Annotated in this window: 109 protein-coding genes and 1 pseudogene (2 of these 110 cut by a window edge); 60 read left to right on the top strand and 50 right to left on the bottom strand. The window is 72.2% G+C overall.

Features of this window, described 5'->3' with window-relative positions:
- Together OO60_RS19115 and OO60_RS19110 are read left to right on the top strand one after the other, a co-directional pair.
- Window positions 1-355: the end of a tyrosine recombinase XerC gene (locus tag OO60_RS19115; RefSeq protein WP_033261806.1), read on the top strand. The gene continues 626 nt to the left of window position 1, outside the view; only the last 355 of its 981 coding nucleotides appear in the window; its start codon lies off the left edge, out of view; its stop codon occupies window positions 353-355.
- A gap of 111 nt (window positions 356-466) precedes the next feature.
- Window positions 467-1315 (top strand): FliA/WhiG family RNA polymerase sigma factor, encoded by an 849-nt coding sequence (locus tag OO60_RS19110; protein ID WP_003065608.1) that lies wholly within the window; start codon window positions 467-469, stop codon window positions 1313-1315.
- Here OO60_RS19110 and OO60_RS19105 read toward each other — a convergent pair whose 3' ends face one another.
- Window positions 1316-1792 carry a M23 family metallopeptidase gene (locus tag OO60_RS19105; protein WP_240490625.1) on the bottom strand — a complete coding sequence of 159 codons (477 nt, stop codon included), beginning with the start codon at window positions 1790-1792 and terminating at the stop codon, window positions 1316-1318.
- 888 nt (window positions 1793-2680) lie between these two features.
- Here OO60_RS19105 and rpsB point away from each other — a divergent pair.
- The 5 genes from rpsB (at window position 2681) to OO60_RS19080 (ending at window position 7278) form a co-directional block, all read left to right on the top strand.
- Window positions 2681-3541, top strand: coding sequence for a 30S ribosomal protein S2 (gene rpsB / locus OO60_RS19100; RefSeq protein ID WP_003065602.1), 861 nt, complete (start codon window positions 2681-2683; stop codon window positions 3539-3541).
- A gap of 89 nt (window positions 3542-3630) precedes the next feature.
- Window positions 3631-4446 carry a translation elongation factor Ts gene (gene tsf, locus OO60_RS19095; RefSeq protein ID WP_003065598.1) on the top strand — a complete coding sequence of 272 codons (816 nt, stop codon included), beginning with the start codon at window positions 3631-3633 and terminating at the stop codon, window positions 4444-4446.
- Window positions 4447-4597: 151 nt separating this feature from the next.
- A complete protein-coding gene (gene pyrH, locus OO60_RS19090; RefSeq protein WP_003065595.1) occupies window positions 4598-5341 on the top strand; it encodes a UMP kinase in 744 nt (247 codons plus the stop codon).
- A gap of 48 nt (window positions 5342-5389) precedes the next feature.
- Window positions 5390-5947 carry a ribosome recycling factor gene (frr, locus tag OO60_RS19085; RefSeq protein WP_003065592.1) on the top strand — a complete coding sequence of 186 codons (558 nt, stop codon included), beginning with the start codon at window positions 5390-5392 and terminating at the stop codon, window positions 5945-5947.
- A 413-nt stretch (window positions 5948-6360) separates the two neighbouring features.
- Window positions 6361-7278 carry a phosphatidate cytidylyltransferase gene (locus tag OO60_RS19080; RefSeq protein WP_420835539.1) on the top strand — a complete coding sequence of 306 codons (918 nt, stop codon included), beginning with the start codon at window positions 6361-6363 and terminating at the stop codon, window positions 7276-7278.
- Here OO60_RS19080 and OO60_RS48195 read toward each other — a convergent pair.
- The gene (locus OO60_RS48195) at window positions 7255-8157 is read right to left on the bottom strand and encodes a LysR family transcriptional regulator (RefSeq protein WP_003065587.1); all 903 of its coding nucleotides are present in this window, start codon (window positions 8155-8157) and stop codon (window positions 7255-7257) included. The two genes, OO60_RS19080 and OO60_RS48195, sit on opposite strands and share 24 nt — an antisense overlap.
- 94 nt (window positions 8158-8251) lie before the next feature.
- Between OO60_RS48195 and OO60_RS19070 the strand changes: the two genes are divergently transcribed.
- Window positions 8252-9577, top strand: a complete 1326-nt coding sequence (locus tag OO60_RS19070) for an MFS transporter (protein WP_003065584.1) — start codon at window positions 8252-8254, stop codon at window positions 9575-9577.
- Here OO60_RS19070 and OO60_RS19065 read toward each other — a convergent pair.
- Window positions 9565-10410, bottom strand: a complete 846-nt coding sequence (locus OO60_RS19065; RefSeq protein ID WP_003065581.1) for a VOC family protein — start codon at window positions 10408-10410, stop codon at window positions 9565-9567. The genes OO60_RS19070 and OO60_RS19065 overlap by 13 nt on opposite strands.
- A gap of 114 nt (window positions 10411-10524) precedes the next feature.
- Between OO60_RS19065 and OO60_RS19060 the strand changes: the two genes are divergently transcribed.
- Window positions 10525-11331 (top strand): class I SAM-dependent methyltransferase, encoded by an 807-nt coding sequence (locus OO60_RS19060; protein WP_003065579.1) that lies wholly within the window; start codon window positions 10525-10527, stop codon window positions 11329-11331.
- Here OO60_RS19060 and OO60_RS19055 read toward each other — a convergent pair.
- Entirely contained in the window at window positions 11274-11894 is a 621-nt protein-coding gene (locus OO60_RS19055; protein ID WP_033261804.1) for a PadR family transcriptional regulator, read from the bottom strand. The genes OO60_RS19060 and OO60_RS19055 overlap by 58 nt on opposite strands.
- Before the next feature lie 162 nt (window positions 11895-12056).
- Here OO60_RS19055 and OO60_RS19050 point away from each other — a divergent pair, with 162 nt between their 5' ends.
- From OO60_RS19050 to OO60_RS19025, 6 genes are all read left to right on the top strand, one after another.
- Window positions 12057-13064 carry a FecCD family ABC transporter permease gene (locus OO60_RS19050; RefSeq protein ID WP_003082397.1) on the top strand — a complete coding sequence of 336 codons (1008 nt, stop codon included), beginning with the start codon at window positions 12057-12059 and terminating at the stop codon, window positions 13062-13064.
- Window positions 13061-14083, top strand: a complete 1023-nt coding sequence (locus OO60_RS19045) for a FecCD family ABC transporter permease (RefSeq protein WP_003082399.1) — start codon at window positions 13061-13063, stop codon at window positions 14081-14083. Before OO60_RS19050 ends, OO60_RS19045 begins: the two co-directional genes overlap by 4 nt.
- 7 nt (window positions 14084-14090) lie before the next feature.
- Window positions 14091-14909, top strand: coding sequence for an ABC transporter ATP-binding protein (locus tag OO60_RS19040; protein WP_003082400.1), 819 nt, complete (start codon window positions 14091-14093; stop codon window positions 14907-14909).
- On the top strand, window positions 14899-15906 hold the full coding sequence (locus OO60_RS19035; protein WP_003082402.1) for an ABC transporter substrate-binding protein: 1008 nt from the start codon (window positions 14899-14901) through the stop codon (window positions 15904-15906). The genes OO60_RS19040 and OO60_RS19035 overlap by 11 nt, the downstream gene beginning before the upstream one ends.
- Before the next feature lie 13 nt (window positions 15907-15919).
- Window positions 15920-16405 carry an Lrp/AsnC family transcriptional regulator gene (locus tag OO60_RS19030; protein ID WP_003082404.1) on the top strand — a complete coding sequence of 162 codons (486 nt, stop codon included), beginning with the start codon at window positions 15920-15922 and terminating at the stop codon, window positions 16403-16405.
- Between the two features lie 107 nt (window positions 16406-16512).
- Entirely contained in the window at window positions 16513-18807 is a 2295-nt protein-coding gene (locus OO60_RS19025) for a transketolase-like TK C-terminal-containing protein (protein WP_205624163.1), read from the top strand.
- Here the strand turns inward: OO60_RS19025 and OO60_RS19020 are convergent.
- The gene (locus OO60_RS19020) at window positions 18800-19381 is read right to left on the bottom strand and encodes a hypothetical protein (RefSeq protein WP_033261840.1); all 582 of its coding nucleotides are present in this window, start codon (window positions 19379-19381) and stop codon (window positions 18800-18802) included. The genes OO60_RS19025 and OO60_RS19020 overlap by 8 nt on opposite strands.
- Window positions 19382-19543: 162 nt before the next feature.
- On the opposite strand from OO60_RS19020, the gene rlmN reads away from it, so the two are divergent.
- The 3 genes from rlmN (at window position 19544) to OO60_RS19005 (ending at window position 21979) form a co-directional block, all read left to right on the top strand.
- Complete coding sequence (gene rlmN / locus OO60_RS19015) at window positions 19544-20650, top strand: dual-specificity RNA methyltransferase RlmN (protein ID WP_004560980.1); 1107 nt, start codon at window positions 19544-19546, stop codon at window positions 20648-20650.
- A gap of 29 nt (window positions 20651-20679) precedes the next feature.
- Window positions 20680-20952, top strand: coding sequence for a hypothetical protein (locus tag OO60_RS19010; RefSeq protein WP_420835590.1), 273 nt, complete (start codon window positions 20680-20682; stop codon window positions 20950-20952).
- Between the two features lie 157 nt (window positions 20953-21109).
- Window positions 21110-21979 carry a hypothetical protein gene (locus OO60_RS19005; protein ID WP_004560978.1) on the top strand — a complete coding sequence of 290 codons (870 nt, stop codon included), beginning with the start codon at window positions 21110-21112 and terminating at the stop codon, window positions 21977-21979.
- Window positions 21980-22011: 32 nt separating this feature from the next.
- On the opposite strand, the gene OO60_RS19000 is transcribed toward OO60_RS19005, so the two are convergent.
- Window positions 22012-24153, bottom strand: coding sequence for a hypothetical protein (locus OO60_RS19000; RefSeq protein ID WP_155849049.1), 2142 nt, complete (start codon window positions 24151-24153; stop codon window positions 22012-22014).
- Between the two features lie 214 nt (window positions 24154-24367).
- On the opposite strand from OO60_RS19000, the gene OO60_RS18995 reads away from it, so the two are divergent.
- Window positions 24368-27952, top strand: coding sequence for an EndoU domain-containing protein (locus tag OO60_RS18995; protein WP_033261803.1), 3585 nt, complete (start codon window positions 24368-24370; stop codon window positions 27950-27952).
- Window positions 27953-27954: 2 nt separating this feature from the next.
- Window positions 27955-28368 (top strand): hypothetical protein, encoded by a 414-nt coding sequence (locus OO60_RS18990; protein ID WP_033261802.1) that lies wholly within the window; start codon window positions 27955-27957, stop codon window positions 28366-28368.
- Here OO60_RS18990 and OO60_RS18985 read toward each other — a convergent pair.
- Complete coding sequence (locus OO60_RS18985; protein ID WP_003090052.1) at window positions 28328-28558, bottom strand: molybdopterin oxidoreductase; 231 nt, start codon at window positions 28556-28558, stop codon at window positions 28328-28330. The two genes, OO60_RS18990 and OO60_RS18985, sit on opposite strands and share 41 nt — an antisense overlap.
- Window positions 28559-28654: 96 nt before the next feature.
- On the opposite strand from OO60_RS18985, the gene OO60_RS18980 reads away from it, so the two are divergent.
- A complete protein-coding gene (locus OO60_RS18980; RefSeq protein WP_003090049.1) occupies window positions 28655-29728 on the top strand; it encodes a serine hydrolase domain-containing protein in 1074 nt (357 codons plus the stop codon).
- On the opposite strand, the gene OO60_RS18975 is transcribed toward OO60_RS18980, so the two are convergent.
- Together OO60_RS18975 and OO60_RS18970 are read right to left on the bottom strand one after the other, a co-directional pair.
- Window positions 29725-31362: a hypothetical protein gene (locus OO60_RS18975; protein WP_033261801.1), complete on the bottom strand. Its 1638-nt coding sequence runs from the start codon at window positions 31360-31362 to the stop codon at window positions 29725-29727. The two genes, OO60_RS18980 and OO60_RS18975, sit on opposite strands and share 4 nt — an antisense overlap.
- Window positions 31363-31480: 118 nt before the next feature.
- A complete protein-coding gene (locus OO60_RS18970) occupies window positions 31481-31909 on the bottom strand; it encodes a MerR family transcriptional regulator (protein ID WP_033261800.1) in 429 nt (142 codons plus the stop codon).
- Between the two features lie 24 nt (window positions 31910-31933).
- Here OO60_RS18970 and OO60_RS18965 point away from each other — a divergent pair, with 24 nt between their 5' ends.
- Window positions 31934-33322, top strand: a complete 1389-nt coding sequence (locus tag OO60_RS18965; protein WP_033261799.1) for an MFS transporter — start codon at window positions 31934-31936, stop codon at window positions 33320-33322.
- Here OO60_RS18965 and OO60_RS18960 read toward each other — a convergent pair.
- Together OO60_RS18960 and OO60_RS18955 are read right to left on the bottom strand one after the other, a co-directional pair.
- Window positions 33297-33581 carry a ubiquitin-like small modifier protein 1 gene (locus tag OO60_RS18960; RefSeq protein WP_003090714.1) on the bottom strand — a complete coding sequence of 95 codons (285 nt, stop codon included), beginning with the start codon at window positions 33579-33581 and terminating at the stop codon, window positions 33297-33299. The genes OO60_RS18965 and OO60_RS18960 overlap by 26 nt on opposite strands.
- A 3-nt stretch (window positions 33582-33584) precedes the next feature.
- Entirely contained in the window at window positions 33585-34667 is a 1083-nt protein-coding gene (locus OO60_RS18955) for a WD40/YVTN/BNR-like repeat-containing protein (protein WP_003090715.1), read from the bottom strand.
- Between the two features lie 163 nt (window positions 34668-34830).
- Here OO60_RS18955 and OO60_RS18950 point away from each other — a divergent pair, with 163 nt between their 5' ends.
- The 5 genes from OO60_RS18950 to OO60_RS18930 all read left to right on the top strand — a co-directional run bounded on the left by OO60_RS18950 (window position 34831) and on the right by OO60_RS18930 (window position 38713).
- Complete coding sequence (locus OO60_RS18950) at window positions 34831-35202, top strand: YciI family protein (protein WP_081655884.1); 372 nt, start codon at window positions 34831-34833, stop codon at window positions 35200-35202.
- A 49-nt stretch (window positions 35203-35251) separates the two neighbouring features.
- Window positions 35252-36067 carry an NAD(P)H-binding protein gene (locus tag OO60_RS18945; protein ID WP_003090717.1) on the top strand — a complete coding sequence of 272 codons (816 nt, stop codon included), beginning with the start codon at window positions 35252-35254 and terminating at the stop codon, window positions 36065-36067.
- 87 nt (window positions 36068-36154) lie between these two features.
- Complete coding sequence (locus tag OO60_RS18940; RefSeq protein ID WP_003090718.1) at window positions 36155-37036, top strand: M48 family metalloprotease; 882 nt, start codon at window positions 36155-36157, stop codon at window positions 37034-37036.
- An 85-nt stretch (window positions 37037-37121) separates the two neighbouring features.
- Window positions 37122-37472 (top strand): YciI family protein, encoded by a 351-nt coding sequence (locus OO60_RS18935; protein ID WP_003090719.1) that lies wholly within the window; start codon window positions 37122-37124, stop codon window positions 37470-37472.
- A gap of 5 nt (window positions 37473-37477) precedes the next feature.
- On the top strand, window positions 37478-38713 hold the full coding sequence (locus OO60_RS18930; protein ID WP_209441388.1) for an RNA polymerase sigma factor: 1236 nt from the start codon (window positions 37478-37480) through the stop codon (window positions 38711-38713).
- A 149-nt stretch (window positions 38714-38862) separates the two neighbouring features.
- On the opposite strand, the gene OO60_RS18925 is transcribed toward OO60_RS18930, so the two are convergent.
- Both OO60_RS18925 and OO60_RS18920 read right to left on the bottom strand, forming a co-directional pair.
- Entirely contained in the window at window positions 38863-39483 is a 621-nt protein-coding gene (locus tag OO60_RS18925; protein WP_004562675.1) for an enoyl-CoA hydratase/isomerase family protein, read from the bottom strand.
- On the bottom strand, window positions 39480-40073 hold the full coding sequence (locus OO60_RS18920; RefSeq protein ID WP_004562676.1) for a TetR/AcrR family transcriptional regulator: 594 nt from the start codon (window positions 40071-40073) through the stop codon (window positions 39480-39482). The genes OO60_RS18925 and OO60_RS18920 overlap by 4 nt, the downstream gene beginning before the upstream one ends.
- Window positions 40074-40126: 53 nt before the next feature.
- Here OO60_RS18920 and OO60_RS18915 point away from each other — a divergent pair, with 53 nt between their 5' ends.
- Window positions 40127-40480 carry an arsenate reductase family protein gene (locus tag OO60_RS18915; RefSeq protein ID WP_004562677.1) on the top strand — a complete coding sequence of 118 codons (354 nt, stop codon included), beginning with the start codon at window positions 40127-40129 and terminating at the stop codon, window positions 40478-40480.
- 18 nt (window positions 40481-40498) lie between these two features.
- Here OO60_RS18915 and OO60_RS18910 read toward each other — a convergent pair whose 3' ends face one another.
- On the bottom strand, window positions 40499-41518 hold the full coding sequence (locus tag OO60_RS18910) for an aldo/keto reductase (RefSeq protein WP_033261798.1): 1020 nt from the start codon (window positions 41516-41518) through the stop codon (window positions 40499-40501).
- Window positions 41519-41669: 151 nt separating this feature from the next.
- Here OO60_RS18910 and OO60_RS18905 point away from each other — a divergent pair, with 151 nt between their 5' ends.
- Window positions 41670-42527: a helix-turn-helix domain-containing protein gene (locus OO60_RS18905; RefSeq protein ID WP_004562678.1), complete on the top strand. Its 858-nt coding sequence runs from the start codon at window positions 41670-41672 to the stop codon at window positions 42525-42527.
- Here OO60_RS18905 and OO60_RS18900 read toward each other — a convergent pair whose 3' ends face one another.
- Complete coding sequence (locus OO60_RS18900; RefSeq protein ID WP_004562679.1) at window positions 42528-43739, bottom strand: threonine synthase; 1212 nt, start codon at window positions 43737-43739, stop codon at window positions 42528-42530.
- Between the two features lie 30 nt (window positions 43740-43769).
- Between OO60_RS18900 and OO60_RS18895 the strand changes: the two genes are divergently transcribed.
- Together OO60_RS18895 and OO60_RS18890 are read left to right on the top strand one after the other, a co-directional pair.
- Window positions 43770-44549 carry a DUF1295 domain-containing protein gene (locus tag OO60_RS18895; protein ID WP_004562680.1) on the top strand — a complete coding sequence of 260 codons (780 nt, stop codon included), beginning with the start codon at window positions 43770-43772 and terminating at the stop codon, window positions 44547-44549.
- A complete protein-coding gene (locus tag OO60_RS18890; RefSeq protein ID WP_004562681.1) occupies window positions 44531-45358 on the top strand; it encodes a carbon-nitrogen hydrolase family protein in 828 nt (275 codons plus the stop codon). Before OO60_RS18895 ends, OO60_RS18890 begins: the two co-directional genes overlap by 19 nt.
- Before the next feature lie 17 nt (window positions 45359-45375).
- Here OO60_RS18890 and OO60_RS18885 read toward each other — a convergent pair whose 3' ends face one another.
- The 3 genes from OO60_RS18885 to OO60_RS18875 all read right to left on the bottom strand — a co-directional run bounded on the left by OO60_RS18885 (window position 45376) and on the right by OO60_RS18875 (window position 48351).
- Window positions 45376-46122, bottom strand: coding sequence for an SDR family NAD(P)-dependent oxidoreductase (locus OO60_RS18885; protein ID WP_244885548.1), 747 nt, complete (start codon window positions 46120-46122; stop codon window positions 45376-45378).
- Between the two features lie 82 nt (window positions 46123-46204).
- A complete protein-coding gene (locus OO60_RS18880) occupies window positions 46205-47098 on the bottom strand; it encodes a LysR family transcriptional regulator (RefSeq protein WP_033261835.1) in 894 nt (297 codons plus the stop codon).
- Entirely contained in the window at window positions 47098-48351 is a 1254-nt protein-coding gene (locus tag OO60_RS18875) for a cytochrome P450 (protein ID WP_003079141.1), read from the bottom strand. The genes OO60_RS18880 and OO60_RS18875 overlap by 1 nt, the downstream gene beginning before the upstream one ends.
- A gap of 47 nt (window positions 48352-48398) precedes the next feature.
- Between OO60_RS18875 and OO60_RS18870 the strand changes: the two genes are divergently transcribed.
- Window positions 48399-49127, top strand: coding sequence for an alpha/beta fold hydrolase (locus tag OO60_RS18870; RefSeq protein ID WP_003079144.1), 729 nt, complete (start codon window positions 48399-48401; stop codon window positions 49125-49127).
- 241 nt (window positions 49128-49368) lie between these two features.
- Window positions 49369-52614, top strand: a complete 3246-nt coding sequence (locus OO60_RS18865; RefSeq protein ID WP_033261797.1) for a tetratricopeptide repeat protein — start codon at window positions 49369-49371, stop codon at window positions 52612-52614.
- A gap of 88 nt (window positions 52615-52702) precedes the next feature.
- Here OO60_RS18865 and OO60_RS18860 read toward each other — a convergent pair whose 3' ends face one another.
- Window positions 52703-53485 carry an L-histidine N(alpha)-methyltransferase gene (locus OO60_RS18860; protein ID WP_003079148.1) on the bottom strand — a complete coding sequence of 261 codons (783 nt, stop codon included), beginning with the start codon at window positions 53483-53485 and terminating at the stop codon, window positions 52703-52705.
- Between the two features lie 28 nt (window positions 53486-53513).
- On the opposite strand from OO60_RS18860, the gene pdxR reads away from it, so the two are divergent.
- Window positions 53514-54962 (top strand): MocR-like pyridoxine biosynthesis transcription factor PdxR, encoded by a 1449-nt coding sequence (gene pdxR / locus OO60_RS18855; RefSeq protein ID WP_033261796.1) that lies wholly within the window; start codon window positions 53514-53516, stop codon window positions 54960-54962.
- A gap of 14 nt (window positions 54963-54976) precedes the next feature.
- On the opposite strand, the gene OO60_RS18850 is transcribed toward pdxR, so the two are convergent.
- Together OO60_RS18850 and OO60_RS47815 are read right to left on the bottom strand one after the other, a co-directional pair.
- Window positions 54977-55354: a hypothetical protein gene (locus OO60_RS18850; protein WP_003057563.1), complete on the bottom strand. Its 378-nt coding sequence runs from the start codon at window positions 55352-55354 to the stop codon at window positions 54977-54979.
- Window positions 55354-56445, bottom strand: coding sequence for an NsdA family TPR-like regulatory protein (locus tag OO60_RS47815; protein WP_483294831.1), 1092 nt, complete (start codon window positions 56443-56445; stop codon window positions 55354-55356). The genes OO60_RS18850 and OO60_RS47815 overlap by 1 nt, the downstream gene beginning before the upstream one ends.
- A gap of 305 nt (window positions 56446-56750) precedes the next feature.
- Between OO60_RS47815 and OO60_RS47485 the strand changes: the two genes are divergently transcribed.
- From OO60_RS47485 to OO60_RS18830, 3 genes are all read left to right on the top strand, one after another.
- Window positions 56751-57275 (top strand): recombinase family protein, encoded by a 525-nt coding sequence (locus OO60_RS47485; RefSeq protein ID WP_003057568.1) that lies wholly within the window; start codon window positions 56751-56753, stop codon window positions 57273-57275.
- 32 nt (window positions 57276-57307) lie between these two features.
- On the top strand, window positions 57308-59077 hold the full coding sequence (locus tag OO60_RS18835) for an MFS transporter (protein ID WP_003057570.1): 1770 nt from the start codon (window positions 57308-57310) through the stop codon (window positions 59075-59077).
- 198 nt (window positions 59078-59275) lie between these two features.
- Window positions 59276-60178 (top strand): IS5 family transposase, encoded by a 903-nt coding sequence (locus OO60_RS18830; RefSeq protein ID WP_033261795.1) that lies wholly within the window; start codon window positions 59276-59278, stop codon window positions 60176-60178.
- Window positions 60179-60186: 8 nt separating this feature from the next.
- On the opposite strand, the gene OO60_RS18825 is transcribed toward OO60_RS18830, so the two are convergent.
- From OO60_RS18825 to OO60_RS18815, 3 genes are all read right to left on the bottom strand, one after another.
- Entirely contained in the window at window positions 60187-61284 is a 1098-nt protein-coding gene (locus tag OO60_RS18825) for an acyltransferase family protein (protein WP_003057574.1), read from the bottom strand.
- A gap of 235 nt (window positions 61285-61519) precedes the next feature.
- Window positions 61520-62182 (bottom strand): peptidylprolyl isomerase, encoded by a 663-nt coding sequence (locus tag OO60_RS18820; RefSeq protein WP_033261794.1) that lies wholly within the window; start codon window positions 62180-62182, stop codon window positions 61520-61522.
- Between the two features lie 26 nt (window positions 62183-62208).
- The gene (locus OO60_RS18815; protein ID WP_003057577.1) at window positions 62209-62466 is read right to left on the bottom strand and encodes a DUF2631 domain-containing protein; all 258 of its coding nucleotides are present in this window, start codon (window positions 62464-62466) and stop codon (window positions 62209-62211) included.
- Window positions 62467-62560: 94 nt separating this feature from the next.
- On the opposite strand from OO60_RS18815, the gene dxr reads away from it, so the two are divergent.
- The 4 genes and pseudogenes from dxr (at window position 62561) to OO60_RS18795 (ending at window position 66947) form a co-directional block, all read left to right on the top strand.
- The gene (dxr, locus tag OO60_RS18810) at window positions 62561-63763 is read left to right on the top strand and encodes a 1-deoxy-D-xylulose-5-phosphate reductoisomerase (RefSeq protein WP_033261793.1); all 1203 of its coding nucleotides are present in this window, start codon (window positions 62561-62563) and stop codon (window positions 63761-63763) included.
- Window positions 63764-63766: 3 nt separating this feature from the next.
- Window positions 63767-64994, top strand: a pseudogene (locus OO60_RS44645) (M50 family metallopeptidase).
- A gap of 113 nt (window positions 64995-65107) precedes the next feature.
- Window positions 65108-66259 (top strand): flavodoxin-dependent (E)-4-hydroxy-3-methylbut-2-enyl-diphosphate synthase, encoded by a 1152-nt coding sequence (gene ispG / locus OO60_RS18800; protein WP_003057582.1) that lies wholly within the window; start codon window positions 65108-65110, stop codon window positions 66257-66259.
- A gap of 16 nt (window positions 66260-66275) precedes the next feature.
- Window positions 66276-66947 carry a class I SAM-dependent methyltransferase gene (locus OO60_RS18795; RefSeq protein WP_240490574.1) on the top strand — a complete coding sequence of 224 codons (672 nt, stop codon included), beginning with the start codon at window positions 66276-66278 and terminating at the stop codon, window positions 66945-66947.
- On the opposite strand, the gene OO60_RS18790 is transcribed toward OO60_RS18795, so the two are convergent.
- Window positions 66936-67190: a hypothetical protein gene (locus tag OO60_RS18790; protein WP_003057586.1), complete on the bottom strand. Its 255-nt coding sequence runs from the start codon at window positions 67188-67190 to the stop codon at window positions 66936-66938. The genes OO60_RS18795 and OO60_RS18790 overlap by 12 nt on opposite strands.
- Window positions 67191-67276: 86 nt before the next feature.
- Between OO60_RS18790 and OO60_RS18785 the strand changes: the two genes are divergently transcribed.
- The 5 genes from OO60_RS18785 (at window position 67277) to map (ending at window position 72233) form a co-directional block, all read left to right on the top strand.
- Window positions 67277-68074 carry a helix-turn-helix domain-containing protein gene (locus OO60_RS18785; protein WP_240490575.1) on the top strand — a complete coding sequence of 266 codons (798 nt, stop codon included), beginning with the start codon at window positions 67277-67279 and terminating at the stop codon, window positions 68072-68074.
- A gap of 4 nt (window positions 68075-68078) precedes the next feature.
- Window positions 68079-68471, top strand: a complete 393-nt coding sequence (locus OO60_RS18780; protein ID WP_033261791.1) for a VOC family protein — start codon at window positions 68079-68081, stop codon at window positions 68469-68471.
- A gap of 171 nt (window positions 68472-68642) precedes the next feature.
- Window positions 68643-69497 carry a GNAT family N-acetyltransferase gene (locus OO60_RS18775; protein ID WP_033261790.1) on the top strand — a complete coding sequence of 285 codons (855 nt, stop codon included), beginning with the start codon at window positions 68643-68645 and terminating at the stop codon, window positions 69495-69497.
- Between the two features lie 61 nt (window positions 69498-69558).
- Window positions 69559-71352: a penicillin-binding transpeptidase domain-containing protein gene (locus OO60_RS18770; protein ID WP_033261789.1), complete on the top strand. Its 1794-nt coding sequence runs from the start codon at window positions 69559-69561 to the stop codon at window positions 71350-71352.
- 23 nt (window positions 71353-71375) lie between these two features.
- Window positions 71376-72233, top strand: a complete 858-nt coding sequence (map, locus tag OO60_RS18765) for a type I methionyl aminopeptidase (protein WP_003057601.1) — start codon at window positions 71376-71378, stop codon at window positions 72231-72233.
- 51 nt (window positions 72234-72284) lie between these two features.
- On the opposite strand, the gene OO60_RS18760 is transcribed toward map, so the two are convergent.
- From OO60_RS18760 to OO60_RS18740, 5 genes are all read right to left on the bottom strand, one after another.
- On the bottom strand, window positions 72285-73088 hold the full coding sequence (locus OO60_RS18760; RefSeq protein ID WP_003057603.1) for an ABC transporter permease: 804 nt from the start codon (window positions 73086-73088) through the stop codon (window positions 72285-72287).
- Window positions 73088-74044 carry a daunorubicin resistance protein DrrA family ABC transporter ATP-binding protein gene (locus OO60_RS18755; protein ID WP_003057604.1) on the bottom strand — a complete coding sequence of 319 codons (957 nt, stop codon included), beginning with the start codon at window positions 74042-74044 and terminating at the stop codon, window positions 73088-73090. Before OO60_RS18755 ends, OO60_RS18760 begins: the two co-directional genes overlap by 1 nt.
- 26 nt (window positions 74045-74070) lie before the next feature.
- Window positions 74071-74913: a DUF4097 family beta strand repeat-containing protein gene (locus tag OO60_RS18750; protein WP_003057605.1), complete on the bottom strand. Its 843-nt coding sequence runs from the start codon at window positions 74911-74913 to the stop codon at window positions 74071-74073.
- Between the two features lie 55 nt (window positions 74914-74968).
- A complete protein-coding gene (locus OO60_RS18745; protein ID WP_003057607.1) occupies window positions 74969-75457 on the bottom strand; it encodes a hypothetical protein in 489 nt (162 codons plus the stop codon).
- A gap of 81 nt (window positions 75458-75538) precedes the next feature.
- Window positions 75539-76222 (bottom strand): FadR/GntR family transcriptional regulator, encoded by a 684-nt coding sequence (locus OO60_RS18740; protein WP_003057609.1) that lies wholly within the window; start codon window positions 76220-76222, stop codon window positions 75539-75541.
- 48 nt (window positions 76223-76270) lie between these two features.
- Between OO60_RS18740 and OO60_RS18735 the strand changes: the two genes are divergently transcribed.
- Window positions 76271-77488 (top strand): MFS transporter, encoded by a 1218-nt coding sequence (locus OO60_RS18735; RefSeq protein ID WP_003057611.1) that lies wholly within the window; start codon window positions 76271-76273, stop codon window positions 77486-77488.
- 7 nt (window positions 77489-77495) lie between these two features.
- On the opposite strand, the gene OO60_RS18730 is transcribed toward OO60_RS18735, so the two are convergent.
- The gene (locus OO60_RS18730) at window positions 77496-78890 is read right to left on the bottom strand and encodes a mycothione reductase (RefSeq protein WP_003057613.1); all 1395 of its coding nucleotides are present in this window, start codon (window positions 78888-78890) and stop codon (window positions 77496-77498) included.
- Window positions 78891-78986: 96 nt separating this feature from the next.
- On the bottom strand, window positions 78987-79670 hold the full coding sequence (locus tag OO60_RS18725) for a M15 family metallopeptidase (protein WP_033261831.1): 684 nt from the start codon (window positions 79668-79670) through the stop codon (window positions 78987-78989).
- Window positions 79671-80004: 334 nt separating this feature from the next.
- On the opposite strand from OO60_RS18725, the gene OO60_RS18720 reads away from it, so the two are divergent.
- Both OO60_RS18720 and OO60_RS18715 read left to right on the top strand, forming a co-directional pair.
- Complete coding sequence (locus tag OO60_RS18720) at window positions 80005-80829, top strand: S1 family serine peptidase (RefSeq protein WP_033261788.1); 825 nt, start codon at window positions 80005-80007, stop codon at window positions 80827-80829.
- Between the two features lie 17 nt (window positions 80830-80846).
- Complete coding sequence (locus OO60_RS18715) at window positions 80847-81278, top strand: GNAT family N-acetyltransferase (protein WP_033261787.1); 432 nt, start codon at window positions 80847-80849, stop codon at window positions 81276-81278.
- Window positions 81279-81292: 14 nt separating this feature from the next.
- Here the strand turns inward: OO60_RS18715 and OO60_RS18710 are convergent, their stop codons facing one another.
- From OO60_RS18710 to OO60_RS18700, 3 genes are all read right to left on the bottom strand, one after another.
- Window positions 81293-82468 (bottom strand): 8-amino-7-oxononanoate synthase, encoded by a 1176-nt coding sequence (locus OO60_RS18710; protein ID WP_033261786.1) that lies wholly within the window; start codon window positions 82466-82468, stop codon window positions 81293-81295.
- 100 nt (window positions 82469-82568) lie between these two features.
- The gene (locus tag OO60_RS18705) at window positions 82569-84152 is read right to left on the bottom strand and encodes a DEAD/DEAH box helicase (protein WP_033261785.1); all 1584 of its coding nucleotides are present in this window, start codon (window positions 84150-84152) and stop codon (window positions 82569-82571) included.
- A gap of 325 nt (window positions 84153-84477) precedes the next feature.
- Window positions 84478-85437, bottom strand: coding sequence for a serine protein kinase RIO (locus tag OO60_RS18700; RefSeq protein WP_003093761.1), 960 nt, complete (start codon window positions 85435-85437; stop codon window positions 84478-84480).
- A gap of 282 nt (window positions 85438-85719) precedes the next feature.
- Here OO60_RS18700 and OO60_RS18695 point away from each other — a divergent pair, with 282 nt between their 5' ends.
- On the top strand, window positions 85720-87252 hold the full coding sequence (locus tag OO60_RS18695) for a phytoene desaturase family protein (protein WP_003093759.1): 1533 nt from the start codon (window positions 85720-85722) through the stop codon (window positions 87250-87252).
- A gap of 6 nt (window positions 87253-87258) precedes the next feature.
- Here OO60_RS18695 and OO60_RS18690 read toward each other — a convergent pair whose 3' ends face one another.
- On the bottom strand, window positions 87259-88146 hold the full coding sequence (locus OO60_RS18690; protein ID WP_033261784.1) for an MBL fold metallo-hydrolase: 888 nt from the start codon (window positions 88144-88146) through the stop codon (window positions 87259-87261).
- A gap of 82 nt (window positions 88147-88228) precedes the next feature.
- Here OO60_RS18690 and OO60_RS18685 point away from each other — a divergent pair, with 82 nt between their 5' ends.
- The 3 genes from OO60_RS18685 (at window position 88229) to OO60_RS18675 (ending at window position 90499) form a co-directional block, all read left to right on the top strand.
- The gene (locus tag OO60_RS18685; protein ID WP_033261830.1) at window positions 88229-89080 is read left to right on the top strand and encodes a LysR family transcriptional regulator; all 852 of its coding nucleotides are present in this window, start codon (window positions 88229-88231) and stop codon (window positions 89078-89080) included.
- Window positions 89081-89149: 69 nt separating this feature from the next.
- Window positions 89150-89953: a class I SAM-dependent methyltransferase gene (locus OO60_RS18680; protein WP_033261783.1), complete on the top strand. Its 804-nt coding sequence runs from the start codon at window positions 89150-89152 to the stop codon at window positions 89951-89953.
- Window positions 89954-90499 carry a TetR/AcrR family transcriptional regulator gene (locus OO60_RS18675; protein WP_033261782.1) on the top strand — a complete coding sequence of 182 codons (546 nt, stop codon included), beginning with the start codon at window positions 89954-89956 and terminating at the stop codon, window positions 90497-90499.
- Here the strand turns inward: OO60_RS18675 and OO60_RS18670 are convergent.
- Entirely contained in the window at window positions 90496-91050 is a 555-nt protein-coding gene (locus OO60_RS18670; protein WP_244885545.1) for a suppressor of fused domain protein, read from the bottom strand. The two genes, OO60_RS18675 and OO60_RS18670, sit on opposite strands and share 4 nt — an antisense overlap.
- Window positions 91051-91133: 83 nt before the next feature.
- On the opposite strand from OO60_RS18670, the gene OO60_RS18665 reads away from it, so the two are divergent.
- Window positions 91134-92222: an NAD(P)/FAD-dependent oxidoreductase gene (locus tag OO60_RS18665; protein ID WP_033261780.1), complete on the top strand. Its 1089-nt coding sequence runs from the start codon at window positions 91134-91136 to the stop codon at window positions 92220-92222.
- Here the strand turns inward: OO60_RS18665 and yaaA are convergent.
- On the bottom strand, window positions 92209-92955 hold the full coding sequence (gene yaaA / locus OO60_RS18660; RefSeq protein ID WP_004561781.1) for a peroxide stress protein YaaA: 747 nt from the start codon (window positions 92953-92955) through the stop codon (window positions 92209-92211). The two genes, OO60_RS18665 and yaaA, sit on opposite strands and share 14 nt — an antisense overlap.
- A 55-nt stretch (window positions 92956-93010) precedes the next feature.
- Between yaaA and OO60_RS48190 the strand changes: the two genes are divergently transcribed.
- Entirely contained in the window at window positions 93011-93964 is a 954-nt protein-coding gene (locus OO60_RS48190; RefSeq protein WP_033261779.1) for a GNAT family N-acetyltransferase, read from the top strand.
- Window positions 93965-93985: 21 nt separating this feature from the next.
- Here OO60_RS48190 and OO60_RS18650 read toward each other — a convergent pair whose 3' ends face one another.
- Together OO60_RS18650 and OO60_RS18645 are read right to left on the bottom strand one after the other, a co-directional pair.
- The gene (locus OO60_RS18650) at window positions 93986-94888 is read right to left on the bottom strand and encodes a 2-hydroxyacid dehydrogenase (RefSeq protein WP_033261778.1); all 903 of its coding nucleotides are present in this window, start codon (window positions 94886-94888) and stop codon (window positions 93986-93988) included.
- Window positions 94889-94983: 95 nt separating this feature from the next.
- Window positions 94984-95337 (bottom strand): VOC family protein, encoded by a 354-nt coding sequence (locus OO60_RS18645; protein ID WP_033261777.1) that lies wholly within the window; start codon window positions 95335-95337, stop codon window positions 94984-94986.
- Window positions 95338-95460: 123 nt separating this feature from the next.
- Here OO60_RS18645 and OO60_RS18640 point away from each other — a divergent pair, with 123 nt between their 5' ends.
- Complete coding sequence (locus OO60_RS18640) at window positions 95461-97209, top strand: proline--tRNA ligase (RefSeq protein ID WP_033261776.1); 1749 nt, start codon at window positions 95461-95463, stop codon at window positions 97207-97209.
- Window position 97210: 1 nt separating this feature from the next.
- Complete coding sequence (locus OO60_RS18635; protein ID WP_003061436.1) at window positions 97211-97999, top strand: DUF8017 domain-containing protein; 789 nt, start codon at window positions 97211-97213, stop codon at window positions 97997-97999.
- Here the strand turns inward: OO60_RS18635 and OO60_RS18630 are convergent.
- On the bottom strand, window positions 97996-101955 hold the full coding sequence (locus tag OO60_RS18630) for an NACHT domain-containing protein (protein ID WP_003061439.1): 3960 nt from the start codon (window positions 101953-101955) through the stop codon (window positions 97996-97998). The two genes, OO60_RS18635 and OO60_RS18630, sit on opposite strands and share 4 nt — an antisense overlap.
- Window positions 101952-102422, bottom strand: coding sequence for a DUF4231 domain-containing protein (locus OO60_RS45010; RefSeq protein WP_003061441.1), 471 nt, complete (start codon window positions 102420-102422; stop codon window positions 101952-101954). The genes OO60_RS18630 and OO60_RS45010 overlap by 4 nt, the downstream gene beginning before the upstream one ends.
- A 76-nt stretch (window positions 102423-102498) precedes the next feature.
- Between OO60_RS45010 and OO60_RS18620 the strand changes: the two genes are divergently transcribed.
- Entirely contained in the window at window positions 102499-103173 is a 675-nt protein-coding gene (locus OO60_RS18620) for a hypothetical protein (protein WP_033261775.1), read from the top strand.
- Here OO60_RS18620 and OO60_RS18615 read toward each other — a convergent pair.
- The gene (locus OO60_RS18615; protein WP_003061445.1) at window positions 103151-105274 is read right to left on the bottom strand and encodes a bifunctional lysylphosphatidylglycerol flippase/synthetase MprF; all 2124 of its coding nucleotides are present in this window, start codon (window positions 105272-105274) and stop codon (window positions 103151-103153) included. The two genes, OO60_RS18620 and OO60_RS18615, sit on opposite strands and share 23 nt — an antisense overlap.
- Before the next feature lie 110 nt (window positions 105275-105384).
- Window positions 105385-106080 carry an HAD family hydrolase gene (locus tag OO60_RS18610; protein ID WP_003061448.1) on the bottom strand — a complete coding sequence of 232 codons (696 nt, stop codon included), beginning with the start codon at window positions 106078-106080 and terminating at the stop codon, window positions 105385-105387.
- 105 nt (window positions 106081-106185) lie between these two features.
- Here OO60_RS18610 and OO60_RS18605 point away from each other — a divergent pair, with 105 nt between their 5' ends.
- On the top strand, window positions 106186-107175 hold the full coding sequence (locus OO60_RS18605) for a YhgE/Pip domain-containing protein (RefSeq protein WP_003061450.1): 990 nt from the start codon (window positions 106186-106188) through the stop codon (window positions 107173-107175).
- Here OO60_RS18605 and OO60_RS18600 read toward each other — a convergent pair.
- The 6 genes from OO60_RS18600 to OO60_RS18575 all read right to left on the bottom strand — a co-directional run bounded on the left by OO60_RS18600 (window position 107113) and on the right by OO60_RS18575 (window position 111987).
- On the bottom strand, window positions 107113-107523 hold the full coding sequence (locus OO60_RS18600) for a secondary thiamine-phosphate synthase enzyme YjbQ (protein ID WP_003061453.1): 411 nt from the start codon (window positions 107521-107523) through the stop codon (window positions 107113-107115). The two genes, OO60_RS18605 and OO60_RS18600, sit on opposite strands and share 63 nt — an antisense overlap.
- 16 nt (window positions 107524-107539) lie before the next feature.
- Complete coding sequence (locus OO60_RS18595; protein WP_003061456.1) at window positions 107540-108184, bottom strand: response regulator transcription factor; 645 nt, start codon at window positions 108182-108184, stop codon at window positions 107540-107542.
- Between the two features lie 9 nt (window positions 108185-108193).
- Window positions 108194-109483, bottom strand: a complete 1290-nt coding sequence (locus tag OO60_RS18590) for a sensor histidine kinase (RefSeq protein ID WP_033261773.1) — start codon at window positions 109481-109483, stop codon at window positions 108194-108196.
- 110 nt (window positions 109484-109593) lie between these two features.
- Window positions 109594-109794 (bottom strand): hypothetical protein, encoded by a 201-nt coding sequence (locus OO60_RS18585; protein WP_004560346.1) that lies wholly within the window; start codon window positions 109792-109794, stop codon window positions 109594-109596.
- A gap of 7 nt (window positions 109795-109801) precedes the next feature.
- Window positions 109802-110908: a fatty acid desaturase family protein gene (locus tag OO60_RS18580; RefSeq protein WP_004560345.1), complete on the bottom strand. Its 1107-nt coding sequence runs from the start codon at window positions 110906-110908 to the stop codon at window positions 109802-109804.
- Between the two features lie 11 nt (window positions 110909-110919).
- On the bottom strand, window positions 110920-111987 hold the full coding sequence (locus tag OO60_RS18575; RefSeq protein ID WP_004560328.1) for a ferredoxin reductase: 1068 nt from the start codon (window positions 111985-111987) through the stop codon (window positions 110920-110922).
- 93 nt (window positions 111988-112080) lie between these two features.
- Here OO60_RS18575 and OO60_RS18570 point away from each other — a divergent pair, with 93 nt between their 5' ends.
- Window positions 112081-112265, top strand: partial view of a TetR family transcriptional regulator gene (locus OO60_RS18570; RefSeq protein WP_004560327.1) — the beginning only. The gene runs 475 nt beyond the window's last position; only the first 185 of its 660 coding nucleotides appear in the window; it begins with the start codon at window positions 112081-112083; its stop codon lies beyond the right edge, outside the window.

Below are 112265 nucleotides of genomic sequence, written 5' to 3'. Positions count from 1 at the left end.
GGCGGCCGAGGCGCTGGGCGACTGGATCGAGGAGGGGCGGCCGAAGATCGTCGCCGAAACCGGTGGTGAGAGCGCCGAGGCCGCGCTTTTCCTCGGTGTGCGGGGGAAACGCGTCGACCCGCGGGCGGTGCGGCGCGTGGTGCACGACGCCGTCACCGCGGTGCCCGGAGCCCTCGACATGGGGCCCCACGGCCTGCGGCATTCGGCCGCGACGCATCTGCTCGAAGGGGGTGCCGATCTCAGGAGCGTTCAGGAACTGCTTGGTCACGCTACGCTTGCCACGACGCAGCTCTACACTCATGTGACCGTCGACCGGTTGAAAGCGATCCATGACCGAGCGCACCCCAGGGCCTGAGGCGGTCCGGGGGAGGCTCGCCGGGGTCGTCCAGCAGCAGGCCCGGCGGCGCACGCGCATCCGCACGAGCACGGAGACGACACTGAGCCGCATGCCGAGAACGACGGTGCAATGACCGCAGGCCCGCACGTGACCGAAGCCGCCGGAGTGAACACTCACGGTGAGACCGCCGTGCCCGCGGACACCCGGGCCGGCTACGACGTCGACGCCGGGATCGCGGCGCTGTGGCAGCAGTTCGCCGACAGCCCCGACCAGGCGTCGCGTGATCGGCTCGTGCTGCACTACGCCCCGCTGGTCAAGTACGTCGCCGGCCGGGTCGGCACCGGGCTGCCGACCCACATCGACGTCGGTGACCTGGTCCAGTCGGGCATCTTCGGGCTCGTCGACGCGATCGAAAAGTTCGACCCCGAGCGCGGCCTGCGGTTCGAGACGTACGCGATGCAGCGCATCCGTGGCGCGATCCTCGACGACCTCCGTTCCCAGGACTGGGTCCCGCGCGCGGTCCGCAGCAAGGCCAAGGAGGCCGAGCGCGCGATGGAGCGGCTCGGCGCCCGCCTGCACCGCACCCCGACTGACGCCGAACTGGCCACCGAGCTCGGCATCGGCCTCGACGAGCTTCGCGACTTCTACGGCCAGCTGCAGCTCACCAGCGTCGTCGCGCTGGAGGACCTGGTGGCCGCAGGCAAGGACAGCGGCTCGCTGGTCGACACGCTGCCCGACGACGACGCCGTCGACCCGGTCGCGGTGCTCGTCGACCAGGACAACCGCCGCCAGCTGGCCCAGGCGATCGCGCAGCTCACCGAGCGGGACAAGATCGTGGTCAGCCTCTACTACTTCGAGAGCCTGACCCTCGCCGAAATCGGCAAGGTCCTCGGCGTCACGGAGTCCCGGGTGAGCCAGCTGCACACGCGGGCGGTCATGCGGCTGCGCGCCAAGCTGGTCGAGCAGACCGGCGCCTGATCACCCACCACCTCCCCACGGTTTGAGCCGGTATTCGCCGGTCTCGCCGGTCAGCGCGAGTGGATCGACGTACTCCTCGCCCCGCCGCACGCCCCAGTGCAGGCACGCCGCGGTCGGACAGCCCAGGTGCCCGGCGAGGACGGTGCCGAGCACTTGCCCCCGGTAGACCTGCTCACCCACGGCGACCTTCGGCACGACGGGCTCGTAGGTGGTCCGCAGCCCACCGTCGTGGTCGACGGACAGCACGGGCCGCCCGCCCACCATCCCGGCGAAGACGACGACACCCGCATCGGCGGCCAGCACGTCCTGCCCGGGCACGGCGGCCAGATCGACCCCGCGGTGTCCGGCGCCGAAGGGTGTTTCGGGGGCGTCGAAATATTTGGTGACCACCGGAACGGGTGACAAGGGCCAGGAGAGCCGCGACTGCCGCACGACGGGGGAACTGCCCGAGCCCAGCTCGTCGGCTATCGGCGACAGCCGGACCGCGGCGACCCATGGCGTGTTCGCCGACGGCACGGAGAACGGGGAGGGCGGTGCCAGGTCGCCTGCCCACGGCTCCGCCGCCGAGGCAGGGAACGGGGAGTCCGCCGTTGGTGATGCCAGGCCGCTCGGCCACAGCTCTGCAGCCGGGCGGTCGGCCCACGGCTGCCCCGCTCGGCCGTGAAGAAGGGAGTCCGCTAGGTGCGGGGGCAGGTCGCTCGGCCGCGGCTCTGCCGCCAGAGCTTCGGCCCATGGCTGCGTCGCGGGGCCGGGGGCTCGGGAGTCCGTCGTTGGCGGTGCCGGACCGCCCGCCCAAGCCCCCGCCCATCCCGGCGCCCCTGATCCACCCGTCCAACCTCCACCTGTCCCCAGGGCCACCAACATCGGCAGTTCACCCCCGAATGCCGGCGCCCGGACCTCCCCACCGCCCCTCCCGAACTCTCCTCCGAAACTTCCGCACACCCCCGTGACCAGGGCAACCACAGCCAAACCCCACCGTCGGCAACGCGTGATCGTCTCCATGGCTCCAGCCTGCGGTACCCGGCCGCTCCGTGGGGGCGTGGTCGTGAATCTGTGGATAACCGGAGCCGATGTGGACAACCGCGCCGGTGAGCGGCCGCCGGTGGGGGAGGGGGTGGTGGCAGGGGGTAGAATCTTTCCCGCGGTCCGTGTTAGCGGGCTGACTTCGCGTGCACGTGCGCGTTCCCCGGTCTGGAAGCAGCCGGGTGGGCGCGCGGCGTCCGGCGGTCCCCGGGTCCTCACCCCGGGGTCCGGATGCCGGCACGGGCACCAGGGCGAACGGCCACCCGGCCGGGAGCGACAAAACCGAGCAGCGCGCCGTCACACGCACGGCGCGCACGACACAGAAGAGGTGTGATTCCGGCAATGGCCGTCGTCACCATGAAGCAGCTGCTCGACAGCGGCGTGCACTTCGGGCACCAGACCCGCCGGTGGAACCCGAAGATGAAGCGCTACATCTTCACCGAGCGCAACGGCATCTACATCATCGACCTGCAGCAGACGCTGACCTACATCGACCGTGCGTACGAATTCATCAAGGAAACCGTCGCGCACGGCGGCACCATCATGTTCGTCGGCACCAAGAAGCAGGCTCAGGAAGCCATCGCCAACGAGGCCGCGCGCGTGGGCATGCCCTACGTCAACCAGCGCTGGCTCGGCGGCATGCTGACCAACTTCCAGACCGTGCACAAGCGCCTCCTCCGCCTCAAGGAGCTCGAGGCCCAGGAGCAGACCGGCGGCTTCGCCGGCCTCACCAAGCGCGAGATCCTGACGCTGACCCGCGAGAAGGAAAAGCTGGAGAAGACCCTCGGCGGTATCCGCGACATGGCCAAGGTGCCGAGCGCGGTGTGGATCGTCGACACGAAGAAGGAGCACATCGCCGTCGGCGAGGCTCGGAAGCTGAACATCCCGGTCGTCGCGATCCTGGACACCAACTGCGACCCGGACGAGGTCGACTACCCGATTCCGGGCAACGACGACGCGATCCGCTCCGCCGCGCTGCTGACCAAGGTCGTCGCCGAGGCCGCGGCCGCCGGTCTGATGGCCCGCTCCAGCCGCAACGGTGCTTCGGCCGACACCAAGCCGGAGCCGGGCGTTGCTTCGGACGAGCCGCTGGCCGAGTGGGAGAAGGAGCTGCTCGCCGGCTCCGAGACCGCCGCCGCCGACGCGACCGAGGCCGCTGCTGCGACCGAGGCCGCCACCGAGCAGGCGACCGCCTCCTCCTGACGCTCCACCGTCCGTGCGGCCGCGCCCCCGGGGCCGGCCGCACGGGCGTTGCAACCCACAGATTTCCTGCAAAGGACGGATTTACCAGAATGGCGAACTACACCGCCGCTGACGTGAAGCGCCTGCGCGAAATGACCGGCGCCGGCATGATGGACTGCAAGAAGGCCCTGGAGGAGAACGGCGGCGACTTCGACAAGGCCGTCGAGTTCCTCCGCATCAAGGGTGCCAAGGACGTCGGCAAGCGCGCCGAGCGCGCCACCGCCGAGGGCCTGGTCACCGGCGACGGCGGCGTCCTCATCGAGCTCGACTCCGAGACCGACTTCGTCGCGAAGAACGCCGACTTCCAGGCGCTCGCCGCGAAGGTCGTCGAGGTCGCGAAGACCCTCAAGACCTCCGACGTCGAGGCGCTCAAGGGTGCCGAGCTCGACGGCAAGACCGTCAACGAGGTCGTCCAGGAGCTGTCGGCCCGCATCGGCGAGAAGCTCGAGCTGCGCCGCGTCGTGGCCTTCGAGGGCCAGACCGCGACCTACCTGCACCGCCGCGGCTCCGACCTGCCGCCGGCCGTCGGCGTGCTCGTCGAGTTCACCGGTGACGACGCCGAGGCCGCCCGCGGTGCCGCCATGCAGGTCGCCGCGCTGCGCGCGAAGTACCTGACCCGCGACGAGGTGCCGGCCGAGATCGTCGAGAACGAGCGCCGCATCGCCGAGCAGACCGCCCGCGAGGAAGGCAAGCCGGAGCAGGCCATGCCGAAGATCATCGAGGGCAAGGTCAACGCCTACTATAAGGACAACGTCCTGCTCGAGCAGCCGTCGGTCAAGGACAACAAGAAGACCGTCAAGGCCCTGCTCGACGAGGCCGGCGTGACGCTGACCAAGTTCGCGCGCTTCGAGGTCGGCCAGGCCTGAGGCCAGGTCCGGGCGTAGGTTTCACCAGTGCCCCGTCTCCGTCCATCGGGGACGGGGCACTGTCAGGTCTGGATATGACAAAAACAGGTCGAGGGGCCCCGCCGACGTAATCCCTCCCTCGGAGGCGGCGAAAACACAGGAGGCGACATAGATGGGTGACCGGGTCGAAGGTGGCTACCGGCGGGTGCTGCTGAAACTGGGCGGCGAAATGTTCGGCGGTGGTTCGATCGGCGTCGATCCGGATGTCGTCCACTCGGTCGCGCAGCAGATCGCCGACGTCGCCCGCACCGGCGTCCAGGTCGCGGTCGTGATCGGCGGCGGCAACTACTTCCGCGGCGCGGAGCTTTCGCAGCGCGGCATGGACCGCGACCGCGCCGACTACATGGCGATGCTGGGCACCGTGATGAACTGCCTGGCGCTGCAGGACTTCCTCGAGAAGGAGGGCCTGCCGACCCGCGTGCAGACCGCCATCACGATGGGGCAGGTCGCCGAGCCGTACATCCCGCGCCGCGCCGAGCGGCACCTGGAGAAGGGCCGCGTCGTGATCTTCGGCGCCGGGGTCGGCATGCCGTACTTCTCCACCGACACCGCGGCCGCGCAGCGGGCGCTCGAACTGGGCTGCGAAGCCGTGCTGATGGCCAAGGCCGTCGACGGCGTCTACACCGCGGACCCGAAGGCCGACCCCACCGCCGAGATGTTCCGCGAGATCACCCACCGCGAGGTGCTGGAGCGGGACCTCAAGGTCGCCGACGCGACGGCGTTCAGCCTCTGCATGGACAACAACATGCCGATCATCGTGTTCAACCTGCTCACCGAGGGGAACATCGCCCGCGCGGTGAGTGGTGAAAGAATCGGCACGTTGGTCAGCACCCCCGCCGACGGGGTGCCGGCCTAGACCTGCTGGGATCAGCAAGCGCCACCCATCACAACAACGGGAGTGACCGTGATCGACGAGACCCTCCTCGATGCCGAGGAGAAGATGGAAAAAGCGGTGTCCGTCGCCAAGGACGAGCTGCAGTCGGTACGCACCGGCCGGGCTTCGTCGGCGATGTTCTCGCGGATCGTCGTCGAGTACTACGGCTCGCCGACCCCGCTGAACCAGCTGGCCAGCGTGAACGTGCCGGAAGCCCGCATGGCGCTCATCAAGCCCTACGACCAGTCGCAGCTCGGCGCGATCGAGAAGGCGATCCGGGAGTCCGACCTCGGGGTGAACCCGAGCAACGACGGCCAGGTCATCCGCATCGTCATCCCGCAGCTCACCGAGGAGCGGCGCAAGGAGATGGTGAAGGTCGCCAAAGGCAAGGGCGAGGACGCCCGCGTCTCGATCCGCAGCGTCCGCCGCAAGGCCAAGGACGAGCTCGACCGCATCGCCAAGGACGGCGAAGCCGGTGAGGACGACGTTGCGCGCGCGGAGAAGGAACTGCAGAACCTGACCGACACCTACGTGCACAAGGTCGACGAGCTGGTCAAGCACAAGGAAGCCGAGCTGCTCGAGGTCTGATGGCACAGGTGAGCGAGGAACGCGAGGACCGGGTGGACGCCACCGGAGAGCAACCGGCGGCCGCTCCCGGGACGCCGGGGCCGGCGCAGGCCGGCACCCCGGCCACGCCGGCGACCCCGGAAACCGGGGCACCGGCGGCTTCGGGACCCGGCGAGGCGCGCCGGGCGCCGAACGGCCTTGCGGCCTCGGCCACCGGATCGGTCTCGGAAACGGGTGAAGCGAGCCGGTTGTCGGCCGCCGGAACCGCGGCGGCGGAACCGCCGGTGGCCTCGCGGGCGACCGAGGCGGCGGCCTCGGCGGACGGCGTGGCGGCGGAATCGCGGGTGACCGAGGCGGCCTCGGCGGACGGCGTAACGGCGGAATCGCAGGTGACCGAGGCGGCCTCGGCGGACGGCGTGGCGGCGGAATCGCGGGTGACCCAGGCGGCCTCGGCCGACGCCGTCGCAACCGAACCGCCGGCAGCCTCGGGAACCGGCGCGTCGGACACGCCGGCGCCCCCCGAAGCCGTCAAGAAAGCCTCCAAGGCCGGCCGGAACCTGCCCGCCGCCATCGGGGTCGCCCTGCTGCTCGGGGCCGCCATCATCGTCTCGCTGCTCACAGTTCGCTACCTCTTCATCGGGATCATCGCGATCGCGATCGCCGTCGGGACCTTCGAGTTCGCCGGGGTGCTGCGCCGGGTCGCCGACGTGCGGGTGGCGATGATCCCCGTGCTCGTCGGCGGGCAGGCGATGATCTGGCTCGCCTGGCCGTTCGGGCGGGAGGGCGCGCTCACCGCGTTCGTCCTCACCGTGCTCGCCTCCCTGCTCTGGCGGCTGCCCGGCGGGGCCAAGGGCTACCTGCGCGACATCAGCGCGTCCGTCTTCGCCGCCGCCTACTTGCCGCTCTTCGGCGCCTTCGCCGCCATGCTCGTGCCGCCCCACGACGGCGTCGGGCGGGTCCTGACCTTCCTCATCGGGGTCGTCGCCTCGGACACCGGTGGCTACATCGCCGGTGTCCTCGGTGGCAAGCACCCGATGGCGCCCAGCATCAGCCCGAAGAAGACCTGGGAAGGCTTCGGCGGGTCGCTCGTCGGCGGGGTCGTCGCCGGGGCGCTGACGCTCAGCCTCCTGCTCGACGGCCACGTCTGGCAGGGCGTGATCTTCGGCGTCGCCATCGTCCTCACCGCCACCCTCGGCGACCTCGTCGAGTCGCTGATCAAGCGCGACCTCGGCGTCAAGGACATGGGCACGTTGCTGCCCGGGCACGGCGGGATCATGGACCGCCTCGACTCGCTGCTGCCCTCAGCCGTCGTGTCCTGGCTGCTGCTTTCAGCGTTCGTGCCGCTCGGCTGAGGCCGCGTCCCAGCCCATCGTCGCCCGCAGGCCGAGCAACCGCTCGACGACCAGGGCGACTTCCGGCCGGTCGTCGTCGCGCCGGTGCAGCAGCGACCACGCCCAGCCCGGCTCCGGGGCGCCGATCGGGCGCCGCACCAGGCTCGGCGGGAACGGGGCCGTGTGCCGCTTCGGTGACTGCAGCACCGGCACCCGCATCCGCGTGACGTGGTCGAAGAACGCCTGTCCCGTGACGCCGCCGTCGTCGATCCGGACGATGTGCGCACCGCTCTCCGCCGCGTAGGCCAGCGCGAACTCGTTCCACGCCAGCCACGACGACTGGTCGGAGTCCACCAGCACCGACACCGCCGTCGCGGGCACCTCGACGGCCCGGGCCAGCCGGTGGTCGCCCGGCATGACCGCGGGCAGCGCCTCGACGCGCACCAGGTGCGCCGAGAGGTCCAGGTCCGCCAGCCGCCCCGCGTCGATCCACGCCAGGGCCAGGTCCAGGGTTCCTTCGGCGACGCGGACGGCCTGCGTGTGCGACGGCAGCACCCACTCGTCGAGCCGGACGACGTCGCCGAGCAGCTGCGTCAGCTCGGCCGGCAACCAGCTCACGTGGCCCAGCCGCAGTTTCGTCCGCGCGGTGCCGCGGACCCGCCGCGCTGCCGCGTCGGCCAGGTCCAGAATCTGCCGCGCGTCACTGACCAGCGCAGCCCCGGCGCGGGTGAGCTCGACGTGGCGGCGGTCCCGCACGAACAGCGCCGCGCCCAGCTCGCGTTCCAGCTTCTTGATCTGCTGCGACAGCGACGGGCTCGCGATGTGCAGCCGTTCGGCGGCTCGCCCGAAGTGCAGCTCCTCGGCCACCGCGAGGAAGTACCGCAGCTGCCGCAGTTCCATGCGAGCACGGTAGACCTGCGGTGGGAGGTTCCGCCTAACAGAGGTAGGCGATGGTTCGTGGACGGCCGAAGCGTCCGGCGGTTTCACTCGGGGCATGCCCACCGAAACCCGAACACCGGCGAAGCTCGCGTTGGCCGCCGTCTGCCTGGGCTTCCTGATGATCACGCTCGACGCGACCATCGTGAACCTCGCCCTGCCCGCGATCGGCGCGGACTTCGGCGAGCCGTCGACCGCCGCGCTGCAGTGGATCGTCGACGCCTACACCGTCGCGCTCGCCGCGTTCCTGCTCACCTGGGGTGCGGCCGGCGACCGCTGGGGTTCGCGACGCGTCTTCGAAGCGGGGGTCGCCGTCTTCGTCGTCGCCAGTGTCGCCTGCGCGCTCGCCGGGAACGCCCCCTGGCTGATCGCGGCGCGGGCGGTGCAGGGCGCGGGCGCCGCCGCGCTGCTGCCGTCGTCGCTCGCGCTGATCGTCCACCAGTTCCCGGACGCGCGGGACCGGGCTCGCGCGCTCGGCGTCTGGGGCGGCATGAGCGGCGTCGGGCTGGCCGCCGGGCCGGTGCTCGGCGGGCTCGCCGTCGGCCTGGCCGACTGGCGCCTGGTCTTCGCGGTCAACGTCCCGGTCGGGATCGTCGCGATCGTGCTGACGCGCCGGGCGGTCGCCGAGCCGCCGCGGCGCGAAACGACCCACCTCGATCTCGCGGGGCAGCTCTTCGGCACCGTGTCGCTGGCCGCCTTCGTCGCCGGGTTCATCGAAGCCGGGCACGCGGGCTGGTCCGCGCCGGCGACGCTCGCCCTGCTCGTCGGGGGAGTGGTGGCCGGTGCGGTGTTCGTGGCGGCCGAGAAGCGCGTCCCGGAACCAGTGCTCCCGCTCGGCATCCTGAAGAACCGGAACTTCGCGGTCGCCACCGGGATCGGCGGCCTGTTCAACTTCTGCCTCTACGGCACGCTCTTCTGCCTCGCCCTGTACCTGCAACGCGCCTGGTCGCTCGGGGCGCTCGCCGCGGGGCTCGCCCTCGTGCCGCTGACCACGGCGGTGGGGCTCAACGCGTTCCTCAGCGGACGTCTCACCGGGACCTTCGGCCCGCGCGTCCCGATGGTCGCGGGTGCGCTCGCCGGGTTCGCCGGCGCCATCGGCTTCGCGTTGCTGCCCGCGGACCGCGCGCTCGTGCTGTTCGTCGTGGCCTCGGTCGTCCTCGGCTGCTGCTCGCTCGCCATGCCCGCGATGACGTCGCTGGCGATGAACGCCTTGCCGGGGCAGGCCGGGCTGGCCGCGGGCGTGCTCAACGCGGCCCGCCAGACCGGCGGGGCGATCGGGGTCGCGCTCGTCGGCGCGCTGCTGCCGGCCGCCGGGATGTGGCTGGTGGCACTGGGGTACGCGCTCGTCGCGGTGCTGGCGCTCGCCGCGCGTCAGTCGTCGTAGGGGTCGTCGACCTCGGCGCGGCCCCAGCCTTCGGCCACACGCGAGTGGTCGATCACCGCGAACACGGCGCCCTCGGGGTCGGCGAGGATCGACATCCGGCCGAACGGGGTGTCGTAGGGCTGGATCACCACCGTGCCGCCGTGCATGAGCGCTTCGCCCGCCACCGCGTCGACGCCGCGGGCCGGGTCGATGTCGAAGTAGACGAGCCAGTGCGGCGGGGTGTCGAGGCTGTACTCCGAACCCATCACGTACCGGTAGAGCACCGGCTCGTGCTCGATGAGCCATTCGACGTAGTCGAGCATCTCGCCGTCGCCGATCTGGTGGCTGCCGTAGGTGAACAGCTTGGTGTAGAAGTGATCCGCCGCGACGCCGTCGTGGGTGTTGAGGTCCGCGCCGCTGAAGGTGTTCGGGATGCCGGTGACGAACTCCCAGTTCGGCGGCACCTCCCAGAACACCACCGGCGCGCCGCACGCGTCGAGGGCGTGCATGATCGTGCCGCGGTCGGGGATCGCCACCGGTCCGAGGGTGATCCGGCCGCCGAGGTGCTCCACCCATTCGGCCGCGCTTGCGGTGTGGGGCACGGAGATGTGCGGCATCCACCCCAGCGGCGCACCCTGGGCGGCGCGGTACAGCCCGCCGACGGGGAGGCCGTTGAGCGCCCCGATGGCGTAGCGGCCGTCGGAGGTCGCCGGATCCCGTTGAGTGGTGAACTCCCAGCCGAAGAGGGCACCGTAGAATCTCTCTGCCACGGCCTGCTCACGGCAGGCCAGCTCGATCCAGCACGGGATTCCGGCCGGGACCGGGGACGGGGTACTGGACGGGCCGATTGCCATGGGTGCTCCTCCCGATACCCACCGGATTCTAGGCGCGATCCGTGAGTTTTCCGCCAAGAATTCGCCACCGTGCGGGCACGGCCCGGCGACGAGGACCCGGAAGGAGCAGCGGGGGTGCGGTGGTCGTCGCGGCGCGCGGAGGTCGTGCCGAGCCCCAACATCTGGTACTACCAGGCCGATTACGAGCTGGAGAACCACGCGCAGGACAGCGGCGGGGAGATCTGGCGGGTGCTGCGGGAGGAGCACGACTGGGCCGGCCGGGACGTGCTGGACGTCGGCTGCGGTGACGGGTTTCACTTGCCGCGCTTCGCCCGTGACGCGCGATCGGTGCTCGGCGTCGAGCCGCACGAGCCGTTGGTGCGAAGCGCGCTCAAGCGCGTGGAGGGACTGTCGAACGTGGACGTCCGGATGGGCCGCGCGCAGCGGCTGCCGGTCCGCAGCGCGAGTGTCGACGTCGTCCACGCGCGCACGGCGTACTTCTTCGGACCCGGCTGCGAGCCCGGGTTGGCGGAGGCGGAGCGGGTGCTGCGGCCGGGCGGCGCGATCCTGATCGTCGACCTCGACGTCACCAGTGAGCCCTACGGCGGCTGGATGCGCGCCGACCTACCGCACTACGACCCGCCCGCCGTGGAACGGTTCTTCGCCAGGGCCGGCTTCGGCTGCCGCCGCGTCGCGACCGAATGGCGTTTCGCGACCGCCGCGGACCTCGAAGCGGTGCTGAAGATCGAGTTCAGCAAGCCCGTCGCCGAACAGGCGATCGCGGAGTCCTTGCAGCGTAACGGGAATCGCGGCAAAGATCTGACGCTGCCGGTGGGCTACCGCGTCCACACGCGGCTGAAGCCCACCGGCCTCGTCCTGCCAGGTCACTCGGCTGCTTCCGGAGCCGAGGACTCGTCTTCGTCCTCGCCGAGGATGCCGTAGAGCGAGCGCCGGGCGTCGTTGAGGACCTCGGCCGCGCGGGCCTGCTGGCTCTCGGAGCCCGCGCGCATGATCTGCACGACGGCGGCGGCCAGGTTCTTGGCCGACTTGGCGAGCCCGACCTCGGCCGGGTCGACGTCCTGCGCGATCTGCTCCCACGGCGGGGTGCTGTCCTGCTCCTCCGCGGCGGTGCGGCCGGCGTCGGTCAGCTCGAACAGCTTCTTGCCGTGCTCGTCCTTGCTGATCACCAGGCCTTCGTCGGCCAGCAGCTGCAGCGTCGGGTAGACCGAGCCGGGGCTGGGCCGCCAGAAGCCGCCGGAGCGCTCGCCGATCTCGCGGATGATCTCGTAGCCGTGCCGGGGCTGCTCGGCGAGCAGCGCCAGGATCGCGGCGCGGACGTCACCGCGGCGGCTGCGCCGTCCGCCGTGACCCCGCCGGTGCGGGCCGTGGCCGCCGCGGCCGCGTCCACCGGGGCCGAAGCCCGGGGGGAACTCGCCGAAACCACCGAAGGGCCCGAAGGGTGCGCGCCCACGCTCGTGGGCGAAGGGGTGTTGATGCCTACGCATGTCAGTGTTCCTTTCTCGAACTGTTGCGACACGTTCACGATATATCGGAAACGGTCGGCTGGCAACCCGCGGCCGGTGAGCTCGCTCACGGAACTTGAGACTTCAAGATCCCGCGGCCTAGATTAGGCAAGCCTAACCACCTGTTAGCAAAGGTAACGACCTGTGCGGACCCGCTCGCTCCCGCTGACGGCCGGGTTGCTGGTCCTCGCCGCGGCCGTGGCCGCCGCCGTGCTGCTCAGCATCGCCGTCGGCACCCGCGGCCTGAGCCCGGGCACCGTGCTCGACGCGCTCTTCCACTTCGACGCGACCGACCCCGACCACCTGGTCGTCCGCGAACTCCGGCTCCCGCGCACCCTCGCCGGGGTGCTCGCCGGCGTCGCGCTGGGCCTCTCGGGCGCCGTCATCCAGGGCGCGACGCGCAACCCCCTGGCCGACCCGGGGCTGCTCGGCGTCAACGCGGGGGCGGCGCTCTTCGTCGTCCTCGGCATCGGCGCGTTCGGCATCACGAGCGTCGGCGGGTACGTCTGGTTCGGCTTCCTGGGCGCCGCGGCCGCCGGTGGCGTCGTCTACGGCGTCAGCGCGCTCGGCCGGGCCGGGGCGACGCCGGTGAAGCTCGCCCTCGCCGGCGCCGCGGTGACGGCGGCGCTGGCCTCGGTGACCAGCGCGCTGCTCCTCACCGACCAGACGACGTTCGACCAGTACCGGTTCTGGCAGGTCGGCTCGCTGACCGGCCGGGACGCCGCGACGGTCACCCAGGCCGTGCCGTTCGTGGTCGCGGGCGTGCTGCTCGCCCTGGTGGCCGCCCGCCAGCTCAACGCCCTCGCGCTCGGCGAAGACGTGGCCCGCTCGCTGGGCCAGAACGTCCCGGTGGCGCGGCTGGTGTGCGCGCTCGCTGTCGTCGTGCTCTGCGGGTCGGCGACGGCGATCGCCGGGCCGATCGCGTTCGTCGGGCTGACCGTCCCGCACGCCGCGCGGCTGGTCACCGGGCCCGACCACCGCTGGCTGCTGCCGTACTCGGCGTTGCTCGCGCCACTGCTCCTGCTGGTGTCCGACGTCGTCGGCCGCGTGGTCGCGCGCCCGGCCGAGGTGCAGGTCGGGATCGTGACCGCGCTCGTCGGTGCGCCCGTGTTCGTGTTCCTGGTGCGGCGCCGGAAGGTCGTGGCGGTGTGAGTGCCGTCGAGGTGGTCGCGGCCGCGCGCCGGCAGGGCGCACTCCGGGCCCGTGCGGTGACGCTGGGGCTGCTGCTGGCGATCGTCGTCGTCTTCGCGGTTTCCCTGGCCGTGGGCGACTTCCCGGTGCCGCTCGGCGACCTCCCCGGCCTGCTCCTCGGCGGGCAAGGCCGCGCCGCCTACGTCGTGACGGAACTCCGGCTGCCCAGAGCGATCACCGGCGTCCTCGTCGGCGTCGCCTTCGGGACGTCCGGCGCGCTCTTCCAGCGGCTCCTGCGCAATCCGCTGGCCAGCCCGGACGTCATCGGCGTGACGCAGGGCGCGAGCGCGGCGGCGGTCGTGGCGATCGTGCTGTTCGGCGCCGGGGGAGCGGTGGTTTCGGCCGCGGCGCTGGCCGGCGCGCTGCTCACCGGCGCCACCATCTACCTGCTCGCCCGCCGCGGCGGCGTCCACGGCTACCGGCTGGTCCTGGTCGGCGTCGGGGTCGGCGCGGTGCTGACCAGTGTCGTCTCGTACCTGATGACCTGGGCCGACGTCACCCTCGCCCAGCAGGCCCTCGTCTGGCTCACCGGCAACCTGAACGGCCGCGGCTGGGACCACGTCGTGCCACTGGCCATCGCGCTCGCCGTTCTCCTGCCCGCGGCGCTGCTGCAGAGCCGCGCGCTCGCCGGGCTGCAGCTCGGTGACGACACCGCTGCCGGGCTCGGACTCCGGGTCGAGCGCAGCCGCCTGGGCTTGCTGCTGATCGCCGTCGCCCTAGCCGCCTTCGCGACGGCGGCCGCGGGGCCGGTCGCGTTCGTCGCCTTCGTGGCCAATCCGATCGCGACCCGGCTCGTCGGCGGCGCCCGCGCCGGGCTCCTTCCCGCCGCGCTGACCGGCGCGCTCGTCGTCCTGCTGGGCGACTTCGCGGCCCAGCACCTGCTCGGCACGCAGCTTCCGGTCGGCGTGGTCACCGGCGCCGTCGGCGCCCCGTACCTGCTGTGGCTGCTCGCCACGGCCAACCGCGCCGGGCGAATGTGAGGACGCCGTGACACTGCACACCGAGGACCTCGAACTCGGCTATGGGCCGCTTCGCGTGGTCAAGGACCTCTCCGTGGAAATCCCGCCCGGCAAGGTCACCATGATCGTCGGGACCAACGCGTGCGGGAAGTCGACGCTCCTGCGCGGCCTCGCCCGGCTGCTGACGCCCACCCGAGGCGCGGTCTACCTCGACGGCAAGGGCATCACGACGTGGCGCAGCAAGGATGTCGCAGGAGTGCTCGGCCTGCTGCCGCAGTCGCCGACCGCGCCGGAGGGCATCACCGTCGCCGACCTCGTCGGCCGCGGCCGCTACCCGCACCAGGGCGTGTTCCGCCGCTGGAGCGCCGAGGACGACGACGCCGTCGCGAAGGCGATGCTCGCGACGGACACCGTGGAGCTGGCCGCCCGCCCGGTCGACGAGCTGTCCGGCGGGCAGCGCCAGCGCGTCTGGATCGCCATGGCCCTCGCCCAGCGGACGCCGTTGCTGCTGCTCGACGAGCCCACGACGTTCCTCGACATCGCCCACCAGGTCGAAGTCCTCGACCTGCTGTCGGACCTGAACGCCGAGGACGGCCGGACGATCGTCATCGTCCTGCACGACCTCAACCTGGCCGCCCGCTACGGCGACCACCTGATCGCGATGAAGGACGGCCGGATCGCCGCCGAAGGCGCGCCCGCCGACATCCTCACCGCCGAGCTCGTCGCCGACGTCTTCGGCATGCCCTGCCGGGTCATCGAAGACCCGGTCTCCGCCACGCCCCTGGTCGTCCCGATCGGCAGGCGGCGGGCCACACCCCGAGAAGAAGGAACCCCCGATGCGTCCTAAGTGGACACCCCTGGTCGCCGTCCTGGCGTCGGTCACGCTCCTCGCCGCCTGCGGCCAGCCGTCGAAGCCGAGCAGCTCGGGCGTCGGCGACCAGGACGTCGCCACCGGCGGCCGCCTGTTCTCGACGGCGGACGCCGAGACGGCCAAGCTCGGCGCGGACGCCGGTCCCGGCGTCTTCCCGCGCACGGTGACCCACGCGCTCGGCAAGACCAAGCTGGACAAGAAGCCCACGCGGGTCGTCGTCCTCGACAGCGGCGAGCTGGACGACGTCCTCGCGCTCGGCGTCACCCCGGTCGGCATGGCCACGACTGCCGGGCAGAGCGGCGTGCCGTCGTACCTCGCCGACCGCGTCAAGGGCATCGCGACGGTCGGGGACATCAACAACCTCAACCTCGAAGCGATCGCCGCGCTGACGCCGGACCTGATCGTCGGCAGCAAGCTGCGGGCCAAGGACCTCTACCCGCAGCTGTCGAAGATCGCGCCGACGGTGTTCAGCATCCGGCCCGGGTTCCCGTGGAAGGAGAACCTGCTGCTGATCGGGGCTTCGCTCGGCGACGAAACGAAGGCCGTCGGGCTGCTGAACGACTACCAGAAGCGCGCGAACGAAGTGAAGGCGTCGGTCAAGGGCGCGCCGAAGATCTCGCTGCTGCGGTTCCTCTCCGGCAACATCCGGCTCTACGGCAACCTGTCCTTCATCGGCGTGATCCTCAAGGACGTCGGCCTCGCGCGTCCGGCGAACCAGAACATCAACGAGCTGGCCGCGCAGATTTCGAAGGAGCGCATCGACGAGGCCGACGCCGACTGGATCTTCTACTCCAGCTACGGCGCCGGGCCGAGCCCGGACGAGAAGGCCGTCACGAGCAGCGGGCTGTGGGCCGGGCTCGGCGCGGTCAAGGCCCAGCACGCGATCCCGGTCGCCGACGAGGTCTGGTTCCTCGGCCTCGGCCCGATCGGGGCGATGAAGGTCCTCGACGACCTCAAGAAGTACCTCGGCTGAGAAGATCGGGCGCGTGCCGGAAACCATCGACGAGATCGACGCGCGCTTGCTCCAGGCGCTGGGGGAGGACTCCCGCGCGACTGCCGTCGCGCTGGCCGAGCGGCTGGGCCTGTCCCGCAACACGGTGCAGGCCCGGCTCGCGCGCCTTGAGCAGCGCGGCGTCCTGAGGTCGTTCGAGCGCCGCATCGACCCGGCGCGGCTGGGCTACCCGCTTCGGGCGTTCGTCAACGCGATGGTCGACCAGCGGCGCCTGGCCGAAATCGCCGCGGCCCTCGCGACGATCCCCGAGGTCACCGAGGTGTGCGGGCTGACCGGGGCGAGCGACCTGATGGTGCAGGTGGTGGCCGTCGACGCCGACGACCTGTACCGGATCGCCGGGCACATCCTGGCCTCGCCCGGCGTCGAGCGGACGAACATCTCGCTCGTCATGCGCGAGCTCGTCCCGTACCGGCTGGCGCCCCTGCTCGAGCGCGTGCATTCTGCGCACCCGGATACCTGAGCCGTCCGATTCGAGTGTGCATTCTGCGCACTTGCGGTGGCATCGGTTGTGCGATGCGTCCACCAGTGCTGTCCTGGTGGGCGCTTCCTGCACGAAAGGTGTCGACGATGACGCATGCCCCCGTGACCGCCCCGGCGCTCACCGCGATCGAGCAGCGGGTGCTGTGGCTCGCGACCGCGATCGTGCACCAGGCGAACCGGGTCCGGCCCAACCCGTCCGGGCTGAAGGTCGGCGGGCACCAGGCGTCCTGCGCGTCGCTGGTCTCGATCATGACGTCGCTGTGGTTCCGGCACCTGCGCCCCGAGGACCGCGTCTCGGTGAAGCCGCACGCGTCGCCGGTGCTCCACGCGATCAACTACCTGCTCGGCGAGCTCGACGAGGCTTACCTGCCGACGCTGCGCGAGTTCGGTGGCCTGCAGAGCTACCCGAGCCGCGCGAAGGACCCCGACCCCGTCGACTACTCGACCGGCTCGGTCGGCATCGGTGCCACCGCCCCGATCTGGGGCGCGCTGGCCCGCCGCTACTTGACGACGCGGGGCTCTTCGGCGGGCACCGGGCGGCAGTACTCGCTGGTCGGCGACGCCGAGCTGGACGAGGGCGCGATCTGGGAGGCCATCCTCGACCCGGCCGTCGCCGAGCTGGGCGAGATCGTCTGGATCGTCGACCTCAACCGCCAGTCCCTCGACCGGGTGGTCCCGAACATCGCGGCCGGGCGGCTGCAGGGCATGTTCGACGCGGCCGGCTGGCAGGTCCTGACGCTCAAGTACGGGCGGCTCCTGGAGGAGCTGTTCACCCGGCCGGGTGGCGAGGAGCTGCGCGCCCGCATCGACGGCATGCCGAACCCCGAGTACCAGCGGCTGTTGCGCTGCGACGCCGCCCAGGTGCGCGACCGGCTGCCCGCGGGCAACGAGGCGCTCGCTTCGCTGGTGGCGTCTCTCGACGACGAGACGCTGCTCGCGGCGATCCGGAACCTGGGCGGCCACGACCTCGGCTCGCTCGACGAGGTCTTCGCGTCCATTGCGGACGACCGGCCGACGGTGATCTTCTGCTACACCGTCAAGGGTCGTGGCCTGCCCACGCAGGGGCACCCGCAGAACCACTCTTCGCTGCTGACGGTGGCACAGATGGAAGAGCTGGCTGCTTCGCTGGGTACGGACCTTGCTTCGCCGTACGAAGGCTTCGCCGCCGGGACGCCCGAAGCCGCGTTGTGCGCTGAAGTTGCTTCGCGCCTTCGCCGTCCGGACGTTCCTTCGGCGCCTTCGCTGGACCTGCCCGTCGACATCGGACGTACGCCGTCCGGGACCGCTACAACGCAGGCGGCGCTCGGACGCGTCCTGCTCGACCTGACGCGCGAAGCGCCCGAAGCGGCGAAGCGCGTGGTGACGGTCAGCCCGGACGTCAGCTCGACGACCAACCTCGGCGGCTGGGTCAACAAGGTCGGCGTCTGGTCGGCCACCGAGCGCCGCGACTGGTTCGAGGACGACCCCGAGACGATCATGCACTGGCGGGAGAAGCCGACCGGCCAGCACGTCGAACTGGGCATCGCCGAGACGAACCTGGTCGGCCTGCTCGGCGAGCTGGGCGCGACCTGGAGCCGCTGGGGCGAGCCGCTGCTGCCCATCGGTGTGATGTACGACCCGTTCGTCGAGCGCGCGCTGGAGCCGTGGTCGTTCGGCATCTACGCGGGCGGGCAGTCGATCCTGATCGGCACGCCGTCCGGCGTCACGCTCGCCCCGGAAGGCGGCGCGCACCAGTCGATCATCACCCCGTCGATCGGCATCGAGCAGCCCGGCTGCGTCAGCTACGAACCGGCGTTCGCGATCGACACCGAGTGGACGCTGCTGGCCGCGCTCGGCCGGCTCGGCAAGCCGGGCGGGACGTCGTCGTACTTCCGGCTTTCGACGCGTCCGGTCGACCAGACCCTCGCCGTCGTGCCCACCGACCCGGCCGCGCGGGAACGCCGCCGTCGTCAGGTCGTGGCCGGCGCGTACCTGCTGCGGCGGGCTTCGGAGCCGGCGGTCACGCTGGCGGCGATGGGCGCGCTGGTCCCGGACACCCTGGCGGCGGCCGAGCGGCTGGCCCAGGTGGGTGTCGAGGCCGACGTCGTGTGCGTGACCAGCCCGGGCCTGCTGTTCGAAGCCCTCCAGGCGCGGTCCGGCCGGGGCGGCGCCGAGTCGTGGATCCTCGACCAGGTCTTCCCCGCCGCGCGGGCCCGCCCGCTGGTGACGGTGCTCGACGGCCACCCGCACACGCTGGCGTTCCTCGCCGGGATCAACCGGGTGCCGTCGGTCGCGCTGGGCGTCACGGGCTTCGGCCAGTCGGGGTCGCTGGAGGACGTCTACTCCTACCACGGGATCGACACGGACGCGGTCATCCGGGCCGCGCTCGACGTCGTCAGCTGAAGGTGGCGCCGGCGAGCAGGGTGTCCATCTTGGCGTCCCAGCCGGGGAAGGAACCGTACTGGACGACCAGGATCCGGCTCGTCGGCAGCCACCACGACCGGACCTGGTTGTTCTGCGCCGAGTTCTCGCAGGTGACCTTCCAGCGGCCGTACTCGGCCGTCTTCGGCCCGATCTTCGCGAAGCCGGAGTCGAGCAGAGTGCTGCCGGTGGCGCCCGCGGCCTTCCCGGGCGGCGAAGCGGGCGTGATGCAGGTCGGCAGGTCCGTGCCGGTGTACCAGCCGAAGGGCCGCTTCGTGCTCGGGAGGTTGATCGGCGCTTTGGGGTCCGCCTTGCGCAGGTCGAGGACGCGCGCTTCGCAGGCCACGGTGCCTTCGGCGATACAGCCGTCCAGCAGGCCGTCGGGGCTGTGCTCGGTGTAGGTCGCGCCGGCCGGCAGGGGCAGGTGCAGGGCGCCCACGTTCGCGCGCGGCCCGTTCGCCGGGCTCGGCGCGGGCGGCTCCCCGGCCGGGGCGCTGCTGCAGGCGGCGGCGCCCAGGGCGACCGCCACAGCCAGGAGGAGGTGCCGGAAGGACACGCGTTCACCTCTTTCGTCGGACGCCGGACCCCCGTCCGGTTGCTCGCCGTCGATCATCCCGGTGGGCGCTGCGGACCCGGAGACCGGGGCTGGTGACCTGGGGCATACCCGGCCGGGGTGGTTCGGGCGGTCCCGGCGGGGACGTGGGACACTGGTCGGGCCATGACTGCCCTTCCCCTCGTCTTCGACGCGCCCAAGCGCGGCCTCCCGCCGCGCCACCTCGCCGACCTCTCGGTGTCCGAGCGCGCGGCCGCGGTCGCCGAGCTGGGGGAGAAGCCGTTCCGCGCGAAGCAGCTGTCGAACCATTATTTCTCCCGCCTGACGGTGGACCCGGCTGAGATGACGGACATCCCGGCGGCGTCCCGCGATCGCCTGGTCGCCGACCTGATGCCGACGCTCCTGACCGAGGTCCGAGCCCTGGCGGCCGACGACGGCGCGACCCGCAAGACGCTGTGGCGAGCGCACGACGGCACGCTCCTGGAGAGCGTCCTGATGCGCTACCCGGACCGTGCGACGCTGTGCATCTCGAGCCAGGCGGGCTGCGGCATGGCGTGCCCGTTCTGCGCGACGGGCCAGGGCGGACTGGACCGCAACCTGTCGACGGCGGAGATCGTGGACCAGGTCCGTTCGGCCGCGGCGGTCATGCGCGACGGCACGATGCCGGGCGGCCCGGGGCGGCTGTCGAACATCGTCTTCATGGGCATGGGCGAGCCCCTGGCCAACTACAAGCGGGTCGTGGCGGCGGTTCGCCGGATCACGGATCCCGCGCCGGGGGGTCTGGGGATCGGTCAGCGGTCGGTGACGGTGTCGACGGTGGGCCTGGCGCCGGCGATTCGCAAGCTGGCGGACGAGAAGATGCAGGTCCGGCTGGCGGTGTCGTTGCACACGCCGGACGACGAGCTGCGGGACACGCTGGTGCCGGTGAACAACCGGTGGTCGGTGGACGAGGTGCTTTCGGCGGCTCGGTACTACGCCGATACGTCGGGGCGGCGGGTGTCGATCGAGTACGCGCTGATCCGGGACATCAACGACCAGCCGTGGCGGGCTGAGCTGCTGGCGAAGCGGCTGCGGAAGCACCTGGGTCAGTTGGTGCACGTGAACGTGATCCCGCTGAACCCGACTCCGGGCAGCAAGTGGGATGCTTCGCCGAAGCCGGTGGAGCGGGAGTTCGTGCGGCTGGTCAACGCCGGTGGAGTAGCGTGCACCGTGCGGGACACCCGCGGCCAGGAGATCGCCGCCGCCTGTGGGCAGCTGGCTGCCGAAGGCTGATTTTTCGTTTCGGTTATGGAGATTCTGTCGTGATGTATGCCCCCAGCCTGTTGGACCCGGCTGCGGAATCGTTGAAGCTCGTCGACTGCAGTGGTGCGACCGAGGTGGCCCGTGAGGCGCGGACGCTGCTGGGTGAGCGGTTCAGCTCGGTGACGTTCATGTACGTGCTCATGCGGGCGTTCGAGGTCGAGTACACGGCAGCGCGGGACGCGGCACGCTGGCACGAGTTCCACGGCGGGCCGCGTGCCCTGTCGGACGCCGACCTGGAGGAGCTGCTGGCTCCCTGGCTGGCGCCCGCGTAGTCCGGGGTTGCGAAGCCCGGCCCAGGTCTGCCCGCGCGGCCGGCCCGGGGCGGATCTTCGGGCACCACTGCGGTACGGCGGCCCCCCGGCACAACCTGATTCCCTTTCCGGCGTCTTCGGAGACAAAGCTTCGAAAAGCTGCGAGAGGGGTACGGGGATGGAATTCGCCGCCAAGAAGACAATCAAATTCGCCGTCGTTGCCGGTGCGTTGGCCGCAACCACTCTGCTTTCCGCGTGCAGTGGGAACACGGTCGCCGGAAACAGTTCTCCGGTGAAGGACGAGGTGGCCGCGGAGCAGGCGCCGGCCGGGGGTGGCCCGGGGGCGGCCACCGGTGGTTCCGGCACGGCGGGTGCCGCGTCGGACGGTGACGTCGACTGCAGCCGGCTCGGCGGTCAGGTCGGGGCACCCGGGCGGCCGAAGATGGACCTGATCGCGGTGGCCGCCACCGACGGCACCTCGCCCGGCTGCACCGAGGCGTTCACCGTCATCACCGAGTACTACGCGAAGCTGCCGCAGGCCGAAGGCCCCGGCGAGCGGGTCCTCGACGTCCAGGGGAAATGGACGTGCGCCCGCCAGGCGGGAGCCGCCGGCAGTCAGGGCGCCGTCGTCTGCGGCGTGCCCAACAGCTCCCTGCAGCTGGAGACCAGGCCCGCGGCCGGCACAGCGCCGGTCCGCAAGTTCCCGAACACCACCCAGACGGTGCAGTTCACCGGCTACGACGCCGAGGTGCGGATGGTCCGCTTCCAGCTGGTCACCCGCCGGCCGGGCGGCCCGGACAACGGCCAGTACGTGCCGCTGGACGGCAAGACCTACCGCCTCCCGCTGCAGCCGGGCGGCAAGGTGTTCAGCGCGGCGAGCCTGTGCCCGGCCGAATCGGTCACCATCGACGGCGAGGGCTACGGCAACGGGCCGTGCACCCAGGAACAATTGCTCCGGCAGCTGCAGGAAAAGAATTCGGTGCTCGCGCAGGTCAGCGTGAACGGCGACGACCGGATCACCACGGTCAAGGAAATCTACCACCCCTGATTTCCGGGAACCGGAAACCGGCGGCCGGGAATTCACCCGGCCGCCGGGGAACGCGCGAGGTGGTCGTGGAGCTTCGCATGCCGGAACTGGTAGGCCGGCCCCACGGTGCGCAGGATGTGCCTGCTCCGGGCGTCCTCGAGGAAGGCCATCATGCGTACCGGTGTGTTGCGGGTCGCGGCGAGTTCCGTGGCGGAGAAGTTCAGCGAGAGGAAGGCGTTGGTGCCGATCGCGCCCGTGACCGTGCCCGAGACGGCGAGGAGGATCCCGAGCGCCGGGCCGATGACGAGACCCGTCCCGAGCCCGAGTTCGAGGCTCGCGACGAGGCCGGTGACCAGCCCCGCTCCGGGCCACACCACGAAGATGAAGAAGAGCGCGGTGTTGCGGTCCAGGCGGTAGGTGGCAGGCGGGCTTTGAGAGCCTTTGTCCAGGCTCGGAGCTTGGGTGAGCCCGAACGCCAGCCCGACGGCGAGCCCGCCGATCAGGCCGATGAGCAGCCCGAACCGCAGGCCGGCGGACGGTCCGATGGTGAGCCGGCCGAGGAGTCCGCCCGCGACGATCGCGGCGCTTCCCCCGCTGACCGCCCCGAAGATTCCTCGCGAGAGCGTACGGATCCTGAGCACTTCGCGGCCGAACGGGCGCTGGATCCAGCTCGGCCGGGCCGGTCCGTGGGACATGAAACCGCCGATGCCGCCCAGTGCGACCATGCCGATGGCGAAGAAGGCCGCTCCGACGGCGATTCCGGCGAAGCCCCCGACGACCGGGTACCCGGCGAGTCCCAGGCTGCCGGCGACGACGGCCCCGGCCAGCAGCGCGGCGATGCCGGTCCGCCGGGTCCACGTGGTCCAGGTGGCCATCTGCCACCACAGCAGGTCCCGGGTGCGTTGTTCGGCGAGCTGCCGGGCGATGTAGCCGAGCGTCCGGCAAGCGGTGTCCAGTGAATAGCGAGGTGGGGGAAGGCCGGGCTGCGGGGTGTAGGCCACGATGACCGCCCGGTCGAGGATGCGGTTCTCGACATCGGCCACCGTGCGGAACCGGCTCGTGTCGAGGAGTTCGTCGACCCGGTCGGCGCCGTGCTCGGGATAGGCGTCGTGCAGCAGGCTCAGCATGAACGGCAGGACGAGCACCTGCGCGACGGGACTGTCCGGCGCCTGGACCAGGTGCTCGGTGAGCTTCCGCCAGTCCTCGGGTGGGGGGTGCACCACCGGCTGCAGCAGGTATGCGGAGGCGTCGGACGGGGTGACGGGCAGCAGTTCGAGCGCGGCGGCGCCGACCAGGTGTGCCGCGCCGGCGGCGGTGACCGCTTCCTCGGTGCGGGTGAGGAGCACGAGCCGGAACGGTGCGTGCCTGAGGGCGGTGAGGGCGAGGGGACGCAGCCGGTCGGCGATCTCGTCCAGCCCGTCGAGGAACACCGAAACGCAGCCGCTCTTCAGCAGCTTGGTGACGCGGTCGGTGCCGCCGCGGCCCCGGAACTGCGGATAGGCGCGGGCGATCTTGACCGACAGCCAATCGACGACGGTCTCGGCCGAGGGGTCCCATTCGTGCAGGGTGAACAGCATGGGGACCGGGATCCGGGCCCGGTCGCCGGGGCTTGCCTGCTCGCGGAAGCGCAACGCCTCCAGCAGCAGCAGGATCGCGGCCGCGCTCTTGCCGGAACCCGGCTCGCCCAGGATCAGCACCCGGCCGGTGGCGAGGCCGCCGTACACCGCGTGCAGCGCGTGCCCGGTCCCTTCGCGCAGCCGTGCCGTGGTGACCGCGCGCAGCCCCGGCAGCGGTTCGAAGCGCACCGAAGACTTCGGCCGCCCCACGGCTGCGGCGACCGGACCGGTGACCGCGCGCGTCGAGCGGCGCCACCTGATCGGCAGCGGCGCCGGGATGAGCAAGCAGCGTTCGTCGGCCGCGGCCGTCCACTCCTCCTGGAGGACCGAGGCGAGCTGATCCAGGTCGGCTTCCTGCGGGACCTTCACCCCGGCGGTGATCGCCCCCTTCAGCGGACCGGCGCAGGCGACGAGCAATCCGATGGCCGCGAGCACGAACTGCCCGTACCCGCTGGCGTTGCTGCGCTCGCCGGGCTCGAGCACGCTCACCTGCCAGACCCACCAGGCCAGGGCGGCGCCGACGACCACGAGCCCGGTGAGCACCGCCCACCGGCCTGCTGTGCTTCGTCCTCGGGTCACCTCTAGAGTGTCCCCACAACACACCTGGTCTCCACAAGGGCGAATCCCCCATCGGCGGCCCGGCCACTCCGGGAAGCTCGCGGGGCAGTTCACTCCACTTAGGACGGCCGCCCGCAGCCCCCGGCCGGCTGCCCGTTCGGGCGGGGAAATCTGCCCCTGCCGGCGCCTTCTTCCGCGTGCCGTGGCTCCGGAGCCGCTCGTAGCGTGAGGAGTCGTGGGTGGGCGAGAGACCGCTGAGGGCGAGAGCTCGGCTGCCGGTCAGGAGCTGCGGTCCGGAGGCAGCCGGGAACGTCGGCACGCCGACGACGTCCCCGCAGCGCTGCCCGGCGATGCCGCACGCCTGAGTCCCGCCCACGTCCTCGGGCTGCAGCGGCTCGCCGGCAACCGTGCTTCGGCTTCGCTGCTCATGCCCGTTGTGCAGCGGCAGGAAGCCGGCACGCTGAGCCCTCCGGCGCCGTCACGGGAGCCCGCTCTGGCCGAACCCGCACCGGCGACCCCCGCACCGGCACCCCCGGCACCCGCAGCTCCGCCGCCCCCGGCGCCCGTGGTGGACCAGGCGCCGGCCGAGACGCCCGTGCAGGAACCCGCCGGACCGGCGCAGGCAGCACCGGAGCCGCCGGCCGTTGCCGAACAGGGGCCTGGTCCCGCCTCGGTCGTTCTCGCCGGGTTCCAGCAACGCGTCGTGGCTCTCCGTGGCCGCCTCGGGGAGAGCGCCGAGGCGCGCAAACGGGAAATCCGGCGGTACGCCGATGCCGAAAAACTGAAGCTCACCGACGCCGTCGACGCGGACGCCCGGGGGGTCGACACCGCCTACGCCGACGCGATCGCCGCCGTCGGCAGGAGCTTCACCGACGCCCGGGACGCCATCACCGGGCAGCGGGACGCCAAGATCCAATCGGCGCGGGAGACCGCCGACAACGGCCTCCGGGCCCTCGACGACACCGTCGCCGCGAAACAGCGTGCCCTGCGCGACGCCGCCGGGGAGAACGCGACCGCCGCCACCGGGTTCGGGACCGAAGAAGCCCAGCGCGCGGTCAACACCTCGCGCGTGCTGGCCGCCGACGCGGTCGCCGCCGGGGGACGCAAGGCCGCCGAACTCGCTCCGCGCAAACGCGGTGACCTGAGCAGCCGCGAGGCGCGGGAAATGGCCGGCGAGCTGGCCTCCGAGCTCACCAAGAACGGGACCGACCTCGCCGCGTCCGCGCGGCAGGACGCCGGCGCGCTGGCCGCGAAGTTCCGCAAGGAGGCCGAAGACGGCGCCGCGAGGTTCGGCGAGTCCAAAGTGGACGCGCGGCGGAAGATCGAGGGGACGCGCGACGCCGCCGTCCGTGACCTCACCGAGCTGGCCCGGGAACCCCTTGCCCAGCTGGAAACCCGGGCGAACGACCTGCAGCGGGACCTGCGGGCGCAACGCCAGGATGCCGCCGCGCAGGTGCGGGCCGGGGCCGGCGCCGGGGTGCGCGGGATCGACACCGCCGCGCAGGCCGCGACGCGGAAGGTCGACGACGAAGCCGCCGGCGCCCGGCGCAAGCTCGACGACACCGCGACGCAGGTCGCCGGCCGGCTCGACGGCGTGAGCCGCCGCGCCGCCGAACGCGTCGTCCACCGCGCCGAAGGGGACCTCACCGCCGCCGTCGACGCCTTCGACACCGCGATGGGCAAGTTCGCGACCGACACCAAGACGGCCTTCGAAGGCGGCTCGGCGCAGGTCGGTGCCCAGGTTTCGGCCCAGGCGACCCAGCTCGTGACGCCGGTCAACGACGCTGCGGCGCGCTTCGCGGACACCGCCGCGAACTCGGCCACCGAGACCAAGCGGGCCATCGACGACCGCGCCGGGCGGGCGGGAACCGACATCGGCGACGTCGTCACGAAGGTCGGCGACGAGCTCCAGAAGACCGTCGACAGCAGCCGGAACGACTGGGCCGGCCAGCTCGGCCGGGGCAAGACCGAGATCACCGCCAAGGTCGACCGGGGACTGGCCGAAGAGCGGAAGCAGGTGACCGAGCTCCCGGCGAAGATCGACGAGCGCGCCAAGGAAATCGAAGAGGAGAGCTGGCTTTCGCGGGGCCTGAAGTGGCTGGGCGGGGTCGTCGTCGGGTTCCTGAAGGCCCTCGCCATCGCCGTCGTCGTGATCGTCGCCGTGGTCCTGGTCGTGCTCGTGGTGGCCGCGGTCGTCATCGGCATCGCCTACGCCATCGGCGGGCTGGCCGCCGTGTTCGCCGTGATCGGGTTCGTGCTCGCCGTGGCGGAGGCGCTGGCCGGCGTGGCCGCCTTCTTCCTCCTGCTGGCGGCCGCGGCGATCGTGCTGCGCGCGTTGTGGCTGATGTACAAGTCGTTCACCAAGGACGGCCTCACCGACTTCGAACGCGGCGAGCTGTTCGGCGAGGCCCTGTTCGACATCCTCACCGTGGTCTTCGGCGAGGAGATCGCGAAATGGTTCGGCGAGTGGTTCAAGGGCCTCGAATTCGCGGGCGACGGCGGCGAACTGGCCGAGCTGCGGAAACTCGTGCCGGACGAGGAACTGCTCGGCCGCCTGCTCAAGGCGGTCGACGGCGACGCGAAAGAGGTCAAGGCGCTGCTCGGGCTCGTCGGCAACGACGGCGCCAAGCTGGAAGAACTCCTCGCCCTCACCGGCAACGACACGGGAAAGCTCCGGGAGCTGGCCGGCCTCGCCGGCGGGGACGGCGTCCGGGCGATCGGGCTCGTCCGGAAGGCCGAGGGCAACGCCGAGCGGGTGATCGAGCTGCTGTGGGCCGAGCGCGACGTCGCCAAGGTCGAGGCGGCCCTCGACGCGGCCGCCGACCTGCGCCGCGCCGGCGTGCCCCCGGCCCGGGTCGACGCGATGACCGCCGGCCGGCTGCGCGCCGCCAAGGATCTCCTACCGGCGGTGGGCAACGACGGGCACAAGCTCGACGAGCTGCTCACGCTGGTCCACGACGACGCCGCCAAGGCCGCCGAGCTGATCCGGAAGGCGGGCGGGGACGCCGACCGCACGCTGGCGTTCCTGCGCAACGCGGGCGGCGACGTCGCCAAGGCCGAAGCCGCCCTCGACGCCGCCGTCGAGCTGGAGCGGGCCGGGATGGACCGCGCGTTCGTCGACGCGCTGACCGCCGACGACCTCGCGGCCGTGAAGAAGCTGCTGCCGCCGGCCAACCAGGACGGCGCCGCGTTGCAGCGCGTGCTGAACCTGTGCAACAAGGACTTCGCACGGGTCGAGCGGTTCCTCAAGGCCCTGCCCGGCCAGCCGGCCGACCTGGAGCGGCTCATCGGCGAGGCCGGCACCGCGCCGTCGGCCGGGTCGGGAGCCGACCGGATCGCGCGGGTGCTCGACCGGATCGGCGAGGGGCCCCACTCGGTGCCGCAGTTCGAGGCCGAGGTGCGCGCGCAGGTGAAGATCGACACGAAGATCCTGCGCGGCGAGGTCAACTCGGGCGGCAAGCTCATCGGCGGCCACTCGCCGGAGATCCTCACCTCGCCCGACTTCCGGATCGTCGGCACGCCCACGACGAACGCGGACGGGACCGTCGTGGCCAAGTTCCGGAAGGTCCTCAACCCCGGACCGCCAGAGGTGCTCTCGACGCCGAAGAAGAGCACCCTCGCCCCGCGCGGCTGGACCGACGCCGACGTCCTGAGCGCCGGGGACCAGGTGGCGCGCACGCCCGTGAGGCAGACCCGAGCCACGGACGGTGCCACGCTGCACACCGGCACGGTCAACGGCGTCGACTGGGTCGTCATCAAGGACGCGAGCGGCCGGGTCACCTCGTCGTTCCCGACCGGCGGACAGGCCTTTACGCTGTGAAAGTGATCCGGGACGACCTCGAGCGGCTGATCCGCCGCGACTACCACCCCGACTACTGGGCGGACGACGTCGCCGGGCGGGCGGCGGAGCTGGTCGCGAAGCTGGAGCCCGCGGACTGGACGTGGCTCGGCGAGACGTGGCCGTCCTGGCCGCCCGGGCACCAGCGGCAGCTGGCCGACGCACTGGCCGGGAGCGGGCCCGCGGGCTGGCCGATCCTGACGGCCATGCTGCGCTCGGCCGACGCCGGGGTCGCGATGCAGGCCGCCGAAGCGCTGCAGCCGGACCCGGCGTGGCCCGGCGACGCGTCCCTGGAGCCGGACCTGCGCCGGCTGCGGGACGTCGTGGAGCCGGAGCTGGCCGACATCCCGGAGGACCTCATCCGCCGCGGGCGCACCGGGGGCCGAGCGACGCCTTGAGCGCGGTGAGCTCACGGCCGACCCGCCCGGCTTCCTCGGTCCGGGCCTGGGCTTCGAAGACGTCGATCGCCTGCCCGGTCGGGTGGCCGGGCAAGGGCTTCAGCGCCAGCAGCCGTCCGTTCTCGACGGTGGCGGTGGCCCCGCACCGGGACACGCACAGCGGACAGAACGTTGCGACTTCGCTGGCCATCGGCGCACCTCCCAGGCGCATCGAAGTCCCATCCTCGCACCGGCGCCGCCGATATTCGATGGCGTTCATGAAGCACACGCGGTTGAGTCGGTCCCCATGGTTCCCCTGCACGGAACGTGCGACGAGCAGTTCTCCGAGGTGCGCACCGCGCTGGCCGAGTCCCTCACCAAGGACGACGTCGGTGCTTCGGTGGCCGTGTTCCTGCACGGCCGGCCCGTGGCCGATCTCTGGGGCGGCTACGCCGACGCCGCCCGGACGGTCCCGTGGGAACGGGACACCGTCACCAACGTCTTTTCCACCACCAAGACGATGATCGCCCTGTGCGCGCTCGTGCTCGCCGACCGCGGTGAGCTCGACCTCGATGCGCCCGTGGCCCGGTACTGGCCGGAGTTCTCCGCCGGGGACGTCCTGGTCCGGCACGTGCTTTCGCACACCTCGGGCCTGCCGACCTGGGACACGCCCATCACCACCGACGACCTGCGCGACCCGCCCAAGGTCACCGCGCTGCTGGCCGCGCAGACCCCGCGGTGGGCGCCCGGCGAGGTCGCCTGCTACCACGCGCTCACGCAGGGGTACCTGCTCGGCGAGGTCGTCCGCCGGATCACCGGGAAGACCATCGGCGCGTTCTTCGCCGCCGAGGTGGCCGGGCCGCTGGGGGCCGACTTCCACATCGGGCTGCCCGCCGCGCACGACGACCGGTTCGCACCCGCCATCGCCCCGCCCGGCGGGCTGACCGTGCCGCCGCCGACCGAGCTCTTCGAGATCGTGCCCAACCCGGAGATCGTGCCCGAGGACACGAACGCCGAGTCCTGGCGGCGGGCCGAAATCCCCTCGGGCGCCGGCTACGGCAACGCCCGGTCGGTCGCCACCGTCCAGTCGGTGCTCACCTCCGGCGGGGGAGGGCTGCTGTCGCGGGCGGGGTGCGAGCGGGCCCTGGAAGAGCAGTACCACGGGCTCGACTACGCCCTCGGCGTCAAGATGCGGTACGGCCTCGGCTACGGCGTCAGCGGCCGGACGTGCTTCTGGGGCGGCATGGGCGGTTCGCTGGTGTTCAACGACTTCGACGCCGGCCTGACCGTCGCCTACGTGATGAACCGGATGCTGGACGCCATCGTGGGCGACGGCCGGGGCATGACGATGGTGGCCGCGGCCTACGGCGGCTTGGGCTAGCCGATCCGGTACAGGCGGCCGCCCTGGACGGCGAGCACGGTCAGCGGGCCGTCCGCCGGTCCCGACGTCGCCTGCCAGCCCGTGGCGCCCGGCGGGGCGGTGGTGGCCTGGGCCGCCGTGAGCGGCAGGCCCGCGCTGCCGCCGCCGGTCACCGTGCCGGCCGCGTCGGTGACGACGACGCAGTCCGGCTGGTCGGCGACCCAGCCGGTGAGGACGGCGCCGGGGCCGGTGGCCGGCGCGTCGAGGGCTGCGCGGGCCGGCTCGGCGGTGCCCGGGTCGAGGTGGCTGCCCAGCTCGGGGCCGTGGCAGCCGAGGGTGAACGCGCCGCTGAACGGGTAGGCCTGCAGCGCACGGGCCGCGGGGCCGGCCGCGCGCTGGATGTGCAGCGCGTCCAGCGCGGCGGGGGCGTCGACGCGGAGCGCGACGGCCGCGAGGCCGAGTGGCGCGTAGCTGCGGCGGACCTCGTCGGCCTTGCCGCCGCCGATCGCGTGCGTCACCAGCGCCAGGGTGACGACCGCCGCGGCGACGTACCGGTGTGGCCACTGTGGACGGTGCACAGTGGACAGCACGGTCAGCGCGATCGTGGCCAGGGCCGCGACCAGGACGTACCGGCTGATGAGCCCGACGTTGCCGCCGGGCACGTTCGCCGTCGTGCGGCCCAGTGCCAGCATCACCGCCAGCGCGAACGCGTAGACCGCCAGCCCGGCCCAGCCCGCGTCGGCCGCCCGCCGGTCGGTGACCGTCCGGCGCAGCAGCAGGCCGAGCAGGGCGATCGTGCAGCCGCCGGCGATCACCGCGACGACGGCGACGTCGACTGACCACAGGCCGCCCACGGCGGCGGCGACGACGGACAGGCGCCCGTCGGGGTCGAAGGCCGCGGTCGCGCCCGACTGTGTCCCGGCGGGCTTGGTGAGCCACCACGCGCCGAGGACGACGACGCCGGCCGCGGCCGGGAGCGCGACCCGGAGCCGGGATTCCCCGCGCAGCCAGGCGACGAAGGCGAGCACGAACCAGATCGGCAGCGCGGCACCGAAGCTGAGGCAGCCCAGGACCGCGGCGGCGGCCGCACCCACCGGCCGTCCGCGGTGGGCGCAGGCGACGGCGACCGTGCACGCGGTCACCGCGGGCACCCAGCTGATGCCGTTGGTGCCCTGGACCCACAGTTCGGTGGCGTGGGAGGTGAACAGCAGCCACGCCATCGCGGCGGTAAGCGCGCCGCGCGTCGACGGCGAGAGGTGCTTCGGCAGCATCGTGCGCAGGGCCAGCACGGCGACCGCGAGCAGGACCACCGTCAGCACGGTCAGCACGCGGTTGTCGCCGCCGAACCACGCCGCGTCGGCGTAGAACAGCAGCGACGGCACGACGAACGGCTGGTCCAGGTGGTAGGTGAAGACCTGGCCTAGCTGCAGGTTCCCGGCGTCGTCGGTGACCTTGGCGAACACGTGCCAGTAGTCGAGCAGGACGTGCATCCGCGGCGCGCGCACCGCCGCGAGCAGCGCGAGGCCGGCCGGCAGGGCCGCGAAGAGCCACCACGCCACCACGAGCCGCCGTCCCGCCGGGCGGCTTGCGGCGACCCGCGGGATGGGCGCGGTGACGTCCGGCCCGGGGGCGTCGGCGAGCGCTGGCTGAGTCATGGGTCTCCTGCCGGGAACGGTGGGTCCGGCGACGGCGGGACCGCCCGGAATCGTATCGGGTGGCCGCTTCTCGCCGGGAAAGCCGGTTACCAGCGCGTTTGCCCGGCCGGTGCCGGCCTCAGCGCGGCGTCGGCGCCCACAGGCCGTCCGCGTCGCCCGCAGCGAGCCGGCCGCGGTACACGCCGATCTTGCGGTCGATCAGGGCCAGGTTCTCCTGCAGCTCCGCCAGCCGGGCCAGCACGTCGGCGCGGTGCTCCTCCAGCAGGGCCAGCCGTTCCGGCTCGTTGCCGCGGCCGGCGGCGACCAGGTCCGCGTACCGGCGGATCGTCTTGATCGGCATGCCGGTGGCCCGCAGCTTGGTGCAGATCTTGATCCAGTCCAGGTCGAGCTTCCGGTAGCGGCGGCGGCCGCCGCTCGTGCGGTCGACCTGCGTCACCACCAGGCCCGCGCGTTCGTAGTAGCGCAGCGTGTGCGCGCTGACGCCGGTGCGGCGGGCCGCGTCCGCGATGGTCAGGCCCTCAGCCGGGATCGGCTTGACTTCGAGCACGCTCTAAATCCTAGCGTCGACGGCATGAACGTTCCGACCGCAACCCGTCCGGGTCTCGTGCTCGCGATCTGCTGCGCCAGCATCGTCGTCGTGGTGATGGACATCTCCATCGTCACCGTCGCGCTGCCCGCGATCCGCCGTGACCTGGGCGCCTCCGTCTCCGGCCTGCAGTGGACCGTGGACGCCTACACGCTCGTGCTGGCCGCGTTCCTCGTGCTCGCCGGGTCGGCCGCCGACCGGTTCGGCCGCAAGCGCGTCTTCCAGTGCGGGCTCGCCGTCTTCGGCGCCGGGTCGCTGTTGTGCAGCCTCGCGCCGGGCATCGGCTGGCTGATCGCGGCCCGCGCGCTGCAGGCCGCCGGCGGCATCATGCTCAACCCCGTCGCGATGGCCATCGTCGCCACCACCTTCCCGGCTCCGGCCGAGCGGGCCCGCGCGATCGGCGTGTTCGGCTCGATGTCCGGCCTGGCGCTCGCGCTCGGGCCGATCCTCGGCGGTGCGCTCGTCGACGGCTTCGGGTGGCGCGCCGTCTTCTGGGTCAACGTCCCGATCATCGCCGCCGCGCTCGTCGCCACCGCGGTGTTCGTGCCCGAGTCGCGGGCACCGCGGGCCCGCCGCTTCGACCCGGTGGGGCAGGCCCTCGTGCTGCTGGTGCTCGGCAGCCTGGTGTTCGGGCTGATCGAAGCGCGCTCGCTGGGCTGGACGTCGCCGTGGATCCTCGGCCTGTTCGCCCTCGCCACAGTCGGCGTGCTGGGCCTCCTGCGCTACGAACCGCGCCGCACCGACCCGCTGCTCGAACTGCGGCTGTTCCGCAGCATCGCGTTCAGTTCGGCGATCGTGATGGCGGTGCTGGCCCTGTGCGGGTTCGGGATCTTCCTGTTCGTCGCCACCCAGTACCTGCAGGAGGTGCGCGGCCTGACCGCCCTGCAGGCGGGGCTGTGCCTGCTGCCCGTCGGGGTGCTCGTCCTGGTCCTGTCCCCGCGGACCGGACGGCTGGTCGGCACGCGGGGCCCGCGGTGGCCGCTGGTCGTCGCCGGGGCAGCGCTGGCGGCGGGCGGTGCCGCGGCGGCGTGGCTCGGCCCGGCGACGCCGCTGCCCGTGGTGCTCGCCACCTTCCTGCTGTTCGGCGTCTTCCTCGGCACGGTCAACCCGCCGATCACGAACACCGCGGTGTCCGGGATGCCGGGGTCGATGGCCGGGGTCGCGGCCTCGCTCGCGTCGTCCGGGCGGCAGACCGGCACCACCCTGGGCGTTGCGCTGGCCGGCTCGGCGCACGGTGTGTGGTGGCTGGTCGCCGCGCTCGGCGCCGGCCTGCTCGCGCTGGCGCTGCTCGGCACCGGGCGCCGGGCGGCCGCGACGGCCCGGCACGCGGCGGGGCTGTTCGACGAGCTCAGCCTCCCGCGACCGACGGGATGATCTGCACCTCGGCGTCCTCGCGCAACGCCGTCCCGGGGCCGCCGCGGTGGCGGCACTCCTCGCCGTCGACGTAGAAGTTGACGTACCGGCGCAGCCCGGCCTGCTCGTCGCGCAGCCGCCGTTCCAGCGCCGGGTACCGCTCGGCGAGCACGTCGAGGAGAGCGCCCAGCGTGGCCGGTTCGGCGACCTCGACGGCCAGCCGCGACTCGCCGCCGGCCTTCTCCCGCAGCGTGCCGGGCAGCAGCACGGTGATCCGCACGGGTCACACCCTCGCCGCGCGGACGCTGAGCACGTCGGGCAGGTGCGCCGCGACGAGCTGCCAGCTGTCGCCGTCGTCGCGGCTGGCGTAGACGTCGCCGGTCCGCGAGCCGAAGTACACCCCGGCCGGGTCGGCGTCGTCGGTGCACATCGCGTCCCGCATTACGCCGGCCCAGTAGGAGTCCGGCAGGCCCGGCCCCAGCGCCTCCCACGACTTGCCGGCGTCCTCGCTGCGGTAGACCCGGCAGTGGCCGTCCGGCGGGAACCGCAGGGCGTCGGCGACCAGCGGGAACGTGTAGATCACCTCGGGCCGGTGCGGGTGCACGACCATCGGGAAGCCGAAGTCGCTGGGCAGCCCCTCGGCGATGGACTGCCAGCTCGCGCCGGCGTCGTCGCTGCGGTAGACGCCGTGGTGGACCTGGGCGAACAGGCGGTCCGGCTCGGCCGGGTGCCGCGCGACCTTGTGCACGCACTGGCCGTATTCGGGGTAGGGATCCGGCACGTGGACCGCCTTGATGCCCGTGTTGCTCGCTTCCCAGGACTCGCCGCCGTCGCCGGTGCGGTAGACGCCGCCGGTGGACATGGCCACGGTGACGCGGGCGGGGTCGGTGGGGTGCGGCAGCACGGTGTGGATGGCCTTGCCGCCACCCCCGGGCGTCCAGTGTTCGCGGTGCGGGTGGTCCCACAGGCCGCGGACCAGCTCGTAGGTGCGGCCGCCGTCGGTGGAGCGGAACAGCGCGGACGGCTCGGTGCCGGCGTAGACGACGTCCGGCTCGCTCGCCGGGCCCGGCACCAGCTGCCACGCCCGCGCGAGCGACTCGCCGGTGTCCGGCGGGAAGGCGATCGGCGCGTGGTCGGGTTCGGTCCAGGTCGCGCCCAGGTCGTCGCTGGTGGCGACGCTCGGCCCGAAGTGCTCGCTGGTGACCCCGGCCAGCAGCCGCGGGGTGGCGCGGCGCGTGTCGATGCCGACCGCGTACACCTCCGTCATGGGGTGGTGCGGGCCGGTCACCTCCCACGTCGTCCGGTCGTCCGTGCTGGTCGCCAGCCACAGACCCTTGCGCGTGCCGATCGCGAGCAGGACGGACATCGGACACCTCCGGCGTGGTGATGCAGGTCACAGGTACTCTGCCGCAAAAATCGTCCCGGGGAAATGTCGAACGGCCGGCCGGCGCGTTCGACGCGGGGGTGAAGGCCGGTCACCGCGTCCGGGAACGCACCGGACCCCGGCCGAAGCGCACAAGGAGCACACCATGCGGTTTCTCATGATGCACCGGGTCGACGAGCACGACCCCAAGTCGTGGAACCCCAGCCAGGAGTTCATCGCGACGATGGGCGGGTTCATCCAGGAGTCGGTGGAGAAGGGCATCCTGATCACCGCGGAGGGCGTCCACCCGACGGAGAAGGGCGCGCTGGTCCGCAAGCCGCGCGGCGCCGCGATCCGGGTGACCGACGGGCCGTTCGCCGAGGCCAAGGAGGTCATCGGCGGGTTCGCGCTGATCAACGCGGCGGACCGGGCGGAGGCCGTCGAGTTCGCCAAGCGGTACGCCGAGCTGTTCGACCAGGACATCGAGGTGGAGGTCCGCCAGGTCGTCGAGTTCGACGAACTGCCGACGCAGGACTGACGACGTCCGGTGGCGCTAGGCTGGCGGAAACCGTTCTGGGGGTCGAACGATGTTCCTGGTCACCGGCGCCACCGGCAATGTCGGCGCGGAAGTGGTTTCGGCACTCGCGGCGGCGGGTGCCCCGGTCCGGGCGCTGGTGCGCCGGCCGGATGTGCGGCTGCCGGACGGGGTGGAGGCCGCGGTCGGCGACCTCAACTCGCCCGGCAGCCTGGCGGACGCGCTGAAGGGCGTCGAAGGCGTCTTCCTGCTGTCCGGCTACGAGGACATGTCCGGCATGCTGCGGGACGCCGGCGTGCGGCGGATCGTGCTGCTGTCCGGCGGCTCGGCGGCGCTCGCGGACATGGGCAACGCCGTCTCCCGCTACATGACGCTGTCCGAGCGGGCGGTGCGGGAATCGGGCCTGGACTGGACGTTCCTGCGGCCGCGTGCCTTCATGGCGAACGCCCTGCGCTGGCTGCCGCAGCTGCGCGCGGGTGACACCGTCCGCGTCCAGTTCCCGCGGGTCGCGGCGGCGTGCATCGACCCGGCGGACATCGCGGCGGTGGCGGCGCTCGCGCTGGCCGGCGGCCACGAGGGGCTCGTCCACGAGCTGACCGGGCCGGTGGCGCTGCGGCCGGCGGAGCAGGTCGCCGTGCTGGCCTCGGTGCTCGGCCGCGACCTGCGTTGCGTGGAGCTGCCGGACGCCGAGACGCGCGCGGAGCTCGAGGCGAGCATGCCGCAGGAGTACGTCGAGGCGTTCTGGAGCTTCTACGTCGACGGGACGCTGGACGAGGCGACGGTGTTCCCGACGGTGCCCGACGTGACCGGGCGGCCGGCGCGGACGTTCGCGGAGTGGGCCGAGGCGCACGCGGACGCCTTCCGCTGAGCCGCCGCCGTCCCCTGGACGGCCGTTGTGCTTCCCGGGCGGTGCGGCCAAGGTGGTTGCGGCGGCCGGCGCGGGGGGAGTGCGGAGTTGAGCGGTGCACACCGGTCCTGGCCCGACCTGGCCGCCGTGCTCGCCGTCCTGCTCGCGGTGCCCGTCGCCGCCAGCAGCCTGCTCGTGCTCGGGCTCGCCGGGAACCTCGCCTGGCCCGGGTACTTCTGGGTGCTGCCGCTCGGCTGGGCCCTCGCCGGCGGGATCACCTTCGTGCCCGCCTTCGAACACTTCCTGCTGCCGCTGACCTTCGGCATGCGGCGCCCGACGACCCGGGAGCTCGCGCGGCTCACCCCGGGCTGGCAGGCCGTCTGCGTCGCCGCCGGGGTCGACGGGGACCGCTACCGGCTGTGGGTCGACCGGTCGCGCGAGCTCAACGCCTTCGCCGCCGGCGGCCGGACCGTCGCCGTCACGCGGACCGCGCTGGAGCTGCCGCCGCCGAGCCTGGAGGCGATCCTCGCGCACGAGCTCGGCCACCACCTGGCCGGGCACTCCCGGCTCTCGCTGTACGTCTGGTGGCTGGAGCTGCCGGCCCGGCTCCTGACGCGCCTGGTCCGGCTGCTCGCACTGGCCGTGCCGTACGCCGGGCGCGCGTTCGCGGCTTTCGGGCGGTCGGTGGCCGTTCTCGTCACCGTGCTGCTGACGCTGGGCATCCTCACCGCGCTCGCGTTCCTCGACCCGTGGCTGCTGCTGGCGCCGCTGCTCGGCCCGGTGCTCGCCTGGTCGAAACGGCTCGGCGAATACCGCGCCGACCTGGTCGCGGCGCGGCTGGGCTACGGACCGGAGCTGATCACGCTGTTCCGGGAGTGGATCCGGGCGGGCGGCGGCGACGAGCGGCGGATGTGGGCGCGGCTGCTGGCCGGGCACCCGGCGCACGTCGACCGGATCAAGCGGCTGCAGGACCGCGGTTTCCGGGCCTGAGGAAGTATTTCTGCGAAGGTGTGTCCAAGGGGCCGGCCGCCGTTCGTAGTGGTGGCGTACGGCAACCGAGCCACTGGAGGATCCCGTGAAGTACCTGATGCTGATCAACGCCAGTCTGAACGCCGAGGGCGAGGCCGTCGGCGGCTGCACGCCCGAGGGCTGGCAGCTGTTCTACAAGGAGATCCAGGAGGCGGGCGTCTACTGCTACGGGAGCCCGCTCGCCGACTTCACCACGGCCACCACGGTCCGGGTCGACGACCGCGGCGAGCGCGTCGTCACCGACGGCCCGTTCGCCGAAACCCGCGAGGTGCTCGGCGGGTACTTCGTCGTCGACGTGCCGGACCTGGACGTCGCCCTCGACTGGGCGGCGCGCTGCCCGGGGTCGCAGGACGGCGGGTCGATCGTGGTGCGGCCGCTCGCCGACTACGTGGGCTGACGGCGGTGACGGGGCGGGCGGTCACTTCGGTCGAAGCGGTGTTCCGGGAGGAGCGCGGGCTGCTGCTCGCCGCGCTCGTCCGGCGGTTCGGCGACCTCGACCTGGCCGAAGAGGTGACGTCGGAGGCGATCGAAGCCGCGCTGGTGCGCTGGCCCGCCGAGGGGGTGCCGCCGAAGCCGGGCGCGTGGCTGATGACGACGGCCCGGCGCAAGGCGGTCGACCGGCTGCGCCGCGACCAGGCCTACGCGGCCCGGCTCGCGGTGCTGCAGGTCGAGGCCGAGCGCGCGGCCCCCGCCCCGGCCGCCGACGGCGACGAGCTCCCGGACGAGCGGCTCCAGCTGTTCTTCACCTGCGCGCACCCGGCCCTGTCCGCCGAGGACCGCACGGCGCTGACGTTGCGCTGCCTCGCCGGGCTGACCACGCCGGAGGTGGCGCGGGCGTTCCTGGTGCCGAGCGCGACGATGGGGAAGCGGATCGTGCGCGCGAAGAACCGGATCCGCACGCTGCGCATCCCGTTCCGGGTGCCGGACACCGGCGAGCTGCCCGCGCGGCTGCCGGGCGTGCTCCAGGTCGTCTACTCGATCTTCACGGAGGGGTACGCGGCCAGTTCGGGCCCGTCCCTGCAGCGGCTCGACCTGGCGGAGGAGGCGATCCGCCTGGCCCGGATCCTGCGCCGGCTGCTGCCGGGCGAGCGCGAGGTGGCGGGCCTGCTGGCGCTGCTGCTGCTGGTCCACGCGCGCCGGGAGGCCCGCACGGACCCCGGCGGCGCGCTGGTCCTGCTCGACGACCAGGACCGCGCCCGCTGGGACCGCGCGATGATCGAGGAGGGAGCGGCCCTGGTGGTGACGGCGCTGTCCGGCGGCCCACCGGGCTGGTACGGCGTCCAGGCGGCGATCGCGGCCCTGCACGACGAGGCCCCGGACGTGGCGGGCACGGACTGGCCCCAGATCGTGGCGTTGTACGACGTGCTGCGCGGCCTGTCGCCGTCCCCGGTGGTGGAGCTGAACCGTGCGGTGGCGGTGGCGATGCGCGACGGCCCGGCGGCCGGACTGTCCCTTTTGGACGAACTGGCGGCGGAGCCGAGGCTGCGCGGCTACGGCCCGTTTTCGGCGGCCCGCGGCGACCTCCTGTCCCGCCTCGGCCGCCACACCGAGGCGGCCGAGGCGTACCGGGAGGCGTTGTCCCTGGCCGGAACCGAACCGGAGCGGGCCCACCTGCGCGCCCGATTGGCGGGGCCCTAGCCGGTCGTGAGTGAGAAACAGTGTTCTAACACTGTTTCTCACTCACGAGCACGCACGGCGAGAATCCATGAAGCAGCCCGCCACGGCCGGCGGTCGCGGCCTGGAACTGTCGGTGGCCCCCGGTAAGCTGGAAACCGGGGGCCGGAGGCCTACGCAGCCCGCAGCGCCGCCACCGCGGGCGCGAACATCGTCGCCTTGATCGCCCCCAGCGTCCCGCGGTCCTTCCCCGCCAGCGCCGCCACCCGTTCGCTCGCCACCTTCACCACGTCACCTTCGGCCGCGACCTCGTCCACCAGCCCGACCTCCGCCGCCTCCGAACCGCCGAACCGCCGTCCGGTCGTCATCGACGCCATCGCCGCCGACGGCGTCAGCTTCCCCTGGATCAACGCCGCCATCCCCGGCGTGAACGGGATGTTGATGTCCGCCTCCGGGAAGCAGAAGTAGCCGCGATCCGCGCGCATCACGCGGAAGTCGTGCGCCATCGCCAGCATCGCGCCCGCGCCGAACGCGTGGCCGTTGATCGCCGCCACCGTCGGGACCGGCAGCGTCAGCACCCGCGCGAACAGCTCCTGGACCTCGGCGACGTACGCCGACGCCTGGTCGCCGTGGGCGGTCAGCCAGTCGAGGTCCAGGCCGTTCGAATAGAACTTGCCGCCGCCGGTGGTCACCAGGGCGCCTTCCACACCGTCCAAAAAGGAATGGACGCGCTGGAGCCAGTCCGGGGAGAACCGGTTTTCGTCGTCGCCGAGGTCGAGCACGGAAACGGTCACGGTCGGTCCTTTTCTCGAGGGGGCACGGTCAGCACGGCCCGCACGGCGGCGGCCAGCCTTTCCCGCACCAGTGGGTCGGTGATGTCCCGGCGGAAGAACGCGGTCGGCAGGTCGACGACGCACGTCGTGATCACGTCGACGGCCAGGCCGTCACCGCGGTCCCACAGCTGCCGGGCGAGCCGCACCAGCAGCGCGACCAGGCGTTTGTCCACCGCGTGCAGCTCGTCCGCCAGGTCGCCGGGCAGTTCGGGGCCGAACAGCCGGTCGCCCCGCACCTTCAGCAGCATCCGGGCCCCGTCGGGCCGGACCAGAGCGAACGCGGCGGGCGCGTCGGCCGCCGCGACGACCGCGTCCACCGGCGAAGCCGCCTGGTCCACGAGCGACGTCTGGAGGTCGAGGAAAGCTGTCGCCGCGCGCAACCAGACCCGGGCCAGCAGGGCGCTCAGCGACCCGAACGCGTGATAGATCGTCCCGTTCGGGACGCCCGCGGCCGCCGCCAGGCCACGGACCGTCACCTCCGAAGGCGAGGCGACGAGCCGCTCGGCGACGTCGAGCAGCGCGTCGAGGTCGTGAACGCGGGGGCGGGGCATGCCGCGACCGTAACAGAACACGTGCTCCAAAACCAGCGCGGTAGGCTGCGCCCGTGGAGATCTGGATCAACCCGGCGTGCTCGAAGTGCCGGTCGGCGGTGTCGATACTGGACGAAGCGGGCGCGGAGTACACCGTGCGCCGCTACCTCGAGGACCCGCCGACGGCGGTGGAGCTCGAAGCCGTCCTGAAGCGCCTCGGCCTCGAACCGTGGGACATCGCGCGCACCGCCGAGCCGGTCGCGAAGGACCTCGGCCTCAAGTCGTGGGGCCGCACACCGGACGACCGGTCCCGCTGGATCGACGCGCTGGCCGAGCACCCGAAGCTGATCCAGCGCCCGATCATCACGGCCGACGACGGCACGGCGGTCGTCGCCCGCGACCCCGAAACGGTGCGGTCGGTCCTCTGAACCGAGGGGAAGGCCGGATCAGGCCGCGGACCGCAGCCCGGCGGGACGACGCCGGAGAGCAGTCTCGGTCAATGCCGGGGGCCGGTATTCCTGGTCGAGCGCGGTGACGTCGGTACCAGGCGGGACGATCTCGTCGATCCGGTCCATGACCTCGTCGGACAGTTCGACCTCGGCCCCGGCCAGCAGGTCGTCGAGGTGGGCCATGGTGCGCGGGCCGAGGAGCGCGGCGGTGACGCCCGGGTGGGCGACGGCGAACGCCATCGCCAGGTGAGTCATCGGCAGGCCGGCCTCCTGCGCGAGGGGCACGAGTCGTTCGACGACGTCGATGCGGCGTTCGTCGGAGAGGTGGCGGGAGAACCGGACGCGTTTGAGGTCGTTGCCACCGCCCTTGCGCACCCGGCCGGTCAGCAGGCCCTGGGCGAACGGACCCCACACCAGGACGCCCAAGCCGTACTCCTGCGCGATCGGCAGGACCTCCCGTTCGATGCCGCGGTTCAGGATCGAGTACGGCGGCTGCTCGGTGCGCATCCGCTGCAACCCGGCGCGTTCGGCCACCCATTGGGCTTCGACGATCATGGAGGCGGGTGTCGTCGAGGAACCGATCACGCGCACCTTGCCCGCCCGGACGAGGTCGGTCAGGGCGGACAGGGTCTCCTCCGGGTCGGTGTCCGGGTCGGGCCGCTGGAGCTGGTAGATGTCGAGGTAGTCGGTGCCGAGCCGGCGCAGGGAGTTTTCGACGGCGGTGGTGATCCAGCGGCGGGAGCCGCCCTGCCGGTTGGGCCCCGCACCCATGGGCAGGCCGACCTTGGTGGCCAGTACCACGTCGTCGCGCCGGCCCTTCAAGGCCTTTCCGACGATGTCCTCGGAGTCGGCGTAGCGGTCGGCGGTGTCGATGAGGTTGATCCCGGCGTCGATCGCCATGTGGATGATCCGGACGGACTCGTCCGGATCGTTGCCCATCGGGCTCGCGAACATCAACGTGCCGAGGGCGTACGGGCTGACCTCGATCCCGGTCCGCCCCAGCTTGCGGTACTTCATCGACGTGCTCCTCCGGTGCAGGCCGGCAGGGTGGATCCCGCCGGCCGGTACCGCCACCTTCCGCGAGCCGCCCGGAACCGGCCAGTACCCGCCGCAGCCGGTGGATCGGGAGTACCACGACGGGACGCGGCCGGCCGCCGATACTGGAGGGATGAGCGGAACCACGGATCTCGGCCGGGCCCTGCACGCTTGGCGGGACCGCACGAAACCGGCGGAGGTCGGCCTGCCGGGCGACGAACACCGGCGCGCGCCGGGCCTGCGGCGTGAGGAGCTCGCCCTGCTCGCCGGCCTCTCCGTCGACTACCTCGTGCGGCTCGAACAGGGCAGGTCGACCAATCCGTCCCCGCAGGTGCTGTCCACGCTGGCCCGCGCGTTGCGGCTGACGGCGGCGGAGCGCGAGCACCTGTTCGTGCTCGCCGGTCAGGCGGTGCCCGGCCCCGGGCAGGTGTCCGACCACGTGCCCGCAGGCGTCCAGCGCCTGCTGGACCGGCTGACGGGCACGCCGCTGAGCGTGTACGACGCCGCGTGGAACCTCATCACGTGGAACCCGCTGTGGGCCGCGCTGTTCGGCGACCCGCCCGCACCGCGCGATTTCAGGAGGAACGCGGTGTGGTGGTCGTTCGTCGAACCCCCCGCCGGATACCCCCAGGCCGTGAGCCGGGAGACCGGACACCGCACGGCCTTCGTGTCCGACCTGCGAGCGGCGTCGGCCCGCTACCCGGGGGACGCCGGCCTGGCCGCCCTGATCGACGAGCTCCGGACCCGCAGCGGTGACTTCGCGGCGCTGTGGGACTCCGGCGTGGTGGGCGTCCACGGGCCCCTGACCAAAACGGTCCGGCACGCGAGCGTCGGTGAGATCACCCTCGACTGCGACATCCTCGCCGCACTCGGGGCCGACCTGCGGATCATGGCCTTCACCGCGGCGGAGGGCAGTGAGACGGCCGAGCGGCTGCGGCTGCTGGAGGTCGTCGGCGTCCAGGCATTGACCGGAGCCGGAACGGACACCTGATCAGGGAATTGCGTCGGTCTTCGCGAGCAGCGGGACGTCCAGCGGCACCGTCTCCGGGTACTTGATCCCGGCGCCGGTGTTGAGCACGACGACGTCTTCGTCGCCCCCGAGCCAGCCCGACTCGCGAAGCTGCCGCAGCGCCGCGAAGCACGCGCCGCCCTCCGGGCAGACGAAGGTGCCTTCGCGCTCGGTCAGTTCCCGTTGTGCCGCAAGCAGTTCCTCGTCGGTGACGGCGACCGCGGCGCCGCCCGTCGCGTACACGGCGTCGAGCACGAGGAAGTCGCCCAAAGCCTTGGGTACGGTGATGCCGAAGGCGACCGTCCGCGCGTCCGGGAAGGGTTCGCTTTCCCTTGCCCCGCGCGAAAAGGCCGTGACGATCGGCGCGCACCCGGTCGCCTGCACCGCCACGAGCCGCGGCAGCGGGCCGGAAACCCAGCCCAGTTCACGCAGTTCCAGCAGCGCCTTGTAGATCCCGATGATGCCGACGCCGCCGCCGGTCGGATACAGGATGACGTCCGGGAGCCGCCAGCCGAACTGCTCGGCGATCTCGTACCCCATCGTCTTCTTGCCCTCGATGCGGTACGGCTCCTTCAGCGTCGAAACGTCCTGCACCCCCGGGCGACGCGGAACCGCCGAAGCGACGAGCTTGCCCGCGTCACCGATGAGACCGTCCACCCGGTACAGCTCGGCGCCGGCGGCGACGCACTCGCGCATGGTGATCGGCGGCGCGTCGTCCGGCATGGCGATCAGGCTCGACAGTCCCGCGCGCGCCGCGTACAGCGCCCACGCCGCGCCCGCGTTGCCGTTCGTCGGCATCGCGATCCCGCGGACGCCGAGCTCGGCCGCCCGCGAGACGCCGACCGCGGCCCCGCGCGCCTTGAACGTGCCCGTCGGGACCAGCCCTTCGTCCTTCATCCACAGGCGGGACAAGCCCAGCTCGCGGCCGTAGCGCGGCAGCCGCAGCAATGGCGTCATGCCTTCGCCGAGGCTGACGACGTGCTCGGGCGAGCGCACCGGCAGCACCTCGTGGTAGCGCCACAGCGTCGGCTCGCGCCCGGCGATTTCCTTCGGCGTCACGGCTTCGCGGACACCGTCCAGGTCGTACCGCGCGAGCAGCGGCGCGCCGGCCGGGGAGAGCCCCTGGACGGTGTCGGCGTCCAGGCGGTCACCGGTTCGCGAGCATTCCAGGTGGCTGAGGAAGGAATACGGCACAACAGCGATCCTAGGTCCTAAAGTGAGGGCATGGACGCGCTGCGGGTGTGCCTGTACGTCTTCGCCGGGGTGACGCTCGGCACCTGGTTGGTGTCCGTCCTGACCAGGGAGTACTCCTGGGTCGACCGGATCTGGTCGATCGTGCCGGTGGCCTACGTCGGCATCTTCGCGGGCGCCGCCGGGTTCGCCGACGCGCGGCTGGACGTGATGTTCGCGCTGGTGGCGTTGTGGGGGATCCGGCTGACGTTCAACTTCGCGCGGAAGGGTGGTTACGCGCCGGGCGGCGAGGACTACCGGTGGGCCGTGCTGCGCGAGCGGATGGCGCCGTGGCAGTTCCAGGTCTTCAACTTCTGCTTCATCTCGCTGTACCAGAACGTGATCCTGCTGCTGATCACGCTCCCGGCGCTGACCGCGCTGGAGCACCCCGGCGGCTTCGGCGCCGCGGACGTCGTCGTCGCGCTGATCTTCGCCGCGTTCCTGGTCGGGGAGACGGCCGCCGACCAGCAGCAGTGGGAGTTCCACCGCGAGAAGCACGCGGGCCGGGCGGCTTCGCGGTTCCTGCAGACGGGGTTGTTCCGCTACTCGCGGCACCCGAACTTCTTCTTCGAGCAGGCGCAGTGGTGGGCGATCGCCGTGTTCGGCGTCGTCGCGGGCGGTCTGCAGTGGACGGTCATCGGCGCGGTCCTGCTGACGCTGCTGTTCGTCGGCTCGACGCGGTTCACCGAGAGCATCACGAAGTCCCGGTACCCGGAGTACGCCGACTACCAGCGCCGGACGTCGGCGGTGGTCCCGTGGCCGGCCCGCGGATGACGGTCGTCGCCGCGCTGCAGCTCGCGGCGGGCGTTCCCCTGTCGCGGATCCTGGCGTTCGAGGACGAACTCCGTGGCGTCGACCTGGTCGTGCTGCCGGAGGCGGTGCTCGGCGGCTATCCGGGCCGGACGCCGTTCGTCGAGTACTTCCACGCGGCGGTGCCGGTGCCGGGCCCGGAGACGGCGGCGCTGGCCGGTCTGGCGTCCCGGACCGGCGCGTCCCTGGTGGCAGGCGTCATCGAGCGCGACGGCTCGACGTTGTACAGCACGGCGGTGTTCCTCGACCCGGACCTCGGGCTGGTGGGCAAGCACCGCAAGCTGGTGCCCACCGCGCGGGAACGCGTGTTCTGGGGCCGCGGCGACGGCTCGACGCTCCCGGTGATCCCGACGGCGGCGGGCCTGGCGGGCGCGGCGATCTGCTGGGAGAACCACATGCCGTTGCTGCGCGCGGCGATGTACGCGAAGGGCGTGCAGATCTGGTGCGCTCCGACGGCGGACGACCGCGAAGTCTGGCAGGCGTCGATGCGCCACATCGCGGACGAGGGCCGCTGTTTCGTGGTTTCGGCGTGCCCGTACGAGTCGGCGGGCGACGACCGGTTCCGCGGCGGCAGCGTGATCGTGGGCCCGACGGGTGACGTGCTGGCGGGCCCGCTCCAGGACGGCGAGGGCCTGATCACGGCGGAAATCGACCTCGACGAGCTCGTGGCGGCGCGCAAGAGCCTCGACGTGTCGGGGCACTACGCGCGCCCGGACGTGTTCGCGCTGACGGTGGACGAACGGCCGCGGGACGGCGTCACCTTCCTGCGGTGACGCCGTCCCGCGCGCGCTCAGACCGCCGCGCGGCCGCCGTCCACCGGCAGGATTGCGCCCTGGACGAAGCTCGACCCTTGCGTCACCAGGAACGTGATCGCCGCCGCGATTTCCTCCGGGGCCGCCACGCGGCCCGCCGGGCCTGCCGAAGCCAGCTCGTCCAGGCCGTCGCCGAAGGCAGCTGTTCCCTCCGTGCGGGTCGGGCCTGGGCTGACCGCGTTGACCCTGACTCCCGATGGCCCGTACTCCGCCGCCCACGCCTTCGTCATCAGCTCCACCGCCGCCTTCGACGCGCCGTACACCGCCATGCCCGCCATCCCGCGGAGCGCCACCATCGTGGACACGTTGACGATCGCGCCGTGGCCGCGTGCCGCCATTTCCGGCGCCAGCGCGGCGACGAGGTAGAACGGCACCTTCACGTTCGTCGCGAACACCGCGTCGAAGTCCGTCTCCGGGAAGTCGGCCGTCGGGCCGGTCGGGAAGATCCCGGCGTTGTTGACCAGCACGTCGATCGGCCCGCCGACCTCGCGTGCCCGGTCCGCCAGGGCGCGCGCCGACGCCGCGTCCGTCAGCTCCGCCGCCACGAAGTCGGCCTTGCCGCCGGCCGCGCGGATCGTCTGGACGACCTCGGCGCCACGGCCGGCGTCGCGGCCGGACAGCACCACGTGGGCGCCGAGCCCCGCCAGCGCCACCGCCGTCGCGCGGCCGATGCCGCTCGTCCCGCCGGTCACCAGCGCCGTCGACCCGGACAGTTCTGCACTCATCGCTCTGCTCCTTCGAATCCTCGGTCGAAGGGTTCAAGCGCGCCCACCGGGAACGGGCTTCCGGATCCGGGTTCGGCCCTCCTTATACCCCCGATCCGGTTTGCCGATGGTCTTCCAGCGCCGCGACGAACTCCGCCACGTCCCGCCGCCGCGACGCCGCCGGCCACACGGCCCAGGTCCGCCGGACGATCGGCCGCCCGGCCAGCGGCACCCACCGCACCGTGTCCGGCAGCGGGTACGGCCACTCGGGCGGCGCGAACGCGTACGCCCCGCCCGCACTGACCGCCGGGATCTTGAGCTCGACGATCAGCCGCTGCTCCTCCGGGACCTCCGGGCCGACGTCGAGGCCGTGGCTGCGCAGGATCGCCGCCAGCTCGTCGTACCACGCCGGGCTGCCCGCACGCGGGAACGCGAACCACTCCAGCCCGGCCAGCGCCTCCAGCCGGACCGGTGCGCCGAGTTTCTCCGCCACGTTCGCGGCCAGCAGGACACCCACGTCCTCGGCCACCACCAGCACCGCGTCCAGGTCGGGCCCGGCCGGGCGCTCGCGGACCAGCCCGACGTCGAGCTCGCCCGCCCGCAGCGCGGCCACCTGCGCCACCGACGACAGGTGCCGCGCCTGCACCCGCGTGCCCGGCAGCCGCGCGAGCGCCGACGGCAGCAGCTCCGGCGGCAGTTCCAGGGGGACGCCGACGCGCAGCACGCCGCCGCCGTCGCTCGTGTGCCGGGCCATCGCCGCGACCGCCTGGTCGTGGCGGGCCAGCACGGCGCGGGCCTCGCCGAGCAGCGTCGTGCCGGCGTCCGTCACCTGGACACCGGTGCTCGTGCGCACCAGCAGCGGGACGCCGAGCCGCCGTTCCAGCGCGGTGATCGTCTGGGACAGGGCAGGCTGGCTGACGTGCAGCTGCCGCGCCGCCTTCGACATCGCGCCCGCCTCGACGACCGCGACGAACGTCCGGAGCTCGCGGATCTCCATCAGCCGCTCCACCTGATCGGCAGCGACTTGAGGCCGTTCTGGAAGTTCGACCGCAGCCGCACGGGCTCCCCGGCGAGTTCCACGAACCCCAGCAGGTCGAGCACCGCGTCGAACATCGCTCGCAGCTGGACCCGTGCGAGGTGCGCGCCGAGGCAGAAGTGCGGGCCGTGGCCGAAGGTGAGGTGGTCGTTCGGGGTCCGGCCGATGTCGAAGGTGTCCGGATCGGGGAACACCGAAGGATCCCGGTTGGCCGACGAGAACCAGACCACCACCTTGTCACCGGCGGCAATGTCCACATCGGACAGCCGGACGCCGGATGCCGCCGTGCGCCGGAAGTGCACCACCGGCGTCCACCACCGCAACATCTCTTCCACCGCCGAGGGCAGCAGGGACCGGTCGTCGAGGAGCCGCCGGTATTCCGCGGGGTGCGAGAGCAGCGCGAGCAGCCCACCGGGCAGGCCGTTGCGCAGGGTTTCGTTGCCCGCCACGGAAAACAGCCAGAACAGGTTCTCGAACTCGGCGAGCGAGACGCGCCCGCCGTCGTCGCCGACGTGCTGCATCAGGTTGCTCATGACGTCGTCGCCGGGGTGCTCCCGTTTGTACTCGCCCAACGCGTTCGCGTACGCGTAGAGATCCGGCATGCCCGCGCGCGTCCGGGGATCCGGCATCGACCCGTCCGGCCCCGGCGACGGGCGGACGGCGAGCGCGACCCTGGCCAGCTCGCTCACCTCGGAAACGGAAACGGTCGAGCTCACCGCGTACTCGGGATCCTGGTACCCGATCACGCGGTTGCTCCAGTCGTACATCAGCCGCCGGTCCTCGTCCGGCACGCCGAACACGCCGGCCAGGGTGCGCAGCGGCAGATCGGCGGCCACCTGCGCGAAGTCGCACTCGCCGCGATCGGCGACGGCGAGAACGAGCTCCCGCGCCCAGCTCTCGATCTGCGACGTCAGCTTCGCGATCGCGCGCGGGGTGAACGCCTTCGTGAGCAGCCCGCGCAGCCGGCCGTGCTCCGGCGGGTCCATGTTCAGCATCATCCGGCGCACGTACGCGAGGTCCGCGGCGTCGCGGATCTGCGTGCCGCCGAGCTGCGAAGAGAACACTCCCGGGTCGCGCAGCACGCGCCGCACCTCGGCGTGCCCGAGCACGGCCCAGAAGTCGTCGACGCGCACCACCGGGCCGGCGCGCCGCAGCCGCGCCAGCTCGTCGTACGGGACACCCTGCACGTAGGTGTCCGGATCGGTGATCGTCACGGGCCAGACCCTAGCCGCGCCCACCGACAATTTGGGAGGCTGCGCTGATGGACACGCTCAACATGCGCATCGGGGGCAAGGGCGAACCGGCCGTCCTCCTCCTGCACGGCCTCGGCGCGACCGGTGCTGTCTGGGACCACTTCGCCGTCCAGCTCGACCGGCGCGTCCTGGTGCCCGACCTGCCCGGCCACGGCCCGTCCGCACCCCTGCCGCACTACAGCTTCGCCACGCTCGCCGAGGCGGTCGCGCGGGCGCTGCCGGACGGCGGGCCGCTGGTCGTCGCCGGGCATTCGCTCGGCGGGGTGCTCGCGCTGGAACTGGCGTCCGACCGCTACGACGTCGAGGTCGCGGGCGTGCTCGCCCTCGGTGTGAAGGTCGAGTGGAGCCAGGACGACCTGAACCGCGCGGCCTCGTTCGCGGCCAAGCCGCCGCGGGTGTTCGAGACGCTGGCCGACGCCGAACAGGCCTACCTGAAGGTGTCCGGGCTGCTGGGGATCGCGCCCACCGACCCGGCCGGGCTTCGCGAGACCGAGGGAGGTTGGCGCCTCGCGTTGGACCCGGCCGCGTTCGGCCTCGGCGCACCGGACATGCCGGCCCTGCTGGCCGGGGCGCGCTGCCCGGTCGTGCTCGCCGCGGGGGAGAACGACCCGATGAGTCGTCCGGAGCAGCTGCGGGCGCTCGACGCCGACGCCGTCACGCTCGCCGGGCTCGGGCACAACGCCCACGTCGAAGACCCGGCCGCCGTGCGTGCCCTGCTGAAGCGCTTCGGCGTCTGAAGGTCCGGGTGCAGCCGTCGTACCCCAAGCGACGGCTGCTCCGCGAACCCCTCGCCACCACCGGACACGGCACAGCCTAGGAAGGCGTGGTGGACGAGCGCCTGTACCGCGGGCCCGCGCCGTGGTCACCCTCGGTACCTGCGGAAACGGTTATCTTCGCCGATCGGTGGTACATCTCGGGCGGCACGATCGTGATGCTGGAGAGGTACGTTCCGCCAGGGGGACGCCGGAGAGGACACGTGTGGACGAAGGTCCGTCGTTCGCCGGGTGGCTGCGCGACCGGCGTGTGCTCGCCGGCCTCACCCAGGCCCAGCTCGCCGAGCGCGCGGGGCTGAGCCTGCGCGCGGTGCGCAACGCCGAGCTCGGCAGCGTCCGGCGGCCCCGGCCGGAGACCGAGCGGCGGTTGCGGGAAGCGCTCGCCGAGGCCCCGCCGGAGCCGGTGCGGATCGGCGTCCTGGGCCCGCTGACGGTGACGCGGGGGACCGAGCCGGTGGCGATCGGCGCCGAAAAGCAGCGCCTGCTGCTGGCCATGCTGGCCCTGCAGCCGAACCGGACCGTCCGGCGCGAGGACCTCGTCGACGTCGTCTGGGACGAGCCGCCGTCGTCCTGCCTGGAACTGCTCCACACCTACGTCGCGCGGCTGCGGCGGGCGCTGCGGCCCGCCGACCTCATCGCCACGGACAAGGGCGGCTACCGGCTCGCCGCCGGGGAACAGGAGCTCGACCTGCTGGAGTTCGAGGCGCTCCTCGCCCGCGACGCCCACCGCGAGGCCCTCGGGCTCTGGCGCGGCCCCGCCCTCGCCGACCTCGGACGGCTCCGCCAGCACCCGGCCCGGCTCGCGATCGCCATGCAGCGCGCCAAGGCCGTGATGGGCTACGCCGAGACCGCCGACCCCGAGGACGCGGCCGTGCAGCTGCGGGTGCTGACCGCCGAAGAGCCGTTGAACGAGTCGGCGCACGCCAAGCTGATGGTGGCGCTGGCCGCGTCCGGGCGCCAGGCCGCCGCGCTCGGCGTGTTCGACGAGGTCCGCCGCCGGCTCGCCGGGGAGCTGGGCATCGAACCCGGCCCCGAGCTGCGCGCGGCCCACCGGCAGGTGCTGCGGCAGGACTTCGCTGCCCCGGAGCCGCCGTCCCGGGTGCCGGCGCAGCTGCCCGCGGACGTCCCCGGTTTCCGCGGCCGTGCCGCCCAGCTGGCCGAGCTGGACGCGCTGCTGCGTCGCGGCGAAGGCGACACCGGCGCGCGCATCGCCGTCCTTTCGGGCACCGGCGGCGTCGGCAAGACCGCGCTCGCGGTGCACTGGGCCCAGCGCTCGCCCGCGGAGTTCCCGGACGGGCAGCTCTACCTCGACCTGCACGGCTTTGGCACGGTCCGGCCGGTCGACCCGGGCGACGCGCTGTCGGGCTTCCTGCGCGCCCTCGGCGTCCCTGGCGCGGACATCCCCGCCGAACCGGAGGAGCGCGCCGCGAAGTTCCGCACCGCGCTCGCCGGCCGCCGGATGCTGGTGCTGCTGGACAACGCCGGTTCGGTCGGCCAGGTCCGCCCGCTGCTGCCCGGCTCGCCGACCTGCCTGGTGCTGGTGACCAGCCGGGACGCGCTGCCCGGGCTGGTCGCCCGCGACGGCGCGCGGCGGGTGCTCGTCGACCTGCTCACCGAGGCCGAAGCCCGCGACCTGCTGCGGGCGCTGCTCGGCAGGCGCGTCGACGATGAACCCGAGGCCACCGCGGCCCTGATCGGGTATTCGGCCCGGCTGCCGCTGGCCCTGCGGCTCGTCGCGGAGCTGGCACTGAGCCGGCCGGGCGAGCGCCTCGCCGCCCTGGCGGACGAGCTGGCCGACGAACGGCGGCGGCTCGACCTGCTCGACGGCGGCGGCGACCCGCTGACCGCGGTCCGTGCCGTGTTCTCGTGGTCGTACCGCCACCTCACGCTCGCCGCCGCCCGCGTGTTCCGGCTCTGCGGCCTGCACCCGGGCCGCGACCTGACGCCGCCCGCGATCGCCGCGCTCGCCGGCGTCCCGCTGCCGGAGGCCGAACGGCTGACCGGCACCCTGGTGCGGGCCCACCTCGCGCAGCAGACCGGCGAAGACCGCGTCCAGCTGCACGACCTGCTGCGCGTCTACGCCGCCGAGCTCGCGGCCGGGGACCCCGCCGAGAGCCGCGAAGCGCAGGAGCGGCTGTTCGACTTCTACGTCTCCTCGGCCGGGCAGGCCATGGACGTCGTCCTGCCGCAGGAACGCCACCTGCGGCCGCGGGTGCCGGAGCCCGACGTCAAGGTGCTCGACGCGCAGGCGTGGCTGGAGGCCGAACGCCGCAACCTCCTGGCGGTCGCCGCGCACGCGACCCGGCACGGGTGGCCGGGCCACCTGCGGCTGCTGTCCGGGATCCTGTGGCACTACCTCGACGTCGGCGGCTACCACGAGGAAGCCCTGGTGCTGCACACGCACGCGTCGGCGCTGGCCCACCACGCCGGCGACCGGGCCGCCGAAGCCGAGCCGCTCATCCTGATCGCGCTCGGCCACTGGCGCGTCGGCCGCTCGCGGGAGGCGTTGCGGTACCTGGAGGAGGCGCTCGCCCTCGCCCGCGAGACCGGCGACCGGCGCACCGAGATCCACGCGGTCAACACACTCGGCCTGGTCTGCCGCGCGCTGGGCCGGTTCGCCGAGGGCATCGGGTACTCGACCGGCGCACTGGCGCTGGCCAGGGAGTCGGGGGACCGCACGAGCGAAGGCCTGGTCCTGGTGGTGCTCGGCTGCGCCTGCCGCGGCATCGGCTGGTACGGCGAAGCGATCGGCTACCTCGAAGAGGCCCTCGCGCTGGCCCGCGACATCGCCGACCGCACCGGCGAGGGGTACGCCCTGGTCAACCTGGCCGACACGATGTCGGCGCTGGGCCGCCACGACGAGGCGGCGCGCGTCCTGGAAGAGGGGCTGGCGCACCTGCGCGCGATGGGCGTCCGGGTGAGCGAGGGGTACGCCCTCGGCATCCTCGGCGACATCGAGCACGCGCGCGGCCGGTACGCGGAAGCCGCGGAGCACCTCGAGCGGGCCCTGGAAATCGCGCAGGAGACCGGCAGCCCGACCAACCGCAGCGTCGCGTTGAAGCACCTGGGCGACGTCCGGCTGGCGCAGGGCCGCCACGCGGAAGCGGCCCGGCACCTCGACGAGGCGCTGAGCCTGGCCCGCGAATGCGGTGACCGGGGCGCCGAATCCCGGGTGCTCAACAGCCTCGGCCACCTCGCCGCCGCGCGCGGTGCTGCCGCGGACGCGCTCGCGTACCACCGCGAAGCCCTGGCTGTGGCGGGTAAAACGGGCTGCCGTCCCGAACAGGGCCGGGCGCACTGCGGGCTCGGCGAAGTCCACAGTGGACTCGGTGACCCGGAGGCCGCGCGCGAGCATTGGGAACGGGCGCTCGCCTGCTACGCCGAGGAAGGCGTGCCCGGCGCCGTCCGGGTCCGGAACCACCTGGCGGCCTTGGAGCGCGTCGCCGGCTGACGGCGTTCGAGGGCGGCGAGGTCGCTGCGGACGCGCTGGAGGTCCCGGTCGGTGAAGTTGGTGCTGCCGGCGGGCCGTGGCCAGGTGATCATGGGTTTCTCCCGGTGGCTTTGAAGAACGCGTAGTGGAAGGTCCCGTCCGGACCGGTGGTGCGGCGCAGGTCCGCGATCCCGCGGGCCCAGCCGTCCGCGGTGGCGAGGCCGCGGGCGACGGCCGTCTCGCCGACGCCTTCGACCATCGCGGTGAAGGTGTCGCGGGTGAACCCGGCGACCAGTTCGGGCCGGGACCGGTCGGCGTAGACCGTCCGCGGTTCGACGGTGACGCCGGCGAACCCGGCGCCGGTCAGCAGCGGGTGCAGGCGCCGCCCGATGAGCGCGTCGCCGCCGGCGTCGGCCTGCAGCCGGACCAGGCAGTCGATCGCGGCCTGGGCGTGCTCGCTGCGCGGGTGGAAGAACGCCGATCCGTGGTCGCCTTCGACGACCGTGATCGTGCCGCCCGGCCGCAGCAGCGTCTTCAGGTGCGCCAGGGCCTTCTCCGGCTCCAGCAGGTGCTCCAGCACGAAACAGACGAAGACGTGGTCGTATTCGCCGTCCAGGTCGAACAGGTCGGCCCGCCGGAAGTCGACGCCCCCGACCCGGGCTCTCGCCTGCCGCAGCGACGCTTCGGAGACGTCGACCGCGGTCAGGTGCGCGCCCGGGCTGCGGGTCACGAGGTGGGCGGTCTGGGCGCCGACGCCGCAGCCGGCCTCCAGCACGCGGCTGCCGGCGGGGTAGGCCGTCCCGGCGTGCAGGAGCTCGGCGAGGGTGTCGGCCTGGTCGCCGAGGCGGCGGGTCTCGGGTTCGGTGTAGCCGTGCACGTAACCGGTGTCCATGGGACCAGCGTCCTGCGACAATGGCCCGATGGACAGAGCCAAAACGTCGCTCTCCGAGGGGTCCATAGGATCGGACTTCCTCCAGCTCGACGTCCGCGAGGCGCCGCCGGGCGGGCTCGCGGACTGGCTCGCCGGCCAGCTGCGCGCCGCGATCGCCGACGGCAGGCTGCCGGTCGGGGGCCGGCTGCCCGCGTCCCGGGTGCTGGCCGCGGAGCTGCGCGTGTCGCGGGGTGTCGTCACCGAGGCGTACCAGCGGCTGATCGACGACGGCCACGCGGCGGGCCGCGGCCGGGCGGGCACGGTGGTGGTCGCCGCGCCGGTGCAGCCGCCGGAGCCCGTGCCGGACCGGTCCGCTTCGAAGGTGATCACGGCGTTGCCGGGCGCGGAGGTGTTCGACGCGGTCCGCGCGGCCCCGGCCCGCATCGACCTCACGCCGGGCGTCCCGGACCTGACGGCGTTCCCGCGGGCGGCGTGGCTGCGGGCGGAGCGGGCGGTGCTGGACGAGCTGGAGCCGTCCCACTTCGGCTACGGCGACCCGCGCGGCGCGCCGTCGATGCGGCTGGCGGTGTCGCGCTGGCTGGCGCGCAACCGCGGGATCCGCGTCGACCCGGGCGAGATCATCGTGGTCGCGGGGGTCGCGCAGGCGCTGACGCTGCTGGGGGAGGTGCTGCGGCAGCACGGCGTCGGTGCGGTGGCCGTCGAGGACCCGGGTTCCCTGGGCGCCCGGCAGCACCTGCACCACTGCGGCCTGGAAACGCCGCCGGTCCCGGTGGACGACGACGGCGTGCGCGTCGCTTCGCTGCAGGCCCCGGCGGTGCTGCTGACCCCGGCCCACCAGTTCCCGACGGGCGTGGTCCTGGGCGGCGAGCGCCGCCGCGAGCTGATGCAGTGGGCGGCCGACGGCGGCATCGTGCTGGAGGACGACTACGACGCCGAGCACCGCTACGACCGCGCGCCGGTGCCCGCGGTCCGGTCGATGCTGCCGGAGGTCTGTTATCTGGGCAGCGTGTCGAAACTGCTGGCCCCGGCGCTGCGAGTGGGCTGGCTGCTGGCGCCGCCGCGGTTCTTCGCCGACCTCGTGGCGGCGAAGCGGTTCGCGGACCTGGGGAATGCGGTGCTGGCGCAGCTGGTGCTGGCCCGGTTGATGGAGACGGGCGAGCTGGAGCGGCAGCTGCGGGTGGTGCGGGCCCGGCACCGCCGCCGCCGGGACGCGATGATCCAGGCTTTGTCGGAGTCGTTGCCCTCGGCGGTGGTCCACGGCGCGGCGGCGGGGCTCCACCTGACGGTGACGTTCGACGGAGAGGTGGACGACGTGGCGGTGGCGGCGGCCGCGCTGGCGGAGGGGGTGAAGGTGCAGCCGTTGTCGTGGCATCGGCAGGTACCGGGGCGGCCGGGCCTGGTGCTCGGCTACGCGGCGCGGACGGCGACGGAGATCGCGGAAGGGGTCGCCGTGCTGGGACGGCTGGTCTCTCTTTGACGTGGCGGGGCGGCCTACGCCACCTCGCGCTCAACTCGTTCGAAGATCTCCATGTCCGTCTGCTGCTGCCAGTCCGGCAGGGCGTCCCAGTCGGCCACGTAGGCGGGCTTCGGCTCCGGGATGTGCTTGTGGATCTGGCCGATCCAGCACAGGGAAACGAATCGGCCTTTCTGCTCGCGGGTCAGCTTCGTGGCTGCGCCGGCCGTCGCGTGGAGGAAGGCGGCCACCTGTTCGAAGACCGCGGCGGCGCTCTGGCGTTCCCAGTCGGGCGTCTCGTCCCAGGGCGCGATGTAGCCGGGTTTCGGCTCGCCGGGGTAGTGCTTCGTGACGCCTGCGATCCAGGCTTCGCGGAAGATGCGGCCGTGCTCTTCGGACAACGAGGTCTCCTTCATCAGGCGGGAACGGTCTTGAGCCGGGCGATCTCCTGCTCAAGGTGGCGAATGTGGGAGTCGGCCCGGAACGGGGCCAGCTGGGGGCGGAGTACGGCCAGTTTGCGGCCGACGTACCCGGCGGAACCGGTCTGCCGCGCCACGTCGAGAGCGGCATTGCCGTAGGTGACGACCTGGTGCGTGTCACGTCGCTGCACGCCGATCGTGGCGAGGTCGGTCAGCACGCTACCCCGGCGACGTGGGGAAATGTCCTGGTAGAGGGCATCCGACAAGGTCGCCTCGGCGCGGTCCGGACGGCCGAGCTCGACGTAGCAGGCCCCCCGTTCTTCGGCCAGGCGTGAACCTTCGAAGCGAAGCCAGCCGCTGGTGCGTACCGGGCCGTCGAGGGTCACGACCTCCTCGGCCGCGGCCAGCGCCTGCTCGCAGGCGGCCAGATCGCCGAGGCCGGCGTGGGTCTGGGCCTGGACCGCCGCCACCCAGTGGCGGGTGGACAGGTCCGGGTCGCCGCGGCGGGCCAGGGTGGCGGCCCCTTCGAGCAGGGGGACTGCCTGGTCGAACCGCCGCTCGTAGACCCCGATGAAGGCATGCCGTGTCATGGCGCAGGCCCACAGGTCGAAGGCGGCGGCCTCCTTACCGGCGCCGGCCGCGAGGGCGTAGCAGTGGGCGGCCTCGGTGTACTGGTCGCCGTCGAAGAAGATCTCGCCGCACAGCTGGAACAGATCGGCCGCGGCGGCGCACAGCTGTCGCCGAACCGCCGTAGCCTGTGGCTCCTGGAGCGCCGTGGTCAGCACGCCGAGTTGCTTCCGCACCACCGGGAGGGCCAGCTGCTTCGACTTGGACCGGGAAAAGACCTGCCACCAGTGTCCGTTCAGCCGGTCGTACTCCACCGCTGCGGTCAAGTCGAGACGGCCGGTGGTGACGGCGTGCTCGAGGCGTTCGAGGTCCACCTGTTCCTCGAGTGCCGGGCTGGCCAAGAGCGCACCGGTCATGGAGACGAGACGCAACAATTCACGGCGGTTCACGTCGTCAACGCCCTGGGCGTGCTCCGCCGTCGGCGGGGGCACCGAGCAGCGTGTTCCTGGTCCGGCGCTCACAGGGACCGCACGTGCCGCCGGAGTTGTCCCGCGCCAGCCGCGCACCACAACGGCAGTAGCGGGCGGCGCGGGAAACGCTCATCGGGTGCGGCCTCGGGGGTGTGGTCTGACATCCGGTACGACGACGGTCACTCTATGCGGTCTCGAGCCTGGTTTCCATGCGTCCGGCGCATACCCACCACCTCCGCACCGTCATGATCTTCACTGACCTCCGAGAGCAGGGTGAACACCATGCACCCCGGCGGCCGGCAGGCCGGTCCGCGGCTACCGCAAGGCGAACGAATTCTCGGCGCTGGTAGCTGTCCGTGGTCATCCGGCTGGCTGCCCGGGGTGCTGTCCACCGCACCGACGCCCAGAACGAGGACAGCATGACCATGGCAACGCTGCCGGTTTCCCCACCCCCGGCTTGCGACGAACCGGCCACGCCGTTGGCCTACGGCTACCTGCGGGTGCCGGACCACGCGCCGGACCACGAGGTGCTCCGCCTCGAGCAGGCTCTGGTCGCGTTCGCCGAGGCCAAGGGCCTGTCCTTCGCCGGCTTCTTCTTCGAGTTCCGGAGTGGCTCCCGCGCGGCCTTCAACGAGCTCATCGGCGAACTCGTCCGGGCCGGCGCTCATCACGTCGTCGTGCCGAGCCTTCGGCACCTCGCCTTGAACACCCTCGTCCAAGACGCCATGCAAGACCGGTTGGCACTGGACGCCGAAGCCGAGGTCCTCCCCATGTGCCCATTCGTTAAAGGATCCACAAAGGACAGTCAAGCCAGTGTGATCATGCTCTCGCACGGGTTTGTGCCACTTGGTTGCCATACGCAAGCAAGTTGCTTAGCCTAGCTAAGGGACTTTGCGAGCAGAGAGGTTGCACAGTGGCGCAACGCCGGACTTATTCGATCGCGGAACTGGGGCCGCGGTACAAGTGGATCGCGCTGTCCAACACGACGCTGGGCATGCTGATCGCCACGATCAACTCGTCGATCGTGCTGATCGCGCTGCCCGACATCTTCAAGGGCATCGGCATCAACCCCCTGGAACCGGCCAACACGAGCTACCTGCTGTGGATGATCATGGGCTTCCTCGTGGTCACCGCGGTGCTGGTGGTGAGCTTCGGCAGGCTCGGCGACATGTACGGCCGCGCGAGGATGTACAACCTCGGCTTCGCCGTCTTCACCGTTTCTTCCATCATGCTGGCCATCACCTGGTTCGACGGCGACGCCGCCGCGCTGTGGCTGATCGGCTGGCGGATCGTGCAGGGCGTCGGTGGCGCCTTCCTGATGGCGAACTCCTCGGCGATCCTCACCGACGCCTTCCCGGCCAACCAGCGCGGGCTCGCGCTCGGCATGAACGGCGTCGCGGCCATCGCCGGCTCGTTCCTCGGCCTGGTCGTCGGCGGGGTGCTCGCGCCGGTCGACTGGAACCTGATCTTCCTGGTGTCTGTGCCGTTCGGCGTGATCGGCACCATCTGGGCCTACCTCAAGCTGCACGACACCGGCGTCCGCAAGCACGCGCGGATGGACTGGTGGGGCAACATCACCTTCGCCGTCGGCCTGATCGCGGTGCTGGTCGGCATCACCTACGGCATCCAGCCGCACGGCACGTCGCAGACCGGCTGGACCAGCCCGATGGTGCTTTCGTGCCTGATCGGCGGCCTCGCGGTGCTGATCGCGTTCGTGATCATCGAATCGAAGGTCGACAACCCGCTGTTCCGGCTGTCGCTGTTCAAGATCCGGTCGTTCACCTGGGGCAACGTCGCCAACCTGACGGCCTCGCTCGGCCGCGGCGGCCTGCAGTTCATCCTGATCATCTGGCTGCAGGGCATCTGGCTGCCGCAGCACGGCTACACGTTCGAGCAGACGCCGCTGTGGGCCGGCATCTACATGCTGCCGATGACCGTCGGCTTCCTGCTGGCCGCGCCGACGTCGGGCATCCTCGCCGACCGGATCGGCAGCCGCCTGCTCGCCTCCGGCGGCCTGTTCATCACCGCCGTCACGTTCCTGCTGCTGATCATCCTGCCGGTGAACTTCAACTATTGGGCGTTCGCCGCGATCCTGCTGATCAACGGCATCGGCATGGGCATGTTCTCCTCGCCCAACCGCGCCGAGGTGATGAACAGCCTGCCGGCGGACGCACGCGGCTCCGGCGCGGGCATGATGACGACGTTCCAGAACGCGGCGATGGTCCTGTCGATCGGCTTCTTCTTCAGCCTGATCATCTCGGGCCTGTCGAGCAGCCTCCCGTCGACGATGCACGACGGCCTGGTCGCCCACGGCGTCCCCGAAGCGGCGGCGGCCCAGGTAGCCAACCTCCCGGCGGTGGCGGTGCTGTTCGCGGCGTTCCTGGGCTACAACCCGATCCAGCAGCTGCTGGGCGGCCAGCTGACGGCTCTGCCGCCGGACCAGGCGTCGTTCCTGACCGGCCGCAGCTTCTTCCCGAACCTGATTTCGGGCCCGTTCCAGTCCGGCCTGGCGGTGGCGTTCGGCTTCGCGATCGCGGTGTGCCTGATCGGCGCTGTGGCGTCGCTGCTGACGAAGGACGCGCGTCCGTCGAGCCGGGAGTCGGTGGGCGAGGAACTGGCCGCCGTGGCCGGGGAGTCGGGTACCGGGCCGAGCGAACTGGTGTCGCCGTCGAGCGAACGCTGACACGGTCGGATCGGAAGCCGGGTGCCGCTCTGGCACCCGGCTTTCCCGTTCCGGGGAGCGGCCCTAGAGCCTGTTTTGATGTGCTGACCAGCGGAACTTCTGGCCAGCATCGTCGATGCGGCGTGTCCTCGGGGCAAATAGGCGAGGTCTCCGGTAGACCGATCAACGACCAAGCTGATCAAGAACACCGGAGACCTCGTGCCCAGCCTAGCGGCGACGGGGCGAGCCGATCTGACCGACGCGCAGTGGGCGATCCTGGAACCGCTGCTGCCCGTCGGCAAGAAGCCCGGCCGCCCGCCACTGTGGAGTAAACGTCAACTTCTGGATGGCATCCGTTGGCGGGTTCGGGTCGGTTCGCCGTGGCGTGACGTCCCACCGGTGTATGGCTGCTGGCAAACCGTCTATGGCTTGTTCCGGCGCTGGCAGCGCACTGGTGTGTGGGCGTTGATCCTGGCCGGGTTGCAGACCCGGGCTGACGCCGCCGGGCTGATCACGTGGGAGGTGAGCGTCGATTCCACGATCAATCGGGCGCACCAGCACGCCGCAGGCGCCCGCATCGACAGTGACCTGCAGAAGGAACCGCCGGGCGGTGTCGGCGAGCCAGAACCGGCCGACCACGCGCTGGGCCGGTCGCGGGGCGGGTGGACGACCAAGCTGCACCTGGCCACCGAGCAAGGCCAGAAACCACTCTCGCTGTTGGTGACCGCGGGGCAGCGAGGCGACTCGCCGCAGTTCGAGGCCGTATTAGCCGGGATCAAGATCGCCCGCGCTGGCGGCGGACGGGCCAGGACCCGCCCCGATCGGGTCCTGGCCGACAAGGCATACAGTTCTCGCGCCAACCGGGCCTACCTGCGGCGGCGCGGGATCGCCTGCACGATTCCCCAGCCCGCTGACCAAATCCGGCATCGCCGCAACCGCGGCCGGGCGGGTGGCCGACCACCCGCCTTCGACCCGCAGATCTACAAGCAACGGCACGCGGTCGAGTGCGGCATCAACCGGCTCAAACGCAACCGCGCCGTGGCCACACGATTCGACAAACTCGCGGTCCGCTACGAGGCCACCGTGCACATCGCGGCGATCAACGAGTGGCTACGCCATTGAAACAGGCGCTAGACCCTGGCGAGCGCGGGCTCGGTCACCTCGGCGGCCGGCGCGACCTTCTTCGCCCGGCGCCGCGCGATGATCCGGCGGCCGACGTCGATCATCGGGACCTCGACCCAGCGGTAGAGCAGGTCCGCCGCCAGCAGCCCGGCGACCGTCACGGCGACCGCGGTCAGCGTCCGGTGCGGCGCGAACTGCGGGATGGCCCCCGCGAGCGCCAGCGCGACGACGCCCTGCATGAGGTAGAGCGAGTACGACCGCTCGCCGACGAACCGCATCGGCCGCCGCGAGAGCACCCAGGCCAGCGGCCCGCCGCCGGCAACCAGGGACGGCACGAGCAGCGCCACCAGCAGGATGTACCCGGTGCCGGTGATCGAACCGCCTTCGTCGTGCAGGAACCCGGCGATCTCGCCGAACTGGGTCTGCACGGCGATCAGCGCGGCGGCGACCACGAGGCCGGTGACGGGGTGGGTGAACACCCGCAGCGCGGCGAAGCCCTTGCGGTGGTGCAGCACGATCGCCAGCGTGCAGCCGATGAGGATCGGCGAGTACGCGCCCGCGTAGGGCATGAAGGGGATCAGGGCGAGCATGATCGCGACGAGCCCGACGGCGAGGCTCAGGCGTTTCACGAAGCCGAGCGCGCCGAGGCCGAACGCGAGCAGCGGCCACACGAGGTAGAACTTCTGCTCGACGCCGAGGGTCCAGGCCTGGCCGAACAGGGCCATCTGGTGGTACTCGCCGACGAAGAGGACGTTCCACGGCAGCGCGGACACGATGCCGCTGTGCCGCAGGCCCAGCCCGCGGAAGTAGGCGAAGACGACGACCACGCCGATCACGACGTAGTAGACGGGGAGGATCCGGAAGGCCCGGCGGATGTAGAACTCCGCCAGCGAGACGCGGCCGGCGCGGTCTTCCTCGCGCAGCGCCAGCGTGGTGATCAGGTACCCGGAGAGCACGAAGAAGAGGTGCACCCCGATCCAGCCGTTGGCCCGTTCCCAGTTGGGACCGCCGTAGTGGAAGACGACCACGAGCACGGCGGCGACGGCGCGGACGCCGTCGAGGGCCGGGAATCTTCGGGTCGCCAGGTACTCGTCGTGCGTCATCATCGCGTGATCCCCCCACGAAGCTCAGCTGTGAACCTGCCCAATGTAATCGGGCGATCCCGGCATTCACTCGGTGGGGGGACCTTTGGGGCGCGGGTGACGGATGGTGCGCGGCGGGTCTACCTGCGCCAGGATCCGGTGGGGTGGAGCCGGCACCGTCCGGTCCGGCTCGGGCGCCCGGCTTCGGGGAGCAGGTGACCGGGCTGATGGACCTCATCCCTGCCGGCTCCGGCAGGGATCAGTGGCCGACCGTGGCTCGCTGGATCTTCACCGGGTGTGCCGGTGCCCCGTCGAGCGGCCCGTTCGGATCCTTCGGGATGATCCCGTCCGCGACCATCCGGTCGATCGCCGACATCCCACGAATCACCCGTCCCATCACGGAATACTGAGACGGGATGTGCGCGAACGAGTGCACGATGAAGAACTCCGACCCGTTCGTCCCCGCCCCCTGGTTCCCCATGGCGATCGTCCCCCGCGGGTACGTCTCGGCCCCCGTGGCCTCGTCCGGGAACTTGTACCCCGGCCCACCCTTCTCCACCTCGTAGATGTCCCCACACTGAAGAACACCAAGCCGAGCGGAGTCGGAAAGCCGCCAGCACTGGGACCGGTCGTAGAACCGCTGCAAAACCAGCGAGACCATGTTGTGCACCGCACAAGGCGCCGCGCCACCACGGTCCAGCCGCACGGTCACCGGCCCGTAGTTGAACCGGAACGTCACATCGACAGTCCCGCGGGTCGACGCGAAAGGCAGTGGACGCACCACCGGCCGCGCGGCCGGGTTCGAAGGCGTCGGCGTGAACTCACACCGGACCAGTGGCACCGAAGCCGACGCCGGCGTGGCAGGGGCCACCAAGGCACTCAGGACGACACCGACGAGAGCAAGGCCCCAGCGCAGCTTCATGCCGGGGGACGGTAGCGAAAAACCGACTACTTGCGCCAGGCGGTGCGCTGCTTCCGGATGTCGAGCACCAGCAGCAGGATGAGGAACAGCGACAGGCCGACGAGCCACACGTTCTCGGTGTTGTTCTCGTGGTTGCCCTTGATCATCACCAGCAGGATGATCGCGCTGACCCAGCCGGCGATGCGGGTGGCCTTCGGGAACGAGCCGTGCCAGCCCCAGGCCGCGGACGGCTCGTCGCGCGGGTCGACCTCGGGCCGCCTCTTCTCGACCGCCTTGCCTGCCACGATGAACTCCTCAAACCCCGTGAACCTCGGACCCGCCGATGATCCCACACCTCCGGGTGCGCCGCGGAGACGCCCCGCGCGACAATGACCGGCGATGACTACCTCGCGAAGCGTTCTCGTGCTCGGCTCGACCGGGTCCATCGGCGTGCAGGCCCTCGACGTCGCCGCGCGCAACCCGCACCTGTTCCGGGTCGCCGGGATCGCCGCGGGGGGCGCCGATCCCGCCGCGCTCGCCGCGCAGGCGATCGCCCACGGGGTCGAGGCCGTCGCCGTGACCAGGGCCACCGCCGCCGAAGACGTCCAGCTCGCGCTGTACGCCGAGGCGCAGAAGCGCGGGTACGCCCAGGGCGACTTCAAGCTCCCGAGGCTCTTCGCGGGCTCCGACGCCGTCACCGATCTGATCGACGCCGTCGAAGTCGACACCGTCCTCAACGCGCTCCCGGGCTCCCGCGGCCTCGAGCCGACGCTCAGAGCGCTCGCCACCGGGGCCACCCTCGCGCTGGCCAACAAGGAGTCCCTGATCGCCGGCGGGCCGCTGGTGCTCGCCGCCGCCAAGCCCGGGCAGCTCGTGCCCGTCGACTCCGAACACTCCGCCATCGCCCAGGCGCTGCGGGCCGGCAGCGAGAACGAGGTCGCCCGGCTCGTCCTCACCGCCTCCGGCGGCCCGTTCCGCGGCCGCAAGCGCGCCGAACTCGCCGGTGTCACGGTCGAGCAGGCGATGGCGCACCCGACCTGGTCCATGGGCCCGCTCATCACGATCAACTCCGCCACCCTGGTCAACAAGGGCCTCGAGCTGATCGAGGCGGCGCTGCTGTTCGGCATCGCGCCGGAGAAGATCGACGTCACCGTGCACCCGCAGTCGATCGTGCACTCGATGGTGACCTTCACCGACGGCTCGACGATCGCCCAGGCGAGCCCGCCCGACATGCGGCTGCCGATCGCGCTCGCGCTGCACTGGCCGGACCGCGTCCCCGGCGCCGCACCCGCGTGCACCTGGGACAAGGCCGCGACCTGGACGTTCGAGCCGCTGGACGACGATGCTTTCCCGGCCGTCGAGCTGGCCCGGCACTGCGGCACCGCGGGCGGCTGCCTGCCCGCCGTCTACAACGCCGCGAACGAGGAGCTCGTGTCCGCCTTCCTCGCGCAGAACACCAGCTTCACGTCGATAGTGGACACTGTGTCCGAGGTGGTGGGAGCCGCCGACGAATGGCGTCGCGAACCACGCGACGTGGAGGACGTACTCGCGGCCGAGCGCTGGGCTCGTGCGCGGGCCGGTTCGATCATCGAGGGGAAGTAGCGGGTGCTCGCCTACATCATCGGTGTGGTGCTCTTCGCGCTGGGGATCTGCGTCTCCGTCGCACTGCACGAGGCCGGCCACATGGTCACGGCGAAGGCTTTTGGCATGAAGGTCCGGCGGTACTTCGTCGGCTTCGGGCCGACGGTCTTCTCCTGGCGCCGCGGCGAGACCGAGTACGGCCTGAAGTGGATCCCGCTCGGCGGGTTCTGCGACATCGCCGGCATGACCGCGCTCGACGAGGTGACGCCGGACGAGGCGCCGCGCGCGATGTGGCGGTTCAAGACCTGGAAGCGCACCGTCGTGATGTCGGCCGGGTCGATCACCCACTTCATCCTCGGCTTCGTGGTCCTCTACCTGATGGCCGTGACCATGGGCCTGCCGAACCTGAACGCCGGCCCGACCGTCCCGGTGCTGGATTCGACGTCCTGCGCCCGTTCGACCACGACGAAGGAGCAAGGCCCAGGCCCAGGCCAACGCCCCCTGCCCGCAGGGCGCACTGGCCCCGGCGGCTGCGGCGGGGCTGCGGCCCGGCGACAAGGTGCTCGCCGTCGGCGGCAAGCCGGTCGCGACCTGGGACGAGATGCTGACCGCCGTGCAGGCCACCAGCGGCCGGACGGTGTTCCAGGTGCAGCGTGGCGACCAGCAGCTGTGGCTCGTCGTCGACGTGCCGAAGGTGCAGCGCTGGAGCCCCTCCGGCGTCAAGGAGGTCGGCATGATCGGCGCTTCCCCGAAGGTGGAGTCGCCGACCGTCCAGTACGGCCCGGTGGCCGCGATCGGCGAAACCTTCAGCTTCACCGGCACGATGTTCGCCCAGACGGCCCAGCGGCTCGTCCAGTTCCCCGAGCGCATCCCCGCGGTCGTCACCGCGATCTTCGGCGGCGAGCGCGACCCGAACACCCCGGTCAGCGTCGTCGGCGCGAGCCGGATCGGCGGCGAGGCGGTCGAACAGGGCATCTGGGTGCTGTTCTTCTTCCTGCTGGCCAGCCTGAACTTCTTCATCGGCGTGTTCAACCTGCTGCCGCTGCTGCCGCTCGACGGCGGGCACATCGCGGTGGTCTGGTACGAGCGCGTCCGCGACTGGATCCGCGGGCTGCGCGGCAAGGCGGCCGGCGGTCCGGTCGACTACACGCGGCTGTCCGGGATCACGATGGCGCTGGTGCTGGTCGGCGGCGCCGTGACGCTACTCACGGTGACGGCGGACATCGTCAACCCCATCCGGATCTCGCCGTAGCCCCACGGAGGGGTGGCGGCCCGGCCCGGGCCGCTCACCCTGGCCGTAACGTTGCTCACCGTGACGGTTGACATGGTGAAGCTGGCCCAGTAGGGGTAGGTACGCTGGAAGCCGTGACCGTCGCACTCGGTATGCCCGCCCTGCCCCCGCCCGTCCTCTCCGAGCGCCGCAAGACCCGCCAGCTCCACGTGGGTTCGGTCGGCGTCGGCAGCGACTTCCCGATCTCCGTCCAGTCGATGACGACGACGCTCACCTCCGACGTCAACGCGACCCTGCAGCAGATCGCCGAGCTGACCGCCGCGGGCTGCGACATCGTCCGCGTGGCGTGCCCGTCGGCCGACGACGCCGAGGCGCTGCCCGCGATCGCGAAGAAGTCGCAGATCCCGGTGATCGCCGACATCCACTTCCAGCCGAAGTACGTCTTCGCCGCGATCGAGGCCGGCTGCGCCGCGGTGCGCGTCAACCCCGGCAACATCCGGAAGTTCGACGACCAGGTCAAGGAAATCGCCCAGGCGGCGAAGGACCACGGCACGCCGATCCGGATCGGCGTCAACGCCGGCTCGCTCGACAAGCGGATCATGGACAAGTACGGCAAGGCGACACCGGAGGCGCTCGCCGAGTCGGCGCTGTGGGAGGCGTCGCTGTTCGCCGAGCACGACTTCCACGACATCAAGATCTCGGTGAAGCACAACGACCCGGTGGTCATGGTGCGCGCCTACGAGATCCTCGCCGAGCAGTGCGACTACCCGCTGCACCTCGGCGTCACCGAGGCCGGCCCGGCGTTCCAGGGCACGATCAAGTCGGCCGTCGCGTTCGGCGCGCTGCTGCGCCAGGGCATCGGCGACACGATCCGCGTTTCGCTGTCCGCGCCGCCGGTCGAAGAGGTCAAGGTCGGCGCCCAGATCCTGCAGTCGCTGAACCTGCGGCCGCGGAAGCTGGAGATCGTGTCGTGCCCGTCGTGCGGCCGGGCGCAGGTGGACGTCTACACGCTCGCCGAGCAGGTCACGGCCGGGCTCGAGGGCATGGAGATCCCGCTGCGCGTGGCGGTCATGGGCTGCGTCGTCAACGGCCCGGGCGAGGCCCGCGAAGCCGACCTCGGCGTGGCTTCGGGCAACGGCAAGGGCCAGATCTTCGTCAAGGGCGAGGTCATCAAGACCGTCCCCGAGCACGCGATCGTCGAGACGCTCATCGAAGAGGCCATGCGCATCGCCGAAGAGGCGGGCGAGTCCCTTGGCGAAGGTGCCCCGGTCGTCACCGCCAGCTGATCTTCGGGGGGTCCGGGTGGCGAAGCCCCCGGCCCGGGGCGGAGCCCCGGATGTCACAGCTGATCTGCTGCCGGACGACGCTCTCGAAGCGTCGTCCGTGGTGGCCAACCGGGCGATGAACCGCGAGCGCCGGTTGGCCGGTCGCGACGGCTACGCGCGCGTGCTCGGGTTCGACATCCTCGGCCTGCCGCCGGGCGCCCGCTGGCTCGACCTCTGCTGCGGCAGCGGGCGGGCGCTCCTCGACGCGGCTGAGGTCCGCCCCGACCTGGACATCACGGGTGTCGACCTCGTCGGGTACTTCGCCGCGGCCGGGCCCGTCCGGCTGGTGACGGCGTCGATCACGGCGTGGCAGCCCGGCGGCCGGTACGACCTCGTGACCTGCGTGCACGGGCTGCACTACGTCGGCGACAAGCTGGGTGCGCTGCTGCGGGCGGTGTCCTGGCTGGACGACGGTGGCGTGTTCGTGGCCAGCTTCGACGTCGCCGGGATCCAGGCGCCCGGCGGGGCGCGCCGGGTCCTGCGGGCGTTGCGCGAAGCGGGCTTCGCGTACGACTCGCGGAGCCACCGGATCCGGCGTGCCGGGCCGTTCCACGGCTCGTTGCCCTTCCGGTACCTCGGCGCGGACGACCGGGCCGGCCCGAACTACACGGGCCAGCCGGCGGTCCATTCGTACTACTCAGCCCTGTAGGTGGTGCTGGGCGGCGTCGCGGATCTGCAGGCGGACGTTCTCGAGGGCGGCCGCGACCTCGTCGATCTGCTGCGAAGCGAGCTGGATCGCGCCCTGGATCGCGGTCGCGGTGGACGTCTCCCCGAGCAGGCCGAGCACCTGGGCCTGCAGGTCTTCGAGGTCGCTCTTCGTGGCGAGCGCAATGCCGGTCGGCACCTGGTCGGCGAGCAGCTCCAGCTGCTGCGCCTGCTCCTGGATCGTCATTCGGGTGGTTCCTTCCGCGGTGGGGACGCGCACCTTCCGTGTTAGCAGATCCGGAATTGTCGGTGGTGCCCTCTACCCTGATCTTCGTGAGCGTGACCTGGGCCATTCACGAGCCGCACCCAGTGGTGCGGCCCCTGGTCACGCGCTATGTCGGGTACGCGCAGGACGACGTCACGCTGGCCGTCCACCGCGGTCTGCCGTCCCGGCACGTGACGCTCGTCATCAGCCTCGCCGGGCCGGTGCGGATGGCCGGGCGGAGCCTGCAGGGGCTGGTCGGCGGCCTGCACACGCGCGCGGTGCTGATCCGGCAGGACCGCGTGCAGGAGGGGCTGCAGCTGGAGCTCGACCCGCTGGGCATGCGCACGCTGTTCGGCGTCACGGCGGCGGAGCTGAGCGGCGAGGTCGGCGACCTGGCCGACTTCGGGCTGGGGTCGCTGCCGGACCGGCTGCGCTCGCTGCCGACGTGGCGCGAACGGTTCGCGCTGCTCGACGACGTCCTGGCCGCCCGGGCGGCCGACCCGGTGGCCACGCCGGCCGAGGTGGGGGAGGCGTGGCGCCGGCTGCGCGGTGCCGACGGCCAGGTGCGTGTCGCGGACCTCGCGGCCGAGGTCGGCTGGAGCCGTCGCCACCTGGGCGAGCGGTTCCGCACGGAACTCGGGCTGCCGCCGAAGCAGGTGGCGCGGGTGCTGCGGTTCGAGCGGGCCACGCGGCAGCTGCGCCGGGGCCACGCGGACCTGGCGTCGCTGGCGGTGGAGTGCGGCTTCTACGACCAGGCGCACCTGACGAACGAGTGGCGGGCGCTGGCGGGCTGCACGCCGGGCACGTGGATCGCCGAGGAGCTCCCGTTCCTCCAAGACCAGGAGGCGGAGGTGGCGCGAAGCTGACGGCATGACACCCGAACCGAACGTGTGGCCCGCCCTGCGTTACGACGACGCCCCGGCGGCGATCCGCTTCCTCGTCGACGTCCTCGGCTTCACCGAAGCCTTGGTGGTGCCCGAAGGCGACCTGGTGGCCCACGCGGAGCTGCGCTGGCCGGAGGGCGGCGCGGTGATGCTGGGCAGCGTCCGCCCGCCGGACGGCGTCCACGACACGATGAAGCCGGGCACCGCGGCGGTGTACGTCGTGTCCGATCGCGTGGACGAGGTGCACGAGCGCGTGCAGGCGGCGGGCGCGGAGATCACGGCCGCGCTGACGGACACGGAGTACGGCTCCCACACGTTCAGCCTCCGCGACCCGGAGGGCAACGCGTGGACGATCGGCACCTACCGCGGCGCGGCCTGACACGCCCGGTCCCGGAGCGCCGCGAGTGACGCGTCCGGGACGGGCCCGGACGCGTCCTCGGGACGGGCCCGGCCTGCCGGCACCGGCCCCCACCCCGACCTGGGCGCTTCATCTCACCGTGTCGACAGCCTCGCGTTCCGTTTACCGCCCGGATCTGGCACCCTGGAGCCCGTGTTGCGGCTTGCAGGTGCGCGGCTGCTCGATGATCGGGACTATCCGGCGGTCCGTGCCGCGCTGGCCGCGGATCCCGTGGGCAGCTGCATGGTCAGCGCCCGGGTCGAGGCGGCCGGTCTCGACCCGTGGCGGCTCGGTGGTGAGCTCTGGGCCGCCGACAGCCGTCCGGTGCGCGCCGGACGGCTCCAAGGCCTGTGCTTTTCCGGGCCCAACCTGATCCCGCTGAAAGGCAACGCCCCCGCCCTGCGCTCCTTCGCCGACCGCGCGCTCCGGCGGCAGCGCACCTGCTCCTCGCTCGTCGGCCCGGCCGAGCAGGTCCTCGGCCTGTGGGACGAACTCGAAGACGAGTGGGGCCCGGCCCGCGAAGTCCGCGACGACCAGCCGCTGATGGCGCTGGACAGCACCCCGCTCGTGGCCGCCGACCCGCTGGTCCGGCCCGTCCGGCCGGACGAACTCGAGCGGTACCTGCCCGCGGCCGTCGCGATGTTCATCGAGGAGGTCGGCGTCGATCCGCGCAGCGGCGACGGCGGGGCCAGCTACCGCGCCCGCGTCACCGAGCTCATCGGCGCCGGGCGCGCGTTCGCCCGCTTCGAGAACGGCGAAGTCGTCTTCAAGGCCGAGATCGGGGCCATGTCGGCGACCGTCGGGCAGATCCAGGGCGTCTGGGTGCACCCGGACCGCCGGGGCGACGGGCTCGGCACCGCCGGCACCGCCGCGGTGGTCAACCGGCTCGTCCGCGGCCTGGGCCGCACCGCCAGCCTCTACGTCAACGCCTTCAACACCCCGGCCCTCGCGGCGTACCGCAAGATCGGCTTCAAGCAGGTCGGCCAGTACGCGACGGTGCTGTTCTAACCACTCTTCCGTGGCGGAGTTTCGCAGCCGCCGCACCGCTCTGACCAGGCATCATCCGGCCATGAGTGCACGTCGGCGCCGCAGTGCGCTCGCGGTGGTGCTGCTCGCCGCCGCGGCCACGGCCGGGTGCTCGGGCGACGGTCCCGGGGACGCCCTCTCCGCCTTCCTGGACGCCGTCGCGTCCGGGGACGTCGCCGCCGCCGCGGCGAACACCGACTCGCCCGACGCCGCGAAGACCGTCCTGAGCCAGGTCCGCGGCGTGCTCGACCCGGAATCGCTCGACGTCGACGACGAAGAGGTGAAGCAGCCGGACGGCGACGTCGTGACCGCCGGCTACCGGCTCACCTGGCACCTGCCGCACGGCCGCACCTGGTCCTACCGCGCCGACGCCCAGCTGCGGGCGGCCGAGGGCGGCTGGCAGGTGCACTGGCAGCCGACGGTCGTGCACCCGCAGCTGGCCGTCGGCCAGACCCTGGGCCTGCTGCCGCAGCTGCCGGAGACCGCGCCGGTGCTCGACCGCGACGGCGTGCCGCTGATGCGCCCGCAGACCGTGATCGGCGTGGTCGTCGACCCGCAGAAGACCGGCAACGCGACCGCCGTCGCCGGCTCGCTCGCCAAGGCGCTACACCGGTACGAGCCGTCGGTGACCGGCCGGTCGGTGCTGGACGGGATGAGCAAGACCAAGCCCGGCGACGCCTACCCGGTGATCACCCTGCGCGCCGGGGACTACCAGCGCGTCAAGCCGGTGATCTACGACCTGCCCGGTGTCCGGTTCGCCAGCCAGGAGCGGCTGCTGCCGGTGGCCCGCGGGTCCGGGCAGCAGGTGCTGCCGGGCATCCGGGCGCTGGTCGAGCAGCAGCTGGCCGGTGCGGCGGGCTGGCGGATCGTCACCCGTGACGTCACCGGGGGCGAGGTCTCCGAGCTCAAGGCCGAGCCGCCGAAGGTCTCGCCCGCCGTCACGAGCACGCTCAGCGCGAGGGTCCAGGCCGCCGCCGAGAAGGCCCTGGAAACCGAGCCGTACTCCGCCGCGCTGGTGGCGATCCAGCCGTCGAGCGGGGACATCCTCGCCGTGGCGCAGAACGACGCCGCCGACGAAGAAGGCTCGCTGGCCCTGTCCGGGCGCTACCCGCCGGGGTCGACGTTCAAGATCGTCACGGCGGCGGCCGCGCTGGCCACCGGCGACGTCGACGCCGGCAGCCCGGTCGACTGCCCGGGGACCACGACGGTCGAGAACCGCGTCGTGCCGAACGAAGGCCGCTTCGACCTGGGCCGGGTGCCCCTCAAGACGGCGTTCGCGCGGTCCTGCAACACGACCTTCGCCCGGCTCGCCGCCGGCCTCCCGGCGGCGGCACTGACCGACGCCGCCCGCTCGTTCGGCATCGGCGCCGACTTCGTGGTCCCGGGCCTGACCACGGTCACCGGCGACGTCCCGGCCAGCGATTCGGCGGTCCAGCGCGCGGAGAACGGCTTCGGCCAGGGCCGGGTGGTGGTCAGCCCGTTCGGCATGGCGCTGGTCGCGGCGACCGTGCAGGCCGGGAAGGTGCCGACGCCGTCGATCGTCAAGGGGCTGCCGGCGAGCACGAAGAACACCGGCGACGCGCCGCCGGGGGAGGTGCTCGACGCGCTGCGCGGGATGATGCGCGAGGTCGTCACGGCGGGCACCGCGACCGGGCTGCGGGACATCCCGGACGTCGCCGGCAAGACCGGCACCGCCCAGTTCGGTGACGGCTCGCACTCGCACGGCTGGTTCGTCGGCTACCGCGGCGACCTGGCGTTCGCCGTGCTCCTCACCGACGCCGGGTCCTCCAAACCGGCGGTACAGGCCGCGCACCGGTTCCTGGCGGGGATCGGCTGAGCGGACCGTCGTAAGGTGGAGGCATGTCCGTTCGTGCCCCGCTCGTTCCCGGCGTCCAGACGCCGCGCCGTGACGTCCCCAGTTCCATCGCCCGTCCCGAGTACGTGGACAAGCCGGCGCCGAAGCGGGACACCGGCAACGGCGTGCGCACGCCCGAAGTGATCGAGGCGATGCGGGTGGCGAGCCGCATCGCGGCCCAGGCGCTGGAGGAGGGCGGCAAGGCGGTCAAGCCGGGCGCCACCACCGACGACATCGACCAGGTCGTGCACGAGTTCCTGCTCGACAACCACGCCTACCCCTCGACGCTGGGCTATCGCCGCTTCCCCAAGTCGTGCTGCACGTCCCTCAACGAGGTGATCTGCCACGGCATCCCGGACTCGACGGTGATCGAGGACGGCGACATCTGCAACATCGACGTCACCGCCTACATCGGCGGCGTCCACGGCGACACGAACGCGACGTTCCTGGCCGGCGACGTCTCCGAGGAGGCCCGCCTGCTGGTGGAGCGCACCCGCGAGGCGACGATGCGGGCGATCAAGGCGGTCCGGCCGGGCCGGCAGCTCAACGTGATCGGCCGGGTCATCGAGTCCTACGCCAAGCGCTTCGGCTACGGCGTGGTCCGCGACTTCACCGGCCACGGCGTCGGCCCGGCGTTCCACACGCCGCCGACGATCCTGCACTACGAAGAGCCCTCCGTCGACACGATCATCGAGGAGGGCATGACCTTCACGATCGAGCCGATGATCACCCTGGGCACCATCGACTACGACATCTGGGCCGACGACTGGACCGTCACCACGAAGGACAAGAAGTGGACGGCCCAGTTCGAGCACACCCTCGTGGTGACGGCCGACGGCAGCGAGATCCTCACCCTGCCCTGACCCTCGTGAGTGGTTAGGGCAGTTCTAACTGCCCTAACCACTCACGAGCTTTCAGTGGCTGGTCGCCTTCTTGTAGCAGCGCACCGAAAGCGGCACGAAGACCACCAGCAGCAGCGCGATCCACAGCACCGAGGCCAGGAGCGCGTGCTGCATCGGCCAGACGTCGCGCGGCGGCATGGCCGCGCTCGTGTTGCCGAACAGCTCCCGCGCCGCCTGCGTGACCGCCGAGACCGGGTTCCAGTCCGCGATCGCCCGCAGCGGGCCGGGCAGCCGGCCGCTGTCGACGAACGTGTTGGCCAGGAACGTCAGCGGGAAGACGACCACCATCGACACGTTGTTGAACACCTCGGGCTTGCGCACGGCCAGGCCGAGCGCGCCCATCACCCACGACAGCGCGTAGGAGAACGCCAGCAGCAGGACGATCCCGCCCAGCGCCTCCGGCACGCCGGTGTGGATGCGCCAGCCGACCAGCAGGCCGACCAGGCCCATGATGAGCAGGCTCGCCGTGCTGAGGATGAGGTCGGCGGTGGTCCGGCCGATCAGCACCGCGGCCGGCGACATGGGCAGCGAGCGGAACCGGTCGATGATGCCCTTCTGCAGGTCGTCGGTCAGCCCGTAGCCGGTGACGATGCCGCCCATCGCCACCGCCAGCGTGAAGATCCCCGGCAGCATGAACTCGCGGTAGGACAGGCCGGGGACGTCGATCACGCTGCCGAACACGTACCCGAACAGCAGCACGAACATCACCGGCGTGAACACGAGGGACCCGAGCAGGTCCAGTGACCGGAAGATCTTGATCGAGTTGCGCTTGGCGACGGTCACGCCGTCGGTGACGGCCATCTGCACCGCGTTCATCACACGGCCTCCTTCGCGGGTTCGGCCGTCTCGTGGCCGGTGAGGGTGAGGAAGACGTCGTCGAGGGTGGGACGGCGGACACCGACGTCGCGGACGTCGACGCCGTCGGCGGAGAGCAGCGCCAGCGCTTCGGTAAGCGCTTTCGCGCCGTGGGTCACGGGCACGGTGAGCCGGAAGCCCTCGGCCTGCGGCTCGCCGCTGGCCAGCCGGGACAGCGCCCGCTGCGCGACGACGACGTCGTCGTGCGTGCCGACGGTCAGCTCGATCCGCTCGCCGCCGACGAGGTCCTTGAGTTCGTCGGCGGTGCCGCGGGCGATCACGCGCCCGTGGTCGACGACGGCGATGCTGTCGGCCAGCCGGTCGGCCTCTTCCAGGTACTGCGTGGTGAGCAGCAGGGTCGTGCCGCCCGCGACCAGCTCGGTGATGACGTCCCACAGCTCGGTGCGGGCCCGCGGGTCGAGCCCGGTGGTCGGCTCGTCGAGGAACAGCACCGGCGGGTTGGCCACGAGCGCGCCGGCCAGGTCGAGGCGGCGCCGCATGCCGCCGGAGTAGCCCTTCACCGGGCGGTCGGCGGCGTCGGCCAGGCTGAACCGGGCGAGCAGCTCCCGGCCGCGGGCTTTGGCCCGCTTGGTCCCCAGGTGGTACAGCCTGCCGACCATCTCGAGGTTCTCGGCCCCGGTCAGCTCCTGGTCGACGGCGGCGTACTGCCCCGAAGCGCCGATGTGCGAGCGCAGGACGTGGGCGTCCTTCACGACGTCGAACCCGGCGACCGTCGCCCGGCCCGCGTCCGGCTTCTGCAGCGTCGTGAGGATCTGGACGGTGGTGGTCTTGCCGGCGCCGTTCGGCCCGAGCACCCCCAGCACCGTGCCTTCCGGCACCGTCAAGGTCATCCCGTCGAGCGCGGTGACCTTCCCGTACTTCTTGACCAATCCCTCGGCCACGATGGCGTCTGGCATCGATTTCCCCTGTTCTGTATGTGTCTTCAGGCACGCCGGACGACGATGTCGCCGGTGTAGCTGTGGGCCTTGACCTCGACGGTCTCGGTGCTGCCGCCCGGCCCCTCGGACGGCGTGAGCGTGTTGTGCACGGAACCGACCAGCGAGTTCAGCTCGAGCCACGCGGCACTGCCCTCGCGGATGCCGATCTCGATCTCGCCGACGGCGGTCTCGAGCACGACCCGGTCGCGCACGACCTCGCCGAGCCGGATGTCGCCGGACGCCGTCTTGGCGTGCACGCCGGCGTGGGCGAGGTCGACGAGGATGTCGCCGTTGGCGACGCTCACCCGCAGGTCGCCGGTCACTTCGCCGACGCGGGTCTCGCCGTTGGAGTTCTTCAGGACGGCCGTGCCGTCGATCTCGCGGATCCGCAGCTCGCCGGAGCCGGTGCCGATCTCGGCGTGGCCGGTGGCCCGGTCGACGAAGACGTCACCGGTCGCGGTGTTCGCCTCGATCCGCGAGGTCTCGTCGAGGTGGATGTTGCCGACCGAGGTCTTGAGCCGGCTGTCGCCGAGGCGGCCGGTGACGTGGAAGTCGCCCATCGCGGACGTCGCCTTGACGCGAGAGCCGGCCGGCAATTCGACCGTGACGTGCAGAGCGCCGCCCTTGCCCCACAGCTTGGTGGTGTACTTCGGGCCCTTGACCAGCAGCTCGCCGTCGGCGAACTCGACGCGGGTCTTGGCGGCGGCCTTGACGTCCTCGTTGTCGCCCGGGTCGGCCGGGCTGACCTCGACGGTGGTGTCGGTGCGGTCACCGGCGACGATCCGGACGTCGGCCACGCTGACGTCGAGCGTGGCCGTGATCGGCTCGGGGGTGGCGAAAAATGGCATGGCTGCGCCCTCCTGGGGTGCTTTGAGAGTGTTTTGGCTGGTCAGGACGGGCGGGTCAGTGAACCCAGCCGGTGTACTGCTCGCCGTAGCCGGACCGGCGGTGCGTGGGCCGGCTCGCGTCGGCGCCGAGTGCGTTGCTCGCGGCCCGGACGAGCCAGGCGTTGGTGGAGAGCCGGTCGCGGCTCGCGGCCTCCTCGACCCGCTGCTTCAGCTGGTCGGGGAGCCGCAGGTTGATCCGCGAGACGGCGCCGTCGTCGATCTCGGGCGGCGGTGGGGCCTCCGCCGGAGCCGGTTCAGGTGCCGTGGGCACGGAAACCGCGAACTCCGCTTCACGGCGGCGAAGGCGTACTTCGACGGAACCGGGAGCGAGGTCGCGAGTGATTTCGTCGGCCGCGGCCGAAAGGGCGTCGAGCAAGGTGAGCCGGATGGCGGACTCCAGTGGGGAGGCCAGCCGCTCGGCCAGGGTGACAGCGTCCTCGCCGGCCGCCTCGGCGGCTACCGCGAACTCGCGGCGGAGGCTGTCCACGAAGGGCGTCAGGTCCATGGCACAAATATGGCACCGCGGTGGTGCCACGACAACCCTGAAATGGCACCCTTAGGGGTCATCGAGGGCTGAATCCGCAGGTCAGGCGCGTTCGACGCGAGCCAGCAGCTCGTCGAGGAAGCCACACGCTTCGGCCGCAGCGCGGTCCGGGTCGCAGTCGGCGATGGCCTCGGCGAGACCCTCGTGGCCGATCTCTGGCACGTGGTCCGCGCCCGGCGTGATGCTCGACGTCGCCGCGACGCTGGCCGTGATGACCTCGGTCAGCCCGCGGTACAGCTCGGTCAGCAGCGTGTTGTGCCCGGCGCGGACGACGGCGCAGTGGAACTCGGCGTCCGTGCGGGCGAAGTCCTCCCAGCGGCCGGCCCGCAGGTCGGTCTCGCGGCGGGCGAGCAGCGCACGCAGCTCGGCGACCTCGTCCTCGGTCCGCTCGACGGCCGCGAGCCGGGCGCCTTCGACCTCCAGCGTCCGCCGGACCTGGAGGACTTCGCGCAGCTCCGAGCCGCAGAGCCGGCGGATCGCGCCGGACACCTCGCTGGTGGCGCGGACGTAGGTGCCGTCGCCCTGCCGGACCTCCAGGAGCCCGGTGTGCGCGAGCGCGCGCACGGCTTCGCGGACGGTGTTGCGCCCGACGCCGAGCTGCTCGACCAGTTCGGCCTCGGTGGGGATGCGGTCGCCGATCGGCCATTCGCCCTGCGTGACCGCGGTCCGCAGCTGCTCGATGACCTGGTCGACGAGGCCGGCCCGGCGCGTGGTGGCCAGAGGCACAGGATTATCCCTTCATCCAATCATCCTACGTATGCGATAGTAGCGGTCATGCGCGTCGAACACCGTGAACCCGAACTGGACGGCGCCGTGGAGATCCGGACGCCGGGCGTGGTCGCCGCCGGGGCGCTGCTCGCGGTCGCCGTGGTGCTCACCGCCCTCAACCTGCGCCCGGCCATCACCGGCGTCGGGCCGATGCTCGCCGAAATGCGCGCGGACCTGGGCGCTTCGGTGGTCTGGGCCGGGGTGCTCACGACGTTGCCGACGCTCTGCTTCGCCGGCGCCGGACTGGCCGCGCCGCTGCTCGCGCGCCGGGCCGGGATCGGGGCCGCCATCGCGATCGCGCTGGCCACCCTCGCTGCCGGGCTCGTGCTGCGCGTCCTCGACGGCCCGGCCGTGGTCCTCGGCGCCACGCTCGTGGCCACCGCCGGGATCGCCCTGATCAACGTGCTCATCCCGGTCGTCATCAAGGACTCCTTCCCCGCGCGCATCGGCGTGCTCACCGGTGTCTACACCGCCGCGCTGCAGGGCGGCGGCGCTTTGGGCTCGGCCGTGACCCCGCGCCTCGGTGACGCGCTCGGTGGCTGGCGCCCGGCGCTCGGCGCCTGGGCGGTGCTGGCGGTCGTCGCGCTGGTGGCGTGGCTCCTCGCCGCCCGCGGCACCGGCCGGGTCCCGCGCCCCGCCGACGGCGCCGAGGGCGGCCGGTCGCTGCTGGGCAACCGGCTCGCCTGGATCGTCACCGGCTTCTTCGGCCTGCAGGCGTTCTACGCCTACGCGGCGATGGGCTGGTTCCCGCAGGTGCTGATGGACGCGGGCGTGCCGCGCGACGACGCCGGGCTGCTGTTCGGCCTGGTCTCGCTGATCGCGGTGCCGATCAGCCTCGTCGTCGCGCCGATGGCGGCCCGGCGGCGCGGCCAGAGCCCGTGGATCGTGGGCCTGAGCGTGTTCGGCGTCGCCGGGACCGCCGGGCTGATGCTGGCGCCGTCGTGGTCGCCGCTGCTGTGGAGCATCCTCGTCGGGCTCGGGATGAGCGTGTTCTCGCTCGGCCTGACGGTGATCGCGCTGCGCGCGCGGACCGGCGCGGACACCGCCCGGCTGTCCGGCATGGCGCAGGGCTTCGGCTACCTGTTCGCCGCGCTCGGGCCGTTCCTGTTCGGCCTGCTGCACGACGTGGCCGGCGGCTGGACGGTCCCGCTCGGGATGCTGCTCGCCCTGCTCGGCGTCCAGATGGTGGTCGGCGCCCTCGCCGGCCGCCACCGCTTCGTCTGAACCGGGCTCAGTCCAGGGGCAGGTTGAGCAGCGCGTTCTCGACCAGCTCCGGCATCGCCGGGTGGATCCAGTACTGGCCGCGCGCCATGGCCCGCGCGTCGAGGCCGAAGCTCATCGCCTGGATGAGCGGCTGGATCACCGACGACGCCTGCGGGCCGATGATGTGCGCGCCGAGCAGCTGCCCGGTCGCCGGGTCGGCCAGGAGCTTCGCGAAGCCCGTCGTGTCCTCCATCGCCCAGCCGTACGCGATCCCGGCGTAGTCCTGCTTCGAGACGACGTAGGACACGCCGAGTTCGCGGGCCTTCTGCTCGGTCAGCCCGACCGAAGCGACCTGCGGGTGGGTGAAGACCGCGTGCGGCACGAACCGGTGGTCGGCGGTGATCCGCTCGTCCGGGTGCAGCAGGTTGTGCTGCACCACGCGGGCTTCGTGGTTCGCGACGTGCTTCAGCTCGTGCGGCGACGACAGGTCGCCGAGCGCGTAGATGCCCTCGACCGCGGTCTGCTGGTAGTCGTCGACCACGACGTGCCCACTGTCCATTGTGGTCACTCCGGTGGCGGCGACGTCGAGCAGGTCCGAGTTCGGGCGGCGGCCGGTGGCGATCAGCAGGACGTCGCCCTCGACGGTTTCCGCGCCCTGCGGCCCCTCCAGGTCCAGCGCGACGCCGTTGTCCGTCTTGCGCGCCCGGACGGTCTTGCGGTCCAGGCGGACGTCGAACCGTTCGGCGGCCAGCTCGGTGAAGCGCGCGCTGACGTCCTCGTCCTCCGAACGCAGCAGCCGTCCGGAGCGGTTGACCAGCGTCACGTGCACGCCGAAGGAGGCGAAGACGTGCGCGAACTCGGCTGCGATGTACCCGCCGCCGAGGATGACGATGCGCTCCGGCAGCTCGTCGAGCCGCATCACGGTGTCGGAGGTGTGGTAGCCGACGTCGTCCAGGCCGGGGATCTCGGGGATGACCGGGCGCCCGCCCGCGGCCAGCACGAACTTGTCGGCGGTCAGCACTTCGCCGGGGCGTCCGTCGGTGAAGCTGACGCGCAGTTCCTTGTGCCCGGTGAAGCGGCCGGTGCCCTCGTAGACGTCGACGTTCGCGTTGTCCTCGTGGCTGCGCCGGTACTCCGCGCCCCCCTCGGCGATCGGGTCGATGCGGCCGAAGATCCGGTCGCGGATGTCGCGCCAGCGCACGTTCTTCAGCTCTTCGTCGACGCCGTACTTGGCGCTGTGCGAAGGCGTGTACGCGACGTCGGCGGCGTACACGAACATCTTCGTCGGGATGCAGCCGACGTTGAGGCAGGTGCCGCCGAAGGTGCCCTTCTCCACGATCGCCGTCTTCTTGCCGGCGAAGCCGGGGCCGAGGATGGAGTTCCCCGATCCCGTCCCGACGATCACCAGGTCGTAGTGGGGCACTGCATCCTCCGCGGGTTCGTGTCCGGTCGATTCACCCTAGCCAACCGTCTCGGTGGAGCCGGTGTTCCCTCTTGTGCTTAACGTCGTATTACGTGGTCAGTGGCCGGTCGCGGTGAAGTGCATCCGGTCCTTCGGGCTGGTCCAGGCGCCGCCCCAGCTCCACCCGATCGCCGCGAACGCGCGCACGGTCGCGTCGCCGGCCAGGACCATGCCGGGCCGCACGCGCGAGCGGTCGACGTACGCCGAGGCCAGCTCGGGCAGCACCAGATCGCCCTGGGTGTACGGGTTGCAGAACGGGTTGACGTCCACGGCGAGCCCGTAGGCATGCGCTGACCAGGTCGTCTGCCCGCGCGCCGGGCGGCAGACGAACGCGCTGGTGGAGTTGCCGTCCCCGGTCGGCGGCGCGGTGAGCTCGGCCGGGCTGGTCACCCGCATCTCTTCGAGCGGGAAGTGCGCCGCGAAGAGCCGCCCGAAGACCTTCGTGATGCCTGCCGCGCCGGAGGCGTTCACCAGCATCTCGCCGGTGTGCGCGCGGCCGTCGAAGCCCCAGAAGGACATCGTCAGGTAGCGGAGGTCGCCGGCCTTGACCGGGCAGGCGGGCTGCCAGGTGCTGCGCGCGAGAACGTCGGCGGGCACGGCGCTGATCGTCGACGCGTACGTGTTGCCCGGCGGCGACGGAAGCACGTCTTTTGTCGGAAGTGCCCGGTTCACCAGTTCGGGTGGCGTCGGCTCGACCTCGCCGAAGCCGTCGGGGCGGCGGGGGAGCGGACGGGCACCCACCTGCCAGGTGACGGCGGGGGTGCCGGCCGCCGGCCGCGGCGCGGCCGAGGTGCCCGGCCCGATCGTCGTCGGCGCTGGTGCCGGCGGTGCTGCCGGCGGGATGTCCGGTGCGCACGCGGACACGGCGCAGGCCAGGACCGCTCCCGCCGCCGTCGCTCGCCGCCGCATCCGGCCAGCTTGGCAGAGACGGGCGGGGGACGCGGAGTCCACCCGTTCCAGTGACACCGTTTTGGGCCCCCTCGGATTAGGGTATTGAGCGCACGTCGTTCACGCACCGGAGTCATCCGGGTGCCGAGTGCTTTGCTCCGTGCTGTGCCGAAGAGGAGAACGTCCCATGGCCGTGAAGTCCCGCCGATCCCTGCTGTTCGCGAGCGGCGCGCTGCTCGCGGTCGCCGCGGTCGCCGTCCCGGTCGTGGCCGGCACGGCGGCGGCGGATTCCGGGGCCGCCGGTGCCGGCAACCAGGCGCGGATCGTCGGCGGCAACCAGGCTTCGATCGCCGACCACCCGTACGCGGTGTACCTGACCGACGCGGGCGGCAACCAGTTCTGCGGCGCGGTGATCGTGAGCTCCACGGCGGTCGCGACGGCGGCGCACTGCGCCAAGGCGGTGGCGAAGCAGGACATCCGCGTGGTGGCCGGCCGCGAGGACAAGCGCACCAGCGACGGCCAGGTGCTGGGTGTCTCGAAGATCTGGGTCAGCCAGAGCTACACCGATCCGACGCAGGGTGCGGACATCGCGGTGCTCACCGTCCGCGGCCAGCTCGGCTACCGGCCGGCGAATCTGCCCGCGAAGGACGACACGCAGGTGTACGCCACGGGCACCCAGGCGACGGTGCTCGGCTGGGGCCGCATCGCCGACGGCGGCGCGCGCTCCGACTACCTGCGCAGCGCCCAGGTCCCGCTGGTCTCGGACAGCGAATGCCGGTCCGATTACACGGTCTACGACCAGCAGAGCATGGTGTGCGCCGGCTACCGCGACGGCGGCATCGACGCCTGCCAGGGCGACTCCGGCGGCCCGCTGGTGGTGGGCGACACGCTGATCGGCATCGTCTCCTTCGGCGACGGCTGCGCGAAGGCGGGCAAGCCGGGCGTCTACACGCGCGTTTCGACCTACGCCGACGACGTCGAAACCCAGTCCAGGCCGCGCCTCCTCGGCTGAGCGTGCTAAGCAGGGGTATGCCGACCCTGCACGACGCGACCGGTCCGGAGCTGACCGCCGCCCAGCTGCACGACATCCTCCGCCTGCGCGTCGACGTGTTCGTCGTGGAGCAGAAGGCCGCGTACCCCGAGCTCGACGGCCGTGACCTGCTCCCGGACACCCGCCACCTGTGGTTCGCGGACACCAGCGGCGTCACGTCCTACCTGCGGGTCCTGCTCGATCCGGACGGCGTCCGCCGCATCGGCCGCGTGGTGACGGCGGCGTCCGCCCGCGGCCAGGGCCTGGCGGCCCGCCTGATGGACGCGGCCCTGACCGTCCCGGGCGAGTACGTCCTCGACGCCCAGACGTACGTCCAGGGCTTTTACGCGCGCTACGGCTTCATCCCCGAAGGCGCCGAGTACACCGACGACGACGGGATCCCCCACATCCGCATGCGCCGCCGCCCCTGACCGTCCGGGACGGCTCAGCCGATCGCCCCCCGCGGCGCGGTCGCGGTGATCACCTTCACCGCACGGTCCACATCGGACTCCGTGAGGTCGGCTCGCGCCGTCAGCCGCAGCCGCGAGATCCCGTCCGGCACCGACGGCGGCCGGAAGCACCCGACCCGGATGCCCTGCTCCGCACACGCCGCGGCCCACGCGACGGCCGTCTCCGCGGACGGCGCCTGGACCGAGATGACGGCGGCGTCCGGCAGGCTCGCCTTCAACCCGGCGGCCTTCAGCGACATCGCCAGGTTGCCCGCGTTCTCGACGACCTTCCCCGCCAGCCCCGGCTCCTCCTTCAGCGCGTGCAACGCCGCCAACGCGGCCGCGGCGCTCGCCGGGGCCAACGCGGTGTCGAAGATGAAGCTGCGAGCCGTGTCCACCAGGTGCTTGATCACGCGACGCGGCCCCACCACCGCGCCGCCCTGCGCGCCGAGGGACTTCGACAGCGTCAGCGTCGTGACGACGTCGGGCGCGCCCGACAGCCCGGCCGCGTGGACCGCCCCGCGGCCGCCTTCGCCCAGGACGCCGAAGCCGTGCGCGTCGTCGACGAGCAGCGCCGCGCCGTGCGAACGGCAGATCCCGGCCAGCTCGCCGAGCGGCGCGAGGTCGCCGTCGACCGAGAACACCGAGTCGGTCACCACCAGCGCCCGCGGCTTGCGCCGGGTCGCCAGCGCGTGCTTGATCGCGGACGGCGTCGAGTGCGCGACCGCGGCCACGTCGGCCCGCGACAGCCGGCAGCCCTCGATCAGCGACGCGTGGATGTACTTGTCGGTGACGATCGCGGACTCGGAGCCGGACAGCGCCGTCACCGCGCCGAGGTTCGCGGCGAAGCCGGAGGAGAACACCAGCGCCGCCTGCGCGCCGCAGAACCGGGCGAGCTCCAGCTCCAGCTCGGTGTGCAGCTCGGTCGACCCGGTGACCAGCCGGGACCCGGTCGACCCGGCGCCCCAGCGCAGCGCGGCGGCCGCGGCGGCCCCGGCGACGCGCTTGTCGCGGGCCAGCCCGAGGTAGTCGTTGCCGGCCAGATCCAGCTCGTCCGCCTGCGCGGGACGCGGCCGCAGCTGCCGCACGAGTCCCGCGTTCGCCCGCTTCTCCGCCTCGGCGTCGAGCCAGTCGAAAACCTCGTCGGGCGGGGGCGTCGGCGGCGTAGTCACGTCCCGCAGTCTCCCATCCGGGCTACGCGGTGCCGCCAAGCGGGCCTGGAAACGCCGGAAGCCCCGGACCGCGAGGTCCGGGGCTTCCGAAAGGGATCACTCAGCTGTCGTAGCCGCGACGCGGGCCACGGCTCGGGCGGCCGTAGCCACCGCCGTTGCCCGAGCGGGGCTGACGGCCGCGGCCGCCGAAGCCGCCGGGACGGCCTTCGCGGTCGCCGCCGCGGTAACCACCACGGTCACCGCCGCGCTCGCCACCGCGGTCACGGTCGCCGTAGCTGCGCTCGCCGCGGAAGCCGCCGCGCTCGCCACCCCGGCTGCCGCCGCCGAAGCCGCGGTCGCCGCGGAAGCCGCCGCCGCCACGACGCGGGTTCTCGCGCCGCCGCTCGACGACCGGCTCACCGCTGGGCTCGCGGGCGCCGGTGATGCGGGACAGCTCGGCGTCACCCGGGCGGACCGTGGTCGACTCCGCGCGCACGCCGGCGCGGTCGGTCAGCCGGCGGACCATCCGGCGCTGGTCGTGCGTGGCCAGCGTGACGACCACGCCGGACGCCCCGGCGCGCGCGGTGCGGCCGGCGCGGTGCAGGTAGTCCTTGTGGTCGGCCGCCGGGTCGACGTGCAGCACCAGCGAGATGTCGTCGACGTGGATGCCGCGCGCGGCGACGTCCGTGGCGACCAGCACCGGGGTGTGGCCGTCCTTGAAGTCGGCGAGGACGCGGTTGCGCTGCCCCTGCGTCTTGCCGCCGTGCAGCGCCGCCGCGTGCACGCCCTGCTCGCGCAGCCGCTCGGTGAGCCGGTCGACGTGGTGCTTGGTGCGCACGAACATGATCGTGCGGCCCTCGCGGGCGCCGATCTGCGTGATGACGTCCTGCTTGTCCTGGTGCGAGACCTGGAGCACGTGGTGGTCCATGGTCGTCACGCTCGCGGTCGACGGCGCGACCGAGTGCGTGACCGGGTCGGTCAGGTACTGCTTGACCAGGCGGTTGACGTCACCGTCGAGGGTCGCGGAGAACAGCAGCCGCTGGCCGCCCGGCGGGGTCAGGTCGAGGATCTCGCGGACCTGCGGCATGAAGCCCATGTCCGCCATCTGGTCGGCCTCGTCGAGGGCGATGAAGTTGCAGTCGCCCAGGTGCGCGGTGCCCTGGCGGACGTGGTCCGACAGCCGGCCCGGCGTGGCGATCAGCAGGTCGACACCGCGGGACAGGGCGTCCGCCTGGCGGGCGAAGGCCATGCCGCCGACGGCCGTGCGGCACCACAGGCCGAGCGACTTGGCCAGCGGGGTCAGCGAGTCGGCGACCTGCATGGCCAGCTCGCGGGTCGGGACGAGGATCAGCGCGCGGGGGCGCTTCGGGCGGGCCTTGCCGCCGTCGAGCCGGGCCAGCATGGCCAGGCCGAAGGCGAGGGTCTTGCCGGAACCGGTCTGGGCGCGGCCCAGCACGTCCCGGCCGGCCAGCGCGTCCGGGATGGTCGCGGACTGGATCGGGAACGGCTGGTTGATGCCCGCCTCGGCCAGCGCGCGGAGCAGCGGCTCCGGCAGGCCCAGCTGGGCGAACGTCTTGGTGACCACGGTCTCGACGGCGTCGTCGCGCAGCATGTCGCCGCCCGCAGGCCGCTGGCGCGGCTTGTGGTCGGGACGGCCCGCGCGGGCGGACGTCGAGGAGTGGCCGGAGTTGAACGTGACTGTCACAAATGCCTCTCGGACGTGGTTCGTCGCAAGGGAGGCCCGGGCTGCCCGCGCGCAGGCAGGGCAAGATGGTGTGCGATGGGCGTTCACAGGGACGGACCCGGCACACCGTGTCATCGCTTGCCGACACTGCGCGCCGCTATGGGTTACGGATCACCGCGAGCCATTCGGTTGGCTTTGGAGGCGACGGACACCAACTCATCCACGCCGCCGGTTGCGGTCTGTGTTCACTGTACCCGAGCCGGAGCTGGTACTACGCATCGAGGTCACCGGTTGTGGGCGGCGTCGCAGCCGTGTTCCGCACCACAGCCGCGACGCCACCGCGGAATCACTCGAGACCGGCCGCGGAAACGAGCTCGGCCAGCAGTTCCCCGGTGTTCGTGACGTCCTCGCCGAGGCCGCGGCCGTGGAACCAGCCCGCCAGGTTGCGCACGTCCCTGGCCAGGAATTCGACGCCGCCGGGGTTGGCCACGACGTCGACCACCTGGGGCAGGTCGATCACCACCAGCCGGCCGCGGTGCACCAGCAGGTTGTACGCCGAGAGGTCGCCGTGCGCGAGCCCCTCGGCGGCCAGCAGGTCGAGCGCCGCGGTCGCCTGGAACCACAGGTCCCGCAGTTGCTCCGGGTCCGGGCGGACCTGGGCCAACCGGGGTGCGGCGGTGCCGTCGTCCTCGCCGAGGAACTCGAGCAGCAGTTCCGTTCCGTTGCGCTGAACGGGGTACGGCACCGGCGCGCCGAGCGTCCACAGGCGACTCAGCGCGGCGAACTCCGCGACCGCCCACTGCTCGGCGATGAGGTTGCGGCCGAACGCGCTGCGCTGCGCCATCGCCCGGTTCTCGCGGGATCGGCGCATCCGCCGCCCTTCGAGGTAACCCGCGTCGCGGTGGAACAGCTTGTGTTCGTCGCTGCGGTACCGCTTCGCGGCGACCAGCGTGCCCGTGCCGCCGGGCAGGCCCCGCCGCAGCAGGTGGACGTCGGCCTCCTTGCCGGTCTTGAGGACGCCGAGGTCGGTGTCGACCGCGGCGAGCTCGGTGACGACCCAGTCCGGCCGGGGGAGCGGGCCGTGTTCGGCGTCGTCCCAGGTGGACCAGCGGTCGGCGCCGTCGGGCAGCTGCCGTTCGGTGTAGGCGTCGTCGCGCAGTTTCGCGAGCCGGACGCGTTCGCCTTCGGTCAGCCGTCCGCGGCGCGTGGGTTCGGGTTCGTCGAGCCGCCCGCGGCGCCGCGAACGCGCTTCGCGGCGGCGGGAGGGGTTGTCGTCGTGAAAGTCTTCGAAGTCGTGCTGGCGCACTGGTGGGTTTCTCCTCGATCAGGGATGCCCCACCGGGCGCGTGGTCAGCCTCGGGGGGCGGGTGGGTGAGGGCGCGAAAAGGCCCGGACAGCCATCACGTCAGGCACCTCCTCGTTCTCACGCACCGGCTCCCCGCCGGCTCGTGCCCAGGTTGCCGGACCGATCCGGCGCCGCGCAACCGAATTTCGCGGCGGGCCGCGAAAGGAGTATTTGTGACGTTTCCTTGAATTCGGCCCGGCCGCGTGGTCACGATGAACGGGCAGGCAGATCGAGGAGGGGCGGATGAACACCTACGACGTGGTGATCGTCGGAGGCGGGCACAACGGCCTGGTCGCGGCCGCGTACCTGGCGCGGGCCGGCCGGTCGGTGCTCGTGCTCGAACGGCGGGGTGAGACCGGTGGCGCCGCCGTCTCGTTCCGTGCGTTCGAGGGCGTGGACGTCCGGCTTTCGCGCTACTCGTACCTGGTCAGCCTGCTGCCGAAGAAGATCGTGGCCGACCTCGGCCTCGACGTGGAGCTGCGACGGCGCCGGATGTCGTCCTACACCCCGTCGGGCGGCTCCGGTCTTCTTGTCGACACGGGTGACGCCGTCCGGACGGCGGCGTCGTTCCGCGCGGTCACCGGGTCCACATCGGACTACTCGGCGTGGCAGCGGTTCTACGAGCTGACCGGGCGCGTCGCCGGGCGCGCGTTCGGGACGCTCACCGAACCACTGCTGTCCGAAGTGGACTTCCGCGCGCGCATCGGCGACGCGGAAGCGTGGTCCCTGCTGTTCGAACGGCCGATCGGCGAAGCGCTCACGTCGTGGTTCGGCGACGACACGGTGCGCGGCGTGGTGCTCACCGACGCGCTGATCGGCACGTTCGCCCCGGCGGACGGCGAGGACCTGCGGCAGAACCGGTGCCTGCTCTACCACGTGATCGGCAACGGCACCGGCGACTGGGACGTCCCGGTCGGCGGCATGGGTGCGGTCACCGGGTCGCTCGCGGCGGTCGCCTCCGCGGCGGGCGCGCGCCTGATCACCGGCGCGGAGGTGCTCGCGGTCGACCCGGACGGCGAGGTGCGCTACCGGAAAGACGACGCCGAGTTCGTCGTCCGGGGCCGCCACGTCCTCGCCAACGTCGCGCCGGCGACGCTGGCGAGGCTGCTGGGCGAACCCCCTCCGATCCGGCCGGAGGGTGCCCAGCTCAAGGTGAACATGGTGCTGACGCGGCTGCCGAGGCTGCGTGACCCGGACGTCGATCCGGCTGAGGCGTTCGGGGGCACCTTCCACGTCAACGAGAGCTACACCCAGCTGGAGGCGGCGTACCGCGAGGCGGCGGCGGGCCGGATCCCCCCGCTGCCGCCCTGCGAAATCTACTGCCACTCGTTGACGGACCCGTCCATCCTCGGCCCGGCCGAACGCGCGGCCGGCACGCACACCCTCACCCTGTTCGGCCTGCACATGCCGGCGCGGCTCTTCGAGGGGCGCAACGAAGAGGCGCGTGAAGCGGCGTTGCGCGCGACACTGGCTTCGCTGAACAGCGTGCTGGCCGAGCCGATCGAGGACTGCCTGCTGTCCGGGCCGGACGGAAAACCCTGCGTGGAAGCCAAAACCCCGCTGGACCTGGAAGCCGAGCTGGGTCTGCCGGCGGGGCACATCTTCCACCGGGACCTCTCCTGGCCCTTCGCGGAGGACCCGGCGCAAGCCGGCCGCTGGGGCGTGGAGACACCGCACGAGCGCATCCTGCTCTGTGGCGCGGGCGCGGCGAGAGGAGGTGGTGTCAGCGGCATTCCCGGCCACAACGCGGCCATGGCGGTGCTCGGCGCGGGGTGATCCGGGTCAGGCGTCGTGTTCGGTGCACAGACACGCGACGCCCGGCTCGATCCACTCCCGGCCGGCCCACTCCGGGTGGCGCTCGACGAGCAGTGAACGGACCTCGGCGGTGATTTCGTCCACGCCCATCGCCGAGTCCCGCCGCTGCCAGGTCTCGTCGCGCAGTTCCCGCAGGTAGGCGCGGACGTCGGTGAGCACCGCCCCGCCACCGACCTCTCCGTGCCCGGGAACCACCACCCGGTGCCCGGCGGCGGCCAGCCGGTCGAGGACCGCCAGCCAGCCGACGCCCGAGACATCGGTGTCGTGCGGCGGGAACCACGGGAAGATCGCGAACTGCCCGGTCTCGGCCAGGTCGCCGGTGAACAGGACGCCGGCGTCCGGTACCTCGACGACCTGGTCGCCCTTCGTGTGGCCCTGTCCGGTGGGGCGCAGCCGGACGGTCCGGCCGCCGAGGTCGAGGTCGTACCCGCCGTCGTAGACGACGTCCGGGGCCGGCAGCCGGACGCCGTCGAGGCGGCGCGCGATCACCTCGCCGAGGCCCCGGAACATCTCCAGGTAACCGGGGCCCTTGGTGACCAGGTCCTCGGCCTGGCCGCGGTTGACCAGGTACGTGGCTTCGCCGGCGAACACCTGCGCGCCGAACGCGTGCTCGGGGTGGAAGTGCGTCGTGGTCAGGTACAGGCGGCGGCCTTTCGCGACCTCACGCGCGAAGGCCAGCACCTGCTCCGCGTTGGCGGTGCCGATCCCGGTGTCGACGACGAGGACGGCTTCGGTGCCGCCCACGACGCCGATGTTGGGCACGAGGTCGACCCGGTCGTTCGGGATCACCAGCAGATCGGGGGCGATTTCCCGGGCGCCGGCGACGCGCACGGCGGGGTCGGTCAGTTCGGTCATGCCCCGATTCCACCGCCGGACGGCCGCGGCCGTCCAAGACCGGTTCGGTGCTGCCGATACCGGGCGAATATCGTCGGTGGTCATGGAGCTGCGCACGCTGCGATACTTCGTCGCGGTCGCCGAGGAACTCCACTTCGGCCGGGCCGCGGCGCGGCTGCACATGAGCCAGCCGCCGCTGAGCCGGGCGATCAAGCAGCTGGAGTCCGACGTCGGGGCCGTGCTGCTGCTGCGCTCCGCCGCCGGAGTCACGCTCACCCCGGCGGGCGTGGCGCTGCTGGCCGAGGCACGGGTGCTGCTGGACCAGGCCGACCGGGCCCGCGTGCGCGTGGCCACGGCGGCGGGCGTGCCCACGCTCACCGTCGGCCTCCTCGGCGACGGCGCCGACCCGGGCGCGGCCCGGCTGGCCGACGCGTACCGGCAGGCGCACCCGGAGGTCGAGGTGCGCGTGCGCGACACCGACCTCACCGACCCGACGTGCGGCCTGCGCGCCGGGCTGGTCGACGTCGCGCTGACCCGCGGGCCGTTCGACGAGACGGGCCTGACGGTGCACCGGCTGCGGGCCGACCCGGTGGGCGCGGTCCTGCGCGCCGACGACCCGCTGGCCGGCCGCGACCGGCTGGCACTGGCCGACCTGGCCGGACGGCGCTGGTTCCGGTTCCCGGACGGGACCGACGCGCACTGGCAGGCGTACTGGCACGGCGGTGAACCCCGCGAAGGGCCGGTGGTGCGGGCGGTCCAGGAGTGCCTGCAGGCCGTGCTGTGGAACGGGACGGTCGGGCTGATGCCGCTCGGACACCACCCGCCGGGTGAGCTGGTCGTGGTGCCGCTGTCCGGAATGGCCCCGAACCCGGTGGTGGTCGCGTGGCGCGACGCCGACGCCAACCCGCTGATCCGCTCGTTCGCCCGGATCGCGACGGCCGCCTACCGCGCCTGAGCGGCGCCCCCGGCAGTCGGGCAGCATCTGCGGGTCGAAAAACGAACGTTCATTCACTATAGTGGCCGCATGCGTACTGCCAGCCGGACCGCCGAGCACGTCGCCCTCTTCCGGGCCCTCGAAACCCGGCGCCGCGACCGGCTCTTCGCCGACGACCTCGCCATCCGGTTCCTGCCGGCCCGCTACCGCTGGCTCGTGCGGTCCGCGGCCCTCCCGCCGCTCGGCCACCGGATCGCGCGGATCATCGACCGCCGCTACCCGGGCGGCCCGCGCACGTCCGCTGTCGCCCGCACGCGGCTGATCGACGACCTGCTCGCCGCGGCCGAGCCGGACCAGGCGCTGCTGCTCGGGGCCGGCTACGACAGCCGCGCCCACCGCCTTCCCGGCATGCCGCTCACCTACGAGGTGGACCATCCCCTGACCCAGCGGGCCAAACGGCAGCGCGTCGCCGACCGGCCGCACGTCCGCTACGTGCCCGTCGACCTGGCCGCCGACCGGCTCGTCACGGCCCTCGACGGCTTCCCCCGGAAGCGCACGGCTGTCGTCTGGGAGGGCGTCACCAACTACCTCACCGAAGAGGCCGTCGACACGACCCTGCGCGACCTGGTCGCGATCACCGCGCCGGGAAGCACGGTCATCTTCACCTACGTCGACCGCGCGGCGCTCGACGCCGACACTCCCTGGCACCGGGTGGTGGCGAAGGTCGGCGAGCCGTGGACGTTCGGCTTCCGGCCCGCCGAAGTGCCTGGCTACCTGGTCGAACGGGGTCTGAACCTGAAAGGCGACCTGTCCGCGGCGGAAGCCGCCGCCCGGTACCACCGGCACGAGCCCGCTGCCGGGTTCTACCGGATCGCGTGGGCGGAGGTCCGGTAGATGCCCAAGGTCAGCGACGAACACCTGGCCGGCCGTCGCCGCCAGATTCTCGAAGCCGCCGCCGGCTGCTTCGCCCGCAACGGGTTCCACCGCACATCCATGCAGGACATCGTCAAGGAGTCCGGACTTTCCGCCGGGCTGATCTACCGGTACTTCGACGGCAAGGACGACATGATCCTCGCGATCGTCGGGGAGTGGCACACGTCCCGGGCGGCCGGCCTGCGCACCGGCGACGATCCGTTCGCCGCCTATCTCGGCCTGCTGAAGGAGATCGCCGGTCCGGACGCGGCGCTGCGGCGCAACCTCGGCCTGCAGGCGTGGGCGGAAACCGTCCGCGAGCCCCGGATCCGTGCCCTCGCCCGCCAGGGTGTCGACGACCAGCGGGAGGCGTTCAAGGACATCGCGCCGGACGCCGTGATCCGCGTACTCGTGGCCATCTACCAGGGCCTGCTGCTGCAGGTGTCGTGGGACGACGACCTGGACGCCGAGGCGTTCGTCGCCGCGGTACGCGAGCTGGTGCGGCGCCCGGCGTCCGCGGCGGACTAGACCACCGGCGGGCGGCGGACGTCGTAGAGATCCCAGTCCAGCTGCCAGAAGGCGTCGATGCCGTGCTCGCGGATGTACTTCCGCTCGGTGTCGTGCACCGGGTAGCAGCCGGCGATGCTCACCGGCGCGCCGCCGATGTCGATCAGCGTGTACTGGTGCGCGTCGAGGCCCGCGGGCGCCGAGACCGCGAACGCCGTCATCGCCGACTCCGGGGCGATCGGCTGGCCGAAGTCGATGGTGTCGCCGTAGACGAACGGGCAGGTGCCGCGCAGCTGCTCGGCGAGGTAGCCGATGGCCAGCGCCCAGACCGGGTCGTCGGACCGGACGCTGATCCACAGCTCCGGCTTCACGCCGTGCCAGTCGGGGTGGTCGGCCAGGGAAAGGCCGTAGGTCGCGCCGGTCAGGTACCGCGGTTCGGGTTCGTCGGCGTAGACGAACGCGATGACGTCGTCGAGCCCCGCCTGGGTCGACGGGATGGGCTGCAGCCGGGGCTGGGAGGACCCGGTCAGGGTGTCGAGATGGGCGACATACCGCTCGGCACGGCTGGGCATGGCGCGCAGCATACGACCGGCCGGGCCCGGGCGCGGTCAAGGCCGCTGGCCCGGGCGCGGCAAGATCGGGCAGGGTGGGGAGCATGCGAGTGCTCGTGATCGGCAGCGGAATCGGCGGCGCGGCGACGGCCTGGCACCTCGCCGGCCGCGGCGCGGAAGTGATCGTGGCGGACGCGGCGCGCCCCGGCACGGCGACCGAGGCCGGCGCCGGGATCGTCAGCCCGTGGACGTCGCGCTGGAACGAGGCGCTGTACCCGCTCGCGGCGGCCGCCGGCCGGTACTACCGGGAGTTCACCGCGGAGCTCGAAGGCTCGTCGTTCGAGGTCGTCGGCGGCCTGGTCGTGTCGGCCGACGACGCCGAGCTGGCCGAGGCGCACGAGCGGCTGACGTCCCGGGCGGCGGCCGCCCCCGAGATCGGCGAGGTGCGGCGGCTCGACCCCGCGCAGGCCCGCGAGCTGTTCCCGGCGCTGGCGCCGGGGCTGGGTGCGGTGCACCTGGCCGGCGCCGGCCGCGTCGACGGGCACCTGCTGCGCCGCGCTCTGCTGACGGCTGCCGAGCGCCGGGGCGCGAGGTTCGTCGAAGGCGAGGTCGCCTTCCGCGCCGACGGCACGGTGGCGGCGCCGGACGGCTCGCTCGAGGCGGACAGCGTCGTCGTCGCGGCCGGCGCGTGGAGCCGCGAGCTGCTGGCGCCGCTGGGGATCGACCTCCCGGTGACGCCGCACCGCGGCCAGATCAGCCACTTCGACCTGCCGGGCACGGACACCTCGGCGTGGCCGGTTGTCCTGCCGCAAACCAGCCATTACCTGCTCGCGTTCGGCGGCGGGCGCGTCGTCGCGGGCGCGACACGCGAGGCGGACTCGGGCTTCGACTACCGCGTCACGGCGGCCGGCCAGCGCGAAGTGCTGGAGAACGCGCTGGCGGTGGCGCCCGGCCTCGCGGACGCGACGCTCGCGGAGACCCGCGTCGGCTTCCGTCCCGGCACCCCGGACGGCCTCCCGGTGCTGGGCCTGCTGCGGCCGGGCCTGGTCGTGTCGACGGGCTTCGGTGCGGGCGGGCTGACGAACGCGCCGTTCGCGGGGAAGCTCGTCGCGGCGATCGCGCTGGGGGAGGACCCGGGGTTCGACCTGAGTCCGTTCGCCCCGGACCGGTTCGGCGGCCTCAGCCCTCGGTGACGAGTTCCAGCGCGTGCTCGCCGGCCCGCTCCACCACCAGGCCGGCCTTGGTGATCACCTTGACCAGCTGGTCCACAGTGGACGGTTCGGCCCTGGTCGCCGCCAGCACGTGCGCCAGGCGGCCCTTGTACGCCTTGTTGAAGTGGCTGACCGTCACCCGCTCGCCGCGGGCGTTTTCGGTGACGACCCGGACCGTCACCGCGTCCGGGCGCAGCTTCGCGAACGCCGAATAGGTGCCCGAGCGCAGGTCGACGACCAGGCCCTCGACCGCCTGCAGCACCGGCTCGAGGACCGGTTTCCACAGCCCGCGGACGGTGCCGAGCGAAGGCAGCGAGTTGCCGCCCGAGAGCCGGTACGCCGGGATCGGGTCGGTCGCCGAAACGACGCCGAACAGCGAAGACGTCACCGCCAGCCGCCGGTGCGCCTTCTCCAGCCCGGCCCGCGTGAAGCTCTTGACGTCGAGCGCGTCGTAGAGGACGCCGGTGTAGCGGCGCAGCGCCGGCATCGTCGGCGACGCCCACAGCTGCGCGTTGCGCGTGACCTCCCCGGCCTGGCGCTCGGTGAGGCCGAGGGCGGCGATGCTGGCGGGGACGTCGGCGGCCAGCTCGACCAGCGCGTCGGCGAGCTTCGCGCGCGTCGAGTTCAGCTCGGGGAAGGACAGCGCGCCGAGGTCGAGCGCGCCACCGCGGCCGCCGTCGGCCTTGGTTTCGGAAGGGGGGAGCAGCACCAGCACGGCCCGAGCGTAAATCGGGGTGCGCGGGCCCCGCCGCCCGGCCTAGCCTCCGGGCATGGACCTGACCTGGCGCCCGCTGACCCTCGCCGACGCCGCCGCCCTCGCCCGGCTCTACGCGGCGGCCGAAGAGGTCGACCGGACGGGTGAGCACTTCAGCGCGGAGGACCTCCGCGAAGAGCTGGCCGGGCCCAACATCGACCTGCCCCGCGCCACGGTGGGCGTCTGGGCCGGCGACCGCCTGGTCGGCTACGGCCTGGCCCGCCGCCGCGACGCCGCCGACCCGGTGCACATGATCCGACTCCAGTCGGTGGTGCACCCGGAGTACCGGACCGACGAGGTCGGCGCTCACCTGACCGGGTGGTTCGCGCGTACGAGCCGCGAGGTCCACGAGCGCACGTTCCCGGGAGCGCCGCTCGAGCTCCACCACGGCAGTCACGAGAACGAGCGCTGGATCGCCGGCGTCCTCACCCGCGCGGGCTACCGGCACGGCCGCACGATGGTGAACATGCGCGTCGGCCTGGCGGACCTCCCGCCCCAGCCACCGCTCCCCGACGGCTACGAGGCGGTGCCGTTCGCCTTCGAGTACGACCTCGCGGTGCTCGACGCCCGCAACGACACGTTCGCCGGCCACTGGGGCAGCACGGTGTACGAGCCGGACGCCTGGCGCCACCTGGTCACGGGGTCGAAGGACTTCCGCCCGGACCTGTCGTTCCTGATCGTGGAGGACGACAAGGTGCTGGCGTTCGTCCTGAGCCACCACTACGAGTCCGAAACCGCGGCGACGGGCGTCCGCGAGCACTACGCCACCTGGGTGGGAACGCGGGGGATCCTGCGAGGCCGGGGAGTCGCGTCGGGGTTGCTGGGGCACACGCTGCGGGCGGCGAAGGACGCGGGGTTCGACCGGTCGGCCCTGAACGTCGACGTCGACAACGCCCACCGCGCCCTGGGCGTCTACGAGCGCTGCGGATACCGCGTCGACGACGAATGGCACGTGTACGTGCTGTCCTGAAGCCGGAACGCGCGCCGGCCGTCAGGGCGCCACGACGTTGAGCAGCTCCTCACCCCGCACGTACCGCCGCACCTGCTCGGCGGCGAGCTTCTTCGCCCGCGGGTAGAACGATGCCGAACCACCGGCGATGTGCGGGGTGATGACCACCCCCGGAACCGTCCACAGTGGATGATCGGCGGGCAGTGGCTCCGGATCGACGACGTCGAGCCCGGCCCGCAACCGCCCGGTCCTGGTCTCGGCGAGGAGGGCGCCGGTGTCGACGGCCGTGCCGCGCCCGACGTTGACGAGGAGGGCGTCGTCGGGCAGGGCGGCGAGCTGTTCGGCGCCGATGAGCCCGCGCGTGGCGGGGGTGTCGGGCAGGACCAGCACGACGATGTCGGCCTGGGGCAGCAGGGCGGCGAGCTCACCGACACCGTGAATCCCCTCGTCCGGCCGTGGCCGGCTGGCGACCCGGGTCACCACGGCCTCGGCGGCGACGAGCTGCCGTTCGATGGCCTGCCCGATGGACCCGTACCCGACGAGCAGCACCCGGCTGTCGGCCAGCGACCGGGTGTGTTCGCGCACCCACGAACCCCGGGCCTGCTGGGCGAACCACCGGGGCAGGTCCCGCTGAGCGGCGTGGATGAGGGCCAGAGCGTGCTCGGCGACGCTCAGATCGTGCAGCCCCCGCCCGTTGGCCAGCCGCACGCCCGCGGGGAGCAGCGGAACCAGCGCTTCGACCCCGGCGGACAGGGACTGCACGACCCGCAGGGACGGCAGTTCCTTGATCAGCTTCGGCGGCTCGGGCCCCCGGTCGTAGGGCAGCACGTAGAACTCGACATCCGCGAGGTCACCGGGCGGGGAACCGAGCCCGTCGTAGTACGCGGCCTCGACACGCTCGGGCACCTCGATGTCGGTCCAGGGCAGAAGCACGCGAGCACTCATGCCGCCTTTCTACCCGTTACGGCGGCGGACAGCCGCGCAGGTGCCGCGCCGAACCCACCGGAGGCTCGGCCATCGACGGGTCCGCCCCCTCTCCCTCAGTGCACCCCCGCCGAGACGCAGAACTCGTTCCCCTCCGGATCCACCAGCACCGTCCACGCCAGCCCCGGCACCTCGTGCTCCGCCACCTCCTTCGCGCCCAGCTCCACGAGCCGCTTCACCTCGGCCGCCCGATCGTCACCGCCGAAATCCACGTGCACCCGGTTCTTGCCCGCGCGGGCCTCCGGGACCCGCTGCAGCCCCAGCGGGAGCCCGCCGTTCGGAGGTGGTGCCAGGACCACGAACTCGCCGTAGTCCTGGGCCACCGTCGTGTCCAGCGCTGCCGTCCAGAACCGCGCCAGCGCCCGGGGGTCCGCGCAGTCGATCGTGATCATGCCCATGTGGATCGCCATGTCCCGAAGCTAGCGGTGACCACCGACAAAAACCGGCCGCCGGATAACCCGTTGGAGCCACGGCCGGGGGATTGACTACCCTGAGCGGGACTTTCACACCCGCCCGGCGCAGGGAGCCCCGCAGTGATCACCAGGACTTCGTCGTTGTTCCTTCGCACGTTGCGCGAGGATCCGGCGGACGCCGAGGTACCGAGCCACCGGCTCCTGGTACGTGCCGGCTATGTCCGCCGGGTCGCCCCGGGCGGGTACTCCTGGCTGCCGCTGGGCCTGCGGGTGCTGCGCCGCATCGAAGCCGTCGTGCGCGAAGAGATGAACGCCATCGGCGCCCAGGAGATCCAGTTCCCCGCACTGCTGCCGAAGGAGCCCTACGAGGCCACCGGCCGCTGGACCGAGTACGGCGACGGCCTCTTCCGGCTCAAGGACCGCAAGGGCGCCGACTACCTCCTCGGCCCGACGCACGAGGAGCTGTTCGCGCTCACCGTGAAGGGCGAGTACAGCTCGTACCGCGACTACCCGGTCACGCTGTACCAGATCCAGACCAAGTACCGCGACGAAGCGCGCCCCCGCGCCGGCATCCTGCGCGGCCGCGAGTTCGTCATGAAGGACTCCTACTCCTTCGACCTCGACGACGACGGCCTCGCCCGCTCCTACCAGGCCCACCGCGACGCGTATGTGAAGCTGTTCGACCGGCTCGGCCTCGAGTACGTCGTGGTCAAGGCGACGTCGGGTGCCATGGGCGGCTCGGCGTCCGAGGAGTTCCTCGCCGTCGCCGAAACGGGTGAGGACACCTACGTCCGCAGCACCGAGTCCGGTTACGCCGCGAACGTCGAAGCCGTCGTCACGCCCGCCCCGGCCGCGCAGCCCATCGAGGGCCGCCCCGAGGCGCAGGTGCACCACACGCCGAACACGCCGACCATCGAGACGCTGGTCAACTTCCTCAACGACGCCGGGCTGGGCCGCACGTTCACCGCCGCGGACACGCTGAAGAACGTCATGCTCAAGACGCGGCAGCCCGGCTCGGCCGAGTGGGAGCTGGTCTGTGTCGCGGTCCCGGGTGACCGCGAAGTGGACATGAAGCGCCTCGAAGCGTCGCTGGAGCCCGCCGAGGTCGCGCTGCTCGACGAGGCCGACTTCGCGAAGAACCCGTTCCTGGTCAAGGGCTACATCGGCCCGAAGGCGCTGCAGGACAACGGCGTGCGCTACCTCGCCGACCCGCGGATCGTCCCCGGCACCGCCTGGGTCACCGGGGCCGACAAGGTCGACCACCACGTCGTCGACCTCCTCGCCGGCCGCGACTTCACCCCGGACGGCACCATCGAGGCCGCCGAGGTCCGCGAGGGCGACGCGTCGCCGGACGGGCACGGCACCCTGGTCGCCGCGCGCGGCATCGAGATCGGGCACATCTTCCAGCTCGGCCGCAAGTACACCGACGCCTTCGAGGTCGACGCGCTCGGCCCCGACTCGAAGCCGATCCGGATCACGATGGGCTCGTACGGCGTCGGCGTCTCGCGGCTGGTCGGCGTGCTCGCCGAGCAGAACCACGACGACCTCGGCCTGATCTGGCCGCGCGTGGTCTCGCCGTTCGACGTGCACATCGTCATCGCGGGCAAGGACGAGGCGATCGCGGCGGGTGCCGAGAAGATCGCCGCCGAGCTGGACGCCGCCGGCGTCGAGGTCATCCTCGACGACCGCAAGGCGACGCCGGGCGTCAAGTTCGCCGACGCGGAGCTGGTGGGTGTGCCGACCATCCTGGTGGTCGGGCGCGGGCTGGCCAACGGCGTCGTCGAGGTGAAGGACCGGCGTTCGGGCGACCGCGAGGAGATCGCGGTCGACGCCGTCGTCGAGCACCTGGTCAAGCTCGTCCGGGGCTGAGATGAGCCGGCGTTCCGAAGACGCGACGCCGGGCTACGAGGACAACGCGGCGCTCCGCGGGTTCGGCGGTTACGAACCCGCGGACGCCCCGCGAGCGAAGCCGAAGCGGATCCGGCCGAAGGCGAAGCCGCTGAAGTGGCGGCGGGCGCCGTGGTTCGGCCTGGTGTTCATCGCCCTGGTCGCGGGCGTGCTGAACGCGCTGGGTGTCGGCAAGCAGCACCCGGCGTCGTCCTCGCCGCCGCCGTCGCCCCTGGTGGCGACGCCGTCACCGCGGGCCGCGGTCCCGGCGGTGGTCGCGGGCTGGCAGGCGGTCGCGGGTCGCGACGGTTCGTACGCCTACGACGTCCCGCCGAACTGGCAGCCGGCACCCGGCACGCAGCACGGCTGGGCCGGCATCAGGCTGATCACGAGCGCATTCCTGGGCAAATGCGGCGGCGCGGGCGTCACCACGGAGCCGCTGGCAGACCTCGACGCGGCGGCCCGCAAGGCAGCGACGGACCTGGCGAAGGGCGCGTACGACGCGGCGCCGGAACTGGGCCCGGCGTCGGACGCGCAGGTCTCCCGGGCCGACGGTACGGCGGTTCCGGCCCGGGTAGTGGTCGCTTCGGTGACCCCGGCGCAGCCGGGGGAGTGCGCGGTCCGGCACGCGCAGGTGGCGGTGCTGGCGTTCGGGGGGAATTCGGGGACGTCCGGTGTGATGGTGGCGTACGCGGGCGAGGGGTCGTCCGCGCAGGGCGAGCTGGAGCGGATCGTGCGGAGCTACCGGTTCGTGCCGGTGGCGAACCGCTAGAGCGGACGGCTTTCGTAGGCTTCGAGATCACCGACGATCCACCCGTGGGTGAATTCCTCTTCGGCGGCCGTCGCGCCGACGACCGAACGGACGAAGAAGTCTTCCTGGGTCACGTCGATGTCGTTGTCGAGCATGGCGATGGAGTCGGGCCAGGCATCGGGGACGTGCTCGGTGAGGATCTGCATCGGCGCGTTGCGCAGGTCGGCGTCGACGCTGGAGCCGGCGAGCTCGAGTTCGGTCTCGGGAGGGAGCTTTTCGACGATGTCGAGGGCTTCGTCGTCGAGGGCGATGCAGTTGGTGAGGTCGACGTGTTCCAGGGCGGTCAGCGGGGTCAGCTCGCCGATGTCGGTGAGGGATGTGCTGCTGCCGAGGGCGATGCTGCGGAGGCCGGTCATGCCGCCGATGCCGTGGAGGCTTTCGATTTCGGAGTCCGGGGCGTCGATGACTTCGAGGTTGGTACAGCCCGCGAAGGTGCTGAGGTCGTTCAGCGGCCAATCGGTGATGCGGAGCCAGCGCAGCGCGGGGAGCGACAATTCCGCGGTTTCCGCGCTCGACAGCTTGAACCCCTCCAGCTCGAGGATCTCGAGTTTGTCGAGGGCGTTGAGTGCGGCCAGGTTGGTAAGTTCGATCGGCCCGGCAGCGCCGATGCGAAGGTCGGTCAAGTTGGGTGCGGCATGGAATTGTGCGCAGTCCAACGGGGCGGCGCCGTTCGCGGTTGCCGCGAATTGCAAATCCAGCGCGGTGATGGTTTCGTTGCGTGGCAATGGGGGGAGAACGGTGGCGTTGATGGACAGAACGGTGCTCACCCAGAGAGTCCGCAAGGCGGGCAAGGCCATCAGGCGGCAGAAGGTCCGGAAGTTGACCACGGACTGAAGGGTCACTTGGGTGACCCGTGTGGTTGCCGCAAGGTCCGGGGAAATCCATCCGTCGCTTTCCGTCAAAACCTGAACCAGGTAGTCGCGGCCGAGTTTTCCGGTGAACGGGATCCGAGCAGCGTCTCGCAGTTCCACCGTGGTCGGCGCATGGAGGCCGGTCAGCACCTGTTCCGCGTACTCCGCCGGCGGAAAGAACGACCAGGCTTCGATCAGGCTCTGCGCGAGTGAGCGGCGGAGCTCCACCGGCAAGTCGATCAGGACCTTCAGTGCCTTCGGGCTGGCGATCCGGCCCAGCGCCTCCACGCAGCGGTCCAAGGTGCGATCGTCATCGGCGGCGCTGGTCAGGAACTGCTCGATCAAGCCGACACTCGTGTCCCCACCGGCGACCAGCTTCAACATCGCGTCGCTGTTCAGCGGCGGCACCAGCGACTCGAGGTACGACTCCAGCCTGCGGGTCACGCTGTAATCCACCCGCAGGCAAGCGTCCACACAGCTCATCACCAGGCTGTATAAATGCTCCTGATGCCGGGACGCCTTTTCCGCCTTGGACAACAGGTTCGCCAGCAAACCGGTGGCCTCGGCGGGGCGAGCCATGCCGACCGCCAACGCGATCACCCCGGCAAACGACGGGTCGCTCGACCGGTACAGCAGCGCCCCGAAATCACCCTGGTTGCTCATCCACCGCGCAGCCAAAAACTCCAGGAACGTCCGGTGCGCGAAATCGATCACCCCCGGCGCCGGTTCGCGCAGGATCGACCGCTCGACCAGATCCTGCAACGCTTCTTCCGCCGTGATCGCGTCCTCGCGTAACAACCGGAGCGTCTGGCCGACGTGGCTGAGCGCCTTCTCCTTCGCGATCTCCGAATGGTCGTTCCGGATCAGCCACTGCGCCAGGTCTTCCAGCAACGCAAGCCGTTCCTGCGGCCCCAGCGGGGAAATCGCGAGATTCCGCTCGGTATCCCGGCGGCCCGCCAGCATCACCAGCGCCGTCTCATACAGCTCAAGCCGTCGCCGCGGCAGGCTGCTGAAGCCTTTTCGCGCATACGCCAGCGCGCACAACACCGCGCACAGCAACGGTGTGCGGGCCAAATCCAGCAACGCCGGGCTGTTCAGGATGTGCTCGGCCACGAGCTTCCCCTTGGCCCGGTGGCTTTCCTGCTGCTCCTTCGGCAACGAACCGCTTGTCGACACGTGCCACTGCCGCACCAGGGCTGAAATCTGGTCCGGGCCCATCGGGTCCAGTTGCGCCGCCGCGAACCGGGTCAGCTTCAGGCCCGGGTGGCTCAGCGCCGCCGGGCGGCCGCTGATGATGAACACGTTGTCCGGGAACGTCGCCAGGAGGTCGTCCAGCCAGGTCTGGACCGCCGGGCGGCGGGAGATCGGGAGCTCGTCGAGGCCGTCGATCAGGAGGATCGCCCGGCCCGCGACGAGCAAGTCCGTGCACCAGCGCGGCGGCTTGCGCGCGCTCAGGCTCGACGCCACCTCGTCGGTGAGCTCCTCCACCTCCGGCAGCGGCCGCTCGACATACCGGCGGAGGCGCACCGCCAACGGAACCTTGCCCTTCCACGCCTCCAGCTGCGGCGGCAGCTGCGCCCGGGCCGCCGAGACCGCGATCCACTGCAGCAACGTCGTCTTGCCCGACCCCGCCTCCCCGATCAGCACCAGGGGATTCGCCGCCGCCAGGACGTTCACCACGTCGTTGCGGCGGCCGCCCGACCACGTGTGGTCGTCGTCCCACTGGCCGCTGGCCGCCGACAGGGCCACGAACGCCGGGGTCAGGGCGTACCGCTCCACCGAACGGGCCAGGTCGATGCCCAGGATCTCCAGGTGGTCCAGGCGGTTGCTGATCGCGCGCAGGTAGTCCGTCGTGTACGCCGCCGCCGAGAGCTGGTCGTCGACCGCCTCGTCGCGGGCGCGCTGCCGGCGGGGGACGCTGTTCAGCGCCGTTTCCAGGGCCTTCGGGAGGTCCGCCTCCCGCTCGAGCGCGCCGGACAGCGCGTCGCGGCGCAGGTCGGGGACGCCCAGGTACGCCCCGACCAGGAACGCCGTGACGTCGGACAGGAAGTAGCCCTCGGCCGGGGACCTAGCCTCGCCGAGCAGCGGCCGGAGGGTCGCCGCTTCGGCCGCGTGTGCCTGGCCGGCCGGCGCCAGGCCGGACACGACCTGCCGGAAGAACCCCGTGTCGTCGATGCCGTAGGCGCCGGCCGCTCGCTCGAGGTGCTCCAGCAGCACTTCCTCGAGGTCTTCGAGCAGCCGCTCCGCCTTCCGCTTCTCCTTGCGGTCGCGGCCCAGCGCCGGGATCTCGTCGCGGGACGGCCACCGGTGCAGCCGCAGCAACGCCGACAACAGGGCGCCGGCGACGTCCTCCAGGGAATACGTCGTCTGGTCGACCGCGTCGAGCAGGGCGAACGCGAACTCGGCGGCGTGGCGCGCGGCGACCTCCTGCCCGCCCGCGCGATCGGCCTCCGCTTTGCCGGACAGCAGGTCGCTGATCCCGCGGATCACGCCGATCGAGACGCCCGACCGGGCCGAAGCCGCCTTGACGAACCCCAGCCCTTCCTGTTCCACCGCCACCACCTGGCTGTAGTGGCGCCGGATGACGTCCGCGGTGGGGGCCTCGGCGTCCGCCAAGACCTTGCCGCCCGCGGCGATCGGCTCGACGACGACCGCGAAACCGGTCAGCTGGTGGCGCAGGTACCGGGCGGCCTGCACGAGGTCGTAGGAGGCGGAACCGACCTGGCCGCGGGGCAGGAAGACGTCGGCGCCCTCCTTGCCGTACTCGTAGCCGTGGACCTCGGTGGCGAACACGACGTCGCCGAGCGAGACGTCCTTGACGCCGCCCGCCACGCCGACGAAGAGCGCGACGTCGGGGGAGAAGTGCTGCAGCGCGCGCTCGGTCGAATAGCTCGCCTCTTCGTTGCCGCGGCCGATCTCCGCGACGGCCACCTGCCAGACACCCGACGTCCCGACGAGGTACCGGCTGCCCTGGGCGTGCGTTTGCCAGACCGCACCGGCCAGCCGCTCGGCGACCGCCGTGAACTCGACCGGCAGGGCGGTGAGGACGACCGCCGTCCGGGTCATTCCTTCGAATCCGCGCCGGAGGGTGCGCGCAGGCGGTCCCAGTTCTTGCTGTCGCGCTCGATGGCCCGGTTCAGCTCGCCGTAGATCCGTTCGACGTCCTGCTTCAGCGCTTCCGGCGACGGGTTTTTGCTCGTGCAGTAGCGCAGTTCCCGCGAAATGCTCTCCAGGTCGCGGACGGTCTGCGTCCGCAGTATCCACAGCTCACGGTGGGAGAAGAACGCGTCCGCCGCCGCGAGCACGGTGATCAGCGCACCCAGCCCGAGGGCGATGTTCGCGAACAGATTCGTGTAGCCGTCGAGGTTCCGCAGGCCGAGCAGGACGCTGATCGACGCGGACAACAGGACGGTCGACAACCGCAGCGCGAACGCTTTCCGTTTGTCGCGCTTGCGGCGCTTCGTGTACCGGTGCAGCTGCTGGTCGAGTTCGGAGCGCAGGAAAGCAAGCTCGCCGGTGGGCTCATCGGACACGACGACGAATGTAGCACCGGGGGCCCGGGCGTTTTGCCGCTTCCGCCGGACGCCCGGATTCGGCAGGCTGCGGTGCATGAGCGGGGATGAGGAGAAACGGCTCGCCCGCGTGCGGGCCGTCGCGTTCGGGGTGCTGGGCGTGGGGGGGTTCGTGCTGCTCTTCGGGCCGTTGCTGGCGAAGGCCGGGATTTGGCTCGTCAAGCCGCGGAACCCGGACTGGTGGGGTGCCTCCGGGCAGTGGGCCGGCGGCATCGGCACGATCGCGGCCGTCGTGGTCGCGTTGTGGATCGCCATCCGCGACGGCCGGCTCGCGCGCGCGGACCGGCGGGACCGCGACCTGCGCGAACGGCAGGAACAGGCCGCGAAGGTCACGGCGTGGGTCGAGTACGTCGGCGACCACGGCTGCATGGTCGTGTCCAACGCGAACGCCGAGGCGATCAACCACGTCGTCGTCTCGTTCGACCTCGTGCACCACCTGCCGATGACCGGCTCCACCCTGCACCGCGGGCCGGACATCGAGGACGACGAATACCTCTACGCCATCCTGCCGCCCGGGAAGTGGCGGATGCCGATCCGCGCGGAGTGGCGGCGCCCGGACCTGACCCCCGGGGTGATGCTCGCCTTCACCGACTCGCGCAACGGCCACTGGCTCCGCCTGACCGACGGCCGCCTGATCCCGAAGGACCAGAACGTCGTCAGCAGGCGGAAGATCCGCTTCCCGCAGCGGATCAGCGTGCCCGAGAGCTACTGACCAGCTTCGCCAGCTGCCGCAGCCGGACGTCCGGCAGGTAGGCCCGGCTCAGCGCCAGCCCGATCCGCGGAAGGTCGGCTTCGTCGCGGAAAGCCAGGTACAGCGGGACGTGCCGCGGCTGGAACTTCGCCTTGAACGCGTGCAGGGAACGGAATCCGTAGTACGGCTCCATCACGCGGCCCAGCGACTCCAGCACCCGGTCCACCGGCCGCGCCGGGAAGCCGGTGCTGCGGGCCAGCGGCGCGCCCGACAGCGAGACGAACCGGGCGCCTTCCTCGCGGAAGGCCAGGCACGCCGACGCGATGAGGAACTCCATCACCGGGCGGAAGCCGTGGGCGCTGCGGCGCATGACGTCCAGCGTCCAGCCGCCGATCGTGCCGGCGCCGGTGTGGACCGGCAGCCACGACGTCACGCCGTGGACCGTGCCCTCCGCGTCGACCGCCAGGCCGACCCGGGTGGCCGGGTCCATCGCCTCGTCGAGGCCGCCGAGGGTGAACCCCATCTCCGGCATGGCCTTGCCGGACATCCACTCCTCCGACAGCGCCCGGACCTGGGCGAGGATCGGCTCGGGCTGGTCGGCCAGGCGGACCAGCCGGAACTCGATGTCCTGCTTGGCCGCCTTGTTCAGCGCCGAGCGGACGTCCTGCCACGCCTTACCGCGGAACTCGAGGCCGTCGAGGTCGAGCACGTTGTCCTCGGCGACCTGGACGTGCTGCCAGCCCAGCTCGCGCGTCGCCGCGACGGTGGCTTCCGTCGCCGAGAACACGCACGGCACCAGACCGGAGTTCTCGCACATCGTGGCGAACTCGGTGACCGTGGCCGCCGCGGTGCCGTCCGGCGCGATCGGGTCGCCGAGCGCGACCGCGACCCCGGCGTGCCGCCGGTAGGCGAGGTAGGACCGGCCGTCCTCGCGGACGAAGTAGGTGTTGCGCGGCCAGGTCGTCATCCACGACAGCGTGCTGCCGCCGTGGTGCCCCAGCAGCGTGCGGGCCAGCGCCGGCCCCGGACCCTGGGCGTGGCGCCGCAGCCGGCGCCGGGACGGCACGCGGAAGGCGTGCCGCGCGGCGATCAGGACGGCCAGCTCGACCGTCCACAGCAGATTGTCCACGAAGAACAGCGGCAGCCCGGAGGTGTCGTAGTCGCCGCCGAAGACGTCGGCCAGCCCGACGAGCGTGGCGACGGCGAGCCCCTGCAGCGTCACGAAGGCCGACAAGCCGACGGCCCAGCGCCAGGCGACGCGGCCGCCCTTGCGCAGCCCGTTGAGCATCGGCACCACGAGCAGGACCAGGACGCCCAGCTCCGGCGCCGACAGCGAGACCCCTTCGGCGGAGCCGAACGGGCCGTCGCCGGGCACCAGGAACATCACGATCTCGGCGATGGTGAGCAGCAGCAGGCCGGCGACCGCCAGCACCCGCCACTCCCGCAGGTCGGGGCCCGCCGGGTCACCCGCCCGCCGCGCGCCCACCAGGCGCTTGCCGAGCGGGAGCGCCAGCAGCAGCGCGAAGAAGTGCACGAGGTCGGCCAGCGTTCCGACGTAGACGATCGCGACCCCGGCGTACACGCAGAGCCCGGCCCGCAGCCGCAGCGCCCACGGCGGCCGCAGCGTCGCGCTGGCGACCGCCACCGCGGCGAGCGCGCCGCCGGAGAACCCGACGTCGAGGCTGCCCGCGACCCGCTCGGCCCACAGCCAGCCCGAGTTGCGGGACAGCGCCAGGAACTGCGTCGCGACGAGCACCGAGGCGAACTGGCCGCCGATGGTCACGGCCATCGCGCGGCGCGTCCCCAGCTGCCACTCGGCGAAGCCGGCGAAGAGCACGAAGCTGCCGACCATCGGGAGGTAGTACCACGGGATGACGGCGAAGAACGGCCCGGTGAGCATCGTCCACCACCGGCCCGCCTCCAGCGACGGCAGGCCGTAGGCGACGAACGGGAAGGCCGCGCGGTCTTCGGCGGCGTTCCAGAGCGCCCCGGTCGCGACGGCCAGCAGCAGCATCGCCAGCGTGACGCTGCTGGTGAACGGCAGCCGCCGGCTCAGCACCGCGACCGTGCCGCGGATCCGTCCCCCTCCGGCGGGCTTGGCCGCCGCCTCTGTTTCGGTCATGCGGAAGAGTCTCGCGGGCCGCGCCGCCCGGGACATCAGGCAAGGGAACGAGTTTTCCCCTAGGGGTGTCGTACTTTCGGCTGAGGGATGTCCCCCTCCGAAGGACGATCTCAGCCGAGGACGGCGCGCCGGACGGCGTCGGTGTCGGTCAGGTCCGGCAACACGGTGTGGGCGCCCTCCGCCAGCAGTTCCTCGGCGCTGTAGTGGCCGGTGGCCACGGCGACGGACACCGCGCCGTTGTCCACCGCGGCCCGGACGTCGTTCGGCGTGTCGCCGATGACGACCACCGCGTCGGCGCCGAACTCGGTGCCGTGCTTGGCCGCGGCCAGGCCCATCGCGTGCGGGACCAGGTCCGGGCGGTGCACCGAGAGCGTGCCGTAGCCGCCGATCTCCAGGTCGAGGTGCTCGTCGAGGCCGAACGCGGCGAGCTTGTGCCGCGAGATCTCCGGCAGGTTGCCGGTGACGAGCGTCTGGACGACGGCACCGTCGGCGGCGAACGCGGTCAGCGCCTCGGCCGCGCCCGGTAGCGCGCGGGCCGTCTCCGTGAAGGTGTGCTGGTGGCGTTCGGACTCCGCCACCAAAGCCTTGAACAGGGCCTGGATGGTCTCTTCCGCGGCTTCGAAGCCGTTCGCGGTGAGCAGGTCGGTCGTCGTGGCGCGTTCGGTCCGGCCGCCGAACACCGGGCGCACCCGCAGGGTCGCCCCGGTCGCGGCGGTGAACGCGGTCCCGTACCAGGTCGAACCCAGTTCGGTGAAGTCCACGAGCGTGTGGTCGATGTCCCAGAGCACCAGGCGCTTCTTCGTCACGGGTCCGAGGCTACCGGTGCCACTATTCAACACGTGTTGACTTCCGGGAGGCCGGGTCGTACCTTGGGGCGTAATTCAACATGCGAAGAATAAATGGAGGCAGTGATGACCCGTCCCGTCGGGGCACTCGCCCTGGTCGCCGCCGTGGCCGGCGCCCTGGTGGCGGTGGTGCTCGGATTCCTCACCTTCGGCGCGCAGGCCACCGTCGCGCCGGACGGCGTCCCGGTCGCCGTGGCCGCGCCGCCGGAGATCGCGCAGCGCGTCGCCGCCCACGGCGGCGGCCAGCTGGCCTGGACCGTCGCGACCCCGGCCGAAGCGCGGCGGCTGCTGGAGGACAAGAAGGTCTACGGCGTGCTGGAACTCGCCCCGGGGGCGGCCACGGTCGTGACGTCGGGGGCGGTCAACCCGGCCGGCACCCAGGTCGCGCAGCAGGCGCTGACCGGCGCCGCGACCGCACTGGCCGGCCCGCCGAAGCAGGAGGTGCTGCACCCGGTGAGCCTCGCGGGCCGGGTCGCTCCGCTGGCCGCGAGCGCGCTGGCCTGGATCGGCGCCCTCATCGCGGGCTTGGCACTGACCCAGCTCGCTCGGCGGACCGGCCGCATGATCGGGGCCGGTGCACGGTTCCTGCAGGTCGTCGGCGCCGGCGTGCTGATCACGGCGGTGGTGGCCGGGTTCTTCGCGCTCTGGGACTCGGCGTTGCCGCTGACCGCGGACGTCCTCGGCTTCGTCTTCCTCGCCGCCACGGCGTTCGCGGCGCTGCAGGCGGGGCTGCTGCGGCTGCTCGGGCTGCGGGCGATGGCCGTCCTGGCGCCGCTGTACCTGGTCGCGCCCGCGGTGGCCGGGCAGGTGCCGGAGCTGCTGAACCCGGCCTACCGCGCGCTGCTGTGGTCGTGGACGCCGTTCCGGTTCTCGGCGGAGGGGCTGCGCAGCCTGCTGCAGGGCGTGCCGGGCGCACCCGACGTCACGACCGCCCTGTGGGTGCTCGGCGCCCTGCTCGCCGCCGGCCTGCTGGTGACGCTGTGGCCGGGCCGGTCAGCCCGCCAGGAGGCTGAAGCGCACCTTGCGGACGGGGTTGTCGAGGTTGGTGTCCACTAGGCAGACCGACTGCCAGGTGCCCAGCGCCAGCACGCCGCCGAGCACCGGGATCGTCGCGTAGGGCGGCACCAGCGCCGGGAGCACGTGGTCGCGGCCGTGACCCGGGCTCCCGTGCCGGTGCCGCCAGCGGCCGTCGCGGGGGAGGAGCTCGTCGAGCGCGGCCAGCAGGTCTTCGTCGCTGCCGGCGCCGGTCTCCAGGATGGCCAGCCCGGCGGTGGCGTGCGGGACCCAGACGTGCAGCAGCCCGTCGGTCGCGTCGGCGTCGCGGAGGAAGGCTTCGGCCTCGTGGGTGAGGTCGTGGACGACGGCGCCGGTGCCGGTGCGGACCTCGATCTCGGTGGAGTACATGCGTCCCAGCCTAGGCTCAGGTTTCGAGGTAGCGCAGCACCGCGAGCACCCGGCGATTGTCCCCTTCGGACGGTGGCAGGCCCAGCTTGCCGAAGATCGACGTCACGTACTTCTCCACGGATCCGGCCGACAGGAACAGCTTCGCGGCGATCGCGGAGTTCGACCGGCCCTCCGCCATCAGGCCCAGCACCTCGCGTTCGCGCGGGGTGAGGCCGCCGAGGGCGTCGGTCCGCCGCGTCGCCGAGAAGAGCTGGCTGACGACTTCGGGGTCGAGCACGGTTTCGCCGTCCGAGACCCGGCGGAGCGCGTCGAGGAAGTCCGACACCTCGGCGACGCGGTCCTTCAGCAGGTAGCCGACGCCGCCCGCGCGGTCGGCCAGCAGCTGGGCCGCGTACTTCGTCTCGACGTACTGGGAGAACAGCAGCACCGCGCAGCCCGGCAGCTCGCGCCGCAGGGCGATCGCCGCCCGCAGGCCCTCGTCGGTGTGCGTCGGCGGCATCCGGATGTCCACAATGGACACATCGGGGGTGTGGCCTTCGACCGCGGCCCGCAGCGCTTCGGCGTCCTTCACCGCGGCGACGACCTCGTGGCCGCGGAAGGTCAGCAGCTCGACGAGCCCCTGGCGCAGGATGGTGGAGTCCTCCGCGATGACGATCCGCATGCCGCGACCCTAGCGGGACAGCGGCACCCGCGCGGTCACTTCGGTCGGACCGCCCGGCGGGCTGGCGACGGTCAGCTCGCCGTCGACCGTCCGCAGCCGTTCGGCGACGCCGGCCAGCCCGCCGCCCGGGACGAGCCGGGCGCCGCCACGGCCGCCGTCGGACACCCGCAGCCACAGGACGTCCCGCTCCTCGGTGACCTGGACGAGCGTCGTCCCACCGTGCTTGGCGGCGTTCGCGAGCAGCTCGGCGGCGCTGAAGTAGACGATGGTTTCGAGCGACGGCGGCGGCCGCCGCGGCAGGTCCACCGCGACCCGCGCGTCGATCCCGCTGGTGGCGACCAGCGTCGCGAGGGCGACGTCGAGACCCGCGTCCAGCGCGGCGGGGTGGATGCCGCGGGCGAGGTCCCGCAGCTCGGTCAACGCCTGCTTCGCGTTCGCGTGCGCCGCCGTGACCAGCGCTTTCACCTCGGGGAGGTCGACGTCGGCCAGCTCGTCCTTGGCCAGCCCGAGCTTCATGGCCAGCGCGACGAGCTGGGCCTGCGCCCCGTCGTGCAGGTCCCGTTCGATCCGCCGCAGCCGCAGAGCGGCGTCCTCGACGGCGGTCGCCCGGCTCGCCTCGAGGTCCCGCACCCGTTCGGACAGCACCCGTTCCCCGAGCAGGCCGACGACCAGCAGCCGATCGAGCGCGACGAAGGCGTGCGTCACCCACGGGAGGGCGATGAGGACCAGCAGCCCGGACGCGGACCAGGCCAGGGCGCCCGGCCAGTGGTCGGCGCGGATGCCGAAGGTCGGGAGCTCGCGTTCGCCCAGGGGGAACCAGACGAAGGCGAAGCTGGTGGCGGCGAGGCCGTAGAGGGTCGCGGAGATGACGGTGAACAGCCCGGCGAAGGTGATGGGGAGGCGCAGGAGGAGGTACCCGGCGGCGCGCCAGCCGGCGGCGTCGCCGACGCGCGCCTTCACCCAGCTCCAGAGCCCGGGCTTGAGTTCGGGGCGGCCGGGGGCCGGGACGCTGACGCCGAGGAGGGCTTTCGCGAGCGTCCGGTGGGCGGCGCCGAGCCCGCGGGCGTAGAAGATGGCGCCGGCGAGGACGAGGAAGCCGAGGAGGACGGGGGTCAGCCAGAGGCCGACGGCCAGGATGGCGAGGAAGCTGAGCAGCGAGAAGACGGTGAGCGGGCCGGCGAGGCACAGCCAGAGGTATTCGGCCCAGAAGTCGCGCGCGGCCACGGGGCCGAGGATGCGGCGGAGGGGGTGGGGGCTGGTCACCGGTTCAGTTTCGCCCGGCCGGGGCGGTGGGCCCATCCGGTTTTCCCCCGGACCCGGGCCCGGGAACCCGCGCGGGGACGACGTCGCGAATGACTCATTCGGGACCTCGGACGTCCCGAATGAGTCATTCGCGGCACGCGTCGGAGTCAGGGCGTGTCCGGGTCGTCCTCCCGGGCCCGCTGCGCCGCTTCGCGCATCTCGATGACGTCGGTGAGCCAGTCGCCCGTCTCCCTCGCGACGTCGCGGATCGCTCCCGTGATGATCGAGACGATGTTGCCGACGTGCGTCGCCGCTGATTCGGTGATCACCTGCAGGGTGTCCTTCTCTCGTTCGAACTGGCCCACCATGTCACCCTCACGCTGCTCGGAGCTGCCGGTCGGGTTCCACGGTAGTCGGCGACGGCGTCGAAGGGAGGGCGAGCTTCACGATCTTCTTCGCCACCGACCAGAGCTGCTTGCGCAGCGGTCCTGTGTGGTACGGCAGGCCGTACTTCTCGCAGATCGCGCGCACCTCGCCCGCGATCTGCGGGTAGCGGCGCGCCGGGATGTCCGGGAACAGGTGGTGCTCGATCTGGTGGGACAGGTTGCCGCTCAGGATGTGGAACAGGGGGCCGCCGCTGATGTTCGCCGAACCCAGGATCTGGCGCAGGTACCACTGGCCGCGGGACTCCGACGCCGTCTCCTCCTCGGTGAAGCTCTCGACGTCCGCCGGGAAGTGGCCGCAGAAGATGATCGCGAACGCCCACAGGTTGCGGGTCAGGTTCGCCGTCGCGTTGCCCAGGAACGTCAGCGGCGCCAGCGGGCCCGTCAGCAGCGGGAACAGCACGTAGTCCTTGCCGACCTGCCGGGACGCCTTCCGCACGATCTTCCGCAGCACCGGCACGTTGTCGGCCCAGGTGCGCGAGCCGTTGACGACGTTCTCGACCTCGAGGTCGTGCAGCATGACGCCCCACTGGAAGAAGATCGCCAGCAGCGTCGCGTACACCGGGTTGCCCAGGTAGTACGGGTGCCAGTTCTGGGCCTTGTCCATCCGCAGGATGCCGTAGCCGACGTCGCGGTCCTTGTCGACGATGTTCGTGTACGTGTGGTGGATGTAGTTGTGCGAGTGCCGCCAGTTCTCCGCCGGCGCCACCGTGTCCCACTCGAACCGCTGGGAGCTCAGCGCCGGGTCGCGCGTCCAGTCGTACTGGCCGTGCATCACGTTGTGGCCGATCTCCATGTTGTCCAGGATCTTGGCCAGCGACAACGCACCGACGCCGGCGAGCCACGCAGGCGGGAAGAACCCGGCGAACAGCAGCGCCCGCCCGGCGACCTCCAGGCCGCGCTGCGTCTTGATGATGTTGTGGATGTAATCGACGTCTTCCTGGCCCAGGTCGTCGACGATCCGCTGCCGCAGCGCGTCGAGCTCGCGGCCGAACTCCTCGACCTGTTCCGGGGTCAGGCGGTCCTGCAGACCGGTCATGACATTCTCCTCTAAGCGTCGATCTCGACGTCCCCGACCGGGACGGAGATGCAGAGCTGGATTTCTTCGTCTTCGTCGCCGGAAACCTCGCCGGTGCGCGCGTTGCGGACGCGCCCGGCCGTCTTCAGCTGGGTGCACGAGAAGCAGATGCCCATCCGGCAGCCGTGCTCCGGCGACAGCCCGGCCTCCTCGGCCTGCTCCAGCAACGGCTTGCCCGAGTTGGCGCACTCGCGGCCGCTGCGCTTGAAGCGCACCTGGCCCTCCGCGTTCGCCGTGTCGAAGGTCAACGCCGGCGGCGTGAACTCCTCGGTGTGCACGCGTTCACCCAAGTGCTCGCGCACCGCGTCCATCAGCGGCTGGGGGCCGCAGACGAACGCCTCCGCGTCGCGGAACCAGGGCGCGACCCGCGAAAGGTGCTCCGGCGAGAAGAACCCGTTCAGGTCGCCACCCTTCGAGTGGGTGTAGGCGTGCACGACCCGCAGCCCCGGGTGCCGGGCGGCGAGCTCGGCCAGTTCCGTGCGGTACAGCGCGTCGGCCGGGCCGTTCGAGTACTGCACGAACACGATCTCGCCGGGGTGCCGCTCGTCGGCCAGGGTGCGGGCCATCGCGAGCACCGGCGTGATCCCGCTGCCGCCCGCGATCAGCAGGACGCGGTCCGGGCGCTCGGCGGGCAGGGTGAAGCCACCGTCCGGAGTGGACAGATTGACGACCGAGCCGACGCCGATCGTGCGGTTCAGGTGCCCGGAGACCAGGCCCTGCTCCTTGACTGTGAACTCCAGCTCGCCGTCGTACTGCGAACCGCACGGCGAATAGCAGCGGGTGCGCCGGACGCCGTCGATCTCCACCTGCAGGCGGACGTACTGGCCGGCGGTGAAGCCCGGCCACGCGCGGCTGGGCCGCACGGTGAGCGTGACGCTGTCGGGCGTCTGCTTGCGCACCGCCGTGACCAGCCCGCGGATCTCGCGGCGGACCAGCATCGGGTCGACGAGCTCCAGGTACCGGTCCATCCCGTGCGGCGTCAGCAGCGCCTCGGCCAGCGAGGCGAGACCGCGCACCCGCCGGGGGATGAGCGCCGTCATCGGGAACCTCCTCGATTACAGTGAACGACTGTACACTCAACAGTGCACTGCAGGAGTGGACAGCCTGTCAACGCGAGACCCCGAGGATGTGACGTGAGCAACGCGGTGGACACCCGTACGCTGGAAGACGTGTCCGAACCACTGACGCCGGTGAGCCGCCAGGAGCGCAAACTGCGCACCCGCCAGGCGTTGCTGGACACCGCCCTCGAACTGCTGGCCGACCGCCCGTTCGCCACGCTCTCCCTGCGCGAGGTCGCGAAGGGTGCCGGCATCGTCCC

The organism is Amycolatopsis vancoresmycina, assembly GCF_000716785.1.
Lineage (GTDB): Bacteria > Actinomycetota > Actinomycetes > Mycobacteriales > Pseudonocardiaceae > Amycolatopsis > Amycolatopsis vancoresmycina.
Note: the sequence above shows the minus strand (reverse complement) of the source record. Positions and strands in the feature narration are given on the sequence as shown.

Excerpts from the sequence above, each read along its gene's own strand:
- OO60_RS19110 (WP_003065608.1), top strand. The coding sequence starts at position 467 with ATGACCGCAGGCCCGCACGTGACCGAAGCCGCCGGAGTGAACACTCAC.
- rpsB (WP_003065602.1), top strand. The coding sequence starts at position 2,681 with ATGGCCGTCGTCACCATGAAGCAGCTGCTCGACAGCGGCGTGCACTTC.
- tsf (WP_003065598.1), top strand. The coding sequence starts at position 3,631 with ATGGCGAACTACACCGCCGCTGACGTGAAGCGCCTGCGCGAAATGACC.
- pyrH (WP_003065595.1), top strand. The coding sequence starts at position 4,598 with ATGGGTGACCGGGTCGAAGGTGGCTACCGGCGGGTGCTGCTGAAACTG.
- OO60_RS48195 (WP_003065587.1), bottom strand. The coding sequence starts at position 8,157 with ATGGAACTGCGGCAGCTGCGGTACTTCCTCGCGGTGGCCGAGGAGCTG.
- OO60_RS19070 (WP_003065584.1), top strand. The coding sequence starts at position 8,252 with ATGCCCACCGAAACCCGAACACCGGCGAAGCTCGCGTTGGCCGCCGTC.
- OO60_RS19065 (WP_003065581.1), bottom strand. The coding sequence starts at position 10,410 with ATGGCAATCGGCCCGTCCAGTACCCCGTCCCCGGTCCCGGCCGGAATC.
- OO60_RS19055 (WP_033261804.1), bottom strand. The coding sequence starts at position 11,894 with ATGCGTAGGCATCAACACCCCTTCGCCCACGAGCGTGGGCGCGCACCC.
- OO60_RS19035 (WP_003082402.1), top strand. The coding sequence starts at position 14,899 with ATGCGTCCTAAGTGGACACCCCTGGTCGCCGTCCTGGCGTCGGTCACG.
- OO60_RS19025 (WP_205624163.1), top strand. The coding sequence starts at position 16,513 with ATGACGCATGCCCCCGTGACCGCCCCGGCGCTCACCGCGATCGAGCAG.
- rlmN (WP_004560980.1), top strand. The coding sequence starts at position 19,544 with ATGACTGCCCTTCCCCTCGTCTTCGACGCGCCCAAGCGCGGCCTCCCG.
- OO60_RS19005 (WP_004560978.1), top strand. The coding sequence starts at position 21,110 with ATGGAATTCGCCGCCAAGAAGACAATCAAATTCGCCGTCGTTGCCGGT.
- OO60_RS18985 (WP_003090052.1), bottom strand. The coding sequence starts at position 28,558 with ATGGCCAGCGAAGTCGCAACGTTCTGTCCGCTGTGCGTGTCCCGGTGC.
- OO60_RS18980 (WP_003090049.1), top strand. The coding sequence starts at position 28,655 with ATGGTTCCCCTGCACGGAACGTGCGACGAGCAGTTCTCCGAGGTGCGC.
- OO60_RS18975 (WP_033261801.1), bottom strand. The coding sequence starts at position 31,362 with ATGACTCAGCCAGCGCTCGCCGACGCCCCCGGGCCGGACGTCACCGCG.
- OO60_RS18965 (WP_033261799.1), top strand. The coding sequence starts at position 31,934 with ATGAACGTTCCGACCGCAACCCGTCCGGGTCTCGTGCTCGCGATCTGC.
- OO60_RS18955 (WP_003090715.1), bottom strand. The coding sequence starts at position 34,667 with ATGTCCGTCCTGCTCGCGATCGGCACGCGCAAGGGTCTGTGGCTGGCG.
- OO60_RS18950 (WP_081655884.1), top strand. The coding sequence starts at position 34,831 with ATGCGGTTTCTCATGATGCACCGGGTCGACGAGCACGACCCCAAGTCG.
- OO60_RS18945 (WP_003090717.1), top strand. The coding sequence starts at position 35,252 with ATGTTCCTGGTCACCGGCGCCACCGGCAATGTCGGCGCGGAAGTGGTT.
- OO60_RS18920 (WP_004562676.1), bottom strand. The coding sequence starts at position 40,073 with ATGCCCCGCCCCCGCGTTCACGACCTCGACGCGCTGCTCGACGTCGCC.
- OO60_RS18910 (WP_033261798.1), bottom strand. The coding sequence starts at position 41,518 with ATGAAGTACCGCAAGCTGGGGCGGACCGGGATCGAGGTCAGCCCGTAC.
- OO60_RS18905 (WP_004562678.1), top strand. The coding sequence starts at position 41,670 with ATGAGCGGAACCACGGATCTCGGCCGGGCCCTGCACGCTTGGCGGGAC.
- OO60_RS18895 (WP_004562680.1), top strand. The coding sequence starts at position 43,770 with ATGGACGCGCTGCGGGTGTGCCTGTACGTCTTCGCCGGGGTGACGCTC.
- OO60_RS18885 (WP_244885548.1), bottom strand. The coding sequence starts at position 46,122 with ATGAGTGCAGAACTGTCCGGGTCGACGGCGCTGGTGACCGGCGGGACG.
- OO60_RS18880 (WP_033261835.1), bottom strand. The coding sequence starts at position 47,098 with ATGGAGATCCGCGAGCTCCGGACGTTCGTCGCGGTCGTCGAGGCGGGC.
- OO60_RS18870 (WP_003079144.1), top strand. The coding sequence starts at position 48,399 with ATGGACACGCTCAACATGCGCATCGGGGGCAAGGGCGAACCGGCCGTC.
- OO60_RS18860 (WP_003079148.1), bottom strand. The coding sequence starts at position 53,485 with ATGGACACCGGTTACGTGCACGGCTACACCGAACCCGAGACCCGCCGC.
- pdxR (WP_033261796.1), top strand. The coding sequence starts at position 53,514 with ATGGACAGAGCCAAAACGTCGCTCTCCGAGGGGTCCATAGGATCGGAC.
- OO60_RS18850 (WP_003057563.1), bottom strand. The coding sequence starts at position 55,354 with ATGAAGGAGACCTCGTTGTCCGAAGAGCACGGCCGCATCTTCCGCGAA.
- OO60_RS18825 (WP_003057574.1), bottom strand. The coding sequence starts at position 61,284 with ATGATGACGCACGACGAGTACCTGGCGACCCGAAGATTCCCGGCCCTC.
- OO60_RS18820 (WP_033261794.1), bottom strand. The coding sequence starts at position 62,182 with ATGAAGCTGCGCTGGGGCCTTGCTCTCGTCGGTGTCGTCCTGAGTGCC.
- dxr (WP_033261793.1), top strand. The coding sequence starts at position 62,561 with ATGACTACCTCGCGAAGCGTTCTCGTGCTCGGCTCGACCGGGTCCATC.
- OO60_RS18790 (WP_003057586.1), bottom strand. The coding sequence starts at position 67,190 with ATGACGATCCAGGAGCAGGCGCAGCAGCTGGAGCTGCTCGCCGACCAG.
- OO60_RS18780 (WP_033261791.1), top strand. The coding sequence starts at position 68,079 with ATGACACCCGAACCGAACGTGTGGCCCGCCCTGCGTTACGACGACGCC.
- OO60_RS18770 (WP_033261789.1), top strand. The coding sequence starts at position 69,559 with ATGAGTGCACGTCGGCGCCGCAGTGCGCTCGCGGTGGTGCTGCTCGCC.
- map (WP_003057601.1), top strand. The coding sequence starts at position 71,376 with ATGTCCGTTCGTGCCCCGCTCGTTCCCGGCGTCCAGACGCCGCGCCGT.
- OO60_RS18760 (WP_003057603.1), bottom strand. The coding sequence starts at position 73,088 with ATGAACGCGGTGCAGATGGCCGTCACCGACGGCGTGACCGTCGCCAAG.
- OO60_RS18755 (WP_003057604.1), bottom strand. The coding sequence starts at position 74,044 with ATGCCAGACGCCATCGTGGCCGAGGGATTGGTCAAGAAGTACGGGAAG.
- OO60_RS18750 (WP_003057605.1), bottom strand. The coding sequence starts at position 74,913 with ATGCCATTTTTCGCCACCCCCGAGCCGATCACGGCCACGCTCGACGTC.
- OO60_RS18745 (WP_003057607.1), bottom strand. The coding sequence starts at position 75,457 with ATGGACCTGACGCCCTTCGTGGACAGCCTCCGCCGCGAGTTCGCGGTA.
- OO60_RS18735 (WP_003057611.1), top strand. The coding sequence starts at position 76,271 with ATGCGCGTCGAACACCGTGAACCCGAACTGGACGGCGCCGTGGAGATC.
- OO60_RS18720 (WP_033261788.1), top strand. The coding sequence starts at position 80,005 with ATGGCCGTGAAGTCCCGCCGATCCCTGCTGTTCGCGAGCGGCGCGCTG.
- OO60_RS18715 (WP_033261787.1), top strand. The coding sequence starts at position 80,847 with ATGCCGACCCTGCACGACGCGACCGGTCCGGAGCTGACCGCCGCCCAG.
- OO60_RS18695 (WP_003093759.1), top strand. The coding sequence starts at position 85,720 with ATGAACACCTACGACGTGGTGATCGTCGGAGGCGGGCACAACGGCCTG.
- OO60_RS18690 (WP_033261784.1), bottom strand. The coding sequence starts at position 88,146 with ATGACCGAACTGACCGACCCCGCCGTGCGCGTCGCCGGCGCCCGGGAA.
- OO60_RS18685 (WP_033261830.1), top strand. The coding sequence starts at position 88,229 with ATGGAGCTGCGCACGCTGCGATACTTCGTCGCGGTCGCCGAGGAACTC.
- OO60_RS18680 (WP_033261783.1), top strand. The coding sequence starts at position 89,150 with ATGCGTACTGCCAGCCGGACCGCCGAGCACGTCGCCCTCTTCCGGGCC.
- OO60_RS18675 (WP_033261782.1), top strand. The coding sequence starts at position 89,954 with ATGCCCAAGGTCAGCGACGAACACCTGGCCGGCCGTCGCCGCCAGATT.
- OO60_RS18670 (WP_244885545.1), bottom strand. The coding sequence starts at position 91,050 with ATGCCCAGCCGTGCCGAGCGGTATGTCGCCCATCTCGACACCCTGACC.
- OO60_RS18665 (WP_033261780.1), top strand. The coding sequence starts at position 91,134 with ATGCGAGTGCTCGTGATCGGCAGCGGAATCGGCGGCGCGGCGACGGCC.
- OO60_RS48190 (WP_033261779.1), top strand. The coding sequence starts at position 93,011 with ATGGACCTGACCTGGCGCCCGCTGACCCTCGCCGACGCCGCCGCCCTC.
- OO60_RS18650 (WP_033261778.1), bottom strand. The coding sequence starts at position 94,888 with ATGAGTGCTCGCGTGCTTCTGCCCTGGACCGACATCGAGGTGCCCGAG.
- OO60_RS18645 (WP_033261777.1), bottom strand. The coding sequence starts at position 95,337 with ATGGCGATCCACATGGGCATGATCACGATCGACTGCGCGGACCCCCGG.
- OO60_RS18635 (WP_003061436.1), top strand. The coding sequence starts at position 97,211 with ATGAGCCGGCGTTCCGAAGACGCGACGCCGGGCTACGAGGACAACGCG.
- OO60_RS18630 (WP_003061439.1), bottom strand. The coding sequence starts at position 101,955 with ATGACCCGGACGGCGGTCGTCCTCACCGCCCTGCCGGTCGAGTTCACG.
- OO60_RS18620 (WP_033261775.1), top strand. The coding sequence starts at position 102,499 with ATGAGCGGGGATGAGGAGAAACGGCTCGCCCGCGTGCGGGCCGTCGCG.
- OO60_RS18615 (WP_003061445.1), bottom strand. The coding sequence starts at position 105,274 with ATGACCGAAACAGAGGCGGCGGCCAAGCCCGCCGGAGGGGGACGGATC.
- OO60_RS18605 (WP_003061450.1), top strand. The coding sequence starts at position 106,186 with ATGACCCGTCCCGTCGGGGCACTCGCCCTGGTCGCCGCCGTGGCCGGC.
- OO60_RS18600 (WP_003061453.1), bottom strand. The coding sequence starts at position 107,523 with ATGTACTCCACCGAGATCGAGGTCCGCACCGGCACCGGCGCCGTCGTC.
- OO60_RS18595 (WP_003061456.1), bottom strand. The coding sequence starts at position 108,184 with ATGCGGATCGTCATCGCGGAGGACTCCACCATCCTGCGCCAGGGGCTC.
- OO60_RS18590 (WP_033261773.1), bottom strand. The coding sequence starts at position 109,483 with ATGGGCCCACCGCCCCGGCCGGGCGAAACTGAACCGGTGACCAGCCCC.
- OO60_RS18585 (WP_004560346.1), bottom strand. The coding sequence starts at position 109,794 with ATGGTGGGCCAGTTCGAACGAGAGAAGGACACCCTGCAGGTGATCACC.
- OO60_RS18580 (WP_004560345.1), bottom strand. The coding sequence starts at position 110,908 with ATGACCGGTCTGCAGGACCGCCTGACCCCGGAACAGGTCGAGGAGTTC.
- OO60_RS18575 (WP_004560328.1), bottom strand. The coding sequence starts at position 111,987 with ATGACGGCGCTCATCCCCCGGCGGGTGCGCGGTCTCGCCTCGCTGGCC.